The sequence below is a fragment of the Streptomyces sp. NBC_00523 genome, assembly GCF_036346615.1.
Lineage (GTDB): Bacteria > Actinomycetota > Actinomycetes > Streptomycetales > Streptomycetaceae > Streptomyces.
This window is the reverse complement of the sequence record NZ_CP107836.1, coordinates 510,634-621,912: the sequence shown is the minus strand read 5'-3', so window position 1 is coordinate 621,912 and position 111,279 is coordinate 510,634. Positions and strand designations below refer to the sequence as shown.

Genomic DNA, 111,279 nt, shown 5'->3' with positions numbered 1-111,279 from the left:
GGGCTCGGCGTCGACCCCCGTACGTTCCTCGGCCTGGTCAAGGGCGGACCGCTCGACTCCGGTTACCTCCAGGCCAAGTCCGCCGCCGTCCTCGACGGCGACCTCACGCCCAGCTTCGCCCTGTCCACCGCGCTCAAGGACACCCGGCTCATCCTCGACGCGGCCGCCCAGGCCGGTGTCCGGCTGGACCTGGCCGCCGCGTCGGCCGCCCGATTCGAGCGCGCGGAGGCCGCCGGACACGGCGAGGAGGACATGGTCGCCACCTACTACGCGGGCCGGGCGCCCGAGCGGGACGGCGACTGACCGGACCGGGGCACCGGCCCCGTAACGACGCGAGACCGCCCCACCGGTACGGGGGAGCCCGGTGGGACGGCCGCCCTCAGCGTGCCACAGGACGGCCCGCCGCAGGGCCCGGCCGGGGCGTACCGGGCCGTGATTGAGTCGAAATCGACGGTACGGGAATACCCGCGCGACACGCGTCCTTGCCGCAGCTGGGGCGCCCGTCAGCAGGGCGCCGGCGCACCAACAGGGGAGAAGGAGCTCATGCCGAAGGCGTACGTGTTCACCCGCAACGGCGGACCGGAGGTGGAGGGCTTCGCCGATCTGGAACGGCCGAAACCCGGCCCCGGTGAACTGCTCGTCGCCGTCCGCGCGGCGGGCGTCAACCCGGTCGACTGGAAGCTGCGCACCGGCTACACCCGGCCCGGCAGCGAGCCGCTGCCGTTCCCGACGGTCTTCGGCAGCGAGGCCGCCGGCACCGTCGTGGAGACCGGCCCCGGAGCGGAGGGCTTCGCCCCCGGCGACGAGGTCTTCGGCAACCCGCTGACCGGCGGATACGCCGAGTACACGCTGATGCCCGTCGCGGTCACCGCCCACAAGCCGGCCGCCCTGTCCTTCACCGACGCGGCGGTCCTGCCCGTCGCCGCCGCCACCGCCTACGACGGTCTGCGCCAGCTCGGCCTCGCCCCCGGCGCCACGCTCCTGGTCACCGGGGCCGGCGGCGGCGTGGGCAGCGCCGCCGTCCAGCTCGCCCGCCACGCGGGCCTCCGGGTCCTCGGCGCCGCGAGCGCGGCCAAGAAGGACTTCGTGGAGTCCCTGGGCGCCGAGCACATCCCGTCCGGCACCGGCCTCGCCGACCGGGTGCGGGCGGCCGCCCCGGAAGGTGTGGACGCCGTCTTCGACCTGGTCGGCGGCGACACCCTGCGCGAGGTGGCCGGGCTGACCGGCCCGGCCGCGCTCATCAGCGCCGGCGGCAAGCCCCTGGTGACCGAGCTCGGCGGCGCACCCGTCCGGCGGGCCCGGACCGCCGCCGTCCTCGACGAGGTGGCGCGGCTGACCGTCGAGGGCGTCCTGCGCACCCACGTGACCCGGACCGTGCCCCTCGACCGGGCGGCCGAGGCGCTGCGCGCGGTGGAGGAGGGCCACGCCCTGGGCAAGACCGTGATCGAGGTGACCGCGTGAGCACGTACCCGGACCCGGGCCACCCGCTGGACGACCCGGTGGGCAGCGCGCTGCGCGGCCCGCACGCCCACTTCGCCGAAAGCCGGGGCCGCGTGCTGCGCTACCCGGCCGCGGTCGCCCCCTGGGTCGCCCTCCCGCCGGACCCCGGGCCCGCCGACTGGGCCGACGTGGCGGCGCTCACCGGGCCGGGCGGGGCCGTCACGATCACCGCGTTCCGGGAGCCCCCGCCCGCCGACTGGGAGATCACCTTCCATGCCCCCGGCGTCCAGCTCGTGGACGCGGGCGTGGCCGCGGCGCCTCTCCCCGGAGCGGTCCGGCTGGGCCCCGCCGACGTCCCGGAGATGCTCGACCTCGTCGCCCGCACCCGGCCGGGCCCCTTCGAGCCCAGGACCGTCGAGCTCGGCACCTACCTCGGCGTGCGCCGGGACGGGGTGCTCGTCGCCATGGCCGGTGAGCGCATGCGCCCGCCGGGCTGGAGCGAGATCAGCGCCGTCTGCACCGACGAGTCGGTACGCGGCCAGGGGCTCGGCGGCGGACTCGTGCGCGCCGTCGCCCACGAGATCCGGCAGCGCGGCGAGACCCCGTTCCTGCACGCGGCCGCCGCCAACACCGGAGCCGTCCGGCTCTACGAGTCCCTCGGCTTCGAGCTCCGCCGCCGGATCGACTTCCTGGCCGCCCTCGTGCCGGCCGGGGTGCCCGCGGCGCGCTGAGCGGGGCGGTGTCTCCGGGCCAGGAGACACCGCCCCGGCGCTTTACGGGACCTTCGGCCGGGCCCCCGGGGCCGTAAGCCTCGTGTGCGCCGCCCCTGCGACCGGGTCGAATGGAGCTACGCGCCGGCATCCGGCCGGCAGACCCCGGAAGGAGAGGACCCTTGACGATCGGACTCCTGAGCCGGCCCGCGCCCCGCGTGACGCTTCCCGGCACCGACCTCGGAGAGGCCGCCGTGCGCGCGCCCAGGGTCGGGAACGGGGTGCTGTTCGGCGCGCTGGCCCTGCTGACCGCCGCGATCGTCTGCCTGGACGTGCTGACGGGCCAGGATCTGCGTCTGGTGCCCCTGCTGGTGGTGGTACCGGCTTTTGTCTCGGTCTTCGGCACGATCGCCCAGACCACCGGTGTCGCCGCCTTCGTCATGGTGGTGGCCGTCGCCTCGCGCCTGTCGGCCGGGGGGAGCAACTGGGACATCGCGAGCAGTGTGGTCTTCACCGTCCTGGCGTGCCTCCTCGGTATCGGCGCCTGCGTCCTGCGCATCCGGCACGCCACCGAGGTCGCCCGGCTCCGTTCCGCCGCCGTCGCGCTCCAGCGCCAGATCCTGCGCCCCCTGCCCATTCCCACCGACCAGATCACCGCCCACGGCTCGTACACGCCGATCGAGGAGGACCATCTGGTCGGCGGGGACATCTACGAGGTCGTGCAGTCGCCCTACGGCACCCGCGTGATCATCGGTGACGTCCAGGGCAAGGGGCTCCCCGCCATCGGCGTGGGGTTCGCCGTGCTCGGCGCGTTCCGCGAGGCGGCCATCCGCGAACCCTCCCTCATCGGTGTCGTGGACCGGCTGGAGGACGCCGTCGCCCGGCAGAACGCCTTCGCCGCCCAGACCGGTGACGCCGAACGCTTCGTGACCGCGCTCGTCCTCGGGTTCGACGGCGACGGCCGGGCGCAGGCCGTCAACTGCGGCCATCTGCCGCCCCGCCTGGTGCACGACGGGGTCGCCGTCACCGTGCCGCTGCGCCGGACGTCGGTACCGTTGGGTCTGGCGGAACTCAGCAACGAGGGCCGCTCCGCGGAACGGCTCGACTTCCCGCCCGGCGCGACGCTCCTGACGTTCACCGACGGGGTCACCGAGGCCCGCGACGCCGAGGGCCGCTTCTATCCGCTCGACGCCCGGCTGAGCCGCTGGGCCCGCCAGGGCCCCCGGGAACTGCTCGACGCGCTCGGACACGACCTGGAGGAGTTCTCCGGCGGCGTGCGGCGCGACGACATCGCCGTACTCGCCCTGAGCCGGGTCGCCGCGTCGGCCCCCGCACCGTCCGAGCCGACGGTGTACGAGGCGATGCGGCCCGCCGAGGCGCTCAGCGGACGCTGATCCGCGCAGCTCACAGGCACACGATGTCCCGATGCGACTTCTGTCGCATCGGGACATTTTCGGGTGTACGGTGAAAGACATGCAAGCGGAACAGAAGATTCCGGACAGGCGGGGCCGCAAGGCCCGCCGGACCCGGGACGCCCTGGCCGGAGCCGCGTTCGAGCTCGTGCTCGACCGGGGACTCAGGGAGGTCACGGTCGAGGAGATCGCGGAACGCGCCGACCTGGACCGCCGCACCTTCAGCCGGTACTTCGCGAGCAAGGAGGACGCCGTCCTGGACTCGGTCCGGGGCGACGGCGACCGCATCAACGAGGCCCTGCGCGCCCGGCCGGCCGATGAGCCCCCGCTCACCGCCTACCACCGGGCCGTCCAGGACTGGCTCGCGGACCCCGGGGTCCCGGCCTGGCACCGCCGCCCGCGCATCTACGAGCTGCTGGTCCTCGCCGAGCGCGAACCGACCCTCTACGCGGCCTTCCACCACATCCGGGTGGACGCCCAGGCGGACTCGGTCGCCATCGTCGCGGACCGGCTCGGCACCGACCCCCTCAGCGACCTGCGGCCCGCCGTCACGGTCGCCGCCGGAGCCGGCGCCCTCCTCGCCGCCCAGGCCGCCTGGGTGCGCGGAAACCGCCCCGACGAGCTGCCCCGGCTCGTGGAACGGGCCTTCGACGCCCTGACCGGCGAGCTCTTCACCGGCCCCGCGCCGCACAGCACCACCAGCACCACGGAAGGAAACGGCACATCATGAGCACCACCACCCCCGCCGACCAGGAGTTCGCCGGCCGCACCGCCCTCGTCACCGGAGGGGCCTCCGGCATCGGCCTGGCCCTCGCCCACCGGCTCGCCGGCGCGGGCGCCTCGGTCGTCGTCGCCGACTACAACGAGGCGAGCGCCCGCGAGGCCGCGGCCGCGCTGGAGAGCGCCGGCGGCCGGGCCGCCGCCGTGGCCATGGACGTCACCGACCCCGCGTCCGTCGAGGCGGGCGTGCGGTTCGCCGTCGACACCTTCGGCGCCCTGCACCTCGCCGTGAACAACGCCGGCATCGGCGGCCCCAGCAACCCGACCGGTGAGTACGCCGTCGAGGACTGGGACCGGGTCGTCGCGACCAACCTCAGCGGCGTCTTCTACTCGATGCGCTACGAACTGCCCGCCCTCGTCGCCGCGGGCGGCGGCGCGATCGTCAACATGTCCTCGATCCTGGGCACCAACGGCTTCGCCGGTTCTCCGGCCTACGTCGCCGCCAAGCACGGCGTCGTCGGCCTCACCAAGACCGCCGCCCTGGAGTACGCCGCCCAGAACGTCCGGATCAACGCGGTGGGCCCCGGCTTCATCGACACCCCGCTGCTGCGCAACACGGAGGGCCCGGCCCGCGACCACCTGATCTCGCTGCACCCGGCGGGCCGCCTGGGCACGTCCGAGGAGGTCGCGGAGCTCGCCGCGTTCCTGCTCTCCGACCGCGCCTCGTTCATCCACGGCAGCTACCACCTGGTGGACGGCGGCTACTCCGCCTCCTGAGCGGGGGAGCGGACGGGGGGCACGGGGGACAACGGGGGTTTCGGGGGTCAGCACACACGCCACAGAGGTCGAGGAGGACCCCATGAAGGCAGTTCAGTACCGCGAGATCGGCGCCGCACCCGAGGTCGTCACCGTGCCCGACCCCGAGCCGGGCCCCGGGCAGGTCCTGCTCAAGGTCACGGCGGCGGGCGTCTGCCACTCCGACATCGCCGTGATGAGCTGGACCGCGGACGAGTTCCCGTACCCGCTGCCGCTCACCCTCGGCCACGAGGGCGTCGGCACGATCGCCGCGCTCGGTGACGGCGTCACCGGCCTGGAGACCGGCCAGTCCGTCGCCGTCTACGGCCCCTGGGGCTGCGGCACCTGCGTGAAGTGCGCCGAGGGCAAGGAGAACTACTGCCTGCGCGCCGCGGAGCTCGGCATCAACCCGCCCGGCCTGGGCTCGCCCGGCGCCATGGCCGAGTACATGATCGTGGACGACCCGCGCCACCTCGTGCCCCTCGGCGACCTCGACCCGGTCCGGACCGTGCCGCTCACCGACGCGGGCCTCACCCCGTACCACGCCATCAAGCGCTCCCTGCCGAAGCTGGTGCCCGGAGCCACCGCCGTCGTCATCGGCACCGGCGGCCTCGGCCACGTGGCGATCCAGCTGCTGCGCGCCCTGACGTCCGCCCGGGTCATCGCCCTCGACGTCACCGAGGACAAGCTCGCCCTCGCCCGCACCGTAGGCGCGCACGAGACCGTCCTGTCCGACGAGCACGCAGCCGCCCGCATCCGCGAACTGACGGGCGGCATCGGCGCCCAGGTCGTCCTGGACTTCGTCGGGGCCCCGCCGACCGTCGCCACCGCCGGGGCGGCGGCCGCCATCGACTCCGACGTGACCATCGTCGGCATCGGCGGCGGAGCGCTGCCGGTGGGCTTCGGCGCCCTTCCGTTCAACACGACGGTCACCGCCCCGTACTGGGGATCGCGCTCCGAACTGGCCGAGGTGCTGGACCTGGCCCGCACGGGGGCGGTGGACGTCCACGTCGAGACCTACCCGCTGGACGAGGCACCGCTCGCCTACGAGCGCCTGCACGCGGGCAAGATCAACGGCCGGGCGGTCATCCTCCCGCAGAGCTGACCGGTTCCACGACGCGGAGGGCGGTGCCGACGTCAGGCCCCGCCCTCCGCCAGCCGCTCGCGCAGCCGGTCCACGAAGACCCGCTGCCCCTTCACCAGCCGCTCCGACGCCTCCTCGGGCGTGCACCAGGCGAACCGGTCCATCTCCGGGAACTCCCGCAGCGTCCCCGACCTACGGGGCCACTCCATCGAGAACGTGCCGGGCACCGCCGCCGCCGGGTCGGCATCTCCCTCCAGCGCCCACACGGTCACCGTCTTCCCACTGGCCTGACGCGCCTCGCCCAGCGCCACCCAGGCACCGTCCGGCGCCGGATGCCCGAACTCCTCCTCGAACTCCCGGCGCGCCGCCGCCTCCGGCTCCTCATCGGGGCCGTACTCGCCCTTCGGCACCGACCAGGCGGCCTCCTCGCGCCCCGCCCAGAACGGGCCGCCCATGTGGCCGATGAACACTTCGAGGCCGCGCCCGGCCCCGGTGCGGAACAGCAGCAGCCCCGCGCTGCGGCGGGTGGTCCTCTCGGCCGTCATACCGTCAAGTGTGCCCGGCGCCCGGTCGTCACGCCTTGCGGTAGTCGTACGCCTCCGAGGCCGCCGCCTCCACCGCGTCGAGGTCGCCGCCCGCCGACGCCGTGACCACGGCGGCCACCGCGCCCTCGACGAACGGGGCGTCCACCAGCCGTGTCCCGGGCGGGAGTTCGTCCTCCGCCAGCATCGCCTTGACCGTGAGGACCGCGCTCCCCAGATCGACCAGGACGGCGACCCCGGCCCCGCCGTCCACCGCCCGGACGGCCTCCGCGATCAGCTCCGTACTTGTCCCGAGCCCGCCCGCCCCGGTGCCGCCCGTCGCGGCCACCGGAGCCGTCGCCCCGCCCGCCGCCAGCCCCCGGGCCAGCTCCGCCACCGACTCGGCCACCGGCCCGCTGTGCGAGACCAGCACGATGCCCACCTGCGCGCTCACGCCGCGCCCCCGTCCGTCTCCGCCGTGTCCGCCAGCGCGGCGATCAGCAGCGCCGCCGACGTCGCCCCCGGGTCCTGGTGCCCGACGCTCCGCTCACCCAGATAGCTCGCCCGGCCCTTGCGCGCCCGCAGCGGTACGGTCGCCTCGGCGCCCGCGGCCGCCGCGTCCCGGCCCGCCGCGAACGACGTCCCCAGCGCCTCCACGGCCGGCAGCAGCGCGTCGAGCATCGTCTTGTCACCGGCCTGCGCCCCGCCCAGCTGGGACACCGCCGCGACGCCCTCGCCGAGCGCCCGCGCCAGATCGGCGGGGGAGACGGCCGCCGCGTCGCCCAGCGCCTTGCCCGTACGCCGCAGCAGCGTCCCGTACAGCGGCCCCGAGGCGCCGCCGACCGTCGAGATCAGCTGCCGTCCGGCCAGCGCCAGCACGGCCCCCGGGGTCTGCGGCGGCTCCTTCGCCAGCGCCGCCGAGACCGCGGCGAACCCGCGCTGGAGATTGCTGCCGTGATCGGCGTCCCCGATCGCGGAGTCCAGCTCCGTCAGGTGAGCCGCCTCGCGGTCGACCAGAACGGCGGCCGCGGTCATCCAGCGATGGAAGAAACCGGCGTCGAGCACATCCACTCCTCGGTCCGTCACGTGCGGATCAGCGTCCCCAGCGCAGCGCCGGCGTCTCCACCGGCGCGTCCCACAGCCGCAGCAGCTCCTCGTCCACCTGGCACAGCGTCACCGAGCAGCCCGCCATGTCGAGCGAGGTCACGTAGTTGCCCACGAGCGTACGAGCGACCACCACGCCCCGTTCCCGCAGCACCCGGTGCACCTCGCCGCCGAACCCGTACAGCTCCAGCAGCGGGGTCGCGCCCATGCCGTTGACCAGGGCGAGCACCGGGCCGCTGGGCCGCAGGTCGTCCAGGACCGCGTTCACGGCGAAGTCCGCGATCTCCCCGGAGGTCATCATCGCCCGCCGCTCCCGGCCCGGTTCGCCGTGGATGCCGATGCCCAGTTCGAGCTCACCGGCGGGCAGGTCGAAGGTGGGGGAGCCCTTCGCGGGCGTCGTGACGGAGCTGAGGGCCACCCCGAAGCTGCGCGAGGACTCGTTGACCCGGCGGGCGATCGCGGCCACCCGGTCCAGCGGGGCGCCCTCGTCGGCCGCCGCGCCCGCGATCTTCTCCACGAACAGGGTGGCGCCCGTGCCCCGGCGCCCGGCGGTGTACAGGCTGTCGGTCACCGCGACGTCGTCGTCCACGAGGACCTGCTCGACGCGCAGCCCCTCCTCCTCGGCGAGCTCGGCGGCCATCTCGAAGTTGAGGACGTCCCCGGTGTAGTTCTTGACGACGAAGAGCACGCCCTCGCCGCTGTCCACGGCGGCCGCCGCCCGCACCATCTGGTCCGGCACCGGCGACGTGAACACCTCGCCCGGACAGGCCGCCGACAGCATGCCCGGGCCGACGAACCCGGCGTGCAGCGGCTCGTGCCCGGACCCGCCGCCGGAGACCAGGGCCACCTTCCCGGCCACGGGCGCGTCCCGGCGTACCACGACCCGGTTCTCCACATCCACGGTCAGTCCGGGATGGGAAGCGGCGATCCCGCGCAACGCGTCGGCCACCACGGTTTCGGGAACGTTGATCAGCATGCGCAACGGAATCTCCCAGGAGAGCTGTCGGACCCGGACGGCGTGAACCGTTCCCACCGTAGGCCGTGATCGCGCCGCTGCGAAGACGGCGGGGCTACGCTGTCGGCATCCGCCGCGCCCCGCGCCCCTCCCGCAGGAACAGGTGACCGGATTTGCTGTACATCGCGCTGCTCCGAGGGCTGAACGTGCCGGGCCGCTCCGTGAAGATGGAGCGGCTGCGCGGACTCTTCACGGAACTGGGCCTCGCCTCCGTACGCAGCTACATCCAGAGCGGCAACATCTTCTTCGAGTCCGACGAGACCGACCGGGCCGCCCTCACCGCCCGCATCGGCGACCACCTCGCCGGGGCCCTCGGCTACGACGTCGCGGTGTGCCTGCGTACGATCCCCGAGCTGGAGGCGCTGATCGCGCTCGACCCGTTCAAGGACGTCACGGTCACCGACGACATCCGCCTCTGCGTCGTGTTCACGACCGAGCGCATCCCGTCGGATCTGGACCTGCCGATGCTCTCCCCGAAGAAGGACATGGAGATCATCGGCCACACGGACTACGACGCCTTCGTCGTCTGGCACCTGATCAACGGCAAGGCACCGGCCGCGAAGGGGTTCCAGGAAGGCGTCCTGGGCCATGACGCGACGACCCGCTTCTTCCACACCGTCGGGAAGATCCTGGCCGCCGCCCGGAAGGACTGACCGGTCAGGCCCGGTCGATGTGCACGCTGGTCGACTTGACCCGGGCGGTGGCCTGCACCCCGACCTCCAGGCCCAGTTCCTCCACGGCCTCCCTGGTCAGCAGGGACACCAGCCGGTGCGGTCCCGCCTGGATCTCGACCTGCGCGGCCACATCACCCAGCTTCACCGCGGTGACGATGCCCGCGAACGCGTTGCGCGCGGAGGTGTACGAGACCTCCTCGTCGCCCGCCCCGTTCTGCGCGACCTCGACGGAGAACGCCGCCAGGTCGCGGCCGTCGATGAGGCGGCGGCCGCCCTCGTCACGGTGGGTCGCGACGCGCCCGGCGTCGGCCCAGCGCCGGGCGGTGTCGGGGCTGACCCCCAGGAGCCGGGCCGCCTGCCCGATCGTGTACGACTGCATGCGCCGTACCCTAACCGCCCCGCGACCCCGCGTACGCGGCACGGCCGGGTGGACCAGCCGGGATGAGGAATCCGGGCGCGCGTCCTAGGGTGCGAACCATGGCAGACAGCGCGGGGGACCGGGGTTCCGACGGGCACGACACGCCCGATCCGCGACGGTGGCAGGCGCTCGCCGTCTGCCTGGTCGCCGGGTTCATGACCCTCCTGGACGTCTCGATCGTCAACGTCGCGCTCCCCTCCATCAAGGAAGGGCTGCACACCCCGGAGTCCGACCTGCAATGGGTCCTGTCCGGGTACGCCCTGGCCTTCGGCCTGTTCCTCATCCCGGCCGGGCGGCTCGGCGACGCACGCGGCCGGCGCGCCGTGTTCATGGCGGGGCTCACGCTCTTCACGCTGTCCTCCGCGGCCTGCGGCGCCGCCCAGTCCAGCATGTGGCTGGTGATCGCCCGGCTGGTCCAGGGGCTGGCCGGCGGCATGGTCTCGCCGCAGATCTCCGCCCTCATCCAGCAGATGTTCCAGGGCCGGGAACGCGGTCGCGCCTTCGGCATGTTCGGCACGGTGGTCGGCATCTCCACCGCCGTGGGCCCGCTGCTCGGCGGCCTGCTGATCCAGGCGGCCGGAGCGGAGGAGGGCTGGCGCTGGGTGTTCTACGTCAACCTGCCGCTGGGACTCGTCTGCCTCCTGCTGGCCCGCCGCCTGCTGCCCGACACCCCGTCCGCCGGTCCGGTCCGGCTGCGCGACCTCGATCCGCTCGGCGTGCTGCTGCTCGGCACGGGCGTCCTGGCCCTGCTGCTGCCCTTCGTCCAGTCCCGCCAGTGGCCCGGTGACGAGAAGTGGCTGCTGCTGATCCTGGCCGTGGCGCTGCTCGCCGCGTTCGTCGGCTGGGAGTCCCGGTGCGGCCGGCGCGGCACCCAGCCGGTCGTGGACCTCCGGCTCTTCAAGGTGCGCTCGTACTGGCTGGGCTGTCTGCTCATCCTGCTCTACTTCGCCGGGTTCACCTCGATCTTCTTCATCACCACCCTCTATCTCCAGAGCGGTCTGCACTACACCGCCCTCCAGGCCGGTCTGGCCATCACCCCCTTCGCCCTGGGCTCCGCCGTCGCCGCCAGCCCCGGCGGCCGGCTCGTCGGCCGCTTCGGCCGCCCCCTCGTCGTCGTCGGCCTGGCCGCCGTGGCCATCGGGCTCGGGGCCACCGCGCTCGCCGTCCACCTGGTGCCGGGCCGGGGCGCCGGCTGGGCGATGGCAGCCCCGCTGCTCTTCGCGGGGCTCGGCAGCGGCCTGGTCATCGCGCCCAACCAGACCCTGACCCTGTCCGAGGTGCCGGTGGCCACCGCGGGCAGCGCCGGGGGCACCCTCCAGACCGGGCAGCGCGTCGGCTCCGCCATCGGGATCGCCGCCGTCGGAGCGGTGTTCTTCGCCCAGGTCGGCGGCGACGGCTGGTCCGACGCGTACGACCACGGGCTCATCGTCTCCGTCGCGTTCGTCGTCGGCGCCCTGCTCGTCGCGGTCGCCGACGTGGGCGGCGGCCGGCGGGGCAGACGCCGTACACAGCACTCCCCACCCGCAGCCGCCTCCTGAGGAGAACGCGATGAACGACTCCGCCGGCACCGACGGCAACAGCTCGTACGGACACAAGCCCTTCAAGCGCTCCCGCAGCCACTTCGCGGACCGCATCACCGCCGACGGCCGCGACGGCTGGCCCGTCGAGGCCGGCCGCTACCGGCTCGTCGCCAGCCGGGCCTGCCCCTGGGCCAGCCGCGCCCTGGTCTCCCGCAGGCTCCTCGGCCTGGAGGACGCGCTCTCGCTCGGTATCACCGACCCGCTCCAGGACGACCGCAGCTGGCGTTTCACCCTCGACCCGGACGGCCGGGACCCGGTGCTCGGCATCCGCTACCTCAGCGAGGCCTACGACGCCCGCGAGCGCGACTACCCGGGCGGAGTCAGCGTCCCGGCGATCGTGGACGTCCCCAGCGGCCGGCTGGTCACCAACGACTACCAGCGGATCACCCTGGACCTCGCCACCGAGTGGACCGCCCTGCACCGGCCCGGCGCGCCCGACCTCTACCCCGAGCCGCTGCGCGCGGAGATCGACGAGGTCATGGAGGGCATCTACCGGGACGTCAACAACGGGGTGTACCGCGCCGGTTTCGCGGACGGCCAGGACACCTACGAGGAGGCGTACGAGGCACTGTTCCGCCGCCTCGACCAGACGTCGGAACGGCTCGCGGACCGGCGCTACCTCGTCGGTGACACGATCACCGAGGCCGACATCCGGTTCTTCACCACCCTGGTCCGCTTCGACCCCGTCTACCACGGCCACTTCAAGTGCAACCGCCGGAAACTCTCCGAGGATTCGGTGCTGTGGGCGTACGCCAGGGACCTCTACCAGACCCCCGGGTTCGGGGACACGGTCGACTTCCACCACATCAAGCAGCACTACTACCGGGTGCACACCGGCATCAATCCCACCGGCATCGTGCCCGCGGGCCCCGACCTCTCCGGCTGGCTGACCCCGCACCACCGCGAACAGCTCGGCGGCCGCCCCTTCGGCGACGGCACCCCGCCCGGACCCGTGCCGCCCGGTGAGGAGATCCCGCCGGAGGGCCGCCCGTAGCGCGGGATCCGGCCGGTGTGGGGCAGGGCCCTGTCGAGCCCGCGCCGCTCACGAGATATCTTGATGTCAAGCAATGTTGCAGACGTGGAGCGGAGCACAGGGTGACTGACTCGACCATCATCTATACACACACCGACGAGGCCCCGGCCCTGGCGACGTATTCGTTCCTGCCCGTGATCGAGGCGTACGCCTCCAAGGCCGGGGTCACCGTCGAGAGCCGGGACATCTCCCTGGCGGGCCGGATCATCGCCGGTTTCCCGGAGCGCCTCCGCGAGGACCAGCGCATCGACGACGCTCTCGCCGAGCTCGGCGAGCTGGCCACCACTCCGGGTGCCAACATCATCAAGCTGCCGAACATCTCGGCCTCGATCCCGCAGCTGAAGGCCGCGATCGCCGAGCTCCAGGCCCAGGGCTACGCCCTCCCGGACTACCCGGACGACCCGAAGACCGACGAGGACAAGGACGTCCGCGCCCGTTACGACAAGGTCAAGGGCAGCGCCGTCAACCCGGTCCTGCGCGAGGGCAACTCCGACCGCCGCGCCCCCGCGTCGGTCAAGAACTACGCCAAGACCCACCCGCACCGCATGGGCGCCTGGACCGCCGACTCGAAGACCAACGTCGCCACCATGGGCGTCGACGACTTCCGGTCCACCGAGAAGTCCGCGGTCATCGCAGAGCCCGGCGCCCTGCGCATCGAGCTCGCCGGGGACGACGGCACCACCACCGTCCTGCGCGAGTCCGTACCGGTCCTCGCGGGCGAGGTCGTGGACGCGTCCGTCATGCGCGTCGCCGCCCTGCGCGAGTTCATCACCGCCCAGATCGCCCGCGCCAAGGCCGAGGGCGTCCTCTTCTCCGTGCACCTCAAGGCCACGATGATGAAGGTCTCCGACCCGATCATCTTCGGCCACGTGGTGCGCGCCTTCTTCCCGAAGACCTTCGCCGAGTACGGTGACGTGCTCGCCGCGGCCGGCCTGACCCCGAACGACGGTCTGGGCGGCATCCTCAAGGGCCTGGAGGCCCTGCCCGAGGGCGCGAAGATCAAGGAGTCCTTCGAGGCCGAGCTCGCCGAGGGCCCCGCCCTCGCCATGGTCGACTCCGACAAGGGCATCACGAACCTGCACGTCCCCAGCGACGTCATCGTGGACGCCTCCATGCCGGCCATGATCCGCACCTCCGGCCACATGTGGGGCCCGGACGGCAACGAGGCCGACACCATCGCCGTCCTGCCGGACAGCAGCTACGCCGGTGTCTACCAGGTCGTCATCGACGACTGCCGCGCCCACGGCGCCTTCGACCCGGCCACGATGGGCTCCGTGCCCAACGTCGGCCTCATGGCGCAGAAGGCCGAGGAGTACGGCAGCCACGACAAGACCTTCGAGATCCCCGCCACCGGCACCGTCCGCGTCGTGGACGCCGCCGGCAACGCCGTGCTGGAGCAGGCCGTCGGCGCCGGCGACATCTTCCGCATGTGCCAGACCAAGGACCTGCCGATCCAGGACTGGGTCAAGCTCGCCGTCACCCGCGCCCGCGCGACCGGCAACCCGGCCGTCTTCTGGCTCGACGAGGACCGCGCGCACGACGCGCAGCTCATCGAGAAGGTCCGGACGTACCTCGCCGAGCACGACACCGAGGGTCTGCAGATCGAGATCATGACCCCCGAGAAGGCCACCGCCTTCTCCCTGGAGCGCATCCGCCGCGGCGAGGACACCATCTCCGTCACCGGCAACGTGCTCCGCGACTACCTGACGGACCTCTTCCCGATCCTGGAGCTCGGCACCAGCGCGAAGATGCTCTCCGTCGTCCCGCTGATGAACGGCGGCGGCCTCTTCGAGACGGGCGCAGGCGGTTCCGCGCCGAAGCACGTGCAGCAGCTCGTCAAGGAGGACTACCTGCGCTGGGACAGCCTGGGCGAGTTCCTGGCCCTCGCCGTCAGCTTCGAGCACCTCGCGCAGACCACGGGCAACGCCCGCGCCCAGGTCCTCGCCGACACGCTGGACCGGGCCACGGCCACGTTCCTCAACGAGGACAAGTCGCCCTCCCGCCGCCTCGGTGGCATCGACAACCGCGGCAGCCACTTCTACCTGTCCCTGTACTGGGCCCAGGAGCTGGCGCAGCAGACCGCCGACGCCGAGCTCGCCGCCGCGTTCGCCCCGCTCGCCAAGACGCTGTCCGAGCAGGAGCAGACGATCGTGGACGAGCTGATCGCGGTCCAGGGCAAGCCGGCCGACATCGGCGGCTACTACCAGCCCGACCCGGCCAAGGCCGCGGCCGTCATGCGTCCGTCCGCGACGTTCAACCAGGCGATCGCGAGCCTCGCCTGACCCGAAGGTCACCCGATGCCCCGGCCGGCTTCCGCCGCGCCGGGGCATCGGCGTTCCCTCACCCCCCTGACGGGTGAATGTCGCGGCCCGGCGGGTGCCGGGCCGCGCGACGGGCCCGCTTCGCTGCTTTGCTGCATCCGGTAACACGGATGCACAAGCGAAGGAGCGGCCCCGTGACGACGACGGGCACACCAGGTACGGCCGAGGACGAGGAGTCGTACTCCAACGAGCTGCCGGTGCGCAGCCGGGAACCCGGCAACGTCGTCATCAGGTGGGCGACCACCACCGATCACAAGACGATCGGCTCCCTCTACCTGGTCACCTCGTTCGCGTTCTTCCTCGGCGGCGGGCTGCTCGCCCTGTTCATGCGCGCCGAGCTGGCCCGGCCGGGCATGCAGATCATGTCGAACGAGCAGTTCAACCAGGCGTTCACGATGCACGGCACGATCATGCTGCTGATGTTCGCGACGCCCCTGTTCGCCGGATTCACGAACTGGATCATGCCGCTGCAGATCGGCGCGCCCGACGTGGCGTTCCCGCGGTTGAACATGTTCGCGTACTGGCTCTACCTCTTCGGCTCGCTCATCGCGGTGGCCGGCTTCCTCACCCCGAACGGCGCTGCGGACTTCGGCTGGTTCGCCTACTCCCCGCTGACCGACGTGGTCCGCTCGCCCGGGATCGGCGGTGACCTGTGGATCATGGGCCTGGCCTTCTCCGGCTTCGGCACGATCCTCGGTTCGGTCAACTTCGTCACCACGATCATCTGCATGCGCGCGCCCGGCATGACGATGTTCCGCATGCCGATCTTCGTGTGGAACGTCCTGCTGACCGCCGTGCTGGTGCTGCTGGCGTTCCCGGTGCTCGCCGGGGCACTGCTGGCGCTGGAGGCGGACCGCAAGTTCGGCGCCCACGTCTTCGACGCGGCCAACGGCGGCGCGCTGCTCTGGCAGCACCTCTTCTGGTTCTTCGGTCATCCGGAGGTGTACATCATCGCCCTGCCGTTCTTCGGCATCGTCTCCGAGATCATCCCGGTCTTCAGCCGCAAGCCGATCTTCGGCTACATCGGCCTGGTGGCCGCGACGACCGCCATCGCCGGGCTCTCGATCACGGTGTGGGCGCACCACATGTACGTCACCGGCGGGGTGCTGCTGCCGTTCTTCTCGTTCATGACGTTCCTCATCGCGGTGCCCACCGGGGTGAAGTTCTTCAACTGGATCGGCACCATGTGGAAGGGCTCGCTCTCCTTCGAGACCCCGATGCTCTGGTCGGTCGGCTTCCTCGTCACGTTCCTCTTCGGCGGACTGACCGGGGTGATCCTGGCTTCCCCGCCACTCGACTTCCACGTCTCCGACTCGTACTTCGTGGTCGCGCACTTCCACTACGTCGTCTTCGGCACCGTGGTCTTCGCGATGTTCGCCGGCTTCCACTTCTGGTGGCCGAAGTTCACCGGCAAGATGCTGGACGAGCGGCTCGGCAAGATGACCTTCTGGACGCTGTTCGTCGGCTTCCACGGCACGTTCCTGGTGCAGCACTGGCTCGGTGCCGAGGGCATGCCCCGCCGGTACGCGGACTACCTCGCCGCGGACGGCTTCACCGCGCTGAACACCATCTCGACCATCTCCTCGTTCCTGCTCGGCCTGTCGATGCTGCCGTTCATGTACAACGTCTGGAAGACCGCCAAGTACGGCAAGCAGATCACCGTCGACGACCCGTGGGGCTTCGGCCGTTCGCTGGAGTGGGCGACGTCCTGCCCGCCGCCCCGGCACAACTTCGTCACCCTGCCCCGTATCCGCTCCGAATCCCCGGCCTTCGACCTCCACCACCCCGCCGTGCGCGAACTGGAGGAGGCCGCCACCCGGCCGCAGACGTCCGTGACGGTGGCGCCGGGGGACAAGCACGAGTGAGCGGCGAGAAGAGGCGGGCGCAGGCCGACCCGGACGCCGAGAGCGCCCGGGGACTGGCTCAGATGGAGGGCTACCTGCTGTGGAACGCCGAGGTCGAGCAGGCCCGCAGGCTCGCCCGGCGCTTCACCGACCAGCTGCCCTGGCTCACCACCGCCCAGCGCGAGGACGTGGAGCGGGTCTACACCGCCGAGCGGACCGCCGAGTCCCGGGTGACGCTGGCGCGGATCTCCGCCCGCGCGCTGCAACTGCGCGGCGAGTACACCGAGCGCTACCGCAGGCTGCGGGCCCGCTGCGTCGCCGCGGCCGTGGTCTGCGCGGGCGCGGCGGGCGGCGCCTTCGGGGTCGTCACCTACCTGGCCAGATGATCCGGCGCGGTCGTCCGTTCTGCCTTCCCAGCAGGCGCACTCGCCGCCCGGTCGTGAAGATGAGAGGTGACGGGCGCGTGTGACGGGGCAGGCGAACGGACGACCGTGCAGACCCCCAGAAGGGACGATCACTGTGGCACGACCCAGGATTCTCGTAGTCGGAGCCGGTTTCGCCGGGGTCGAGTGCGTACGCCGTCTGGAGCGGGGGCTGCGGCCCGGTGAAGCGGACGTCTCGCTCGTCGCCCCGTTCTCGTACCAGCTCTACCTGCCCCTGCTGCCCCAGGTGGCGTCCGGGGTGCTGACCCCGCAGTCCGTCGCGCTCTCGCTGCGCCGCAGCAGCCGCCACCGCACCCGGATCATCCCCGGCGGGGCTATCGGCGTGGACCCCCAGGCGAAGGTGTGCGTGGTCCGCAAGATCACCGACGAGATCGTCAACGAACCGTACGACCACCTCGTCCTCAGCCCCGGCAGCGTCACCAGGACCTTCGACATCCCCGGGCTCCTCGACCACGCCCGCGGCATGAAGACGCTCGCCGAGGCCGCCTACGTACGCGACCACGTCATCGCGCAGCTCGACCTCGCGGACGCCAGCCACGACGAGGAGGAGCGGGCCTCCCGGCTCCAGTTCGTCGTGGTCGGCGGCGGGTACGCCGGCACCGAGACCGCGGCCTGCCTCCAGCGCCTCACCACCAACGCGCTGCGGCACTACCCCAGGCTCGACCCGAAGCTCGTCAAGTGGCACCTCATCGACATCGCCCCGAAGCTCATGCCCGAACTGGGCGACAAGCTGGGCGCCAGCGCCCTCAAGGTGCTGCGTGACCGGGGCATCGAGGTGTCGCTCGGCGTGTCCGTCGCCGAGGCCGGGCCCGACACCGTGACGTTCACCGACGGCCGGGTGCTGCCCTGCCGGACGCTGATCTGGACCGCCGGGGTCGCCGCCAGCCCGCTGGTCGGCACCTTCGACGCGGAGACCGTGAAGGGGCGGCTCGCCGTCACGCCCGAGATGGTGCTGCCGGGCCACGACGGCATCTTCGCGCTCGGCGACGTGGCCGCCGTTCCCGACCTGGCCAAGGGCGACGGCGCGGTCTGCCCGCCCACCGCGCAGCACGCACAGCGCCAGGGCCGCAAGCTCGCCGAAAACCTGCTCGCGAAGCTGCGCAACCAGCCGCTTCAGCCGTACGTCCACAAGGACCTCGGGCTCGTTGTGGACCTCGGCGGGAAGGACGCCGTGTCCAAGCCCCTCGGCATCGAGATGCACGGCATCAGCGCCCAGGCCGTGGCGCGCGGCTACCACTGGTCGGCGCTGCGCACCAACGTCGCCAAGGCCCGCGTCATGGCGAACTGGCTGATCAACGCCGCCGCGGGCGACGACTTCGTCCGCACCGGCTTCCAGATGCGCAAACCGGCGACGCTGCGGGACTTTGAATACACCGACAGCTACCTGACTCCGGAGCAGGTCCGGAAGCACACCGCCGCCCTCCACACCCGGATGTGACCGGGCGCGGCGGGCGGCGGCCGCTCAGACCGCCGGGCCGGACCCCCGGAACGCGTTGAGGATCGCCTCGGCGGCCAGGGTCGCCGGGAGCGTCCCCTCCCGCACCCGGCGCTCCAGGTCCGGGGCCACCGCCCGCACCCCGGCGTGGCCGCGCAGGCTTTCCAGGAGCTCGTCGCGCACCATCGTCCAGGCCCAGTCCACCTGCTGCTCGCTGCGCTTGGCGGCGAGCCGGCCGGTCGACTCCAGGAGCGCCCGGTGCTGTTCCAGCCGCTCCCACAGCGTGTCGAGACCGGTCGACTCGCGGGCGCTGCACGTCAGGACCGGCGGGGTCCACGCCGCGTCCGCCGGGTGCATCAGCCGCAGCGCGCCCGCCAGTTCACGGGCGGCGGACCGCGCGTCGCGCTCGTGCGGGCCGTCCGCCTTGTTGACGGCGATGGCGTCCGCGAGCTCCAGGACGCCCTTCTTGATGCCCTGCAACTGGTCACCGGTGCGCGCCAGGGTCAGCAGCAGGAACGTGTCGACCATGTTGGCGACCGCGGTCTCCGACTGGCCGACACCGACGGTCTCCACCAGCACGACGTCGTAGCCCGCCGCCTCCATCACCACGATGGACTCGCGGGTCGCCTTCGCCACCCCGCCCAGCGTGCCGGCGGTGGGGGAGGGGCGCACGAAGGCGTTCGGGTCCACCGCGAGCCGTTCCATCCGGGTCTTGTCGCCCAGGATGGAACCGCCCGTCCGGCTGGACGACGGGTCGACCGCCAGCACGGCGACCCGGTGCCCGAGCCCGGTGAGCATGGTGCCGAGCGCGTCGATGAACGTCGACTTGCCGACCCCGGGCACTCCGCTGATGCCGACGCGCCGGGCGTGGCCCGAGTGCGGCAGCAACCGGCGCAGCAACTCCTGCGCCAGCGCCCGGTGGTCGGGGCGGGTGGACTCGACCAGGGTGATGGCGCGCGCGATGTGCGCGCGCTTCCCGTCGAGCACGCCCTTCACATAACTGTCGAGATCGATCCTCGGGGCCATCGCTCAGCGGCTCACAGCTCGTGTCCGAGCGCGGAACCGAGCCGCGTCACCAGGTCGTGCGCCGCCTCCGGGATCACGGTCCCGGGTGGGAACACGGCCGCGGCGCCCGCCTCCAGGAGCGCGTCCACGTCCTGCGGCGGAATCACCCCGCCCACCACGATCATGATGTCCTCGCGCCCCTCGGCGGCCAGCTCCTCGCGGAGCGCGGGGACGAGGGTGAGGTGGCCGGCGGCCAGGGACGAGACGCCCACGATGTGCACGTCCGCCTCGACCGCCTGCCGGGCGACCTCGCCCGGGGTCTGGAAGAGCGGGCCGACGTCCACGTCGAAGCCCAGGTCGGCGAACGCGGTGGAGATGACCTTCTGGCCCCGGTCGTGCCCGTCCTGGCCCATCTTGGCGACCAGGATGCGCGGACGGCGCCCCTCGGCCTCCTCGAACGCGTCGACCAGCGCGCGGGTGCGGTCCACGGACGGCGACTCCCCTGCCTCGTTGCGGTACACACCGGAGATCGTACGGATCTGGCCCGCGTGTCGGCCATAGACCTTCTCCAACGCGTCCGAGATCTCGCCCACGGTCGCCATCGCGCGGGCCGCGTCCACAGCCAGGGCCAGCAGATTGCCCTCAAGACCGGGGCCCGGGTCGCGCTCGGCGGCGGCGGTCAGCGCGCGCAGGGCGTCCTGGCAGGCCTGCTCGTCGCGTTCCTCGCGCAGGCGGCGCAGTTTGTCGATCTGCTGGGCGCGTACGGAGGTGTTGTCGACCTTGAGGACGTCGATCTGTTCGTCGGTCTCGACGCGGTATTTGTTGACGCCGATGACGGGTTGGCGGCCGGAGTCGATGCGGGCCTGGGTGCGGGCCGCGGCTTCCTCGATGCGGAGTTTCGGGATGCCGGCGTCGATGGCCTTCGCCATGCCGCCTGCGGCCTCGACCTCCTCGATGTGCTGCCACGCCCGCCGCGCCAGGTCGTACGTCAGCTTCTCCACGTAGGCGCTGCCGCCCCACGGGTCGATGACCCGCCCGGTCCCGGATTCCTGCTGGAGGAGGAGCTGGGTATTGCGGGCGATGCGGGCGGAGAAGTCGGTGGGCAGGGCCAGTGCTTCGTCCAGGGCGTTGGTGTGCAGTGACTGGGTGTGGCCCTGGGTGGCGGCCATGGCCTCGACGCAGGTGCGGGTGACGTTGTTGAAGACGTCCTGCGCGGTCAGCGACCACCCGGACGTCTGCGAGTGCGTCCGTAGCGACAGCGATTTGGGGTTCTTCGGGTCGAACTGTTGCACGAGCTTGGCCCAGAGGAGCCGGGCGGCGCGGAGTTTCGCGATCTCCATGAAGAAGTTCATGCCGATCGCCCAGAAGAAGGACAGCCGGGGTGCGAACGCGTCCACGTCGAGGCCCGCGCCGCGTCCGGCACGCAGGTACTCGACCCCGTCGGCCAGGGTGTAGGCCAGCTCCAGATCGGCCGTCGCCCCGGCTTCCTGGATGTGGTAGCCGGAGATGGAGATCGAGTTGTAGCGCGGCATCTTCTGCGAGGTGTACGAGAAGATGTCGGAGATGATCCGCATCGAGGGCTTCGGTGGATAGATGTAGGTGTTGCGGACCATGAACTCCTTCAGAATGTCGTTCTGAATGGTCCCGGCCAGCTTCTCGGGCGGCACGCCCTGTTCCTCGGCGGCCACGATGTACAGCGCGAGGACGGGCAGGACCGCGCCGTTCATCGTCATCGACACCGACATGCGGTCCAGCGGGATGCCGTCGAAGAGCTGACGCATGTCGTAGATCGAGTCGATCGCCACACCCGCCATGCCCACGTCGCCCGTTACCCGGGGGTGGTCGCTGTCGTAGCCGCGGTGCGTCGGCAGGTCGAAGGCCACGGACAGGCCCTTCTGACCCGCCGCCAGATTCCGCCGGTAGAACGCGTTGGACTCCTCGGCCGTCGAGAAACCCGCGTACTGCCGGATCGTCCACGGCTGGTTGACGTACATCGTCGGATACGGACCGCGCAGGTACGGCGCGACGCCCGGGTACGTACCGAGGAAGTCCAGGCCCTCCAGGTCGTGCCCGGTGTACAGCGGCTTGACGCCGATGCCCTCGGGGGTCTCCCACAGCAGGTCGCCCACCGAACTACCGGAGGACTCCTTGACCGCGGCGCGCCACTGGTCCTCGGTGACCTCGGGGGAGCCGTCCGGCCCGAGCCCGATGTCGGAGAAGTCGGGGATACGCATTACGCCACACCCATCCGGTCGAGAAGGGAAGAGAGCACGGCCACCGCGTCGCAGCCGGCGAAGACGTACTCGTCCACACCGTCGTACGCACCCGGCCGCCCCGCCAGATACACGCGCCGCGCGCCCGCCGCGACCAGCGCCGCGGCGACCTCCGCCGCCTGTTCGGCGTAGAGCGCGTCGCTGGAGCACAGGCACGCCGCGTCCGCCCCGGAGGCGGCGAACGCCGCGGCCACCGACGACGCGTCCACCTGAACCGGCTCGTGGACCGGCTCGACGCCGCCCGCCTGGAACAGATTGGAGGCGAAGGAGACCCGCGCGGTGTGCACCGCCGCCGGGCCCAGCGCGGCGATGAACACGCGTGGCCTGCTCCCGGTCGCCGCCAGATGGGCGTCCGAGCGGGACCGCAGCGCCTCGAACGCTTCGTCGCGCCGGACGACCGGCAGGCCGCCCCGCGCCGGGGCCGCCGGGAACGGCTCGCGCTCCACCGGGCGTTCGGCCAGCAGCGGGAATTCGCTCACCCCGGTCACCGGCTCCTTGCGCCGCGCCAGGTCCTTGCTGCGCGCCGCCCAGGTCGCCGCGATCCGCTCCGCGACCAGCCCCGAGTCCAGCGCGGCAGCCTGGCCGCCCGCCCGCTCGATCTCCTGGAAGAACGACCAGGCGGCTTCCGCGAGTTCGTCGGTCAGCCGTTCCACGTACCAGGAACCGCCCGCCGGGTCGATGACCCGGGCGAGGTGCGACTCCTCCAGCAGGATCGTGGAGGTGTTACGGGCGATGCGCCGGGCGAACGCGTCGGGCAGGCCCAGCGCGTGATCGAACGGCAGCACGGTCACCGCGTCCGCCCCGCCGACGCCCGCGCCGAGGCTCGCGAGGGTGGTCCGCAGCATGTTCACCCACGGATCGCGCCGCGTCATCATCACCGGCGACGTCACCGCGTGCTGCCGCTGCGCCCCGGCGCCGGGAGCCCCGCAGACCTCGGCGACACGCGCCCACAGCCGGCGCGCCGCCCGCAGCTTGGCGATCGTCAGGAACTGGTCGGCGGTCGCCGCGTACCGGAACTCCAGCTGCCCGCACGCCGCTTCGACATCGAGCCCGGCCTCGGTCAGCGCCCGCAGATACGCGACGCCCGTGGCCAGCGAGGCGCCCAGCTCCTCGGCCGCCGAACCGCCCGCCTCGTGGTACGGCAGCGCGTCCACGACGACCGCGCGCAGCCCGGGATACTCCTCGGCGCAGCGTCGCGCCCAGCGGACGGCCTCCGTCAGGTCGGGCGCGGTGCCCTCGCGCGCGGCCCGCCCCAGCGGATCGGCGCCGAGGCTGCCCCGTACCTCTCCGGCCGGGAGACCGCGCTCCGCGTGCAGCCGCAGCAACTCGGTCGCCGCGGCGTCCAGTTCCGCGCCCGCGTCCAGGACGATCGGCGCCAGGTCGAGCAGGACGCCGTCGAGGGCCCGGTTCAGACCGGAGACCGGCACGCCGGAGGCGCCGCCGACGGCCAGCCACAGCGAGGTGACGCCGTTCTCCAGGTCCGCGAGCACGGCCTCGTTGAGCCGGGCGGGGTCGGTGAACGCGTGCCGCTGGCGTACGCCCCAGCCGCCCGCCGTGCACCCTTCGGGCTTCGCCCCGCGGGTGAACGGGGCGAAGCCCGGGAGACCGGCATCGGGCGCGTCGTCGCGCGAGGTGTAGAGGGGCCGGGTGATGAGCCCGTCCTCCACCGTGGTGGACAGTGCTTCCTCGGCGGCCGGTCCCGATACGTCCTTGCCCGATTTGCGCAGCACACCTTCGACAAGGCTCTGCCACTGCTCATGGGTGGGGTCGGGGAATCCGGCGGCCAGCGGAAGCCCGTCAGCAGGCTGGACCGTCATGGCCCAGATGCTAGGGCAGCTTCCCGGGGGAGGAGCAGTACGTCGGCCTGTGACCTTGCCCTCCCCCAGCGCACTTGATCCTTTACGTACGGTCGCGTAGCCGCTCTTGTTGCTATGTGTTGATTTGCCACAGTGCAGCACTGATTGCCCAAAGTTATGCTGCTCACAATCCATTCATGCGGAGAGGACGCACCCGTGACCGTGGGACCAGTGGAATACCTCGTCGTCGCGTTTCCCGGCAGCCGGTTCACGGGTGCCATCGCGCCCGCGCTGGCCGACGCGGTCGCCTCGAAGGCGGTGCGCATCCTGGACCTGACCTTTGTGCAGAGAGCCGAGGACGGCACGATCCAGGCCGTCGAACTGGACGATCTCGACCCCGACGACCTGGTCTCCTTCGAGCCGGTCGAGGGTGAGGTCAGCGGCATGCTGAGCAGCGAGGACATCCGGCTGCTCGGCGAGCGCGTGCCGCCGGGGAGCTCCGCCGCGCTGATCGTGTGGGAGGACCTGTGGGCCGTCCCGCTGGCCGAGGCCGTCCGCGCGTCGGGCGGGCAGGTCATCGCCCACGAACGGATTCCGGCCGAGGTCGCGGAGGCCGCCGCATCCGCCGCCGGCCACACCGGCTGACGCCCGCACCGGAAGGGGAACACGCCATGCCGATCTTCCGAGGACCCGGAATGAACCGCCGCGGACCCGGCCTCATCGGGGCCGCCGCGCGCACCGCCGTCATCGCGGGCACCGCGTCCGCCGTCACCGGGCGCGTCCAGCAGCGCCAGCAGAACAGGTTCGCCGAGCAGGAGGCCGAGCAACTGGCCGCCCAGCAGCCGATGGCACCCGCCCCGCAGCCCGCGGCACCACCGGCCGCGGCACCGGGCGAGGACATGATCGGACAGCTGGAACGGCTCGCCGCGCTCAAGCAGCAGGGCATCCTGACCGAGGCCGAATTCGAGGCCCAGAAGGCACGCCTGCTCGCCGGGTGAGGCAACGGGGTCGCGGGGCGTCTGCCCCGTAACCCCCCTTCCGCCTGCGCGCATGACGGCGATGCCCGGCCGTTCGATGATCTCCGGCGTTTTACTTTGTCGATGTGACGACATCATGCGACTTTTGATCCGGCCAGGCCGAAATCATTTCGGATGCGCGCCGGGAAAAGAGGAAATCCATCGTGCAAACCGTCAGGGCCGTCCCGACCTTTTCCGCCCTCAATCTGCGCGATCTCGGCGGCATCCCGCTGGGCCCGGGCCGACAGGTGCGGCCGGGCGCGGTGCTGCGCTCCGGCCGGCTCGGCGGACTGGACCCGGTGGACGCCGCGGCAGTCGCCGCGCTCGGCATCCGTACGGTCGTCGACCTGCGGACCGCCGACGAGCGGGGCTCGGCCCCCGACTCCCTGCCGCCCGGCGCCCGGCTCTTCGTCGCCGATGTGCTGGGCGACAACCCGGGCGTGACCCCCGCCCGCTTCCGCGCGCTGCTCGCCGACCCCGTCGAGGCCGAACGGCTGCTGGGCGACGGCAAGGCGGAGGAAGCGGTCGCGCGGTCGTACCGGCAGCTGGTGCTCTCGCCGGGCGCCGCGGCCGCGTACCGCGCCTTCATCGACACGGCGGCCGACCCCGCCGCGCGGCCGGTGCTCTTCCACTGCGCCACCGGCAAGGACCGCGCAGGATGGGGAGCTGCCCTGCTGCTCCTGATCCTCGGCGCCTCGCGCGATGTGGTACGGCAGGAGTTCCTTGCCGTGAATCCGGTGCTGCGGGTCGTCGGACGGCCGTACGTGCAGGGCTTCCTCGATGCCGGAGGCGACCCGGAGATCGCCTCGGCGATCATCGAGGTCCGCCCCCGCTACCTCGAAACGGCCCTGGCCGCCATGGACGAGCGCTGGGGCGGCCTGGACGGCTACGTACGCGACTGCCTGCGCGTGCCCGGCCCCACGCTGCGGCGGCTGCGCAGCGAACTGGTCGTCTACACCGGCCAGTAGCCCGCCGCTCCTGCCCGTACAGCACGCTGCCCCGGCACGCTCGGTGCCGGGGCAGCCTTCGTCTCGGAGCTTCTGTCAGACCTTCAGGAGCCGTTCCGTGAGGTCGCGGTAGTGCTGGAGGGTGATCCGCAGCTCCTCGGTCCGCGCCCCGGGGTCGCCGCCGTCCCCCTCGCTGACGTGCAGGGAGCTGCGGCGCTCCTTGAGGGCGTCCGTGAGGCCGGCGACCACCGCGTCGAACGTGGACTCGGCCTCCTCCACCGCCCGGTGCGGGCTCTCCACGAAGTCGGTCACCGCCTGGTGCAGCCGCTGGGCCAGCTTGTCCTGGTCGCCCGCCGGGAGGAGGCGGTCGGTGCCGCTGTGCGCGGTGTGCGCGCGGCTGTCGCGGTCCGGGGTGTGCGGCCGTTCCGTGGCGCCCGTGGCCGTGTCCTTGTCCACGTCCTTGTCCACGTCCTTGTGGCCGAGGTCCTTCTCGGCGAGGGGGACCGGGGCGGCGGCGGGCGGGGGAGTGGAGGGCGCCGTCCGGGGCGGACGGGCCGAGGTGTCGTCGGAGAAGTACGGGGAGGCGCCGGGAGCGGACCGGTCCTCGGTGGCCGGACGGCTCGTGGGCGCGGCCGGGGGCCGCGGGGTGGGGTCGGTGTCCTTGGTCATGCCGTGCCACTTCCTTCCGCATGGTGCTTGTCCCGGCGGACCGGGCGGTCCGTGCCGTTGGATACGAGGACGTCGAAGAGGCCCCGGGCCTCGACCAGCGCCGTCCGCAGCTGCTCCGTGTCGCCCTCGCCGCGCTTGGCGGCGTGCACGCGCCGGTAGCCGTGGACGTGCTTCGCGTGGTGGACGGAGAGCGCGTCGCTCTGCTCCTCGAAGTCCTTGCCGTCGGGGAAGCCCATGTCCCGGGCCAGCTCCGCGAGGAGCGTGTCGGCCTCGGCCACCGCCTGCTGCGGGGAGTCCACGAACCGGTCCTGGACCTGCGCCCAGCGGGCGACGTAGCGCTCCCGCTCCTCGGGCGACAGCGCGCGCTCGTCCAGCGAGCCGTGCCGCTTCAGCCGTTCGTTCAGTTCGTGTTCGGCGGCCTTGGTGTCACCGTCGTGCCGGGCCACGGCACGCTCGTACTCCGGTCCGAAACGCCGCCGCAGTCCGTGGCCGCCGTTCTTCCGGCCGAAGACGAGGAACGCTCCGGCGGCCGCCACCACGACGACCGCGAGGATGATCACGAGGGTCGTCATCGTCACCACCCCCGGCGGTAGTCGGTCCGCGGGTCGTTGTGTTCCACTCCCACCACCCCTTCGGGTTCGTTGCCCGGCGTGCCTTCCGGCCGGGCGTGACGCTCGTGTACCCCGGCGAACGCGTTCAAGTCGCGGCGGTTCCGGCATCCGTGGCCGACGGGCCCCCGAGGCCCCGTCGATAGGGTGGGAAGCGCCGCAGCAGGCGTACTCCGAGAGGGGATCACGGTGACCGAGCGCAAACCCGCGGGTGTCAGCTTCGAATCATGGGTGGACCAGCAGATCCGGGAGTCCGAACGGAAGGGTGACGTCTCGAAGCTGCCCGGGTTCGGGAAGCCGATCGAGGCGCTGAGCGCCCCGTACGACGAGTCGTGGTGGATCAAGTCGAAGATGCAGCGCGAAGGGGTGTCGGTGCTCCCGCCGGCGCTGGCGCTGCGCAAGGAGGCCGAGGACGCCCTCGCCGGGCTGCCGGAGATCCGGACCGAGGCGGAGGTCCGCCGGGTGCTGAGCGAGGTCAACGACAAGATCCGGGAGGCGGTCCGCCGTCCGCCGCCGGGGCCGCTGCTCAATCTGCGTCCGTTCGACGTGGACGCCCTCGTCGAGGAGTGGCGCGAGGCCCGCGCCGCCTCCTGAAGGGCTCCGGGCCGATCGCCGGCCCGGATGCGTAATACTCGCCCCATGAGATCAAGCGTTACGCCGACGGGCCGCCGGGCAGCCGGCGGCCCGGTCCGCGTCAGGCGGGCGATCGCGCGCGACGCCAAGCGCCTGACCCGGCTGGTCCGGTCTTCGCGCGCCTACGAGGGCCCCTACGCGCCGATGGTCGCCGGGTACCGAGTGGGGCCGGACTACATCGAGGCCCATGAGGTCTTCGTGGCCGTGCAGGAGGAGACGGGCCGTGTGCTCGGCTTCTACGCCCTCATCCTGGACCCGCCCGAGCTGGATCTGCTCTTCGTCGCGGACGACGCCCAGGGCACCGGCACCGGGCGGCTGCTCATCGGCCACCTGCGGGCTCAGGCGGAGGAGCGGGGGCTGCCGGGCGTCCGCGTCGTCTCGCACCCCCCGGCGGAGGGCTTCTACCTGGCCGTGGGCGCCGAGCGGACCGGCACCGTACGCGCCGCACCCCCGGCGGTGATGTGGGACCGGCCCGAACTGCTGCTGCCGGTCGCCTGAAGCGCGCCCCTCAGGCGTCCGACGCCCGGTGGACGTCCGTGACGGTGAAGAGCCCGCCGTCCGGGTCCAGGAGCGTCGCCTCCCGGCCCTCCGGGTGCGACAGCTCCTCCACCAGGGAGCCCCCGTGCTCGCGGGCCCGCTCCACGGCGAGGGTCACATCGTCCACCGGGAAGTTCACCTGCCAGTGCGGGCGGACCAGCGGATCGGGGGCGGCCTCGACCGCGCCGGAGCTGATCCGGGCCAGCTGGCGGCCCCCGCACTGGACGATCACCTCGTCCTTCGCGTACGACACCTCGCAGGCCCCCGGCTGCCCGCTCGCCCAGTCCAGCACCTCGCCGTAGAAGATCGCGGCGTCGAATGCGCTCCGGGTGCGCAGCCGCAGCCAGGCGTGTGCGTGGCCGGCCGGGGCGGGCGGGGACGTGGCCGGAGCGGTCCGCTCCCAGATACCGAACCCGGCCCCGTCCCGGTCGGCGGCCAGTGCGCCGCGCCCCTTGCCGAGCGTCAGCGGGCCCACCGCCACCGTGCCGCTGCGCTCCCGGATGCGGGAGGCGGCCACATCGGCGTCCCGGACGGCGAAGTAGGGCGTCCAGGCCACCGCGACCCGGAAGGCGGTGGCCACGGCCCCGATGCCGGCGACCGGCACATCGCCGCGGCGGGCCACCGAGAAGTCGTCGCCGAGCCGGCCCGGGCGGAAGCTCCAGCCCATGACCGGGCCGTAGAACCTCTGGGCGGACTCCAGATCGCGGGTCATCAGATTGACCCAGCAGGGCGCGGCGGACCCGGTCAGGGCCGCACGCGCGGGCGCCGTACCGGAGGTGCTTGGGGTCATGGTGCCACTGCCTTCATGGGGGGTGCGGCAGATGTGCCGACGGGCTTCGGGGCCGTCACCAAGCCTCGCCGGGGGCGGCCGCTCCCGCAAACGCGACGCCGCCGCCCGCCCCGCGCCCCCGGTCAGTCCCGCTTGTCGTCGTCCTCGTGGCGGATCGGCTCGTTGCCGTGCTCACCGAGCTCGTACGGGGACAGCCCCCGGCCGTTGTCCGGGAAGTGGTCGTCACCGTGGACGTCCTGCTTCTCCTCGTGGCTGCGGTGCTCGGGGCCGACCGGCTGCTCGTCCGGCCGGGGCGGGGGCAGCTCCTGGTCGTGCCGTCGCTTGCCCAGCAGGAAGGCGCCGATCAGCATGATCACCAGGAGCACGCCGATCACGCCCATCACGACGCCCGTCGCGCCGCGTCCGTCCGCGAGGGTGACCGCCAGGGAATTCAGGGCTCCATCCGAAACGTCCATGCTTGCCGCATACCCCAGGACACACGCGTCACTCGGTGCGGCGATCGAATTCATGTTTTAAGTGGATATGAGCGCCGAAAATGTTTCGAGGGTGTGAGCCCCGCCCGCGCCGGGCACGCGGGGGAGTCCGGGCCGCTCCTGTCGCCGCCGCACGCGCGCGGGGTCAGCCTGGATGTGACGGCAACGCCCTTTCGGAAGGAGTCGCGGTGAACAGCGCACAGGACAAGCGACAGACCACGGAGGACCACCACGATCAGGAGGTGTCTGTCGTCCTCAGCGAGTGCCCCGAGGAGGACGCGCGCACCGTCTTCGACGTGCTGAGGGCCGCCTTCACGACCGACCGGGCCTCCGCCGACGTACCCCGCGAGACCGCGGGCAGGCGGCCCACGGCGTGGGCCGCGACCGTCGACGTGTCCGAGGCCCGGGTGGTTTCGGGGGCCGTGACCCTCGGTGTCCCCGTCACGCTCGATGTGCAGGGCGGCTATCACGCGGTGGACCGGCTCAGGGGCGGGTTGGCCGACGCCTTCGCCGTCCGGGTGGTGGGCACGGTGTCGGGGGACCAGGAGGAGGAAGTGCGGCTGCGTCTGGAGAACAAGTAGGCCGAACGCTCCATCCGGGGGCGCGAGGGACCCGAGGCACCCCCCACTTCTGGTAGAAATCGGACAAAGTGACTTCGTGGAAAGGTGCCGCGCGTGGATCCGGCCAGTTCGTGGGAGGGTGGCGCCGCCGAATCGCCGGCGCCCGGCGACCTCCCCTCCGCCACCCTGACCCTGCACATCAACGGCACCGAGCGCACGGTCACCCTCGACCACCGCACCACCCTCCTGGACGCCCTGCGCCACCACCTGGACCTCACCGGGGCGAAGAAGGGCTGCGACCACGGCCAGTGCGGTGCCTGCACCGTCCTCGTGGACGGCCGACGCGCCAACAGCTGCCTCCTGCTGGCCGTCGCCCATGACGGCGCGCGCGTCACCACGGTCGAGGGTCTGGCGGACGGCGACCGGCTGCACCCCCTCCAGGAGGCGTTCCTGGAGCGCGACGCCTTCCAGTGCGGCTACTGCACACCGGGCCAGCTCTGCTCCGCCGCCGGCGTCCTCGCCGAGGCGGACTACGGCCACCCCTCGCACGTCACCCCGCATGACGCGCCCGTCGCCACCCCCGCCCGGCTCGGCCCGGAGGAGATCCGGGAACGGATGAGCGGCAACCTCTGCCGGTGCGGCGCCTACCCGCGCATCGTCGAGGCCATCGAGGACGTGGCGTCGTGAAACCCTTCGCCTATCTGCGCGCCGAGACCGTCACCGACGCGGTGCGCGCCTGCGCCGCCCACCCGGGCGCCAAGTTCCTCGGCGGCGGCACCAACCTGGTCGACCTGATGAAGCTCGGCGTCGAGACCCCGGGCATGCTGGTCGACGTCAGCCGGCTGCCGCTGGACCAGGTCACGGACACCGCCGACGGGGGACTGCGCATCGGCGCCACCGTCCGCAACAGCGACCTGGCCGCCCACCCCGCCGTACGCACCCGCTACCCCGCCCTGTCGCAGGCCCTGCTGGCCGGCGCCTCCGGTCAGCTCCGCAACATCGCGACCACCGGCGGCAACCTCCTCCAGCGCACCCGCTGCCTCTACTTCCAGGACACGTCCAAGCCCTGCAACAAGCGCGAACCCGGCACCGGCTGCCCCGCCCGCGAGGGCGCCCACCGCGATCTCGCCGTCCTCGGGCACTCCGAGGAGTGCGTCGCCACCCACCCCTCCGACATGGCCGTGGCCCTCGCCGCGCTCGACGCGGACGTGGTGCTGCACGGGCCGGAGGGCGAACGGACCGTCCCGGTGACCGACTTCCACCGGCTGCCCGGCGACAACCCCGACGCCGACACGGTCGTCCGGCCCGGCGAACTCGTCACCGACGTGACGCTGCCGCCCCTGGCCCACGGCACGGTCTCCCTCTACCGCAAGGCCCGCGACCGCGCCTCGTACGCCTTCGCGCTGGCCTCCGTCGCCGCCGTCCTGCGGGTACGCGACGGGCGCGTCGAGCACGCGGCGCTCGCGTTCGGCGGGCTCGCCCACCGCCCCTGGCGCGCCCGCGCCGCCGAGGAGATCCTGCGCGGCGCGCCCGCCACCGACGCGACCTTCCTGCGGGCCGCCGACGCCGAGCTGGCCCAGGCCCGCCCGCTGCGCGACAACGCGTTCAAGGTCCGCCTCGCCCGGCACCTGGCCGTCGACGCCCTCGCCGCACTCACCGCCCGCACCTGAAGAGCCGAGGATCCCGCCATGAGCCACGCCCCCCAGCCGCTCGGCGCGCCCGCCGTCCGCCGCGAGGGCCGCGCCAAGGTGACCGGCGCCGCGCGCTACGCCGCCGAACGCGGCCTGCCCGGCTGCCTGTACGCCTGGCCGGTGCCCGCCACCGTGCCGTCCGGCCGGGTCACCGCCGTCCGCACCGTCGACGCCCTCGCCCACCCCGGCGTCCACAGCGTCCTCACCCACGACAACGCGCCGCGCCTGGCCGAGCCGGACGACCCGATCCTCGCCGTCCTCCAGGACGACCGGGTGCCCCACCGGGGCTGGCCCGTCGCGCTCGTCGTCGCCGACAGCCTCGCGAGCGCCCGGGCCGGTGCGGCCGCCCTGCACATCACCTACGAGACGACCCCGCACGACGTCGTGCTCACCGAGGACCACGCGGGCCTCTACACCCCGGAACAGGCCAACGGCGGCTACCCGGCGGTGCGCGAGCGCGGCGACTTCGACCGGGCCTTCGAGGCGTCGCCCGTACGCGTGGACGCCACGTACACCCTGGAGGCGCTGCACAACCACCCCATGGAGCCCCACGCCTCGACCGCCCACTGGGCGCCCGACGGGCACCTCACCGTGTACGACTCCAGCCAGGGCGCCACCAAGGTGCGCGACAGCCTCGCCGCCGCCTTCGGCATCGGGGCCGACCGGATCACCGCCGTCTCCGAGCACGTCGGCGGCGGCTTCGGCTCCAAGGGAACCCCGCGCCCGCAGTCCGTGCTCGCCGCGATGGCCGCCCTGCACACCGGCCGCCCCGTCGAACTCGTCCTGCCCAGGCGCCAGATGCCCGCGCTCGTCGGACACCGGGCGCCCACCGTGCAGCGCGTCAGGCTCGGCGCCGAGGCCGACGGCACCCTCACCTCGGTCGCCCAGGAGATCATCACCCACACCTCCCGGATCAAGGAGTTCGTGGAGCAGGCCGCCGTGCCCGCCCGCGTCATGTACGGCTCACCGCACAGCCGCACCACGCACCGGGTCACCGCCCTCGACGTGCCCAGCCCGTCGTGGATGCGCGCCCCGGGCGAGGCTCCCGGGATGTACGCCCTCGAATCCGCCATGGACGAACTCGCGGCGGAACTCGGCGTCGACCCGGTCGACCTGCGGCTGCGCAACGACCCGGCCGACGAACCCGACTCCGGCAAGCCCTTCAGCAGCCGGGGCCTGGCCGCCTGTCTGCGCGAGGGCGCCGCACGCTTCGGCTGGGCGGACCGCGATCCCGCCCCCGGCGTCCGCCGCCAGGGCGCCCTGCTGCTCGGCACGGGCGTCGCCTCGGCCACGTACCCCGTCTACGTCAGCCCGGGCCACGCCACCGCGCACGCGGCCCCCGACGGCACCTACCGGATCGCCGTCAACGCCACCGACATCGGAACCGGCGCCCGTACCGTCCTCGCGCAGATCGCCGCCGAGGTGCTGGGCGCACCGCTGGACGAGGTGGCCATCGACATCGGTGACAGCGACCTGCCCGACGCCTCGCTGGCCGGCGGCTCATCCGGCACCGCCTCCTGGGGCTGGGCCGTGCACAAGGCCGCCTCCGGGCTCGCGGAACAGCTCGCCGCGCGCGGCGGGCCGCTGCCCGCCGAAGGGGTGACCGTCGCCGCCGACACCACCGAGGAGACCGCCGAGGAATCCCCGTACGCCCGGCACGCCTTCGGGGCGCACTTCGCCGAGGTCGCCGTCGACACCCGCACCGGAGAGGTCCGGGTGCGCCGGATGCTCGGCGTCTTCGCGGCCGGCCGCATCCTCAACTCCCGTACCGCCCGCTCCCAGTTCATCGGCGGCATGACCATGGGCATCGGCATGGCGCTCACCGAGGGCTCCACCATGGACCCGGTCTACGGTGACTTCACCGAGTGCGACCTCGCCTCCTACCACGTCCCCGTCTGCGCCGACGTGGCCGCTGTCGACGCGCACTGGATCGAGGAGGACGACCCCCACCTCAACCCCATGGGCAGCAAGGGCATCGGCGAGATCGGCATCGTCGGCGCCGCCGCGGCTGTCGGGAACGCCTTCCGGCACGCGACCGGAGTCCGGCTGCGCACCCTGCCCCTCACACCCGACCGGGTGCTCACCCACCTGGCCTGACGCGAAAGCGCCGGTCACCCCGGGTGCGCGGCCCGATATGTTGCGCGACCGGCCCAGCGGGGTCACCCTGTGGAGTGACCCAGAAGAGACATCTGCTCACTCTTCGTATTCGGGGGTCGTTGGTTCAACGAGGCGAAGTCGTGGGCCTCGATGTGAGGAGCCTCGACGATGACCGTTCCACTCGACCGGCACTATCTGGTCGAACTTCAGGTTTCCGCAGACCGTGTGGACCAGCTGCGACGCATAGTCGCGGCCCACCTGCGCCACTGGAGTCTCGAACTCCACGTACGGCCCGTGTGCCGTGCCGTGGAGGAGCTGCTGACCAATGTCCACCGGCATGTCGGTGACGACAACCGCTGCGTCGTCGAACTCCGGTGGTCCGGACGGCACCTCACGGTCTCCGTCGCCGACAACGGCTCCGAGATGCCGCGGCTGCTCCACGAGGGCGGCGGCCTGAGCCGGGTCATGGCCCTCAGTGACAGCTGGGGCACCTGCCGGACCGCCGACGGCAAGGTCGTCTGGTTCACCCGGTACGCCCAGGAGCCGCAGCACATCGAGCTGGTGCCGCTGCCGCCGCTGCCCGGCGTCCGCGAGTTCCGCCGCCCGCCGGCCGCGGTCGCGGAGATCCCCGAGCCGGTCCCGGCCGCCGACGAGACCGTCCCCGTCGCCGACGCCGCCCCGGCGCTCGTCTGAGACGTATGGCCCCGCCCCCGCCCCACCGCAGGCCCCCGGCCGGCGCGGATCACATGTCCCGAGCATGCATGATCCGCGCCGGCCGGGTATGCGGTGCCGGGGGCCGCGCCGTGTCACGGCCCGCGTTGCGGGCGGGCCCGCCGCGCGGCACGGTCGAAGTACCGAGGCAAGGAGGCCACAGTCATGCCCATCGCGACGGTCAATCCCGCGAACGGCGAGACGCTCAGGACGTTCGACGCGCTGAACGACGACGAGATCGAGAAGCGGATCGCCGCGGCCCACGCCGCCTTCCGTGACTACCGCACCACCACGTTCGCCGAACGGGCCCGGCTGCTCAACCGGGCCGCCGACCTCCTGGACGAGGACCAGCAGGACATCGCGCGCACCATGACCCTGGAAATGGGCAAGCCCGTCACGGCCGCTCGCGCCGAGGCCGCGAAGTGCGCCAAGGCGATGCGCTGGTACGCCGCCCGCGCCGAGGAACTGCTCGCCGACGAGCACCCCACCGCCGCCGATGTGAAGGACTCCGGCGCGGTGCGCGCGTACGTCCGCTACCGGCCGCTCGGCCCGGTCCTCGCCGTGATGCCGTGGAACTTCCCGCTCTGGCAGGTCGTGCGCTTCGCCGCCCCCGCCCTGATGGCGGGCAATACGGGCCTGCTGAAGCACGCCTCGAACGTGCCGCAGACCGCGCTCTACCTCGGCGACCTCTTCCACCGCGCCGGGTTCCCGGCCGGCTGCTTCCAGACCCTGCTGGTCGGCTCCAAGGCCGTCGAGGGCATCCTGCGCGACCGCCGGGTGGTGGCCGCGACGCTCACCGGCAGCGAACCGGCCGGCCGCTCCGTCGCCGCCATCGCCGGTGACGAGGTCAAGCACACCGTCCTCGAACTCGGCGGCAGCGACCCCTACCTGGTCCTCCCCTCCGCGGACGTCGCCAAGGCCGCCCGCACCGCCGTCACCGCCCGCGCCCAGAACAACGGCCAGTCGTGCATCGCCGCCAAGCGGTTCATCGTGCACACCCAGGTCTATGAGGAGTTCGCCGAGCGCTTCACCGTCGGCATGCGGCAGCTGACCGTGGGCGACCCGCTGGAGGAGTCCACCGACATCGGCCCGATCGCCATGGAACAGGGCCGCGCGGACCTCGCGGAGCTGGTGGACGACGCGGTGGACCGGGGTGCCGAGGTGCTGTGCGGCGGCGGACGCCCCGAGGGCTTGGGCGGCGGCCTGGAGAACGGCTGGTTCTACGCGCCCACCGTCCTCGCCGGCATCACGCCCGAGATGCGCATCCACCGCGAGGAGACCTTCGGCCCGGTCGCCACGCTCTACCGCGTGGACAGCCTGGACCAGGCCGTCGAGCTCGCCAACGACACCTCCTTCGGGCTCAGTTCCAACGTCTGGACCCGCGACGCCGACGAGGCCGACCGCTGCGTCCGGGACCTCCAGGCCGGCGGCGTCTTCTTCAACGGCATGACCGCCTCCCACCCCGCGCTGCCCTTCGGCGGAGTGAAGCGCTCGGGCTACGGGCGCGAGCTCGCCGGACACGGCATCCGCGAGTTCTGCAACGCCACCACCGTCTGGTACGGCTCCGAACCCCGGTGACCGTGCCCGCGACGTCCCGCCCCCGCCCCCGAACCCGCCCCGCCGAGAGGTCACCATGAGCGACGCCCCACCGCGGCCCGGCCCGTCCGACCAGGAGCTCGACGCGCTGGACGCGCACTGGCGGGCCGCCAACTACCTGGCCGTCGGGCAGATCTACCTGATGGACAACCCCCTGCTGACCCGGCCGCTCGCCCCCGAGCACATCAAGCCCCGGCTGCTCGGACACTGGGGCACCTCGCCCGGGCTCAACCTCGTGTACACCCACCTCAACCGCCTCATCGGCGCGCGCGGAACACCGGCGCTCTGCATCTGGGGACCCGGCCACGGCGGGCCCGCCGTCCTCGCCGGTTCCTGGCTGGAGGGCAGCTACTCGGAGGTGTACCCGGACGTCAGCAGGGACGCGGCAGGCATGGGCCTGCTGTTCAAGCAGTTCTCGTTCCCCGGCGGCGTCCCCAGCCACGTCGCCCCCGAGACCCCCGGCTCCATCCACGAGGGCGGCGAACTCGGCTACTCCCTCGCCCACGCCTACGGCGCCGCCCTCGACCACCCCGAACTGCTGGTCACCTGCGTCATCGGCGACGGCGAGGCGGAGACCGGACCGCTCGCCGGGTCCTGGCACGCCAACAAGTTCCTCGACCCGGTCCACGACGGGGCCGTCCTGCCGGTCCTCCACCTCAACGGCTACAAGATCGCCAACCCCACGGTCCTCGCCCGTCTCCCGCACACCGAGCTCGACGCCCTGCTGCGCGGCTACGGACACGACCCGCTGTACGTGGAGGGCGACGAACCCCGCGCCGTGCACCGGGCGATGGCTCTCGCCATGGACCGCGCCGCCGACCGCATCGCGGAGATCCAGGCCGCCGCCCGCACCGGCGGTGAGACCGAACGCCCGCGCTGGCCGATGATCGTGCTGCGCACCCCGAAGGGCTGGACCGGGCCCGCCGAGGTCGACGGACTGCCCGTGGAAGGCACCTGGCGCGCCCACCAGGTCCCGCTGCCCGGCGTCCGCGACAACCCGGACCATCTGCGCCAGCTGGAGGCGTGGATGCGGTCCTACCGGCCGGACGAACTCTTCGACGCCGAGGGCCGCCCGACCGCACAGGTGCTGGCCTGTGTCCCCGAGGGCGCCGCCCGCCTCGGCGCCAGCCCGTACGCCAACGGCGGCCTGCTCCTGCGCGACCTGCCCGTCCCGGACCTCGACGGGTTCGCCGTCCCCGTCGACCGCCCCGGCACCACGCTCCGCGAGCCCACCCGCGTCCTGGGCGGTCTCCTCGAAGCGGTCATGGCGGCGACGGCGGACCACAGGGACTTCCGGCTCGTGGGCCCGGACGAGACGGCGTCCAACCGGCTCGACGCGGTGTACGAGGTCAGCGGCAAGGCGTGGCAGGCCCGCACCCTGCCGACGGACGAGCACCTGGAGCGCGACGGCCGGGTCATGGAGGTCCTGTCCGAGCACCTGTGCCAGGGCTGGCTGGAGGGCTATCTGCTGACCGGGCGGCACGGGCTGTTCTCCTGCTACGAGGCCTTCGCGCACATCGTGGACTCGATGGTCAACCAGCACATCAAGTGGCTGCGCACCTCGCGCCGCCTCGCCTGGCGCCGCCCCATCGCCTCGCTGAACTACCTGCTCACCTCGCACGTCTGGCGCCAGGACCACAACGGCTTCTCGCACCAGGACCCGGGCTTCGTGGACCACATCCTCAACAAGAGCCCCGAAGTCGTACGCGTCTACCTGCCGCCGGACGCCAACACCCTGCTCTCCGTCGCGGACCACGCCCTGCGCAGCCGGGACTACGTCAACGTCATCGTGGCCGGCAAGCAGCCCAGCTTCGACTGGCTCACCCTCGACCAAGCCCGGGTGCACTGCGCGCGCGGCGCCGGTCTCTGGGAGTGGGCGGGCACGGAGGACGGCAGCCGGGAGCCCGACGTCGTCCTCGCCTGCGCCGGTGACGTACCCACGCTGGAGACACTGGCGGCGGCCCAGCTGCTCCGGCGCCATCTGCCGGAGCTGGCCGTGCGGGTGGTCAACGTGGTCGACATGGCCCGGCTCATGCCGCACTCCGAGCACCCGCACGGCATGCCGGACTCCGAGTACGACGCGCTGTTCACCCGGGACAGGCCGGTCATCTTCGCCTACCACGGCTACCCGTGGTTGATCCACCGGCTGGCCTACCGCCGTAGCGGCCATGGCGAACTGCACGTGCGGGGCTACAAGGAGGAGGGCACGACCACCACGCCCTTCGACATGGTCGTCCGCAACGACCTCGACCGCTACCGGCTGGTCATGGACGTCATCGACCGGGTGCCCGGCCTGGGCGTACGCGCCGTGGCGGTGCGGCAGGAGATGGCCGACACCCGCACCCGCCACCACGCCTGGATCCGCGAACACGGCACCGACCTGCCCGAGGTCGCCGACTGGACCTGGGAGGGCTGAGCCGCCCCAGGCACACGGTGAGGGCCCGGACGAGAATCCTCGTCCGGGCCCTCACCGCGTACCGCGCGGGCTCAGAAGCGCAGTTCGGCCGCGATGCGGCCGTGCCCCTTCAGCGAGTCGTCCGCGACGAAGAACACCTCCGCGCCGCTGTCCAGCGCCGCCTCGACCAGTTCGTCCACGACGTCCTCGCGGACGCTCGCGTCGGACGGGTCCACCACGTCGTCGGTCACCGGCTTCAGGTGCTCCTGGTCGACCCGTACCGTCTGCTGGTAGTGCTCCTCCACGGCCACCAGACCGGCGCGGCCCTCGCGCACCGCGGCCCACACCTCGTCCAGACCGCCGGCGAACGCCTTGCGGCCGCGCGCCGCGTCCAGCCGCCCCTCGATCTCCTTCGCGAAGTGCTCGCGCCGCGCGTCCAGGGCCGGGCGCAGCTCGGTGAGCAGGTCGCGGGGCGCGTTGTCGGCGGGCGCGCCCTTGGTGACCCGGCCGACCGCGTCCTTGGCGCACTCGCTGACCTCGTCGAACAGTGCGAGCGCCGGTGCGATGCCCACCAGGTACAGCGGGCGGGGGTCGGTGGCCAGGACGGCGCGCAGCTTCTCGTCCACCGTGCGCAGGAAGTTGCGGGTGTCCTCGCTGGCGAAGTTGCTCGCCGTGTCCCCGATCTGCTCCATGCGCTGCGGGTTGAACTCCTCGCGCGGGGCGGCCAGCGGGAAGCCGCCGACGTGGGCCTCCTGCGCGGACTCGGTGGTGCCGCTGAAGAGGGCGGCGTGGTCGGCGGCCACGGTCAGCGCCCAGAAGGGGCGGGCCTGCGCCTTCGCGGCGACCAGGTTGCGGGTGAGGTAGCTGTCGCTCAGCACCACCCGTTCGGGTGCGGTACGCGGCAGCCGCCAGATCTGGTACTCGTCGGCGGTGGCGAGGAGCACCAGCGCGTCCAGGGCCCGGCGCTGGTCGAGTTCACCGGCCGCGCGGTCGAGCTGCCGCTTGATCGCGGCACAGGTCTCCCGGTCGGCCTGCGGGTCGGCCTCCAGCCGGTTGTGGGCCTCCGACAGCAGGTTGCGCAGCCGTACGGCGTCCTGGGCGTTGTCCGGGGCGCGCCGGTGGGTCGGCATGGTCAGGGACAGGGCGGGATAGGGCCTGCTCCGGCGGAGCTCCTGCAGCAGGCCGGCGGTCAGGGCGTCCGTGTCCATCAGTTCCCTCCCGGGGAATTGCGCGCACTGCGTGCGGGGCGGGTGATTCAACGAGTCAATTCATACCTTTTGATCGTAATATGGGCGAGTTGGTCATCCCGGGTGCGGGAAGCGCTGCTTCTCCGTGCCCGCTTCGTGGACGGAGCGTTTGTGAACCGGACCGGCCCCGCGCGGCGCCCCTTCCGAGGCTGCGCCTTCCGCGGCCTGACCCCCGCCGTACTCGTCGCGGTGCTCGTCGCCGGGGCGGCCGCCTGCGGTGACTCCGACACCTCGTCGCCGGGTACGGCCAGAAGCACCCGCACGCTCTCGGCCGAGCCGACGGCGAGCCCGAGCCCGACCCGTAGCGAGCGCACCCCGGACGAGTTCGCCGCCTCCGTCTCCGCCGACGCCGAGCGCAACCGGCAGAAGGCCGCGGCGACCCTCAAGGGTGTCGAGGGCAAGGGCAACGCGGTGGACGACGTCTCCGTCAACGGCATCGCCGTCCAGTCCGGGGAGAAGTTCCGCAGCGCCCTGGTGCGGGTGACCAACCGGAGCGGCGAGGAAGCGTTCTTCGCCGTGCGCGTCGAGTTCGTGGATGCGTCGGGCAAGGTGCTGGACTCCGTGGTGCTCGGCTTCCCGGACGCGCCGACCGACAAGACCGTCAGCCAGCACGCCAACAGCCGCAAGGCCGCCGGCGTCAAGTCGTTCCCCCGGATCGCCCAGGCGGAGCGGAGCTGACGGCCGGCGGCCGGTGTCAGAGGCGCGGGTCCGTCACCAGATGGCCTCCACCCACTCGGGGTGGTCCACGAACGGGTTCCGGTTGTGCTGGTAGTCCTCGTATATGACGTCGTTGCGCCGCTTCTCGAAGGTGTCCGGCGGGTCCTGCTCGCTCCATGCCTTGAGTACGGAGAGCCGGCCGATGTGCGGTGAGGAGCCGTTGGACACGCTGTCGTTGGGCTCCAGGTCGGGGAACGCGTCGTCGCCCTCGTAGCGCACGGCCATGTAGAGGATCATCCGCGCCACGTCGCCCTTGACCGCGTCGCGCGGTTCGAAGGAGTCGGAGTCGGTGTAGTTGCCCGGGGCGTCGCTCAGCTCCGTACCGCCGTTGTCGAAGTCCTTGTTGCCGCGCGTGGAGTTGACCTGGACGTCGGACGGGCGCAGGTGGTGGATGTCGGTGCCGGGGCCGGTGGCCGTGCCGAAGTCGCCGTGGGATTTGGCCCAGACGTGTTCGCGGTTCCACTGGCCGGTGCTGCCGCCGTTGTTGCTCTTCGGCTCGGAGCGCCCGGTGTACAGCTCGATGATGTTCGAGGAGTTCGCCGGGTCCTCGTCGGTGTCCTTCAGGGCGTCCCAGACCTGGCTGTAGGTGAGCTTGCTCTGGTCGCTGATGATCGTGTGCAGGGCGCTCTTCAGCGCGGCGCCGGTCTTGCCGGTCGCGTCCTGGTAGTACGTGTCGTCCAGCGCGGAGAGCGCGGAGGCGGCGGTGGGTGGTGGCGTCGGGACGGGCGCGGCGGCGGCCGTGCCGCTGAACACCACGAGCGCGGCGAGCGCGGCGGGCAGTGCGTGGCGCGCGGGAAGGTGACGACGGGACATGTGGGGTGTCCTCTCCGGGAATACGCGCACCGCGGCGCCGTCACGGGGTGGGGGACGGCTCCGCGGTGGTCGTGTCCGCTATGTGTACGCGGGAGCCTTCCATGCGGACCGTCACGATGTGTGAACCCCACGTATCTATCATGTGCAGGTCAAGTGAGGGCCCGGAACCCGTTCCGGAACCCCGTCCCGGTCTCGGATGCGGGAGCGCCGGGGGCGGGCGAGAATGACGGGAAGGACAAGGAGGCGGCATGAGCGACGAGTCCGAATCCGTATCCAGTACCCGGGGCCTGACTCCGGACGACCTCTTGCACACCGGCGCCACGGACAACCCGTCCGCCGAGGACCTGGTGCTCGCGTCCGGGCGGGACCTGACCCCGGCGAACCTCCAGTGGGCGGAGCGCACCCTGGCCAGGGAGGGCCGGGCGGCCCTGGACAAGCGACTGCCGTAGCCGGCGGTACGGCGCGGCGGCCACGGCCGTCGCGCCCCCTGCGTGGTACGGGCGCCGGGCGCCGCTCGGTTAGCCTGAACGCACAATGAACCGTTTGACGACGTCAGAGGCCGGATACGACCTCGCCCGCTTCCCCGAGGACCCCCGCGACCCGTTCCGTGCCTGGGACGCGGCCGACGCCTATCTGCTCCAGCACCTGGAGGAGGCGGTCGACGTCTCGGGGAACGTCGTCGTGATCGGCGACCGCTGGGGCGCCCTGAGTACGGTCCTGGCCGCGCACCACCCCGTACAGATCAGCGACTCCTACCTCGGGCAGCGGGCCACCGCCGCGAACCTGGAGCGGAATGGGCTGCCCGCCGGAGCGGTGCGCCTCATGTCCCCGCGCGACACTCCGCCGGACCGCGTCGACGTCCTCCTCGTACGCGTGCCGAAGAGCCTCGCGCTCCTGGAGGACCAGCTCCACCGCATCGCGCCCGCCGTGCACGCCGGCACGGTCGTCGTCGGCACCGGGATGGTCAAGGAGATCCACACCTCCACGCTCAGCCTGTTCGAGCGCATCATCGGCCCGACCCGGACCTCCCTCGCCGTCCGCAAGGCCCGGCTCATCCACTGCACCCCGGACCCCGCCCTGCCCCGCACCCCCAGCCCCTGGCCGCTGCGTTACGCGCTGCCCCCGGATGCCGGGGCGGCCGCCGGGCGTACCGTCACCAACCACGCCGGGATCTTCTGCGCCGACCGGCTCGACATCGGCACCCGTTTCTTCCTCAAGCACCTGCCGGACCGCAGCGGCCCCGACCGCGTCGTGGACCTCGGCTGCGGCAACGGCGTCCTCGGCCTCGCCGCCGCCCTCGCCAACCCCGACGCCACCCTCACCTTCGTGGACGAGTCGTACCAGGCCGTGGCCTCGGCCGAGGCGACCTTCCGCGACAACGCCGGGCCGGACGACCGGGCGCGCTTCGTCGTCGGGGACGGACTGGCCGACGCCGAGCCCGGAAGCGCCGACCTGGTCCTCAACAACCCGCCGTTCCACTCCCACCAGGCCACCACCGACGCGACCGCCCGGACCATGTTCCACGGGGCCCGGCGCGCCCTGCGCCCGGGCGGCGAGCTCTGGGTCGTCGCCAACCGGCACCTGGGCCACCACACCACCCTGCGCCGGGTCTTCGGCAACTGCGCGACGGTGGCGGGCGACCCGAAGTTCGTCGTACTGCGCGCGGTCAGGCGCTGAGCGCCGCCCACTCCGGCAGCGGCTCGCGTGCCGTGTGCCAGGCCGGGGGCAGGGCGGCGACGCCGGTACGGGCGGCGATCACGCCTCCCGCGATGGCGCAGGTGGTGTCGATGTCACCGCGCCCCGCCACCGTGCACCACAGCCCCTCCTCCAGGTCGTCCAGGTGCCCCGCCGCGCACCACAGTGCGAACGGGACGGTGTCCGGCCCGGACATCCGGTAGCCGGAGCCCAGGACCTCCGCCGCGTGGCGGACCGAGGTGCGGGCGGGCATCCGGGACGCGATCCGGATGCCCGAGCGCACCTCACTGTCGGACAGGTGCGCGGCGACCTCCTGGAGGAACGCGGCGCGCCCGGGCGCCGGACCGCCCCGGCCGCGCACGGCCAGCGCCGCGGCCACGGCAACCGCCACCGCCCCGGCGGCGGCCTCCGGGTGGTGGTGCGAGACCGCGCTCTGGCGGGCGGCCTGCTCCATGGCCGTGTCCAGGTCCGCGGCGTGCCAGGCGCCGAGCGGGGCGACGCGCATCGCCGCCCCGTTGCCCCAGGACCCCATGCCCTCGAACTGCGCGGACACCAGCTCCTGCCAGGGCTCGCCCGCACCGATCCGGCGCAGCACGTCGTGCATCGAGGCGCCGTAGCCGCGGTGTGTGTCGGCGGCGTACTCCTCGGCGAGGCGCCGGGCGAACCGGTCCTGGTCCACGGCGCCTTCGCCCTCGGCGAGTTCGCGGACCAGGACCAGCGCCTGCGCGGTGTCGTCGCTCCACCGCCACACGGGCTCCTCGGGCAGTGTCCGCGCCTCCAGGGCCTCGGCGCCCTCGCGGCGCAGGATGCCGAACCAGCGGTCGCCGAAGGCGTCACCGAAGGCGAGCCCGGCCAGTGAGTCGAGTGCGGGGGCAGGTGCGTCGGTCATCGGAGCAGTATGACAAGCCGGGCGCTCCGCCCGCCCCGGTTAATCCGCCGCCCCACGCCGCGCGGCGGCCGCCGCCACGGCCGCGCCCGCCGAGAGCAGCGCGCACAGCAGCCAGACCGTGACGTACCCGGACTCGCTCGCCGCCTCCTGGGTGTCGGGGACGGCGCTTCCGGTCTCGGACGCCGGGGTCGCCAGGATGACCGCGATGACCGCTCCGGCGACCGCCCCGCCCAGGGTCTTCACGTTGTTGTACAGGGCCGCGGTGATCCCCGTACGGGAGGGGGCACCGGCCTCCGCGATCACCGTGGGCAGCGCGCCGAGCGCCACGCCGATCCCGGCGCCCGCGAGCACCTTGGCCGCCACCAGCTGCCAGATCGCCGTGTGGAACGCGGCGGTGGACAGGAAGCTCACGCCGATCAGGGCGAACGAGGCGATCAGCGCGGGGCGGTAGCCGAGGCGCCCCGCGATGCGGTCGGTCAGTGAGGAGCAGACGACCGCGGCGACCCCGGCGGGCAGGGCGATCAGCGAGATGGCGAGGGCGGAGAGCCCGAAGCCGTAACCGGTGCGCTCCGGGTCCGCCGCGAGGAACGTGGAGTCCGGGGCCAGGCTGCCGAAGTAGACGACACCGAACGCCGCCGCGCACAGGAAGTACGGGGCGACACTGCGGTCGGCCAGCGCCCGCAGGTCCACCAGCGGATCCGGCACCCGCAGCTCGCGCACCGCCCACACCGCGCCCGCCAGCAGGGCGAGCGGCACCGGGACCAGCACCGCGCCGGAGAGCAGCGGGCCGGTCTTCGCCGCGGAGATCCCCACGAGCAGCAGGAGCACCGCCAGGCTCAGCAGGCCCACGCCCGGCCAGTCGAGCCGGGCGCCCGGCGTCCGGGTGGACTCCGGGATCGCCAGGAACGAGACAGGGACGCAGAGCAGGGCCAGCACGGCCGGGAGGAGCAGGGTGATCCGGACATCGCCGGTCGCCTTGTGCGCCAGGCCCATGACCACCCCGCCGAGCAGGGTGCCGAGGGTGAGCGCCCCGACCAGGCGCGCGATGGCGCCGCGGGCACGTTCGACGGAGAGCCGGTCGCGTACGAGCGCGATCTCCAGCGGCAGCAGGGCGGCGAGCGGGCCCAGCAGCACCCGGCCGGCCAGCAGCACCGGCAGCGAGGGGGCGAAGGCCACGAGCAGCGAGCCGACGGCGACGCACACCAGCGAGACCCGCAGCATCAGGCGGTGCCCGTACACGTCGCCGAGCCGGCCGAACGCGGGCACGGACACGGCGGCGGCCAGCAGCTGGGCGGCGACCACCCAGTTGAGATCGGCGTCCGCGATCCCCAGCTCCGTGCCGATGTCCGGCAGCAGCGGGGCGATCCCGCCCTGAAGGAAGCCGCTGGTCAGCTCGAAGAGGACGAGGAGCCCGACGACCGCGCCGACGGACGTGGTGCCGGTGCGGGCGGCCCCTGCCGACTCCGTCGTGCTCATGACGGCTGCTCCGCGCGGTCGCCGGCCTCCTGGAGGCGCCGCGCCGCGAGCCCGGCCAGGAGGGTGGCGGCGTCCGCCACCGACCGGTCGTCGTAGACCGCCTGCGCCGAGTGGTTCATGGGGGCGACCGACGGATCCTGACCGGCCGGGCACGCGCCGAGGCCCACGTAGGCGCCCGGCACCTCGTTCAGCACGTACGAGAAGTCCTCGGAACCGGCGATCGGGCGCGGCGCCTCGAAGACCTGCGCGGCGCCGAGCACTTCGCGCGCGGTACGCAGCGCGAACGCGGCCTCGGCGGCGTCGTTGACGGTGACCGGGTAGCCGTCGCGGTAGTCGGTCGTCGCGGTCAGGGCGTGCGCGGCGGCGATGCCCCGCACGGTCCGTTCCAGGGCGGCCCGGACCCGGGCCCGGGTCTCCTCGGAGAACGTCCTGATGGTGGCGGTGAACTCGGCGGTCCCGGGGATGACGTTCCCGGCTGAGCCCGCGTGCAGCGAGCCCACGGTGATCACGGCCGGGTCGAAGATGTCGACGGTGCGCGTGACCAGGGTCTGGAGCGCGGTGACCATCTCGCAGACGGCCGGGACCGGGTCCTTGGCCAGGTGCGGCGAAGAGCCGTGACCGCCGGCGCCCACCACGCGGACGGTGACCTCGTCGGAGGCGGCGAGCATCGGGCCCGGCCGTACGGCGGCGGTGCCGACGGGCAGCACCGCGGAGGTGACGTGCAGCGCGTACGCGGCGACGACCCGGGTCCCGGCCGCGTCGAGCACGCCCTCCTCGATCATCAGCGGGGCGCCGCCCATGCCCTCCTCGCCCGGCTGGAACATGAACACCACGTCGCCCGCCAGCTCCTCGCGCCGCGCCGCCAGCAGCATGGCGGCCCCGACCAGCCCGGCGGTGTGCACGTCGTGGCCGCAGGCGTGCATCCGGCCCGGCACCTCGGAGGCGTACGGCACCCCGCTGTCCTCCTGGACGGGCAGCGCGTCCATGTCACCGCGCAGCAGCACGGCGGGGCCGGGGCGGCCGCCACGCAGCACGGCGGTCACCGAGGTGAGCCGGCTGCCGGTGGTGATCTCCAGGGGCAGCCCGGACAGGGCGTCCAGGACGGCCCGCTGGGTGCGGGGGAGGTCGAGACCGAGCTCGGGCTGCCGGTGCAGGGCGTGGCGCAGCCGGACCAGGGAGTCTTCGAAGGCGAGGGCGTCAGTGCGTGCGAACATGCCTGGTATGGTGCCGATCCGGCCGAACAGACCGGCTCTTGTGCACGGATCCTCCGGAACAGGCGGATCGTTTGCCGACAACCACCACCCCGGAGGGCGGCCCCGTGCTGGACGAACTCGATCTGCTCCTCGTCACCGCGCTCCAGATCGCGCCGCGCGCGGACTGGCGGACCATCGGGGACGTGCTCGACATCGACGCCTCGACGGTCGCCCGGCGCTGGGCCCGGCTCACCCAGGCCGGGCACGCCTGGATCGGCGTACACCCCTCGGTCGCGGCGAGCGGCCCGCACACCTGGACCCTCGTCGCGTTCATCGAGGTGGACTGCGTCCCCGGGCGGCTGCACGAGGTGGCCGGCCACATCGCGGACGACCCGCACGTGTTCAACCTGGAGCACGTCAGCGGCAGCCGGGACCTCGTGATCACCGCGGTCTTCACGGACCACGCCCAGCTCGCCCGGTACGTCGGCTTCCGCCTCGGCGCCCTCGACGGCGTCGCGGCCTCCCGCACACAGGTCGCCACCACCCTGCACACCGAGGGCAGCCGCTGGCGGCTCGACCGCCTCACCGAGGAGCAGCGCCGCAAGCTCGCCCCGCCCGCCCCGCACCGGCAGCCCACCCACACCGTTCCCGAGCGCGACCTCGAACTCGTCCGGGTCCTCGGCGAGGACCCGCGCCGGCCCGTCGCCCACATCGCCGAACGCACCGGGCTCAGCCCGACGACCGTCCGCCGCCGCCTTGACCGCCTTGACGCCGACCGGGCGCTCTCCTACCGGTGCGAGGTGGCACGGTCGCTCTCCGGCTGGCCGGTCTCGGTCTCGTACTGGGCGGCGGTGCCGCAGAGCCGGGCGCCCCAGCTCGCGAAGAGCATCAGCCAGATCCGCGAGATCCGGCTCTGCGCCTCGCTGACCGGCCCGCACAACCTGCTCCTGGCCGCCTGGCTGCGCTCGGTGGACGACATCGGCGCCTTCGAGACCCGGCTGACCGCCCGCCACCCCGAGCTGACGGTGGCCGACCGGGCGCTCACCCTCTGGCCGATGAAGCTCGCCGGGCACCTCCTCGACCCGCAGGGCCGCCACCTGCGGGCCGTCCCCCTGGCCAGCTGGGAGGGCACGCACTCCGACACCGCGGAGGCGGCCCTCCTGGACCGCCTCCGGAAAGGCCCTGGGGCGGGTCCGTAAAGTCGTAGAGTCGGCCGGTCACGGCGGTGAATCGGGTACGGGACGCGCGGCCGGTACGTGTGCCGGGCCTGCGGCAGGACCTGATCGCGCGGGCCCTGGGACCGGAGGCCGAGCACGCACAGACGTGCTCAGGAGCGCCTCCTCCGCGGGGTGTCGTGGACGACGCCGAGATACAGGATGTCGATCGAGCACCTGGGCCCCGGCGTAACCGTGTTCGCCGCCGCCTCCTCCCGCGAGGCCGAAGTACGCGCCCGCAACGCCACCCGCAAGCTCCCGCCGCTCCCCAGGCTGAGGTTCCCCGGCGCCGAGCGGCTGGTGACGAAGCTGATCAAGGGCATGGTCGTGAACCCGGCCGCCCACACCTCCGAGCGCGAGGCCCACGCCTACGAGCTCGCCGACGGCTCGTACGACCAGGAGAAGGCCGAGGAGTTGGCGGCCCTCTTCGCCGCGCACACCACCTGGCAGTGCCCCACCCTGATCCGGGTCCACACCCAGCAGTTCGGCGACGCCCCCGAGCACACCGGGGACCCGAGGCGCCGCTAAATGGCGCCCGGGGAGCTGCGGGCCTGGGACAAGTCGGTACGGAAGTCCGCCCGGCTCCCCGGCGTCACCCGCGACGCCCTGCGCCACCACTGGGCCGCCCAGCTCCGGCTGACCAGGAGCTTCGCCTACGCCGGGGTCCCGATGGTCGCGGGCACCGACGCCTGCGGGGCGGCCCACATCATCCCGGGCTTCTCGCTGCACGACGAGTCCGACCTGCTCGCCGAGGCCGGTCTCGCCCCGCTGACCATCCTGCGCATGACCACGACCGAGCCCGCCCGGTTCCTCGGCGAGCCGGAGGCGTCCGGCCGCATCGCCCCCGGCATGCCCGCCGACCTGGTGCTGCTCGACGAGGGCCCGCTGACGGACCACACCGCGCTGCGCCGAATCGCCGGGGTGCTGCGGGAGGGCTCCTGGTGGTCCCGCGCCGACCTCGATACCGTGCTGGAACGCGTCGCCGCCGCGCCCGGCGCCCGCTGACGTCCGCACCGGCCGGAACGCCCCGAGCGGGAGGGACACGCACATGACGGAAGCCGACCCCGGGCTCTTCGGACCCGCATCGGTCACCTGGCAGCTGCACGGCGACCCAATGATGTGGATCGCCGGGGTGCGGGCCCTCTACCTCCAGGCGCTCCACCCCCTCGCCGTGCGCGGCGTGATGCAGAACTCCGACTTCCGCGAGGACGCCTGGGGCCGCCTCATGCGCACGGCGGGCTTCGTCGGCACCATCACCTACGGCACCACCGAGGCCGCCGAGAAGGCGGGCGCCCGGGTCCGGAAGATCCACGCCCGCCTGAAGGTCACCGACCCGGCGACCGGGAGCATCCACGGCGTGGACGAGCCCGAACTGCTGCTGTGGGTGCACTGCGCCGAAGCCGACTCCTACCTCCAGGTCCTGCGCCGCTCCGGCTATCCGCTGACCGCCCGGCAGGCCGACCAGTACCTCGCCGAACACCGGCACGGCGCCCGGCTCGTCGGCCTCGACCCCGAGGCCGTGCCCGCGACCACCGCCGAGATGGCCGACTACTTCGCCCGCATACGGCCCCGGCTCGCCCGGACCCCGGAGGCGCTGGACGTCGACAGTTTCCTGCGCCGCCCGCCCGTGCCCCCGCTCCTCGTCCCCGTACGGGCCCTGCTGTGGCGGCGCGTCGCCACCCTCGCGTACCAGTCGCTGCCGCCGTTCGCCCATGAGCTGTACGGGAGGACGGCGCCGCCGCCCGCCGCCGTGGACCGGCGGCTGCGCGCCGCCGGGGTGCTCCTCCGCGCCGTTCCCGCACGGCTGCGCTGGCGGCTTCCGCCCGGTCACATCATGAACGCGATGGCGCGGCTCGGACCCGGCAGCCGCCCCACCCCGTACACACTGAAGAGGCAGGCAGCCATACTGGACGCACCGGGGAGGGTGCGGCGACAGCGGGCTGAACGACGGGGGCGGCAACAGGGATGGCGGAAACCAGGCTGATCCAGAGCCGGTACCGGCTGCTCGACCTGATCGGTCGCGGCGGGATGGGCGAGGTCTGGCGCGCCCGCGACGAAGCGCTGGGCCGCCAGGTCGCCGTCAAATGCCTCAAGCCGATGAGCGCCCAGCACGACGAGGACTACACCCGCATCGTCCGCGAACGCTTCCGCCGCGAGGCCCGGGTCGCCGCCGCCCTCCAGCACCGGGGCGTCACCGTCGTCCACGACTTCGGCGAGTACGAGGGCGTGCTCTACCTCGTGATGGAGCTGCTGGACGGCCGCAACCTCAGCCAGCTCCTGGAGGACAACGAGCAGCACCCGCTGCCCGTGGACGACATCGTGGACATCGCCGAACAGGTCGCGGACGCTCTCGGCTACACCCATCAGCAGGGCATCGTCCACCGCGACCTCAAGCCCGCCAACATCATGCGGCTGTCCGACGGCACGGTGAAGATCTGCGACTTCGGGATCGCCCGGCCGGGCCACGGCATCCCGGTCAGCTCCCGGCTCACCGGCGTCGGCATCGCCATGGGCACCCCGCACTACATGTCGCCCGAGCAGATCAGCGGCGGCCAGGTCGATCACCGCAGCGACCTCTACTCGCTGGGCTGCGTGCTGTACGAGATCGCCACCGGGGCCCCGCCCTTCGACCTGGGGGACTCCTGGGGCATCCTCGTCGGCCACCGCGACACCCCGCCCGAACCCCTGCGCTCCCACCGCGCCGAACTCCCCGGGTTCTTCGACCGGGTCGTCCTCGACCTGCTCGCCAAGACCCCCGAGGAACGCCCGGCCGACGCCCACGACCTGCGCCGCCGCATCGCCGTCGGCCGCACCGGCGAGCAGCCCTTCCTCGGCCGTGTCCGTGAAGTCCCGTCTGGCCCGCGGCGCCTGGCACGCACTCTCGCCGCACCGGCCGAAATCCCTAGTACGTCCAGTACGAGGGATGTCGGCCGGCACGCCGAGAGCACGCACCAGACGCCGCAGGCCACGCCCTCCGGGCGTACGACGGGACTTTCCGGACACGCCCCAGGCCCGGCCGGCGAGGCACCGACCGCCCCCGTCACCCTCCCCGGCCCGGCGCCCACCCCCGCCGCGCCGCTGCCCGCCTGGGCGCACACGATGACCGGCGGCCACAAGGCGACGGGCGCGGTGACCCCGCTGGCACCCCCCGACCACGCGGCGGGCCTCACCCTCGCCTGGACCACCGGGACCGCCCCGCCCGGCCCCCGCGCCGACCGCCACGTGCTGAGCCCCGGCCCCACCCGCAAGGAGCGGGCGGAGAACGCGCTGCGCGAGTTCGGGCGCATCGCCGAGGACCGCGCCCGCGCGCTGGGCCCCGAGCACAGCGAGACGCTCGCCGCCCGCCAGCAGATGGCGTACGCGCTCGGCCGCCTCGGCCGGCACACCGAGGCCCACGAACTGCACACCTCCGTGCTCGCGTCACGGGAGCGCGCGATGGGCCCCGACCACCCCGACACCCTGCGCTGCCGCCACAACCTGGCCTTCAGCCTCAGCAGACTGGGGCGCCTGGAGGAGGCGTACCGCATGGCCCGCGACGTGGCCGCCGCCCGCGCCCGGGTGGTGGGCGCCGACCACCCGGACACCCTGGTCACGCTCTACGAGGTCGGCTACACGCTGGGCCGCCTCGGCCGCTGGACGGAAGCCCTGCACACGTACCGCCAGGTCGCCGAGGCACGGACCCGGCTGCTCGGCTCCGAGCACCCGGACACCCTCGCCACCCGCTACGAGGTCGGCATCAGCCTGGGCCGCCTCGGCCGCAGCGCCGACGCCCTGGAGCTGTACCGCGCACTCGTCGCCGACCGCATTCGGGTCAACGGCCCGACCGACCCGGAGACCCTGCGCGCCCGCCACGGACTGGGCGTCAACCTCGGCCGGCTGGCCCGCTGGGACGAGGCCCTGGCCGAGGCGCAGGCGGTGTGCGGTGCCCGGGAACACGTCCTGGGCCCCGACCACCCCGACACCCTCGTCAGCCGCCGCGAGGTCGCCGTCGCCCTCGGCTGGCTCGGGCGCTGGACGGACGCGCTCGCCGTGTACCGGCAGGTCGCCGACGCCCGGACCCGGCTGCTGGGCCCCGCCCACCCGGACACGCTCGCCGGCCGCGACGACGAGGCGCACTGCCTCGAACAGCTGGGCCGCGCCCGCGAGGCCGCCGACCTCTACCGCGAGGTGGCCGCGCTCCGGCAACGGGCCGGCCGCCCGCAGTCCTGACCGGCCGCACGCCCTGGCCCGGCCGCCCGCGCCGTGTTACCAAGGGGCATGACGGTACGGGACAGCTATGACGCGGTGATCGTGGGCGGTGGCCACAACGGCCTGGTCGCGGCGGCCTATCTGGCCCGCGCCGGCCAACGGGTGCTGGTCCTGGAGCGGCTCCCGGCCCCCGGGGGAGCGGCCGTCTCGACCCGCCCCTTCGCCGGGGTCGACGCCCGGCTCTCCCGCTACTCCTACCTGGTCTCGCTGCTCCCGCGGAAGATCGTCCGCGACCTCGGCCTGGACTTCGCCGTACGCAAGCGGACCGTGTCCTCGTACACCCCGGCCGTCCGCGACGGACGGCCCACCGGCCTCCTCGTCGGCGGCGGGGGAACCCGCGACTCCTTCGCCGCACTCACCGGTTCGGACCGGGAGTACGAGGCGTGGCAGCGCTTCTACGCGATGACCGGGCGGCTCGCCGGCCGCGTCTTCCCGACCCTGACCGAACCGCTGCCCACCCGCGAGGCGCTGCGGGAGCGGATCGGCGACGCGGACGCCTGGCGCATGCTGTTCGAGGAGCCCGTCGGCGTCGCCGTCGAGGAGCACTTCGCGGACGACCTGGTACGCGGCGTGGTCCTCACCGACGCGCTGATCGGCACGTTCGCCGACGCCCACGACGCCTCACTGCTCCAGAACCGCTGCTTCCTCTACCACGTCATCGGCGGCGGCACCGGTGACTGGGACGTCCCGGTCGGCGGCATGGGTGCCCTCACCGACGCCCTCGCCGGGGCCGCCCTGGCCGCCGGCGCGCGGATCAGGACCGGTCACGAGGCGCTGCGGATCGACACCGACGGAGCGCGCGCCGAGGTGACCGTACGCACGGCCGACGGCGAACACACCGTCGGCGCACACCGGGTCCTGGTCAACGCGTCCCCGCAGGCCCTCGCCGCCCTCCTCGGGGACGAGCCGCCGACGCCCGCCGAGGGCGCCCAGCTCAAGGTGAACATGCTGCTCACCCGGCTGCCCCGGCTCCGCGACCGGTCGGTGGACCCGCGCCAAGCGTTCGCCGGTACGTTCCACATCGCGGAGGGGTACGGGCAGCTCGCCGCCGCCCACCGGGACGCCTCGGCCGGACGGCTGCCCGCCGCACCGCCGTCCGAGATCTACTGCCACTCGCTGACGGACCCCTCGATCCTCGGCCCGGACCTCGCCGCCCGGGGCTACCAGACCCTGACCCTCTTCGGCCTGCACACTCCGGCCCGCCTCTTCGCCGACGACAACGACACCGCCCGCGCCACCCTGCTCCGGGCCACCCTCGCGGAACTCGACGCGCACCTGGAGGAGCCGCTCGCCGACTGCCTGGCGCTCGACGCGAACGGCGAGCCGTGCATCGAGGCGAAGACCCCGCTCGACCTCGAACGCGACCTGCGCCTGCCGGGCGGCCACATCTTCCACCGCGACCTCGCCTTTCCCTACGCCACGGAGACCACCGGCCGCTGGGGCGTGGAGACCCCGCACCCCAATGTCCTGCTGTGCGGGGCGGGCGCGGTGCGCGGAGGCGGGGTGAGCGGGGTCCCCGGCCACAACGCGGCGATGGCGGCGCTGAGGTTGTGACCAGGGGGCGCTTAGCGGCCCAGCGCCTGACGCACGCTCACGTCGTGGTACTTGCCCAGCCGGTACAGCTCCCAGCACGACAGCACGGTCACCGACACCGGCCCGCCGAGCAGGAACGCGATCCGGGCCGGGGCGGGGACCTCCGCGTTCTCGTTGGTGAACACGGCGAGGGCCGCCATCACCCAGACCAGCAAGGTGGCGAGGACCGGCGGCAGCACCTCGTGGATGTCGGCCGTGCGGAACACATGCGTGAGGCAGAGCCAGATCCCGTACAGGGCGAAGCCCAAGGACCACGCGCAGAGCGTGATGATCACGACCTTGCCGGGGGTTCCGACGGCGTCGCGGAAGGCGGTCGTCGCCGCGTCGGGTGCCATGGCCAGCGGGAACGTGGCCATCGACCCCATCAGCGCCGCCACCGCCCCGAAGGACTTCAGGGACCTCCGCAGGTAGAGCCCGCGCAGAGCGCCCCGCGCGGCGAACGCGAACAGGGCGATCACGAACGGGAACGCGCACACCAGGACGAGCGTGCTGATCCAGCTGTCGCCGAACTTGTCGTCCGCCACCTCCCCGACACCCTTGGCGCTGCCGACCGGCTTGTACGACATGACCAGGACGAGCCAGGCGACGACGCCGAGCCCGGTCCGCCAGTTCTGGATCCTGCGCACCGTCGGGTCCTCGACGGTGTCCGGCCGCGAGGGGCGGAAGGCGCGCTGGGCCGCGTAGAACGGGTTGTAGACGCACTTGAGGATCCGCCGTCCGCGCGACAGCGGCGGCCGGGTCGGGAACGGCGACGGGGGCTGCGGGCCGACGGGGTACGGGTAGGGGTACGGGCCGGGTCCGGGACCAGGGCCGGGCTGTCCGGGGCCGGGCCCGCCGGGCGGTCCCCAGGGGCCGTTGCCGTAGGTGCTCATGCCGCGCATCCTCGAGGGTTCGGTTCCGGGCCGTACGCGGCGCGGCTCGGGCCGCCCGCTCGGCGTGCGGCGTGAGCCTACCCATCCCGGAGGCCGGACGTGCGCGTTCCGGCCTCCGGGACCCCGTTCCCCGGAGGAGCGGCGGTCAGTCCGCCGAAGCGGCCCAGCCCACGGCCGTGATGCGCCGGGCGTCACCCGGCCGGTTCTCGTCGAAGACCGTACGGCCGCCGTCCTCGACCCGGACGGCGTCCACGTACACCCCGCGGCCCACGTACAACTGGTCCGTCGTGTACCGCCATCGCAGCACGGTCCCGGTGCCGCGCCACTGTGCGAGGTCCGCGTCGAGGCGGTGCCAGACCCGGCCCGACCAGCCGGACAGCGAGCCGTCCGGGTGGTTTTCGGGCCGGGGGCGCCCGCCCTGCCCGGTCGGGGTGGTGGTGAACGGGACCGGCTGCCAGGTGGCACCGCCGTCCGCCGAAGCCTCCAGGTACAGGAAGTCCGACGCCGGTTCGGTGTCCCACCACAGCGCGCAGCTCAGCCGGGCCCGCGAGGAGGCGAGCGGCAGGGCGGGCAGCGCCAGAGTGGCCGTGGACGCGCTCGCCATCCCGGAGAACCAGGCGGTACGGCCCCGGGCCGGGCGGACCGCGACGGCCCGGGCCATCTGGTTGGCGGTGGCCACCCGCGGGGCGCTGCCGGACCGCCAGTTGCGCACCGGGTGCACCGAGTTGCCCAGCACGATCAGGAACGAGTCCGTGGACGGGTCCAGGACCAGGCTGGTCCCGGTGAAGCCGGTGTGCCCGGCCGTCCGGGGCGTGGCCATGGCGCCCATGTACCAGTGCTGGTAGAGCTCGAAGCCCAGGCCGTGCGCGTCACCGGGGAACGCCGTGTTGAAGTCGGTGAACAGCAGGTCGACCGAGTCCTCCGACAGGATGCGGGCGCGCCCGTAGACCCCGCCGTTGAGCAGGGTGCGCGCCAGGACCGCCAGGTCCCAGGCGCAGGAGAACACCCCGGCGTGCCCGGCGACCCCGTCCAGGCTGAACGCGTTCTCGTCGTGCACCTCGCCCCAGACCAGGCCGCGGTCGAGCCCGGACCAGGGGAGCCGGGCGTCCTCGGTCGCGGCGATCTTCGGCTTCCAGGAGGCGGGCGGGTTGTAGCGGGTGCGCCGCATCCCGAGCGGAGCGGTGATCCGCTCGCGCAGCAGGACGTCCAGGGTCCGCCCGGTCAGCTTCTCCAGGACGAGCTGGAGAGAGATCAGGTTCAGGTCGGAATAAAGGTAGACCGTGCCCGGCGGGTTGACCGGGACCTCCTTCCACAGCAGCTCCAGCTTCCCTTCCCGGGTCGGCGCGCTGTAGAGCGGGATCCAGGCGGTGAACCCCGAGGTGTGGGTGAGCAGCTGACGGATCGTGATGTCCTGCTTGCCGCCGCCCGCGAACTCCGGCAGATAGGAGGCGACCGTCGCCTCCAGCTCCAGAGCGCCGCGCTCGATCTGCTGCACGGCCAGGATCGAGGTGAACAGCTTGGAGACCGACGCCAGGTCGAAGACCGTGTCCTCGGCCATCGCGATCTGCTGGTCCTCGGGGAACTCCACCCCGGTGTCGGTCGTCTCGTCGTACGCCGAGTAGCGCACCGCCTTGCCGATCGGGTGGTGCAGCGCCACCGTCCCGCCCCGGCCCGCGAGCAGCACCGCGCCCGCGTACCACGGGTGCTTCGGCGAGGCGCCGAGATAGCGCTCCGCCTCGGTGACCAGCTGGTCGAGCGGTTCCCGCAACAGCCCGGCACGGGCGGCCGATCCGCGCCGCAGCGTCGGCTTCGCGCCCCTGCCCGCGTGCATCTGTGACGACCCCGTCCCCGGCTCCGTGGCGGACGCCGTGCCCGCGAACGGGATCGGCGCCAGGGCGAGTGCCCCGCCCAGGGCCAGCATCCCACCGCCGAGCCTCCGCCGGCTGATCTCCCCGGCCGCCGTGTCCTCCGTCATGCACAACCCCTTCTCGCTGCCTGAAAGTAACTTTCGAAATCTCTTCCGAGCGTGAAACTTCCTGCCGAGCAGAGAGTACTGTCAGGACCCGCCGTCCCGTAGGGGCGTGAACGGTAAAGAATCTGATGTCGCGTCAGATCCTTGACCGCCGCGCCCCGGCCGCACAGGATCACGCCATGACCGGTGTACGCAGCAGCACAGTCGACGGCGTCCTGACCCGCAGCGCACGGCGCACCCCCGCACGCACCGCCCTGCGGTACGCCGGCCGGGCCTGGACCTACCGCGAGCTGGACGAGGCCGTCTCCACCGCGGCCGCCGCCCTCACCGAGGGCCACGCGCTGCGCCCGGGCGACCGGGTCGCTGCCTACGCCCACAACTCGGACGCGTACCTCATCGCCTTCCTCGCCTGCGCCCGGGCCGGGCTCGTCCACGTGCCCGTCAACCAGAACCTCACCGGCGACGACCTGGCGTACATCCTGCGCCAGTCCGCCAGCTCCCTGGTCCTCACCGACCCGGCCCTCGCGGACCGTATCCCCGAGGGCTTCGCCGTACGGGCGCTGCGCGACGACGAGGGGTCGCTGCTGGCCGGCCTGGGCACCCCCCGCCCGTTCACCCCCGCGCGCGAACCGGCCGCCGACGACCTGGTCCAGCTGCTGTACACCTCCGGGACCACCGCGCTCCCCAAGGGCGCGATGATGACGCACGGCGCCCTCGTCCACGAGTACGTCAGCGCGATCACCGCGCTCGACCTGCGCGCCGGGGACCGGCCCGTCCACGCGCTGCCCCTCTACCACTCGGCGCAGATGCATGTGTTCCTGCTGCCCTACCTCGCGGTGGGCGCCGAGAACACGGTCCTGGACGCACCGGACGCGGCCCGGATCTTCGACCTGGTCGAGTCGGGGCGGGCCGACAGCCTCTTCGCCCCGCCCACCGTCTGGATCGGCCTCGCCAACCACCCGGACTTCGCCGCCCGCGACCTCGGCGGCCTGCGCAAGGCGTACTACGGGGCGTCGATCATGCCCGTCCCCGTGCTGGAACGCCTCCGCGACCGGCTGCCCGGGCTGGCCTTCTACAACTGCTTCGGGCAGAGCGAGATCGGCCCGCTGGCCACCGTGCTCGGCCCGGACGAGCACGAGGGCCGGATGGACTCCTGCGGCAGGCCCGTCCTCTTCGTGGAGGCCCGGGTCGTGGACGAGCAGGGCAAGGAGGTCCCCGACGGCACCCAGGGCGAGGTGGTCTACCGCTCGCCCCAGCTGTGCACCGGCTACTGGGACAAGCCGGAGGAGAGCGCGGAGGCATTCCGGGACGGCTGGTTCCACTCCGGCGACCTCGCGGTCCGGGACGCGGACGGCTACTTCACGGTGGTCGACCGGGTGAAGGACGTCATCAACTCCGGCGGGGTCCTCGTCGCCTCCCGGCAGGTCGAGGACGCCCTCTACACCCACCCCGCCGTCGCCGAGACCGCCGTCGTCGGGCTGCCCGACGAGCGCTGGATCGAGGCCGTCACCGCCGTCGTCGTCCTGAAGGGCGAGGCCACCGAGGACGAGCTGATCGCGCACGCCCGCGAACGCCTCGCCCACTTCAAGGCGCCCAAGCGGGTCGTGTTCGCGGACGCCCTCCCGCGCAACGCCAGCGGCAAGATCCTCAAGCGGGAACTGCGCGACCGCCTCGCCTGACGGCCGCCCGGCCGCGTCTCACCGGACGCGGCCCACCCCCGTGTAGATGGTGTCGGTGGCGTCCTGGGGCTCCGGCGGGGGCGTGCCGTTGTACCACCGCGGCGCGGGCACCAGCCCGGGGTCGACCATGTCGAGCCCGTCGAAGAAGCGGGCCACCTCCGCGCGGTCGCGGGGTTGCAGCGTGATGCCGCTCGACCGGTAGCGGTCGAGCGCCTCCTGGTCGACGACGAGGAAGTCCACCGTGAAGTGGGACAGCGCCAGACAACTGCCGGGGGGCAGCGCGTCCACCAGGGTGCGGGCGATGCCGTACGGATCGTCCTTCTCGGCCAGGAAGTGCATCAGGGCGATCATCGACAGTGCCACCGGCCGGTCGAAGTCCAGCACCGTACGGGCGTGGGCGAGGATCTTCTCCGGGTCGCGCACATCGGCTTCGAGGTAATCGGTCGCGCCCTCGGGGGCGCTGACGAGCAGCGCCTCCGCGTGCCGCAGGACGATCGGATCGTTGTCCGTGTAGACGATCCGGGCCGCCGGGTTCACCTCCTGGACGATCTGGTGGAGGTTCGGCCGGGTCGGGATGCCGGTCCCGATGTCCAGGAACTGGTCGATGCCCGCCCGCGCAGCCCAGGCGGCCGACCGGTGCATGAAGGCCCGGTTCTGCGCGACCCCCACCTTCGCCAGCTCCGGCATCTGCTCGCCGAGTTCCTGGTCGACCGGGTAGTGGTCCTTGCCGCCGAGGAGGTAGTCGTAGACACGGGCCGGGTGCGGCCTGCTGGTGTCGACCGGTGTGCCGGACGGGCCTGCCGTCATGGTGTGCTCCCCAATCCCTCGGCGGGAGAACACGAGTCCTCCTGCGGACGACGGTCATTCCGGCCCATCCTGCCACAGCAACCCCCGTGGACTGCGCGGAAGTTACGGGCGCTCGTCCACGATCCGCCGGAACTTGCCCACCGACCGCTCCAGCGTCTCCGGGTCCACGATCTCGACGCCCACCGACACCCCGATCCCGTCCTTGACCGCCGCCGCGACCGACACGGCGGCCGCCGCCCGCTGCTCCGGCGTCGCCCCGGTCCTGGCCTCCGCCCGCACCGTCAGCACATCGAGCCGCCCCTCCCGGGTCAGCCGCAGCTGGAAGTGCGGCGACACCCCCGGGGTACGGAGCACGATCTCCTCGATCTGCGTCGGGAAGAGGTTCACCCCGCGCAGGATCACCAGGTCGTCGCTGCGCCCGGTCACCTTCTCCATCCGCCGGAACACCCTGGCCGTGCCGGGCAGCAGCCGGGTCAGGTCCCGCGTCCGGTACCGGATGACCGGCATGGCCTCCTTGGTCAGCGAGGTGAACACCAGCTCCCCCCGCTCCCCGTCGGGCAGCACCTCGCCCGTGACCGGGTCGACCACCTCCGGATAGAAGTGGTCCTCCCAGATGTGCAGCCCGTCTTTCGTCTCCACGCACTCCTGGGCCACGCCCGGGCCCATCACCTCGGACAGGCCGTAGATGTCGACGGCGTCGATCGCGAACCGCTCCTCGATCTCCCGCCGCATCTCCTCCGTCCACGGCTCCGCCCCGAAGATCCCCGTCTTCAGCGAGGTCGTCCGCGGATCGACGCCCTGCCGCTCGAATTCGTCCAGGATGGTCAGCATGTACGAGGGCGTCACCATGATGATGTCGGGCCGGAAGTCCTGGATCAGCTGCACCTGGCGGGCCGTCATGCCGCCGGACGCCGGAATCACCGTGCAGCCCAGCCGCTCCGCCCCGTAATGCGCCCCGAGACCACCGGTGAACAGCCCGTAGCCGTACGCCACATGGATCTTCTGCCCCGGCCTGCCGCCCGCCGCCCTGATGGAACGGGCGACCACATCGGCCCAGGTGTCCAGGTCCTTCCCGGTGTAGCCGACGACGGTCGGGCGGCCCGTCGTGCCGCTGGAGGCGTGGATGCGGCGGACCTGGTCCTCGGGGACCGCGAACATCCCGAACGGGTAGTTTTCCCGCAGATCCGCCTTGGTGGTGAACGGGAAGCGGGCCAGATCGGCGAGCGAGCGGCAGTCCTCCGGCTTCAGTCCCGCCCGGTCGAAGGCGGCCCGGTAGTGCGCCACGTTCTCGTAGGCGTGGCGCAACGTGGCACGCAGCCGTTCCAGCTGGAGCGCCGCCAGCTCGTCGCGGCTCATCCGTTCCGCCGTATCCAGCCGAGCCGTCACGCGGGCCTCCCTCGTTCCGTACACGTGGTGCGGACGACCGATCATTCGGTCGTTTCCCTCCGGAGCAGTAATTCAGGATCTTGCACCGCCTGGCAAGAGGCGTGACGCACATCGCCCTCCGACCCGGCTACGCCCGTACCGAACACGGCTGCGTCACCCGGACGGCCCTGTTTGTATGGGGGCATGCCGACCTTCCACTCGTACGACGGAACCGAGCTCGCCTATCACCTCGTGGGGGAGGGGACACCGCTGATCTGCCTGCCCGGCGGTCCCATGCGGGCGAGCGCTTACCTCGGCACCCTCGGCGGGCTCGCGGACCGGCGGCAACTGGTCCTCCTCGACCTCCGGGGCACCGGCGACTCCGCCGCCCCCGACGACCCCGCCACCTACCGCTGCGACCAGCAGACCGAGGACGTCGAGGCCCTGCGCGCCCACCTCGGCCTCGAACGCGTCGACCTCCTCGCCCACTCCGCGGCCGGCGAACTCGCCGCGCTCTACGCCGCCCGCCATCCGCGCCGACTGCGCAACCTGGTCCTCGTCACCCCCACCACGCAGGCCGCCGGCCTCCCCGCCGCCGTGGGCGACACCCGCGAGGTGGCCGCCCTGCGCGCCTCGGAACCCTGGTACGAGGACGCGCTCGCCGCTCTGGAAGAGATCTGGGCGGGCCGGATGACCGGCGAACTCCGCGCCAGGACAAGGCCGTTCCTGTACGGGCGCTGGGACGCCGCCGCCCGGGAGCACGCCGCCGCCTCACCCGCGCAGATCAACGCCGAGGCCGCCGCCCGGTACGCCGGTGAAGGTGCCTTCGACCCGGCCGCGACGGTCCCCGCCCTGCGCACGCTGGAGGCACCGGTCCTCGTGCTGGCCGGTGAGTACGACAGCATCCTGACCCCCGACCGGGCCGCCGAACTGGCCGCACTCTTCCCGCACGCCGAGTTCGCCGTGCAGCGCGGCGCCGCGCACTTCCCGTGGATCGACGACGCGGGGGCGTTCGCCCGCACCGTCGAGGCGTTCCTCGATCCGGAGGTGCACAGCGTCCGGGCGGGCGGGACGCGGCTCGCGTACCGGGTGTGGGGCGACCCGGCCGCACCGCCGGTCGTCCTGGCCCACGGCCGCTGCGGCAACAGCGGCGACTGGGCCGTCATCGCCGCCCGGCTCGCCGCCACCCACCGGGTGTACGCCTTCGACTTCCGGGGCCACGGGCTCAGCGACTGGCCCGGCCGCTACAGCTTCGAGCTGTTCCGCGACGACCTGCACGGCTTCCTGGAGGCCCGCAACCTCGCCGGCGCCACCGTCGTCGGGCACTCCATGGGCGGAGCCGCCGCCTGTCTGCTCGCCGAGCGCCACCCCGGGCTGATCGGCCGCCTCGTACTTGAGGAGGCGCCCCCGCTCATCCCACTCGACCCGCCCCGCCCCGTGCCCCAACGGCCTGACGAGGAGCTGGACTTCGACTGGCCGCTCGTGCCCGCCATCGACGCCCAGCTGAACGACCCGGACCCGGCAGGCCGCGAACTCCTCGGTGAGATCACCGCCCCCACCCTCGTCGTCGGCGGAGGCCCGCGGAGCCAGATCGCCCAGGAGGACCTGGCCCGGACGGCCCGCGCCATCCCCGGCGCGGAGTTCGTCACCATCGACGCGGGCCATCTCGTACACACCGAACGACCGGAGGAATTCCTCACCGCCCTCCGGTCGTTCGGCATCTGATCACCTAGCTGACACCACGTCAGTCACGGTGCAGGAGCGCCACCAGGACGTCGTGCAGCGTCGCCTCGGCGTCCTCGGAGCCCGACTCCGTACGCCAGGCGACGAAGCCGTCGGGGCGCACCAGGACCGCGCCCTTCCGGCCCGTCCCGTGCGCCTCGGCCCAGTCCGCCCCGTCCTCCGGCTCCAGCTCGGCGCCCGCACCGATGCCGAACGCGTCGAGCCGCACCCCCAGCCGGTCGGCCACCCGGGCCGCGGCCCGCCGCCACACCGTGTCCGCCCCGTCCGCCAGCAGCACGAACGCGCGCTCGTACAGGTCCAGGGTCGAGATCCGCTCCCCGGCCCGGCGCACCCAGAGGTGGGGCGCCCGGCTGCCCGGCTCGCCCGTCAGCCGCATCCCCTCCGGGACCACCGGCGCGTCCGGCGCCACACCGAGCACCGCGCCCGCCGTGTACCGGTAGCCCAGCGCCACGTTCAGCATCCCGCCCCGCTTCCCGCCGCCCACCGAGGGCGGGGGAGCGTAGCCGGGGTGGCTGTGCTCCTCGGACCGCGCCGACGCGCGCTCACTGGTCGCCCGGGCCACCGGCAGCCGCTCCTGCCCGTACGTCTCCAGCAGCCCCCGGCCCGCCTCGCCCCGCAGCACCGCGGCCAGCTTCCACGCCAGGTTGTGCGCGTCCTGGATGCCGGTGTTCGAGCCGAAGGCGCCGGTCGGCGACATCTCGTGCGCCGAGTCACCCGCCAGGAACACCCGCCCCCGCGCATACCGTTCGGCCACCCGCTCCGCCGCGTGCCACGGTGCCTTGCCGGTGATCTCCACGTCGATGTCGGGCGCGCCGACGGCGGTACGGATGTGGCGGGCGCACCGCTCGTCCGTGAAGTCCTCCAGCGTCTCGCCCCGCTCCGGCTGCCACGGCGCGTGGAACACCCACTCGCTCTCGTTGTCCACCGGCAGCAGCGCGCCCTCCGCCTCCGGGTTCGTCAGGTAGCACACGATGAAGCGCCGGTCGCCCAGCACCTCCGCCAGCCCGCGCGAACGGAAGGTGACGCTCACGTTGTGGAACAGGTCGCCGGTCCCCGACTGGCCGATGCGCAGCTGCTCACGGACCGGGCTGCGCGGCCCGTCCGCCGCGATCAGGTAGTCCGCCCGCACCGTCGTGTGCTCACCGGTCTCGCGGTTCTTCAGGGTCGCCGTCACCCCCGAGGCATCCGGGTCGAACGACATCATCTCCGTGGAGAAGCGCAGGTCACCGCCCTGCTCCCGGGCCCGCTCCAGCAGGACCGGCTCCAGGTCGTTCTGGCTGCACAGGCACCAGCCCGTCGGGCTGAACCGGGCCAGCGCCCCGCCCGGGTCGATCTCCTTGAACAGCCACTCCTGGTCCTCGCCGGTCAGCGAGCCCGCCTGGAGGATGCCGTGGTTGTCCGCCAGCACCGAGGCGGCCGCCCGGATCTCCTGCTCGACACCCGCACGGCGGAACACCTCCATCGTGCGGACGTTGTTGCCGCGGCCACGCGGATGCGTCGACGTGGCGGCGTGCTTCTCGACCAGCAGGTGCTCGACGCCGAGCCGGCCGAGGAAAAGGGACGCGGACAGACCCACCAGCGAACCGCCCACGATGAGGACCGGTACATGGAGGTCGACGTTCTCGTTCATCAGTTGCTCCAGCTCCGACGCCGTACAGATGCTCTGTTCCATGCCCGGGCCGGAGCCGGTCGGAGCCCTTCGGACGCCTGCTCACCTGAACGGTTCATAAATCTCGCGTCGGGCGGACCAGCGTTTCACGATCGGTCACGGAGACGGCCGGGTCTCCCGCATTCCTGCCTCCCACCGTCGAAGGAGTTCGCCAGATGACCACCACCCTCTCGGAACGGATCTCACAGTCCGCCTTCGACGGATCCCGGCTGCGCGTCGTGCTGCTGCTGGACCTGCACGACGGCGCCCAGAAGCAGTTCCTGGAGGCGTACGAGCACATGCGCAACCAGGTCGCGTCCATCCCGGGCCACATCAGCGACCAGCTGTGCCAGTCCATCGAGAACCCCTCGCAGTGGCTGATCACCAGCGAGTGGGAGAGCGCCCCGCCCTTCCTCGCCTGGGTGAACAGCGAGGAGCACGTGGCCACCGTGCAGCCCCTGCACAGCTGCGTACGCGACACCAGGTCGCTGCGGTTCAGCGTGCTGCGCGAGACCGGCAAGGGCTTCGAGGCCGTCCCCGACCCGGTCAAGGGCAGCCTCCAGACCTCGCCGCGCCTCGGTGACGGCGTCGTGCGCCACGCGCTCACCTTCACCGTGAAGCCCGGCACCGAGGACATCGTCGCCAAGCTCCTCGCCGACTACGAGTCGCCCCGCTCCCGCGTGGACGACCACACCCGGCTGCGCCGCACCTCGCTCTTCATGCACGGCAACCGCGTCGTGCGCGCCGTCGAGGTCGAGGGCGACCTGATGGCCGCGCTGCGGCACGTCTCCCGCCAGCCCGAGATCCGCGCCGTCGAGGAGGCCATCAACCCCTACCTCGAACAGGACCGGGACCTCGCCGACCCCGACTCCGCCCGGATGTTCTTCACCCGCGCGGCGCTGCCCACCGTGCACCACGTCTCGGCCGGCCGCCACGCCCCCGAGAGCCTGCGCCGGCACGCCGTGTTCTACCAGGCGAAGGAGGGCTGCGGCATGGCCCTGGCCCGCCTCCTGGCCGGCCACGACGAGGAGGCCGCCGACGACACCGGCAGCCCCATCGACAGCAGCACCATCTTCCAGCGCGACGACGTCGTCGTACGCCTCCTGGAAGCGGACGGCCCGCTCGACGCGCAGCCCGCCCAGGCCCTCGGCATCCACGGCCCCGGCAAGGCGGCCCGCCTGGCCCGCCTCCTCGACGGCGAGGCGAACGCCGTCCCCGCCACCGACGAGGACGCCGCGCGCTTCCTCGCCCGGTCCGAGATGCGGCTGATCACCGACCGGCGCGCCGCGGAGTCCTGAACCGCGCTCCGGCACCCGGGCCCTCGCCCGACCCGTCACCCCACGCGCCCTGCGCCCAGGAGGAGAAGCAGAGATGACCACCCACCGGCCACGCATCGTGGACCTCAGTGAGACCCAGCCCAACACCAGGCGCGGAGGCGACCTGCGCGCCCTGCTCACCCCCACCGCGGTGGGCGCCACCAGCGGCTTCATGGGCCTCGCCCTCGTGGACCCCGGCGACCGCATCGGCGAGCACTACCACCCGTACTCCGAGGAGTTCGTGTACGTCGTGCAGGGGCACCTGGAGGTCGACCTGGACGGGGAGACGCACACCATGCGCCCCGACCAGGGCCTGCTGATCCCCCCGCACGTCCGCCACCGCTTCCGCAACGTCGGCGACACCGAGGCCCGCATGGTCTTCCACCTCGGCCCGCTCGCCCCCCGCCCCGAACTCGGCCACGTCGACACCGAGGTGACCGAGACCGCCGAGCGGGGTGCCCCGCCAGAACGAACCGAGGCCGCGTCATGACCCGGCGCGTGGCGGTCACCGGGGTCGGCGTCGTCGCCCCCGGCGGCATCGGGGCCCCGGCCTTCTGGGACCTGCTCTCCAACGGCCGCACCGCGACCCGGGGCATCACCCTCTTCGACCCGGCGGGCTTCCGCTCCCGGATCGCCGCCGAGTGCGACTTCGACCCGGCCGCCCACGGACTGGACGACGAGGACATCGCCCGCGCGGACCGCTATGTGCAGTTCGCCATGGTCGCCGCCCGCGAGGCGCTGGCCGACGCCGGGCTGGACCCGGAGCGCACCGACCCCTGGCGGATGGGCGTCTCCCTCGGCACCGCGGTCGGCGGCACCACCCGGCTGGAGCACGACTACGTCGCCGTCAGCGAGAAGGGCGCGCGCTGGGACGTGGACCACCGCCGGGCCGGCGCCCATCTGGAACGCGCCTTCTCGCCCAGCTCGCTGGCCTCCGCCGTCGCCGAACAGGTCGGCGCCCACGGCCCCGTGCAGACCGTCTCCACCGGTTGCACCTCGGGCCTGGACGCCATCGGCTACGCCTTCCACTCCATCGAGGAGGGCCGGGTCGACGTCTGCATAGCCGGTGCGTCGGACTCGCCGATCACCCCGATCACCGTGGCCTGCTTCGACGCGATCAAGGCGACCTCCCCCAACAACGACGACGCGGAGCACGCCTCCCGCCCCTTCGACGCACGCCGCGACGGCTTCGTCATGGGCGAGGGCGGAGCCGTACTCGTCCTGGAGGAACTGGAACACGCCCGGGCCCGCGGGGCGACGGTGTACTGCGAGATCGCCGGCTACGCGACCTTCGGCAACGCGTACCACATGACCGGGCTCACCCCCGAGGGCCTGGAGATGGCCGAGGCCATCAACCGGGCGCTCGGCCACGGCCGGATCTCCCCGCAGGACATCGACTACGTCAACGCGCACGGCTCCGGCACCAAGCAGAACGACCGGCACGAGACCGCCGCCGTCAAACGGGCCCTCGGCGCGCACGCCCACAAGGTGCCGATGAGCTCCATCAAGTCGATGGTGGGCCACTCCCTCGGCGCGATCGGGGCGATCGAGATCGCCGCCTGCGTCCTGGCCCTGGTCAACCAGACGGTGCCGCCGACGGCCAACTACGAGTCCCCGGACCCGGAGTGCGACCTCGACTACGTGCCGCGCACCGCCCGCCCCCTGAAGCTGCGCAGCGTCCTCTCGGTCGGCAGCGGCTTCGGCGGCTTCCAGTCCGCGGTGGCCCTGACCCGAGGGAGGACCTGATGACCACCCCCAAGGCCCGGCGCACCGTTGTCACCGGCATCGGCGTCGTCGCCCCCAACGGCACCAGCACCGAAGCCTTCTGGAAGCGCACCCAGGAAGGCATGAGCGTCCTGGACAAGGTCACCCGCGAAGGGTGCGAGGACCTGCCGCTGCACATCGCCGGCGAGGTCCGCGGCTTCGACCCGGTCGCGCTCATCGAGGAGCGCTACCTCGTCCAGACCGACCGGTTCACGCACTTCGCGATGGCCGCCGCCGACATGGCGCTGGACGACGCCCGGCTCGGCCGCGCCGACTACGAGGACCGGCCGTTCGGCGTCGGCGTGGTCACCGCGGCCGGTTCCGGCGGCGGCGAGTTCGGCCAGCGCGAACTGCAGCAGCTGTGGGGCCAGGGCTCCACGTACGTCGGCCCCTACCAGTCGATCGCCTGGTTCTACGCGGCGAGTACCGGCCAGATCTCCATCCGCGGCGGCTTCAAGGGCCCGTGCGCGGTGATGGCCAGCGACGAGGCGGGCGGCCTCGACGCGCTCGCGCACGCCGACCGCTCCGTGCGGCGCGGCACCGACGCGGTCGTGGTCGGCGCCGCGGAGGCCCCGCTCGCGCCGTACTCCGTGGTCTGCCAGCTCGGCTACCGCGACCTGAGCGCGGCCGAGGACCCGACGCGCGCCTACCGCCCCTTCACCTCGGACGCCTGCGGCTTCGTGCCCGCCGAGGGCGGCGCGATGTTCGTGGTCGAGGAGGAGGAGTCGGCCCGCGAACGCGGTGCCCGGGTCCGGGCGGAGATCGCGGGCCACGCCGCGACCTTCACCACGGCCGCCCACTGGGAGGAGTCCCGGGAGGGCCTCGCCCACGCCATCGAGGGCGCCCTGCGGGAAGCCGGCTGCGCCCCCGACGAGGTCGACGTCGTCTTCGCGGACGCGCTCGGCTCGCCGGCCGCCGACCGGGCCGAGGCGCTGGCGCTGGCCGACGCACTCGGCCCGCACAGCCGGCGCGTCCCGGTGACCGCCCCCAAGACCGGCATCGGCCGGGCCTACTGCGGGGGTCCGGTGCTGGACGCGGCGGCGGCCGTCCTGGCCATGGAGAACGGCCTCGTCCCGCCCACGCCCAACGTCTTCGAGGTCTGCCACGACCTCGACGTCGTCACCGAGCGGGCCCGCCCCGCCGAACTGCGCACCGCGCTGGTGCTCAGCCGCGGCCTCATGGGCTCGAACGCGGCCCTGGTGCTCCGGCGCCCCGCGTGAGCCCGTCCACCCCGCGCCTCCACCCCTCGTGAGAAGGAGAAGTCCCTCATGACCGAACGACTGACGTACGCAGAACTCGCCGCCCTCATGAAGAAGGGCGCCGGCCTCTCCGTCGACCCCAAGGAGATGGAGAACCGCTCCGACGCCGCCTTCGACGAGTACGGCCTCGACTCCCTCGGCCTGCTCGGCATCGTCGGCGTCCTCGAGAACCGGCACGGGCAGCCGCTGCCGGCCGACGCGGACCGGTGCAAGACGCCCCGCGAGTTCCTCGACCTCGTCAACAACAGCCTCATGACAGGAGCCTGACGTGTCCGGACACACCGAGAACGAGATCGTCATCGCCGCCCCCCTGGACCTCGTCTGGGACATGACGAACGACCTGGAGAACTGGCCGCAGCTCTTCAGCGAGTACGCGGCCGTCGAGGTCCTGGAACGGGACGGCGAGCGCACCACCTTCCGCCTGACCATGCACCCCGACGAGAACGGCAAGGTGTGGAGCTGGGTCTCCGAGCGCACCACCGACCGTCCGGGCCGCAACGTCCGGGCCCGCCGCGTCGAGCCCGGGCCGTTCCAGCACATGGACATCCGGTGGGAGTACGCGGAGGTCGCAGGCGGCACCCGCATGCACTGGCAGCAGGACTTCGCGATGCGCCCCGACGCGCCGGTGGACGACGCCTGGATGACCGACAACATCAACCGGAACTCCAAGGTCCAGATGGCGCTGATCCGGGACAAGATCGAGCAGCGCGACCGCGAGCGCCGCTCCGCCGCCGTCCCGGCCAACTGACCGGCAGAGAGGCACCACCCATGCACCACGCACTGATCGTCGCCCGGATGGCGCCGGGATCCGCCCCGGACATCGCGGAACTGTTCGCCGCGTCCGACAACAGCGAACTGCCGCACCTGGTCGGCGTCACCCGCCGCAAGCTCTTCCAGTTCGGCGACGTCTACCTGCACATGATCGAGTCCGAGCAGCCGCCCGGCCCGGAGATCGCCAAGGTGACCGAGCACCCGGAGTTCCGGGCCATCAGTGAACGGCTGACCGCCTTCATCAGTCCGTACGACCCCGAGACCTGGCGCGGGCCGAAGGACGCGATGGCCCAGGAGTTCTACCGCTGGGAGCGCGGCGCCCCCGCGTAGGCGGGACGCCAACCGCCCCGGTCCCCGTTCTGCTACGGGGACCGGGGCGGTTTCGCGTACGCCCGGAGGGTCAGCCGGGCACCACGCACTCGAAGGCGTGCAGATACGGGTTGACCGGCCGGACGCCGTCGATCCGCAGCCCCGCCTCGGAGAGCCGGTCCACCAGGCTCTGCCGGGTGTGCTTGGCGCCGCCCACGTTCAGGAGCAGCAGCAGGTCCATGGCGGTCGTGAACCGCATGGACGGGGTGTCGTCCACCAGGTTCTCGATGACGACGACCCGGGCACCGGGACGGGCCGCCCGGACGACGGCGGCGAGCGCCCGGCGGGTGGACTCGTCGTCCCACTCCAGGATGTTCTTGATGATGTAGAGGTCGGCGGTGACCGGGATGCCCTCCCGGCAGTCCCCGGCCACGATGGACGCCCGCCCGGCCAGCGCGCCGCCGTCCCGCAGCCGCTCGTCGGCCCGGGCGATGACCCCCGGCAGGTCCATCAGGGTGCCGCTCACCGACGGGTGCTTCTCCAGCAGGCTCGCCAGCACGTGCCCCTGGCCGCCGCCGATGTCGGCCACCGACGCGACACCGGTGAGGTCGAGCAGGGCGGCGACGTCCAGCGCCGACTGCACGCTGGAGGTGGTCATCGCCGCGTTGAACACCTGCGCCGACTCGTGGGCGTCCTGGTGGAGGTAGTCGAAGAACTCCTTGCCGAACACGTCCTCGAAGACGTTGCCGCCGGAGCGCACCGCGTCCTCCAGGCGGGGCCACACCTCCCAGGTCCAGGGCTCGGTGCACCAGAGCGAGATCGCCCGCAGGCTGTCCGGGGCGTCCTCCCGCAGCAGCCGGGACATGTCGGTGTGCGCGAAGGTGCCGTCGGCGTTCTCCGAGAAGACGCCGTAGCAGGCCAGGGCCCGCAGCAGCCGCCGCAGCGGCCCTGGCTCGGTCCCCACCGCCTCGGCGAGCCGCTCCGCGCTCTGAGGGGTGTCGCCGAGCGCGTCGGCGACACCCAGCCGGGCGACGGCGCGCACGGCGGCGGAGCGGGCCGCGCCGAACACGAGCTCGCGCAGCCGCATCGCCGGCTGCGGGGTGGGAAGGGGCTGGACGGGGGTGGTGCCGGGGGTGGTGCTCACGGTGGTCATGCCGTCTCGCTTCTCCTCGTGCGGGGGGTCACCGGTCAGCACATCCCGGCCGGTGCGGAGGTCGTGCAGACATTGCCGGTGAACCGGTTGCCCGTGCCGGTGTCCCGGTTCGCCAGGTCCGCGGGCTGATTGCCGAGGACGACGTTGCCGGTGACGGTGTTGTCGGTGTTCTTGGCGCCCACGAAGCTCTTGAACAGCACGACGCCGCCCGACAGCGGGGTCGCGCCCACGTTGTCGCGGATCTCGTTGTTCCGCACCTCGGTGGACTCGGTGCCGGTCAGCACGATCCCGGAACCCTGGATCGCGGGCAGCCGGTCGGTGGCGGCGCAGAACTTGTTGTTGCCGGTGATCCGGTTGGAGCGGACCGACATGGCGCCGGCCTGCGGGGTGCCCTCGTCGCCCACGACGAACACCCCGCTGCAGTTCGCGGTGAAGGTGTTGCCGCGCACCGACAGGTTGCGCACCCGCCGCGCGGTGAACCCGATCCGGTTGTCGGTCAGGGTGTTGCCCCGGACCCGGGTGCCGCCGGTGTCGGTGGCGCCGCCCTCCTCGTCGACGCTGTTGGCGACGAAGATGCCCGCGTCCCCGTTGGAGCGGGCGGTGCTGTCCCGGAGGTCGGAGCGGGTGGACCGCTGCTGGGCGATGCCCCAGACACCGTTGGTGTCGGCGGTCACCGAGCGGACGGACAGCCGGTCCGTCCAGGACGCCCACAGGCCGCTGCGGGCGAATCCGGTGACGCGCAGGGACCTCACGGTCACCCCGTCCACGGTGTCGTCCGCCGTCCCCAGGACGCAGATCCCGTTGCCCGCACCCGCGCAGTCGTCACCGGAGGCGGCGCGGCCGGCCGCGGGCATGATGACCGTGTCGTCACCGGAGCCGCGCAGGGTCAGGCCCGGCGTGCTGATCCGGACGCTCTCGCGGTAGGTCCCGGGCCGGACGACGATGGTGTCCCCGGGCCGTGCGGCGTCCACCGCCGCCTGGATGGACTGGCCCGGTGACACCACGCGCGCACCCGCCGCGGCGGCCGGTACGGACGGCACCGCCGCGACCAGTCCGGCGGCCGATGCGGCTGCGATGCTCACGAGGCGTGTCATGTGTCGTTTCCTCATGAGCCGAAGCTATGGGCGATCCCGTCTCGGTGCCACGCACGGTGACCGGTTGGACGCGGGACGTGCCCGAATGGCTCACGCCCGCGCCCCGTCGGTAGCGTGGTGACCGTGACAGCCGAAAGCGATCTGCGCGTCCTGCTGAGCGACCTGAGCCCCGAGCCCCACCCCGGCCGGTACGTCTACGCCACCGTGCCCGACGGCACCCTGCCCGGTGGTGTCGCACCCGTCGTCACCGTCCGCGAGGGCGAAGGGCTCACCCTGGTGCTCCCCGAGGCCGAGGCCGCGGCGGCCGGGCTGACGTACACCTATGTCGCCGGCTGGATCACCCTGCGGGTGCACTCGGCGCTGGAGGCGGTCGGGCTGACCGCCGCGGTGTCGCTCGCGCTCACCGACGCGGGGATCAGCTGCAACGTGGTGGCGGGGTTTCACCACGACCACCTCTTCGTGCCGTACGAGCGGGTGGGCGAGGCCGTCACCGTGCTGGAACGGCTGGCCGCGGAGTCGCGTACCGGGTGAGAGGTGTACACACGAGGGACGTGTGCGGTGTACGGAGGTGTGCCCCCGGGCCTGGGCATATGCCGGTCCGGGCCCGGCTCGGCGAGGTGAGCTGGGACACGTAACATATGTGCATGTCCTTCCTCCGCCGCCGCAGCGCCGCCACACCCGCGGGCCCCGACTTCGACGTCCTGGCCATGGACCCCGGTGACTGGCCCGGCAACCTCGGCGCCGGTCTGCTCCCCGCACCCGACGGCAGCTGCCAGGGTGTGTTCCTCCGGTACGACCTGTTCGGCGGGCGCGGCCCCGCGATGATCATCGGCAACCTGCCGGAGGGTTCACCCGCGCGCGAGACCGAGGAGGGGCAGGTTCCCTTCGAGGTGGCCCAGCTGCTGCTGGCGCTGGAGAACGACGAGCCGGTCGAGGTCACCGGCACCGAGGACATGCCGGTCATGCAGGGCGACAACCTCATGATCGTGCGCCGGGTGAAGCTCTCCGAGAGCCGTATCTCCTGTGTGCAGTTCGACCGCAGCGACGGTGTGCTCGTCACCATCGCGAGCTGGGACCGGCCCATCACCGACGACCTGTACGCCCTCCTCAAGCCGCTGCCCGCCGAGCTCTTCCAGCAGGGCTGACCACACACCTCGGTCACCGGGCCGCGCCGCCCGGTGACCGAGGTGCGCCGGCAGGAGCTACACCTTCACCTCCGACAGCCGGCCGAACAGCGCCGCCACCTGGGACGCCGAAGTGCCCAGCCCCGTGGGCCCGTTGAGGTGCCAGGGGGTGCCGGTGCCCCGCCGCAGATCCTCCTCGCGGTAGCGCCGGCAGCCCCGGTGCCAGATCAGGATGCCCGCGAGCCAGTGCTTCAGCTCCTGCACATAGCCCGCCAGGGTCTCCCGCGCCTCCGCGTCCAGGCCGAAGTCGTCGTACAGCACGGGCAGTTCGTACTCGGCGACATGCAGGAACTGCCGCAGCCGCGACTTCATCAGGTCGTACAGGATCGACATACCCGTCGGGTAGTCCACCCCGAAGAAGTTCTGCACCACCAGGACGCCGTTGTGCACCTCACCCTCGTACTCGATCTCCTTCTGGTACGAGAACAGGTCGTTGAGCAGCGCCGCGTAGTCGGCGGCCGCGTTCTCCAGGGAGCGCAGCGGGCCGCTCTCGTAGATCTCCTGCGGCACCTTCCGGCCGTGCCCGATCCGGCACAGGCTCATCGTCAGGTCCGAGCCGAACGTCATGCGCCGCATCTCGACGTAGTCCACCGGGTCGGGAATCCGGTGCTGCGCCTGGTTCGCCAGCTCCCACAGCCAGCTCGCCGTCATGTCCTCCACGGATGTGCGGAAGGCGCGCCGACCGGCATCGTCCATCGGGCCCGCCGTACGCTCCCAGAGGTCGCCGAGACCCCGTTCCAGCGCGTTGACCGGCTCCGGCGCCGGGCTCCCGTCCAGCGGCATGAACAGCGACAGCCGCTCGTTGGCCAGCCGGGCCCCCGCCAGATCGCGGGTCCGGCCGTGCACCACCGGGAACCAGTCGTCGCCGTATGTCCCCCACGCCAGCCACCCCGACGACAGGTCGAGCCCGTCCGGTGTCGCGTCCGGGTGGATCCCGGCCGCGCACAGCGGCAGGTCGATCGCCCGCAAACGCTCCTCGTCCCAGATGTGTGAACCCGGCACCCCGGGCTGCGGCCCCAGGATGCCCATCCGGTCCGCCCAGACCACCAGCCGTTCCCGGGCGCCCTCCAGATGCGGGCTCAGCGTGGTGTCGAACGGCAGGTCGAAGTCGGGCAGCAGGGACGGGCCCACGTGCTGGAAGAGCACATGGCTGTGGCTGCGGAGCCGGGCCGACTCGGAGCGCCGGGTCAACCGGATCGACGCGGCGGACATCCCGAAGCCCGGCTCGGCCTCACCTGCCCCGCCGTCGTTCATGTAGCGGCTGGAGCGCATGTGCCACTCATGGCCGCCCGACTGCCAGTCCTGCAACCCCTTCACATACGCCCCGACCGCCGCGGTCTGCGCCGCGTCCAGACCCTTGGCCGCGCAGAGCGGGCCCACCTCCGTCAGCGCGGTGTTCTCGAACTGCTGGAGCCTGGACGTCAGCAGGTCGTTCACCGCCTCGGCCGCCTCCTGGGTCGAGCAGCCGAGGAAACGCTCCAGGACCAGCACCCCGTTGCTGTTCTCGCCCTCGTCCTCCACCTCGCGCTGGTACGAGAAGAGGTCGTTGCGCAGATGGACCCCGTCCGAGAACGCGTCGCTCAGCACCCGCAGCGCCCGTTCGCCGGCGACGGCCTCCGGCACCTCCGCCCCGGCCGCGTACTCCACGAGACCGGCCGACCAGGGAGCGCCGCCCACCTTGCGGCGCATCTCGATGTACTCGACGGGGTTCGCGATGCGGCCCTCGTTGATGTTGGCGAGCTCCCACAGCGACTCGTTGAGGAGGTTCCGCGTCGACTCCGCGAACCGCGACCGCCACGCGTCCGACATCGCGGGCACCGTACGCGCCCACAGATCCGCGAGCCCCGCCTCCACCGGGTTCTCCGGCTCCGGCACCGGCGCACCGCGCTCCATCGGCATGAACGCGGGCAGCCGGTCCAGATACCGCTTCCCGCCCTCGCGGTCCGGGGTCCGCTTGAACAGCTCCAGGAAGTGGTCGTCGAAGAAGAAGACCCACACGTACCAGTCGGTGACCAGCGACAGCGCCTCGGCCGAGCAGTCGGGATGGGTGTACGCGCACAGCAGCGCGTAGTCGTGCGCGTCGAGGTCCTTCTCCTCCCAGATCCCGGACCCCTCCAGCATCCCCATGGTCCGCGCCCACGCCTTCGTGTGCTGCCGGGCCTCCTCCACATGGGGGTTGAGACGCGCCGGATACGGAACATAGAAGTCCGGCAGGGTGAACGGCTGAGCCATGTGCGTCCGGCCTTTCCGAGAGCCATCGCGTGAGTCCCACGCGCATCGGTCCTGTCGGCGCCAGCACTACCCTTGGTCCGTTCGGGGCACGCACAGCCGCGATTAGTCACACCGCAGAGCGCCCGTTCGAGGGACACCCGTGCCGGTCCGGACGCGTAAAACCCTGGTAACGGGTCATCGCCACACCCCCGCCGTTTCCCGCCCTTCGCAGGTCACAGGCCCTGTCAGTGGTCTGGTCCAGTGGCTCAACGCGCTGCGCTCCCAGCACTCTTGACGCCCCTTCACCTCAGGTCACAGAGTGTGCGCGCACGCCCGCAACGGCTCCACCCGGCTCTACGAAGGGTTGTCATGACGTCCAAGCAGAGGACCAGGCTCGCACTCGCCTTCACCACCGCCGGGGCACTGAGCCTCGCGCTGCTCAGCCCGGCCGCCCAGGCCGGCGCCGACGGGGTCCGGCCCGAGTGCCCGCGCGGTCTCGCCTGCGACTGGGTCCCGGCCGCCTACCAGCAGACCGGCGACCCGGCCGACAAGGAGACGTACGGCAACTACGACACCGCCGACCGGCCGCAGACCAACAAGATCAAGTTCATCGTGCTGCACGACACCGAGGAGGACTTCGACACCACGCTGAAGATCTTCCAGAACCCGCTGAAGCAGACCTCGGCCCACTACGTCGTACGCTCCGCCGACGGCCACGTCACCCAGATGGTCAAGAACAAGGACGTCGCCTGGCAGGCCGGCAACTGGTACGTCAACAGCCACTCCATCGGCATCGAGCAGGAAGGCGTCGCCGTCGACGGCGCCCAGTGGTACACCCCCGAGATGTACCGCTCGACCGCCGCCCTCGTGCGCTACCTCGCCGCCAAGTACGACATCCCGCTCGACCGCCAGCACATCATCGGCCACGACGGCGTCCCGCCCACCAGCGCCGCCGGCACCAAGAACATGCACTGGGACCCGGGAACCTACTGGGACTGGAACTACTTCATGACGCTGCTCGGCAGGCCCACCCTGCCGACCGCTCTCCCGGGCAGCCAACTGGTCACCGTCAGCCCGAGCTTCAAGAAGAACCAGCAGGCGTTCCGCGACTGCGAGAAGAACGTCGACCTGCCCGTCCAGGGCTCCAGCGCCGTCCCGCTGCACACCGCGCCCTCCGACGACGCGCCCCTCTTCTCCGACCCCGGCATCCACACGGACGGCTCGCCCGGCACCAACTGCGCCGCCGACTGGGGCAGCAAGATCAGCGCCACCCAGCAGGCCGTCGTCGCCGGACGCGCCCCCGGCTGGACGGCGATCTGGTGGTACGGCGAGAAGGCGTGGTTCCGTACACCGGCCTTCACCCACACCACCGTTCCCACCTCCGGCTACCTCGTCCGCCCGAAGGCCGGCAAGGCGGAGGTGCCGGTCTACGGGGTCGCCTACCCGGAGAAGTCGGAGTACCCGGCGGACTTCGCGGACCAGCGGGTCGGCACACCGCTCCAGTACACGATCAAGGCCGGCCAGTCCTACCCCGGCGGCGGCGAGGCGCCCACCGGCTTCTTCTACGCACCGACGATCGACGCCTCCCTCCCGCTGGACCACGCGTACTTCAAGGGCAAGGAGAAGTACGTGACGGTCCAGATCGGCCACCGCGTCGCCTTCGTCAAGGCGTCCGACGTGGACATCGTCCGCGCCCGCTGAGGCCCGGCGCCGGTACGCACGCAACAGCGCGCCGCGGGCCCGGTGTGTCGGCACCGGACCCGCGGCGCGCCCCGTGGGGCCGGCCGGTCAGCGCGTGCCGACCGCCGCCCGCACGGCGTTCCGGGCCATCGCGCAGTCGTCGTGCAGCCGGCGCAGCAGCAGCCGCTGCTCCTCGCCCGGGGCGAGCGCGCCTGCCCGGTCCTGCACGGCGGCCCGGGCGGGCCCGGCCTCCCGCATGGCCCGCTGCACGGCCGTCTCGTACCGGCGGATCTCCCGCGTGAGGACGAGCATCAGGTTGACCAGGAACGCGTCGCGCGCCGCCGGACCGGCGACCTGCGCCAGCTTGCTGATCTCGCGCCGCGCCACCGGGGCGTCACCCAGTACGGTCCACAGCGTCGCCAGGTCGTATCCCGGCAGATACCAGCCCGCGTGCTCCCAGTCCACCAGCACCGGCCCGGTGGGCGACAGCAGGACGTTGGACAGCAGGGCGTCCCCGTGGCAGAACTGCCCCATCGCGCCGCGCCCGCCGGAGTGGGCGATCCCGTGCAGCAGCTTCTGCAGGTCGCCCAGGTCCCGGTCGGTGAAGAGACCCAGCTCGTGGTAGCGGTTGATCCGCGCCGCGTAGTCCAGCGGCGCCTCGAACAGGCCCGCCGGCGGACGCCAGGCGTTCACCCGGGCGACCGCCCCGAGCACGGCACGCAGGTCCGCGCGGGGCGGGGCCTCTGCGGGGTGGCGCGTCAGGGCCGCCACCCGGCCCGGCATCCGCTCGATGACCAGCGTGCAGTTCTCCGGGTCCGCGGCGATGAGCCGGGGCACCCGGACCGGCGGGCGGTGCCGGACGAACGCCCGGTATGCCGCTATTTCGTGCCGGAACCGCTCCGACCACGCGGGGGAGTGGTCCAGTAAACACTTCGCCACCGCCGTCGCCCGCCCCGTGGAGCCGACCAGCAGCACCGAACGCCCGCTGCGCCGCAGCACCTGCACCGGATTGAACTCCGGGCAGATCCGGTGCACGGACGCGATCACCATCCTCAACTGGGCGCCCTGGGGGCCCGAGAGGTCCAGGCGCCCGCCGAGCGAAGGGGCGCCGGGCCCTCCCGGACGACGGGGCCGCCCGAGGCCGGGGGCCGGGACGGTGGTGCGCGGGTCGAGATACGGTCCGCCGCCCGCCTGGAGGGGACGCAGCGGCCGGGGCGGGGCGGACACGGAGGACGATGCTGTGTACATGGGCGATACAGATCCCTTCGTGCGCCGACAAGTTGCGTGCGCCACCCCGGCCGGCGGCCGTTCGGCACCCTGGGGAGTACCTAGGGCTGCCGGGCGGGGTTGCGCTTTCTTACCTGACACCGGGATGCGGGTGTCTCTCGACATAGCGCACCCTGGCGAAACCCTGGCGAATAGTCGCAGGGCATCTGACACGGGGTTACTGTCAACACAGCCGAGAACCTGGGGGCTTGACGTGACCGGAGAACCCAACACCCGTCTGTCGGACCTGTTCGGCCTTGCCGGCTGGTCCAAGGGCGAACTCGCGAGAATGGTGAACCGGAAGGCGGCGGCCATGGGCCATCCGCAACTGGCCACCGACACCTCGCGCGTGAGGCGCTGGATCGACATGGGGGAGTCCCCCCGCGATCCCGTGCCGAAGGTGCTGGCGGCTCTGTTCACCGAGCGGCTCGGTCGTGTCGTGACCATCGAGGACCTCGGGTTCGGCCGGCGCGGGCGTGCGGGGAAGCGGCGAGAGGCCGGGACGCAGGACAATCCCGAGCAACTCCCGTGGCCGCCCGAGCGGACGGCAGCGGTCCTCACCGAATTCACGGGAATGGACCTCATGCTCAACCGACGCGGCTTGATGAGCGCGGGCGCCGTGCTCACCGCCGGCTCCGCCATCGCCGGCCCCATGTACGACTGGCTGCACACCGACCCCGCCCTGGCGGCACAGGCCCCGCGGGCCGGCGACGCCCTGCACGCGGACCAGGCCGGCTTCGACCGGTACGAGGCCGCCCCCATCGGCTCCGAGGAGATCGAGGCGCTGGAGCGGTCCGTCGAGGTCTTCCGCGCCTGGGACGCCTCCCGGGGCGGCGGCCTCCAGCGCAAGGCCGTGGTGGGCCAGCTCAACGAGGTGGGCGGCATGCTCGCGTACCACCACCCCGCCCATCTCCAGAAGCGGTTGTGGGGCGTCGCCGCCAACCTCGCCGTCCTGGCGGGGTGGATGTCGCACGACGTCGGCCTCGAACCCACCGCCCAGAAGTACTTCGTCATCGCCGCGCACGCGGCACGCGAGGGCGGCGACCGTCCGCGCGCCGGGGAGGCCCTGTCCCGCGCGGCCCGCCAGATGGTCCACCTGGGCCGTCCCGACGACGCGCTCGACCTGATGAAGCTCGCCAAGTCCGGCTCCGGCGACGCCGTTCTGCCGCGCACCCAGGCGATGCTCTGCACCATCGAGGCGTGGGCGCAGGCGTCCATGGGCCGGGGCCAGGCCATGCGGCGCACCCTGGGCCGGGCCGAGGAGCTCTTCATCTCGGACAAGGCCGATGTGCCCCCGCCCAGCTGGATGCAGATGTTCGACGAGGCCGACATGCACGGCATGCAGGCCCTCGCCTTCCGGACGCTCGCCGAACACGACCCCTCGGCGGCGGTCATCGCCCAGCGGCACGCGAAGCAGGCCCTGGAGCTGCGGGTCAACGGCCGCGAGCGGTCCAAGATCTTCGACTACATCTCGCTCGCCTCGGCGTGCTTCATCGCCGACGACCCGGAACAGGCCGACCGCTACGCCCGGCTCGCCCTGGTCACCATGGGGGAGACCTCCTCCCACCGGACCTGGGACCGGCTGCGCGAGATGTACCGGCTGACCGGGCAGTTCGCGGGCTACGCGAAGATCGAGGACCTGCGCGAGCAGATCCAGCTCGCCGTGCCGCCGAGCCAGCGGAAGAAGCCGGGGAGCGCAACGATCTGACGAGCCCGGGACGCGAGGGAGCACCGGGCCGCGCGGAAGGGGGCTGTGGCTTCCTTATGCCCCGACGCGGGCGACCAGCACGCACGCGTCGTCCAGCCGCTCGGCCGCGCCGAACGCCTCGACGACGATCCGTACGCACTCCTGCGCCGAGCCGGCCTCGGTGAACCGCGGGGCCAGCCCCAGCAGCGTGTCCGTGCCCGGGCGCGCACCACCGTGCCCGGCGGCATCGTCGCGGGCCAGTCCGTCGGTGTGCAGCACCAGCACGTCGCCGGGCAGCAGGTGCGCCTCGACCTGCTCGTAGACGACCCCGGAGGCCGCTCCGAGCAGCACCCCGTCCGGCAGCGGCAGCGGGCGTCCGGTGCCGTCACGGAAGAGCAGGGGCGCGGGGTGTCCGGCCTGCGCCCAGTCCAGGGTGCGCGTCGCCGGGTCGAACCTGCCGCACACGACGCTGCCCAGCGCCGGCTGAATGGAGGTCTCCAGCAACTGGTTGAGGTGCCCGAGGAGGGCGCCGGGCTCGATCCCGGCCGTCGCCATGCCGCGCACCGCGCCCATCACGACCGCCATGGCGGAGGTGGCCTGTACGCCGTGGCCGGTGAGATCGCCGACGGTGAGCATCGTCCTGCCGTCGGGCAGTTCCATGGCGTCGTACCACCCGCCGCCGACCAGGGCGCTCGTCTCGGACGGCAGGTAGTGCGCGGCGATGTCCAGGGCGCCGGGGCCCTGGTCGGGGAGGCGGAGGGAGGTCTGCCACGGCGGGAGGACGGCTTCCGCCGGCTCCGCCGGGGCCCGGTGTCCGGTGGCGGGCTGTTCGCGACGCAGCGAGTCATGGGTGCGGCGCACCACCTGCTGGCTGCGCCGCAGCGCGCTGACGTCGCGCAGGACGGCCCACATGGAGGCGGTGCAGCCGTCCGTGTCGAGCACGGGCTCGCCCATCATGTGCAGGGTCCGTACGCGCCCGTCGGTGTGCCGGATGCGGAACTCGCCGTCTATCGGCTTGCCGTCCACCAGGCAGTCCGTGACGAGCGCGGTGAGTAACGGCTGGTCCTCGGGAAGCAGCCGGGAGGGCAGGGCGTCCAGCGAGAGCCCGCCCGCCTCCGGGTCGCGGCCGAAGATCCGGAACAGCTCCTCGGACCAGCTGACCTCGTCGGTGAGCAGATTCCATTCGGCGCTGCCGACCCGGCCGATCAGGGAGCCGGCGGGTTCGGCGGCGGTGTCCGGGGGCTGTTCGGAGGGCTCGGCGGGCAGGCCGTCCCGGAGCTGTCCGAGATGGGTGCCGAGGTCGTCCAGCTGGTGCACCGCCAGTTCGCACAGCGCGCGCTGCCACCGCGTCCGCGGGTCGTCCTCGTCCACCACGCGCACGGCGTCGCGCCGCACCGCGTCCACGTCGCCGCGCAGCCGGCGCGTGCGGTGGATCAACGCGTCGACCGCATCGCGCTCGGGCGGTTGCGGGGCGGAGCGGTCCGCGGAGAGGGGGGACGGCATGTCGTACTCCGATACAGGGCGGCACAACCAGTGACGAAGGGTGGACCGCATACGACTTTCGCACAGCCGGAAGCGGCCCGTAAGTGGTTTGGCAACACTCGATGCGGTCTTGCATCCGGCATATGCCAGCGGCTGACTGTAGCCCATCCCTTTTCGAACAGCCTTGCTGCTGGCGGCGGTTGGTGCAAGTCGCCGGGTGCGTGGCGGCCGGGAATGCGGGGGAGGGGTGCCGTGTTGTACGGGACGAACGAAAACGAATCCCGTTCCCATTAGGGTCCGGGGTCCGTGATCGTCACCGCGTACGACCGTCGCGTCCAGGAAGGAACGCCTCATGAAGTCCCGTATCCACCCCGTCTCCCGTCCGGTGGTCTTCCGTGACCGCGCCGCCGGGACCGCCTTCCTCACCCGTTCCACCGCCGACTCCGACCGGCGCGTGACGTGGGAGGACGGCCGCAGCTACCCCGTCATCGACGTGGAGACCTCGTCGGCCAGCCACCCCTTCTACACGGGCACCCGGCAGGTGCTGGACACGGCGGGCCGGATCGAGCAGTTCCACCGCCGTTACGGCACCGAGGCGCCCGCCGCCCGGTGAGTGAGACGCCCTGCGGGCCGCCCGCCCCGTGCCCTGGATCACAGTCCGGGGCCGGGATTACGGGGAACAGACAGTGATGGTTTATCGTTCACCTATATGTGGATGACGCACTGAGCGCCCCCACTCAAGCCGCCCCGGCTGGATTCCCCCGATCCGGCCGGGGCTTCCCCTTTTCCGGCCCGGCCACCGCCCGTCCCGGCCCCGCCGCGGCCTCCACCAGCAGCGCCGCCACCGCCAGCGCCGCGGCCACGATCGCACCGCCCTCCCGCCACAGCCGCACGGTCAGCGCCGCGAGCGCGGCCCCCGCCACCACGGCGGCCAGCCGCCCGGCCGCCCAGCCGTCGTCGCCCCGCCGCGCCCCCACCGCGAGACGGCCGAGGAGCGAGGTCAGCGTTCCGGTGAAGTAGTTCGTGGGCGTCGCCCGCACCCGCCCCTGGATGCCCATCGCGAGCCCCATGAGCACCAGCAGACCCAGCCGGTCCGTGTCCGAGGTGACCAGCCGGGCCGCCCACAGCCCCGCCCCCGCCCCGAGCAGGACCACCTCGGCCAGCAGCATCAACGGCACCCGCCGCCACATCCGCTCCCCGGCCAGCGCGGCGCCGGCCACCCCGCAGCCGTACGAGACCAGCGCGGTGACCACCCGCAGCGCGACGCCCTCCTCGCCCGCCCCGGCGGCCGAGGCGCCCAGCAGCACCAGGTTCCCGGTCATCACCCCGGCGAAGACCTGGCCGACACAGAGGAAGACGAACGCGTCCGCCGCCCCGGACGCCGCCGACAGCAGCAACAGCGCGACGCGCTCCCGCCCCCTCACTCCAGCCCACGCGCCTGCCGGAACCGGGCCAGGCCCTCGGCCAGCTCCACCACGGGCTCCGGGTAGCCCAGCCGCTCCCGCTCCGCGTCCGGCAGCTTCCACGGCTCGTGCACGGCGGACCCGGACACCTTGGCCAGCTCCGGCACCCAGCGCCGGACGTACTCCCCGTCCGGGTCGAGTCGCTTGCCCTGCACGACCGGGTTGAGCACCCGGTTGGGGCGGCTGTCGGTGCCCGTGCCCGCCATCCACTGCCAGTTCATCTGGTTGTTAGGGATGTCGCCGTCCACCAGGAGGTCCAGGAAGTGGCGTGCCCCGACGCGCCAGTCCACGTACAGCGTCTTGGTGAGGAAGGAGGCGGTGAGCAGCCGGCCCCGGTTGTGCATCCAGCCCTCGTGGCGCAGCTGGCGCATCGCGGCGTCGACCATCGGATAGCCGGTGCGCCCCTGCCGCCATGCCTCGACCTCGTCGGCCGCGTCCGCCTCGGAGCGCCACCGGTCGTGCTTGTCGCGGTAGTTCGCGTGCGAGGAGGCGGGCCGGGCCGCGAGGACCTGGTAGTGGAACTCCCGCCAGCACAGCTGCCGTACGAACGCCTCGGCCCCCGGGCCGCCCGCGTCCCGGCACCGGCGCACCAGCTCCACGGGGGACAGGGTGCCGAAGTGCAGATGCGGCGAGAGGCGTGAAGTGCCGTCCGCCGCAAGGTCGTCGTGGCTGTCCTCGTACCCGGCGAGCCCGTGCCGCCGCCAGGCCGTGAACGCCTTGCGCCCCGCCTCCTCACCGCCCGCCGCGAGTCCTTCCGACACACCGGAGACGCCGCCGCGGGACGGCAGCTTCTCGGAGCGCGGCCCCTCCGGCACCCGGACCGTGCGCGGCGCGCCGAACACGTCACGCAGCCGCTCCTGCGCCCAGCGCCTGAAGTACGGGGTGAACACGGCGAAGTGGTCCGAGGAGGCGGGCGTCACCGCGCCGGGCGCCACCGCCGTGACCACCCCGTCGTGGACGCGCAGCCGGCGCCCGTCCGCCTCCAGCGCCTCGCGCAGCCGCTCCTCGCGGCGCCGGGCGTACGCGCTGACGCCGGCCGCCACATGCACCTCGTCGGCACCGGTCTCCGAGGCGACCGCGCACACCTCCTCGGCCACCTCCCCGGACCGGACGACCAGCCGGCCGCCCCGGTCGCGCAGTCCGGCGTCCAGGTCGCGCAGGCAGTCCGCGAGGAACGCGCGCCGGTTCGGGGCGTCGAAGCCCGCCTCCCCGATCGCGCTGTCCCGGACGAACAGGGGCACGATCTCGTCGGCCGACGCCAGCGCGGCGTGCAGCGGCGGATGGTCGTGCAGACGGAGGTCGGCGGTGAACAGGACGACCGCAACGGTCATGGCGCAACTCCAGTTGAGGCGGGGACAGCCATGCTGCCGCTACCCCGCCGCCCCGGGACGCACCGCTCAGGGCGACACCGCCGGTACCGCCCGTCCGGGTGACGTCCGCTTCTCCGCGGCCCGCGCGATGTTGCGCGCCATCCCGCCGAACACCACGGCGTGGAACGGCGAGACGCTCCACCAGTACGCGTGCCCGAGCAGCCCGCGCGGATGGAACAGGGCCCGCTGCCGGTAGCGCGACCGGCCCTCCCCGTCCCGCTCCACGTACATCTCCAGCCAGGCCGGGCCCGGCAGCCGCATCTCCGCCCGCAGCCGCAGCAAACGCCCCGGCTCGATCTCCTCGACCCGCCAGAAGTCCAGCGAGTCGCCCACCCGCAGCCGGTCCGTGTCGCGCCGGCCGCGCCGCAGGCCGACGCCGCCCACCAGCCGGTCCAGCCAGCCGCGCACCGCCCAGGCCAGCGGGAACGAATACCAGCCGTGCTCCCCGCCGATGCCCTCCACCACCCGCCACAGGGCCTCCGCCGACGCGTCCACCTCGCGCTCGCGCACATCCGTGTACAGGCTGCCGCCCGCCCAGTCGGGGTCCGTGGGCAGCGGGTCGCTGGGCACGCCCGGCACCGAGGCGGAGGACCACCGGGTGGTGACCCGGGCCTCCCGGACGCGTTGCAGCGCCAGGCGCAGCGCCGTGTCGAAGGCGAAGGGCTGCCCAGCGCCGTCGGGGACGTACCCCGCGATGTCGTGCTCCCGGCACACCACCTCGTACCGCAGGGACTCGGCGAGCGGCCGGGCGATCGACGCGGGCACGGGCGTGATGAGCCCGACCCAGTGGCTGGACAGACCCGGTGACAGCATCGGCACGGGCAGGATCAGCCGGTGCGGCAGCTTCGCCACCTCCGCGTAACGCTGCATCATGTCCCGGTACGTGAGGACGTCGGGGCCGCCGATGTCGAAGGTGCGGTTCACGTCCCGGGGCATGCGGGCGCTGCCCACCAGATAGCGCAGCACATCGCGGACGGCGATCGGCTGGATGCGCGTCGAGACCCAGCTCGGCGTCACCATCACGGGCAGCCGCTCGGTGAGATAGCGCAGCATCTCGAAGGACGCGGAGCCCGAGCCGATGATGACGGCGGCGCGCAGCGCGGTCGTCGGCACGCCGGAGTCCAGCAGGATGCGCCCGACCTCGGCCCGGGAGCGCAGATGCGGCGACAGCTCCTGCTCGGACATGCCCTCGGGGGTGAGGCCGCCCAGATAGACGATGCGGCCGACCCCGGCGGCCCGCGCCTGCTCCGCGAAGGCGGTGGCCGCCCGCCGGTCGGTCTCCTCGAATCCGGCCCCGGTCGTCAGCGCGTGCACCAGGTAGTACGCCACGTCGACGCCCTCCATCGCCGGGGCGAGCGAGGCCGCGTCCGTGACATCGCCGCGTACCGTCTCCACCTCGCCGGCCCAGGGGTGGTCGCGCAGCTTCTCCGGGGTGCGGGCCAGGCACCGCACCCGGTGCCCGGCCGCCAGCAGCTCCGGGACCAGGCGGCCGCCGATATAGCCGCTGGCGCCGGTGACCAGGCAGTTCAGGGGGGTGTGGGCGTGGTCGTCCGTCATGAGACCTCCGCGTCGGTCCGGGTGCGCCGGGCCATGCGGGACCGGCCCGTCGCGACCAGTCTGACGCCGGAAGGCCCGGCCCGCACGGCGCGGGGGTGTGGTCCGGCGTGCGCGGGGCATCCGTGGCGCATGGACGCAGCGGCGGCAAGACCTCAGCGGGACACGGTCCGGCGCAAGGGATGGGGGCGGCTCATGCTGCGCGTCTCCATCCTCGTACTCGCCTTCGTGGCCATGGTCGGATTCTCGGTGGTGCTGGCGAAGGTGACGCTCACCCCGTCGCCCGCCTCCGAGGACCTCGTGAAATCCAACCTGCACCCGGGCCGCTCCCTGCGGCAGTACGCCGAGGACTACACGTTCCTCGCGGCGTGCAAGCAGGCCGGCGGCAACCTGGTGCTCGGCATGCCCTTCGGCATCCTGCTGCCCATCCTGATACCGCGACGGCTCCGGATGCTCCGCATGTTCCTGCTGACCACGGCGGTCATCGTCCTCATCGAGCTGGTGCAGGGAGCGGTCGTCCGGGGCCGCGCCTTCGACGTGGACGACGTCATCCTCAACACCGCGGGGGCCCTCCTGGCCTATGTGCTGGTGGGGCGTCGGCTGAGCCACCGCTACCACGTCCTCGCTGAGGACCCGGAGCCCGCGCCCCGCACGAAGACCGCCACGCGTACGAAGCCGAAGCCCCGCACGAAGACCGCGCCCCGTACGAAGGCCACGCCTCGCTCCAAGGCCGAGCCCCGTCGCACCGGGCGGTCCGCGTCCGCCTGGTCGCGGCTGCGGAACGGCGTCCGCCGCAGGGCCGCGCGCGGCCGGTCCCGCAAGCGCTGACCTGCGGCGGTACGGCTACCCGATCGGCCCGTGACCGATTGCGGACCGTGTCCGGGGGGTCGACGGTGGAAGGCCACCGGGGTGCCGCGCACCGGCACCCCGGTGGCCAGGATCGCGGGCCCGGCGCGCGGTCACCGCCGAAGAGGAGCGACATGACCGACGCCCAGTGGAGCCCGGGGCCCCGCGCCGGGGACGCCGACGAGTTCCGGCCCGTGCTGGACGTCGTGGAGCCGGCCCGGCAGCGGCGGCTCACCGTGTTCTTCCGGCTGCTCCTGCTGATCCCGCACTTCATCGTGCTGTTCTTCCTGGAGATCGGGGCCTTCTTCACCGTCGTCTTCGGCTGGTTCGCCGCCCTGGCGCTCGGCCGGCTGCCCGGGCCCGTCTACCGTTTCCTCGCCCAGGTCCTGGCCTACCGGACCCGGGTCGGCGCGAGCGCCATGCTCCTCGTCGACCGCTACCCGTCGTTCAGCCTGTCCCAGCCGCCGGACTACCCCGTCCGCATCGACGTCCGCCCGACGCGGCTGAACCGGCTCGCCGTCTTCTTCCGGCTGATCCTGGTCATCCCCGCCGCGATCGTGCAGGGCCTCGCCACGTCCGGCTGGTCCGCCCTGGCGGTCCTGTGGTGGCTCATCACCCTGATCCTGGGGCGCATGCCGCGCCCGCTGTTCGAGGCCACGGCGGCCACCCTGCGCTACGAGATGCGGGTCTCCGCCTACTTCTCCCTGCTCAGCCCCGCCTACCCCAAGGGACTCTTCGGCGACGACGACCTCTCCGTACCGCAGGGGCAGCCCCGCTCCGCCACCAGGCCGCTCATCATGAGCACCGCGGGCAAGGCCCTGGTGGTCCTCTTCCTGGTCCTCGGGCTCATCGGCGGTGCCACGACGTCCGTGACCCGCTCCGCCTCCGACGGCGACGACTACAGCATGCGCGGATAAAACGATTCGTACGAAAAGCTGTTCAGGGTGCATGATCGCCGGATGACTTGGACCGCACCCGCAGCCACCCGTACACCTGGCTCGCTCGTCGCCGCCGAACGGGAGATGCTCACCGGCTATCTCGGCTGGTTCCGTTCGACCCTTCTTCAGAAGTGCGCCGGACTCACCGGTGAACAGCTCGCCGAACGGACGGTGGAGCCGTCGAACCTGTCCCTGCTGGGGCTCGTACGCCATATGGCCAAGGTCGAACGCACCTGGTTCCGGCAGCGGTTCGCCGGGGAGGACCTGGAGCCCCTGTACGACCCGGCCAAGGGCAAGGACGCGGACTTCGAGGACCTGGACCCCGCCACGGCCGCCGAGGACTACGCCCAGCTCATCGAGCAGTGCCGGCTCGCCGACGAGATCGTCGCCGGAGCCTCGCTGGACGACACCTTCACCCACGACGGGGAGGTGTACTCGCTGCGCCTCGTGCACGTCCACATGATCGGGGAGTACGCGCGCCACATCGGCCACGCCGACCTGGTGCGCGAGCGGCTGGACGGGGTCACCGGGGCCTGAGGGGCCTTTGTGGGCACGGGAGTTGGCCCAAGGGCGGTCCGCCCGGCGTGAACCCGGCGGGCCGGGTCATACGGACCGTATGACCTCCACCGACCCGGCGACAGAACCGTCCACGAAGCCCGGCCCGGCCGACGACGGCCGGCGCCGCCGTCGCAACCGCCGCTGGGGCCGTGCGGCCGCCCTGACCGCGGCCGCGCTCGCCCTGCTGTTCCTCGGCACCCGCCTCAGCCTGCTGCCCGGCCTGGGCGACATCTTCGGCGAGGAGACCCACGACCGTTCGGGCCCCGCGGTGCTCAAGTCGATCCAGGACATGAGCAGGTACGAGGCGGCGGCCGGCAACTTCCAGGTCGTGGTCGACCTGGAGAAGGACACCAAGTACGTCCCCGACGTGATCCGGGGCAGCCGCACGCTGTACGTCGGCGCCGGCACCGTGTCCGCGTACGTCGACCTCGGACGGGTGACGAGCGGGGGAGTGGTCGTGAACAAGGACCGCACCACCGCCGAGATCCGGCTCCCGCACGCGGTCCTCGGCAAGCCCGCGCTCGACCCCGACCGCTCCTACGCGGTGTCCAAGCAGCGCGGCCTCCTCGACCGGCTCGGCGACTTCTTCTCCGACAACCCCGGCAGCGAGCAGGCCGTCAACAAGCTGGCCGCACGCCACATCGGTGACGCGGCGAAGGAGAGCGGCCTGGCGCAGCGCGCCGAGAAGAACACCACCGCGATGCTCAAGGGCCTGCTCGAGTCCCTGGGCTTCGAGCAGGTCACGGTCCGCTACGGCACCGAGGGCACCGGCGGCTCCTGACCGCGACACGACGGCCGGGGCGGATTACCCCGGCCGCAGAAGTCGTTGAAGCCATGATGAGATGCCGCGGCCGACGAGTCGCCACGGCCGGACAGACCGACGACGGGACAGAACGCATGCCTCTCCAGGGCGAATACGAGCCGAGCCCCTCCCAGTGGGTTCGCGACCAGGTCGAGCAGTACGAGAGCTCGGGCGGCACGGAAGGGACGACGATGCGCGGCATGCCCGTCATCGTCCTGACGACCGTGGGCGCCAAGAGCGGGAAGATCCGCAAGACGCCCCTCATGCGCGTCGAGCACGACGGCCGCTACGCGGTGGTCGCCTCCCAGGGCGGCGCCCCGACCCACCCCGTCTGGTACCACAACCTCAAGGCCGAACCGCGCGCCGAGCTCCAGGACGGCCCGGTGCGCAGCGACATGACGGCACGCGAGGTCACCGGCGCGGAGAAGGACCAGTGGTGGGAGCGCGCGGTCGACGCGTTCCCCGACTACGCCGACTACCAGAAGAAGACGGACCGGGAGATCCCCGTGTTCGTACTGGAACCCGTGGACGGGAGCCACTGAGCCGCGTCGGGATAGTGTCCAGCTCGGCCCCCAGGGGGTGGGGCCGAGCGGAAGGATGCGAAACCAGATGACGACAGACAACTCCGACCTCGTCGCCTTCGTCAGGGCGCGCCTGGACGAGGAAGAAGACCTCGCGCGGGCGGCCGGCGGCGAGGCATGGCGGTGCCCGGCCGAGACGCCCGGCGAGATCCACGACCGGGGCGGTGCGATCGCCTTCACCCTGCGCACGCACGGCCACGCCTACGACCGGCACATCGTCCGCCAGGACCCGGCCCGGACGCTCCAGCGCATCGAGACCCACCGGGTGCTCCTGGACGAGTACGCCGAGGTGGCCGCGCTCGACGTGGACCGCCCGCAGCGCGACTTCGCCTCCGGCCGGGCCTTCGGCCTGGGCTTCGTGGTCCGGCAGCTGGCCGCCGAGAACGCGGGCCACCCCGACTACCTGGTGAAGTGGCTGCCCCGGTTCACCCAGTAGCGGCAGGCCCGGCGGCTCAGAGTGCGTTCGTCCCGTGGTCGCCCTTGGTGGTCACCTGGTCGCTCCGCTCCCGGAGCCGGCGGGCCTTGTCCTGGAGGCGCTGCCGCTCCTGCGGGTCCGATGTGCGTTCGGCGGTCTCCCGCATCTCCTCGGCCTTCGCCCGGATGCGCTCGGCCCGGCCGCCGGTCTCGTCCGCAACGCTCATGATCACTCCAGGTTCTCGGTGGAGAGCCGTCCATCCCAGCGAACCAGCGCGCCCCGGCGCCCGCATCTCGGACGCGGGACCCGGCCGCCCCACTGGTGTCCGAATGTGACAGGGAACCGTCATTGCGGCCACCCGTCCGGTTGGCCAGGATGGAGTCATGTCCACCGCACACCGCGTCGTCATCGCGGTCTTCCCCGGCGTCGATCTCCTCGACGTCTCCGGCCCCGCCGAGGTCTTCGCCCTGGCCAACCGGGTCTCCGGCGGCCGCGACCGCTACGAGGTCCGGCTCGCCGGGCCCGAGGCGGGCGAGGTCCGGACCTCGGCGGGGGTGCGGCTGCTGACCGACCTCACCTTCGGCGAGGTGGGCCGGGAGGTCGACACCCTGCTGGTGCCCGGCGCGGTCGACGTGACCGAGGACGGGCCCGTCGCCCGGGTCGACGCGGACATCGTGAGCTGGGTGCGGGAGACCGCCCCGCACGCCCGCCGGGTGGCGTCCGTGTGCGTCGGCGCGCATCTGCTGGCCGCCGCCGGGCTCCTGGACGGCAGGACGGCGACCACGCACTGGTCGACCGCCGCCCAGCTCGCCGCCGCGCACCCGGAGGTCACGGTGGACGCGGATCCGATCTTCGTACGCGCCGACCGGGGCCGGGTGTGGACCGGCGCCGGCATCAGCGCCTGCCTGGACCTCGCGCTCGCCCTGGTGGCCGAGGACCTGGGCGAGGACGCCGCGCTCGCCGTGGCACGCCAGCTGGTGATGTACCTCAAGCGGCAGGGCGGACAGAGCCAGTTCTCCGTGCCCCTGAGCAGACCGGCCGCCTCCCGGCGCGAGATCGACGCGCTGCGGCTGTGGATCGCGGACCACCTCGACGAGGATCTGTCCGCCCCCGTGCTCGCGGCGCGGATGTGTCTGAGCGAGCGCCACTTCGCCCGGGTCTTCAAACAGGAGACCGGAGTCTCCCCGGCCGCCTATGTGGAGTCCGCCCGCGTCGAGGCGGCCCGCCGGCTCCTGGAGACGACCGACGACCCGCTGGACCGGGTGGCATCCGCCGCCGGACTCGGGTCGGCGGAGACTCTGCACCGGGTGTTCCGGCGGCAGATCGCGACCACACCGGCCGCCTACCGCCGCCGCTTCCGCACCCACGCGGCCTGACGGCTCCGCCCCATACCTCTTACCTGGCACGGCGTACGGCTTCGCCATGCCCGCAAACCCTGCCCATCACCCCGAGAAAGGCACCACCATGACCACGAACCAGCCCTCCGCGACCCTCCGCGAGGTTTCCGGCCTGGACTCCCGGCTGCCCCGGCTGAGCGAATCCGTGCTGATCCTCATCGACGTCCAGAACACCTACCGCACCGGCGTGATGGCCCTGGAGGGCGCCGAGGAGGCCGTCGCGGCCTGCGCCCGGCTCCTGGACCGGGCCAGGGCCGCCGGCACGCCGGTGATCCATGTCATCCACGACGGCGGCGAGGGCTCCCCGTACGACATCCGCGAGCAGATCGGCGCCCTCAGCGACGAGGTGACGCCCCGGGAGGGCGAGGCGGTGGTCGTGAAGCAGTTCCCGAACTCCTTCCACCGCACGGAGCTGGAGAAGACCCTCACCGCCCTGGGGGCCGAGCCGGGCAGCGGCAAGGACCTGGTGCTCGCCGGGTTCATGGCGCACATGTGCGTCACGCACACCGCGCAGGGCGCGTTCAACCTGGGCTACCGGCCCGCTGTCGTCGCGGAGGCCACGGCCACCCGCAGCCTGCCCGCGCCCGACGGCACGGTGGTGGCGGCGAGCGCGCTCAAGACCGCCGCGCTCACCGCCATAGGCGACCTGTTCGCGCCGGTCGCCCCCACGGTGGACGACATCCCGGCCTGACGGCTGCGGCCGCCGGGCCGGGCTGTCAGCGCTCGACCGACGTGGTCGTGAAGCGGTCGCCGCAGACGCGGATCTGCGGGTCGCGCAGGGTCAGCGCCTCCTTGGAGCCCGGCGGGTACACGCGCAGGTAGGCGCCCTGCTTCCAGCAGCCGCCGTCCGCGATGCCCTGGTTCAGCGTGTGCAGCACGGCGTGCGCCGTCTTGCCGGCGGCCAGCACCGTCGCCCCGTGCGAGGCGCCGTCGCGCTTGGCCGGGGCGCCGATGACCTGGCCGTCACGCTGGATCAGGGACACGCCGGGGAAGCCGTTCAGGGTGCAGGAGTTCCCGGACTTGTTGACGAACGTGAGCTCGTAGTAGACCTGCCCGGCGCCCCCGTCGCCCTGCTTCACGCTCATGCCCAGGTCGTCGGCCGTGCACCGGCCGGGACCGGCGGCGTCGGCCCCGGACGACGCGCCGGAATCGCTGGGCGCGGCGGGGGAGGACGGTGCGGTCTCCGGGGGCGAGGAGGCCGGGTCGGACGACTCCGGCGAGGTCTGCGCGGGGCCCGTCGTCCCGACGTGGGCCGCGGGCGAGGCCGCGCCTTCCGACCCGGAGCCGTCGTCGTTGCAGCCCGCCGCGACGAGGGCGAACGACATCATCGCGACGGGCACGAGGAGGCGGCGGCGGAGCGTACGACTGGTCGTGGTGCGAGAAAGTGTGCCCATAACGGGCGCCTGCTCGATTTTCTGTGATCCCAATCTGATGAACTGGCAAAAATTCCTGTCGCCCGGTCACTCCGGATCCGGCCGGACCACCGGCAGCCCCGCCGTCTCCGCCGCCTCGGCCAGCACCTCGCGGAGCATCGTCGGGGTGAGCCGGCCGGTGAAGACGTTGCGCTGGCTGACGTGGTAGCAGCCGAACACCGTCAGCGGGCCGTCCGCCCCGTCGGCCGGTTCCAGCACCGTACGGGCGCCGTGGCCGAACACCGGCCGGGGCCGGGGGATCCGCCACCCGGCCCGTTCCAGTGCGGCCAGGGTCGCCTGCCAGCCGAAGCCGCCGAGCACGACGACCGACCGCACCGTGGGCCGCAGCAACCGGAGCTCGCGGGCCAGCCACGGCCGGCACGTGTCCCGTTCCCCCGGCGTGGGGCGGTTGGCGGGCGGCGCGCAGTGCACGGGGGACGTCACCCGGACCCCGTACAGTTCGAGCCCGTCGGCCAGGTCCGTCACCGTGGACCGGGAGGCCAGCCCCAGCTCGTACAGCGTGGCGTACAGCAGGTCACCGGCCCGGTCGCCGGTGAACATCCTGCCGGTCCGGTTCCCGCCGTGCGCGGCGGGCGCCAGCCCCGTGACGGCCAGGGAGGCGTCCGGGGGGCCGAAGCCGGGCACGGGACGCGCCCAGTACTCCCAGTCGCGGAACGCGGGGCGCTTGACACGGGCGGTCTCATCGCGCCACTCCACGAGCCGGGGACACGCGCGGCACGTGACCAGCCGCCCGTCGAGCTCCGCCAGCGTCCGGGAGCGGGCGGCGGCCCGTACGGGGTAGTCCTCGGCGGTGCACATGATCGACCCGCTTCCACGTTCCTGATCCCCGCCCGGTGGCGTGCCCACCGAAAGGAGCGTACCCAGGAACCATGAAGGATTTCGCTGTCGGGGACCACGTGCGATGGAACTCCGAAGCCGGTCACGTCGAAGGCGTCATCACGGAGAAACACACGAGCGACGTCGAGTTCAAGGGCCGCACCCGGCACTGCAGCAAGGACGAACCGCAGTACGAGATCAAGAGCGACAAGACCGGCCACCTCGCCATGCACAAAGGCAGCGCACTGAAAAGGACCTGACGGGGCGGTACGGTGCACCGGATCTGCACGATCGGCCACTCGACCAGGGAGTTCGGTGAACTGGTGGAGCTGCTGCGCCGGAACGACGTCACGCTGCTGGCCGACGTGCGCTCGTACCCGTCGTCCCGGAAGCTTCCGCAGTGGAACCAGCGGAACATCATCGACTCCCTGCCGCCCGGCATCGCCTACCGGTGGCTCCCGAATCTGGGCGGCCGCCGCCACACCCCGAAGGGCGTTCCGACCGAGAACGGCGCCTGGCGGGTCAAGGCATTCCGGGACTACGCCGACTACATGGCACATCCTGTCGGCCACCTCGACGCGGCCCGCGGTCCTGAACGGTGACGCGCGGGTCCGCGACGGGCGGCTGACCTACCCGCCCCACGACTGAGGCGCCGCCCCGGATCCGCCGTGGCCGGGCCAGGTCCGCAGCTTCTCCGGGTTGCGGACCGCCCAGATGCGGTGCACACGGTCCCCGGCGAGGCCGAAAGCGGCCACGGTGACGGTGATTCCGGCGTGCTGGGCGACCAGGCCGGGCCGCCCGTTCACCGTGCGTTCCAGCAGCAGGAGCTCGGGCACCTTGTCCGCGAAGTGGACCAGGTACTGGGCGACCCGTTCGGCGCCCTCGACCGGGCGCAGGGCCGCCCCGGCCAGCCCGCCGCCGTCGGTGACCATCGCGGCCTCCGGGTCGAGGAGGCCGATGAGCGCCCGGATGTCCTTGGCCTCCCAGGCGTCCTTGAACTCCCGCACCAGGGCCGCCTGTCCGGTCGCCGGGGCCGCCTCGGCGCGGGCATCCCGGAGGCGGCGGCGGGCCGACGCGGCGAGCTGCCGGCAGGCCGGGGCGCTCCGGCCGACGATGTCCGCCACCTCCGCGAAGGGGTACCGGAACACGTCGTGCAGGATGAACGTCACCCGCTCGGCCGGGGTCATGGACTCCAGCACCACCAGGAAGGCCATGTTCACGGACTCGTCCAGGGTGACCCGGTCCGCGGGGTCCGCCCGGTCGTCGCGGCCGCCGTCGGCGCGCCCGCCGGTCCACTCGGAGCGGTCCGGCAGCGGCTCCGGTATCCACTCCCCGACGTAACGCTCCCGCCTGACCCGCGCCGAGCCCAGTACGTCGAGGCAGACCCGGCTGGCCACCGTCGTCAGCCACGCCCCGGGCGACGCGATGGCGTCCCGCTGCTCCGGTGACATCGCGTACCACCGGGCGTACGTCTCCTGTACGGCGTCCTCCGCCTCGGCGACCGAACCGAGCATCCGGTAGGCGAGGTTCATCAGCTGACGCCGCTCGCCGATCACGGCGCTCAGGTCCGGCTCGGAAGGTGTGCTCATGTACGTGACCGCCCCTGGTTGTCGTCGTGCGCCTCCGCTGCTGACGGTCCGACGGAACAGCCCGCCGGAATGTGAGGCGGCCGGCCGCCTCACATTCCGTGGATCTACGTCGTCGGACCGACGAGACAGTACCGATCCACCGCCGCGAGGCAGAAGAGAGGACCACGTCATGGCCGCACCGACGATGGCAGCACCGAGCAGCATCACGCCCGCGACGGCGCCCGCACGGGTCCGTACCACCTTCGTCGAGGTCTCCCTCGCCCTGCAGACCCTGGCCATCTTCTTCCAGGCGGTCACCGCGGGGCTGCTGCTCTCCACCTCTTACGGCGAGACCCTGCACGGCGTCGGCGCGCGCGTGATGTACGGGGCGTCGATGCTCTACGTCCTCGCGGCGGTCCTGGCCTGGCGGCCGGGCGGCGGATCGCCCCGTCCCATCCTGTACGCGACCGGCTTCCTCGTACTCGCCTCGGTGCAGGTGGTGCTGGGCATCGCCCACGCGGCGGCGTGGCATGTCCCGCTGGGCGTCCTGATGTTCGGCCTGAGCACGGTGGCACTCGGCCACGCGGTCTTCACCCGGATGCTGCGGCGGGCCGCCAGGGGATAGCAGGGGGCGGCCATTGATCCCGCCGATGGCGGGTACGCGCCGGGGACCCCACGAAAGGACGACGCGTGTCCCCACAGCGCAAGAACATCTTCGTACTCGGCCTTGACGAGGCGAACCTGCCGACCCTGAACGCCGTTCCCGACGCCGCCGGCTACCGGTTCCACCCCCTGCTGACCATCGAGGAGTTGCAGGGGGGCGAGGTATCGGTCGCCGACCTGATGGACCGGGCCCGCGCGGTGCTCGACGCGCACGAAGGCAGCGTCGACGCGATCGTCGGCTACTGGGACTTCCCCGTCAGCACGCTCGTGCCGATGCTCGGCCGTGAGTACGGCACCCGCACCACCAGCCTCGAATCCGTCGTCAAGTGCGAGCACAAGTACTGGAGCCGGCTGGAACAGAAGAAGGCCACCGACGCCCTGCCCGGCTTCGGCCGGGTCGACCTCGACAGCGCCGACCCGCAGCCGCCCGAGGGCGTCGGCTTCCCCATGTGGCTCAAGCCAGCCCTCGCCTACTCCTCCGAACTCGCCTACGGAGTCGGGGACATGGAGGAGTTCCGGGCAGCCGTCGAGACCATACGCGAGGGCATCGGTCGGGTCGGCAAACCCTTCGACGAGGTGCTGGAACTCCTTGACCTACCGCCGGAGATGGAGGGGATCGGCGGACAGGTCTGCCTCGCCGAGGAGGCCATGACCGGCATCCAGGTCGCCGTCGAGGGCTACGCGCACAACGGCGAGGTCACCGTCTACGGGGTGCTCGACTCCATCAACTACCCCGACTCCCCGTGCTTCCTGCGCCACCAGTACCCGAGCACCCTGCCCCCGGCGGTGATCCACCAGCTCCACGAGGTCAGCGAGCGGACCATCCGCCAGATCGGCATGGACGCCGCCACCTTCAGCATCGAGTACTTCTACGACCCGAAGACCGGCCGGGTCAGCCTGCTGGAGATCAACCCCCGCCACTCCCAGTCCCACGCGGAACTCTTCCACTACGTCGACGGCGTCCCCAACCACCACCGGATGATCCGCCTCGCCCTGGACGAGGACCCCGTGGTGCCCGGCGGCGACGGCCCGTACCGCATGGCGGCCAAGTGGTACTACCGCTGGTTCGGCGAGGGCACCGTACGCGAGGTGCCCACCCCGGAGGAGATCGCCGCCATCGAGCGGAAGATACCCGGCGTACGCATCGATATGGTCCCCTCGGAGGGGCAGAGGCTGTCCACCGTGCCCGGACAGGACAGCTACAGCTACGAGATCGCCCACATCTTCACCGGAGCGGACGACGAGGAGGGCCTGCGGCGCAAGTTCGACCAGTGCGTCGCCGCGCTCGGCCTCGCCTTCGAGGACACCGAACCGGGCGGCCGCGACGTCAAGGCGTCGTGAACAGGGCCGCGAAGAGGAAGGAGCAGAGCACAGGTATGCGACACGTCGACCGACTGCCGTACGAGGTCAGCCAGCAGGACCACGTCACCATCACCATGTCGGACGGGGTCCGGCTGTCGGCAAGGATCTGGCGCCCCACCACCTCCGACCGCCAACCGGTCCCGGCGATCCTGGAGGCCGTCCCGTACCGCAAGAACGACCTGACCTCCACCCGCGACGCGATCCACCACCCCTATATCGCGGGCCACGGCTACGCCTGCGTACGTGTGGACCTGCGGGGCACCGGCGAATCCGAGGGCGTCCTGCTGGACGAATACCTGGAACGCGAACAGCTCGACGCCGAGGAGGTCCTCGCCTGGCTCGCCGCACAGCCCTGGTGCGACGGCAGGACCGGCATGATGGGCATCTCCTGGGGCGGGTTCGCCGCGCTCCAGGTCGCCGCCCGCCGCCCGCCGAGCCTCGGCGCCATCGTCATTGCGTCCTTCACCGACGACCGGTACGCGGACGACATGCACTACGTCGGCGGCGCGATGCTCTCCGACAACCTGGCCGAGGCGGGCACCATGTTCGCCTACTCCACCTGCCCGCCCGACCCCGCCGCCGTCGGCGACCGCTGGCGGGACATGTGGCACGAACGGCTGGATGCCGCACGCCCCTGGGTCCTCGAATGGCTCCGCCACCAGGAACGCGACGACTACTGGCGGCACGCCTCGCTCAGCGAGGACTACCAGGCGCTGCAATGCCCCGTCCTCGCCTCCAGCGGCTGGGCCGACGGCTACTCCAACGCCGTCACCCGGCTCCTGAGCCGCGTCGACGTCCCGCGGAAGGGCCTCATCGGCCCCTGGTCGCACAAGCTGCCCCACCTCGGCGAGCCCGGACCGGCCATCGGCTACCTCCAGGAGGTCGTGCGGTGGTGGGACCACTGGCTCAAGGGCGTCGAGAACGGAGTCATGGACGGGCCCATGATCCGCGCCTGGATGCAGGAGAGCGTGCCCCCCTCCACCTCCTACCAGGAACGGCCCGGCCGCTGGGTGGGGGAGCCGGGCTGGCCGTCGCCGCACATCGAGGAAGTGCCGCACCCCCTCCGGAGCCACCGCATAGTCCGCGGCGACGAGGCCCCGGAGACCGAAGCGGAGGAACGCGTCCACACCGTTCAGTCACCGCTCTCCGTCGGCCAGTTCGCCGGCAAGTGGGCCTCGTACAACGCTCCGCCGGACCTGCCCTACGACCAGCGCGAGGAGGACGGCGGCTCGCTGGTCTTCGAGACCGCGCCGCTGCCCGAACGCGTCGAGATCCTGGGCGCGCCCTCGGTCGACCTGCTCGTCTCCTCGTCCCGGGAGACCGGGCAGGTCGCGGTGCGGCTCTCCGACGTGGCCCCCGACGGCCGGGCCACCCGGGTCACCTACGGTGTGCTCAACCTCGCCCACCGCTCCGGCGCGGACCGGCCCGAACCCCTGGAGCCCGGCGAGCCGTACCCCGTACGGGTCCCGCTCAACGGGGTCGCCCAGGTCTTCCCGGCGGGCCACCGCATCCGCCTCTCGCTCTCCACCTCGTACTGGCCGCTGGTATGGCCCGCCGCCGCGCCCGCCTGCCTGAGCGTGTACGAGAGCGGCAGCCGCCTCACGCTGCCCGTCCGCCCGGCCGGGGCAGCGGACGGGATGCCCGAGGTGCCCTTCGGCGAGCCGGAGGGGTGCGCGCCGCCCGAGGTCACCCAGCTCACCGAACCCGAACAGGCGTGGAAGGTCTCCAGGAACCTGGTGGACTACCACTCCGCGCTCGACATCGTGAAGGACCGGGGCCTCCAGCGGTTCGAGGAGAACGGCATCGAGGTGGGGCTGCGGGCCTGCGAGAAGTACACCTCCGTCGCGGACGACTTCGGCTCGGTGAGCGGCGAGTCCGCCTGGACCATGCGGTTCCGGCGTACCGACTGGGACGTACGCGTGGAGACCCGCACCATGCTGACGTCCGACGCCACCGCGTTCCACGTGGACGCCACGCTCGACGGCTACGAGGACGGCCGGCGGGTCTTCTCCCGCACCTGGAACGAGAGCGTGCCGAGGTCGAACCTCTGAGCCCGGGCCGCCCTACGGCTCCCGGGGGTTCGGGTGCCACTCCAGCATCATGATCGTGGCGTCGTCGTTGAGCCGGTCGTGCTGGTACTCCCGGATGGAGTGGATGAGCTGTCGCAGCGCCTCCGACGCGGGCTCCCCGGCGGCCGTGGCGCGGATGATCGAGGCCGTGAAGCGGTTCAGGCCGAACTGGGTGCCGTCCGCCATGCGGGCCTCGGTCACCCCGTCCGTGTACAGCAGGATCCGGTCGCCGGGCAGCAGGGGCACCTCGTGGACGACGCGTTCCGCACCGCAGATCATGCCCGGGGTGCCGAGGGGCGGTTCGCTCGGGCGGTCCAGGGCGTTGTCCAGGACGCGGTTCTCGCGGATCAGCAGCGGCGGCGGGTGACCGCAGTTGATCCAGCTCAGGATGCCGCTGGACATGTCCAGTTGCAGGGCGACCCCGGTGCAGAACTGGTCGGGCAGCCACTCGGCCAGCGCACCGTCGACCGTCCTGACGAGCTCCCGCAGCCCCGACCCCTTGCGCCGGGCGCTGCGGCAGCCGGCGACCGCGATCGCGCTGGTCAGCCCGGATGCCAGGTTGTGGCCCATCGCGTCGAGGATGACCGCGTGCAGCGTCGACTCCGTCAGCGAGTGGTCGAAGGCGTCGCCGCCCAGTTCGTACGCCGGTTCCAGCACTGCCGTGGACAGCGCCCGGTCCTCACCGACCGCGCGCGGCGGCAGCAGGGTCCGCACCATCTCGGCGGGCAGCGTCATCGTCTCCGTACGCGCCCGCTGCACGAACCGGTCGCTGAACGCGCGCTTCGACGTGATCGCCATCGCCACGACGGACGCCAGACTCGCGCACCGTTCGAGCAGTGTTCTGTCCAGCGCGTCCGCCTGGACACCGATGACCCCCAGCCGCTCCACCCCGTCCACCAGCGGCAGCCAGGCGATCAGCGTCTCGGTGTCCGTCGTCTCGACGCGCAGGGCCAGCGAGCGGAAGGCCGAACCGGCCAGGGACGCGTCCACGTCGAGCTGCGCCTCGCCCGAGAGCGGGGTGAGCCGATGCTGCTGGAGGTCGACGATGTAGATCTCCACCCGGCGCAGCCCCAGCAGACCGGCGTACCGGTTGACCAGAGCCGGCAGATCGGTCGGGGCGGTGGCGTGCACCTCCGCCAGGAACCCGTGCAGCAGCCGCTCGCCGTCACTGGTGGCGGAGTGTGTCATGGAGATGTCACCCGTCCGGCAGATGTGTGCGCACCGAAAGCCATACGAAAAAGTGAGGACGGCCGGGAAATTCCCGGCCGTCCTCACTTTATGTGCCGCTGCGACGTATCGCCCGGTCAGATCTACCAGCGGTACCAGCGGCCTCGCTTCCCGCCGCCGCCCGCAGGCCGGACGACGAACCCGAGCAGCCACACCACGAGTACGGCGATGGCTATCCACCACAGGGCCTTCAGGGCGAAACCCGCCCCGAAGAGAATGAGTGCAAGCAGGAGAACCAGAATCACGGGAACCATGGGTATCAACCTCCGAAACATCAGATGCCCCGGCCCTCTGCCTGTATTCCTGAAAAACAACTGACTTTCTCGGGGAAGAGCGGGAAGAAGATTTCGGACCCGGTGGTGCCGGGCGCGCCCCGCGTGGACCTCCCATAGTGGGAAGGGCGCCCGAACTCCCCGGGCCGAGCGACCGCACACCGTGAGGAGATCTTCCGATGACCCGAGCACTTGCGCTCGTCTGCACCCTCTCCCCGTCGCCCAAGCCGTCGAGCAGTCAGCTGCTCGCCGACCAGATCATGGCCGAGCTCGCCGGTCTGGGGGTGAAGGGGGAGACGGTGCGGATCGCCGACCACGACGTACGGCCCGGGATCGCTCAGGACATGGGCGACGGGGACGAGTGGCCCGGCCTGCGCGAGAAGGTGATGGCGGCGGACATCCTGCTGCTGGCCACCCCGATCTGGCTGGGGCATCCGGCGAGCCACTGCCAGCGCGTACTGGAACGGCTGAACGCCGACATCTCCGAAACCGACGACGAGGGAAGGCAGTTGCCCTACGGCAAGGTGGGCATGGTGGCCGTCGTCGGCAACGAGGACGGCGCCCACAAGGTGAGCGCCGACGTCTTCCAGGGCCTCAACGACCTGGGCTTCACCCTCGCGCCCGGGGCGGTGAGCTACTGGGTCGGAGAGGCCATGCACGGTACCGACTACCAGGACCTGGAGGAGACGCCCGACATCGTCAGGTCCACCACCCACCAGATGGCCCTCAACGCCGCACACCTCGCCCGGGTTCTCGCCGAATCGCCCTACCCTCCGCGCTGACCCTTCCTTCCGCGGGCCGCGCCACCGTCACCACGTCAGATGACGAAACCCCTAAGGCTTTTGTCGCACGCGTGTGTGGAACGCATGGCTCCGGGTAGTCGCAGCTTCGCGCATGCGTAAGCAGTCGCTGTCCGACGGAAGGGAATGATCGCCATGCCGACATCCGTATCTGCCCAGGTGCCGGGGACCACGACAGGTGCGCCGGCCGAACTCCCGGAGATCGCCGATCCGCTGAAGGTCGCGCCCAAGGACGCCCGGGCACTCAGCAAGCTGTTCTTCGACCGGTTGCAGACCCTCGAAGAAGGCACGCCGGAGTACCAGTACGCCCGCAATACGCTCATCGAGATGAATCTCACCCTGGTGCACTTCGCCGCGGCCCGCTACCGCAACCGCGGCAACGGCCAGATGGAGGACATCATCCAGGTGGGCACCATCGGCCTGATCAAGGCCATCGACCGCTTCGAACTCAGCAGGGAAGTCGAATTCACCTCATTCGCCATTCCCTACATCGTCGGTGAGATCAAGCGCTTCTTCCGGGACACCACCTGGTCCGTCCACGTCCCCCGCCGGCTCCAGGAACTCCGGGTCACCCTCGCCAAGGCCAAGGAGGAGCTGGCCACCTCGCTCGGCCGGGAAGCCACCGTCGCCGAACTGGCGGAACGGCTCGGCATCAGCGAGGAAGAGGTCATCGAGGGCCTGGTCGCCTCCAACGGCTACACCGCGCACTCGCTGGACGTCCCCCTCGACGGGGCGGAGTCCGACAGCCCCAGTGGGGTGAGCCGCACCCACGCGGACATCACCGGCGAGTGCGACCCGGGGATCGAGCTGGTCGAGAACCTGCACGCCCTGGCGCCCCTGCTGGAGACACTGGACGAACGGGAACGCGCCATCGTCCAGATGCGCTTCGGCCAGGAGATGACACAGTCCCAGATAGGTGAACAGCTCGGTCTCTCGCAGATGCACGTCTCACGGCTGATCGCCCGCATACTGGGCAAGCTCCGCGAAGGCATCCTCACCGAGGACTAAGACCTGTCCACCCGGTTCACGGGGGCTTCGTCACTGGACGCGTGAGCTGCGCGAGGACGACTCGTCCTCGTCCTCGTCGTCGTCCGAACCCGGCACATGGACGTCGGTGACGTTGATGTTGATCTCGACCACGTCGAGACCGGTCATCGTCTCGACCGCGTCCGTGACGTTCGTACGGAGGCTGCGCGCGGTGTCCAGGATGGGGGCGCCGTACTCCACGACGATGTCGACGTCGATGGCGGTCTGCTTCTCGCCGACCTCCACCTTGACGCCCCGCCCCGGGTCAGTGGAGCGGGAAACCTTGTCCTTGACGGCTCCGAGCGCCCGCGAAGGGCCCTTGCCGACGGAATGGACCCCGTCGGTCTCCCGTACCGCGATACCGGCGATGGTCGACACCACGTTGTCCGCGATGGTCGTCGTCCCTCGCGTGCCGCCCGCCGCACCGCCGTCCAGGGTGGTGCCGCCGCTTTCGTTGGTCGCCATGAGTTCCTCACACGGAGAGCTGGAGTGGATGAGGGGCTGCCCGGCGGAAGCCGTTCGGCCCCTCATCCCACTCTCCTCCGGCTCCAGCGCTCCCGCCATTCGGGTGATCGCCGCACCCCGGGGGAGCCGCGGCGGCTCAGTCGCGCGGCAGCAGCGTGCCCAGCGGCCCGAGGTCCAGATTCAGGTCCTCGGGCCGCACCCCGTGCTGCTCGCACAGTTCCGTCATCCGCTGCTCCAGGAGCATCAGCGTCGTGCCGATCTCCTCGGTCTGCTCCTCGGTGAGGTCACCCTCGTCGATGCGCCGGATCGCCTGGCGCTCCATCAGCTGGCGCAGCAGCTCCACGACGGTGAGCACCAGCGTCACGAGGTCCTGGCCCACCTTCCCGGAGTCCAGATCGACCCGCGCGTCCGTCACAGCGGCCCCCCGTCGGCCCAGGGCGCCGGCACCCGCTCGCTGACCGACGACAGCAGCGCGTGCAGCGACAGACGTACGAGAGGCACATCGGCGATCGCGATGACCAGGTCCCCGCTGATGACCACCCCGGTCGCCAGCACCCGGTCCAGCAGATCGACCAGAGGCACCCCGATCGGCCCGCTCAGCGGTTCCGGCTCGTCCCACGGCACGACGGAGCGCTCCACCTCTACACCTCACCGACGAAGGAGTACGGGACCCAGGGCCCCGACAGCTCGACCTGCGCCCCGGTCCGCTCGCGGAGGCTCTGCGCCAGCCGCGACAGCTCCGCCGCCCGGTCCTCTGCCACCAGATACGTGGCGTTGAGCACCTGGGTGCGCCGCTCGTCCGGCACCCGGGAGCCGTGCGGGGGCAGCCTGCGCGAGGCGGCGGCCAGCCCGCTGACGTCCGCGTCGATCACCTCGGCGATCCGCAGCCCGTCCGTCCGGTCCCGTTCGCGCCGGTCCCGCAGGCTCCGCTTCCGGTCCAGATAGGCCCGGCCGGCCCCGGGCGCGGGCCGCTGCGGGGCGGCCTCGGGCGCCTTTCGGGCCGGTGCGTCGGCCACGTACACCTTCACGCCCCACTCGGCGTGGTGCGCCGTACGGTCCAGCGCGGCGTGGAAGCGCCGCGCCTCCTTGGTCAGCCCTGCCCGGGCCCGCTCCTCGTCGTGGTAGAGCGTGGCCAGGGGAAGGGGCACCGTCGGGTACCGGGCGGCTGTCGCACACACGACCTCGTGATGGGCCCGTGCGTACCGTTCGAGTTCGGGCTCGTCGGCGAGCCTGGCCTGCCACGCGTCGTCGGTGAAGTCGGCGGCCCGTACGGTCTGGACGACGGCGGTGAGCGCCGGGCCGAGGGCCAGGGCGCGCAGCGGGCTCTCGGATGTGACGCCCGTCGGGCCGCCGAGGACCGGCTGCTCCTCGGTGCGGCAAACGGCGTAGACGTACACGGCAGGGGCATCCGCGGACGAGCGGGTGTCCTCGGTCATGACGCGGACGCCTGTGACTCAAGGGCGTCGAGGCGGGCCCGCAGCTCCCGGTTCTCGTCCTGGAGCGCGTTGCGCGCCGCGTGCGAGCTGAGCGCGGGGTCGGTCTCCCACCAGTCGATCCCGGCCTTCTTCGCCGTGTCGACGGAGGCGACGAACAGCCGCAGCCGGATGGTGAGCAGCTCGATGTCCAGCAGATCGATCTTGATGTCACCGGCGATGACGATGCCCTTGTCCAGGACACGTTCGAGGATGTCGGCGAGGTTGGTGGTGTGCGGGCCGGCGGGCGCGTAGGCGGCGTCCTGCCGGAAGTCGAGATCAGTCACGACGGGACCTCCGCGCGCGCCGCCTGCTCGGGGCGGGCTCCTCCTCCTCGTCTTCTTCTTCCTCCTCCGGTTCCTCTTCCTCTTCCTCTTCCTCTTCCTCTTCCGGTTCCTCGTCGTCCTCCCACTCGTCCTCGTCGCCCTCGTCCTCGTCGCCCTCCTCGTCGTCGCCCTCCTCGTCTTCGCCCTCGTCCTCGTAGTCCTCGTCCTCCGGCTGTTCCTCGTCGTCCTCGGACTCCTCCTCCTCGGCCACGGCGTCCTCGTGGGAGACGACGACCTCGCCGTCGCGGATCTCGCCGCGCCAGCCGTCGGGCTCCTCGTCGGTAAGGGTGACGTACCGCTGGAAGTGCTTGAAGTCCAGGCGGATGCGGCGGCCCTGGGCCCGCCAGAGGTTGCCCGTCTTCTCGAAGAAGCCGGAAGGGTAGTACTCGACCACCAGCACGATGCGGGTCAGGTTCGGTGTGAGCTCATGGAAGCTGACGGCGCCGCGCGTCGTGCCCTTGGAGCCCTCCGAGGTCCAGACGATGCGCTCGTCGGGGATCTGCTCCTGGACGGTCGCCTTGAAGCTGCGCGAGGACGGGCCGATCTTGACCTTCCAGTCGCTCGTGGCCTCGTCCTCCGTCGAGACGTCCTGGACGCCCTTCGCGAAGCTGCTGAACTTGTCGTACTGGGTCCAGTAGTCGTACGCGGTACGCAGAGGCACGCCGACGTCGAGGACTTCCACGATGTTCATCGACTTACCGCCCCCACTCGACTTGCTCTTGCCCTTGCCACCGCCGAACGCCTCCTTGGCCTTCTCCGTGACGTTGTCCTTCACACCCTTGGCCTTCTCCGAGACGAACGACTTCAGCGGTGATTCGCCCTGGAGGACCCGGCCTGCCACGGCGGGAAGGGAGCCGCCGTCCCCCGCGGAGTCGGTGAGCTGCTGTGCGACATCCGTCAGCTTGCCGCTCGCCTTGTCCGCGAGATCCTCCACCTTCGCGCTGAGGAAGCCCGACAGCTCCTCGCGGAGCCGGTCGAGACCCGACTCCTGCGTCCCGGACTCGTCCTGATCTGTCCTGGCCATGACTCGCTACCTCCGACGGTCGGTGCGCTTGGAAGCGGTCCGCTTGGACGCCGACTTGGACGCCGACGTCTTCTTCGACGCGGACTTCTTCGCCGGGGCGGTCTTCTTGGCCGCGGTCTTCTTCGCGGGAGCCGACTTCTTCGGCGTCGCCTTCTTGGCCCGGGCGGCCTTCTTCGCGGGTGCGGCCTTCTTCGCCGCGGGCTTCTTCTCCGCGCTCTTCCTGGCGGGGGCCGCCTTCTTGGCCGGGGCGGACTTCTTGGCGGCCTGCTTCTTCGCCGGGGCCTTCCTGGCGGCTGCCTTCTTGGGCGGTGCCTTCTTCGGCGGCGCCTTCTTGGCGGGCGGCTCGGAAGGCTCCTCCTCGTTCTCGTAATCCTCGTCCTCACCCTCGTCCCAGGGCTCTTCCTCGGACGGTTCCTCTTCCTCCTCCGGTTCCTCTTCGTACGCGTCGTCGTCGTACTCGTCCTCGTACGGTTCGTCGTCGTACTCGTCCTGGTCCTCGTCCTGCTCGCGCCGGCCCGCGCTCAGCCGGGCGGTGCGGTCGCCGATCGAATCGGCCAGCGAGGCGATGCTGCGGTTCGCCGCAGCCGTCACGGCCTTGCGGCCCGCGTCCATCACCTCGCCGCGCAGCTGTTCCTGCAGCTCCGCGACCTGGGGGACACCGCCGAGGCGGCGCATGCCCTCGGCGGCGAGCTGGCGGGGTTCGAGCCCGAACCTCCGGCCCGCCAGGTATGTCGCGACGGTCAGGGCCATCCGGCCCTTCTTGGTCCGGCCCAGCACGTAGCCGCCGACCACCGCGGCTGCGAGCGCTACCTTGGCCTCGTCATCCATGAGCACGTCACCTTCGATCGCTTGGCATACGGCCCGCCCGAACGGCGTGCAGCCGGTCGAGCAGCCGATCCTCTTCCCGTTCGAATTCCTCGGTCGTGATGTCTCCGGCCTCCAACTCCTGGTTGAGTAAGGCCAGTTGCGCGCGCAGTACGCGGGGGTCGTGCAGTTCCCGCTCGGCGGCGTCGTTCAGCTTCTCCGCGACCCACACCACCCCCCGCACGGGGGCGACAGGCAGCGTCAGCAGTCCGGTGATGAGGCCCATCTCAGCCACCGCCCACGGGGACCGGCCGGGCCTCGGCGGAGACGAAGCTGTAGCACGGCAGCGGCCCGGCGAGGCGGAGCTCCACATGGCCGCGGTGCTCGCCCGCGAACCGGCGCGCCTCGGCCAGGAACGCGTCACCGGCCTCGCGTTCCACCAGGAACGACACATTGAGCGCGCACCCCTGGACCTCGGGGCCCGCCGCCACCGCCCGGGCCCTGGGCGTCAGCTCCCGCAGCACCCGCCGCCCCGCCTCGGCGGCCCTCCGCGCGAGGGAGGCGGCCACCGCCTCGCCCAGCCGCAGACTGGCCTCGTAGCCCGGCCGCCGGCGCGCGGCCTCGCGCAGCTTGCGTACGGTGCCGTCCTCGGCGATCACATCGGCGAGCGCGTCCTCGGCGGCGAGGGCCTTGACGTTGATCTCGTGGCAGCCGGCGATCCGCTTCAGGGCCGCCAGATGGCCGTCCTCACCGGCGGCCAGCTGCTGCTCCACGGTGTCCTGGCCCGCGGCCACCATGCCGAACCGCATGGGCAGCACGGGCCCCTCGTCCATCAGGCGCAGCAGCAGATCCTGGTGGGCCAGCAGATCGCGGCGGCGCGCCCGGAGGTCCGGGGGAGCGTCGCTGACGACCGCGGCGAGCCGGCCCCGCCGGACGGTCCGCAGCCGTGCGGGCGGGCTGCCCACACCGCCCTGCCCGGCCGGGAGCGCGGTCCCGGCCGGGGTGATCGCGTATACGTACACACCGTCTGCCGTCACCGCTCACGCCTCCACACGGCGGCGCCGGCTCTCGCTGTCGCGCGCCGGAGCGCGCCGCTTCCTCGGCCGCTCCTCCGGCTCCTCCTCGTCGTCCCCGCCCACCGCCTTGCGTACGGTGTCGCCCACCGACTCGGCGGCCCTGCGTACCTTCCGCTTGCCGATGGACTTGGCGGCGCCGCCGCCGATCAGCTCCGGAACGGTGGTGCTGCCGGAGTCCCGTTCGAGGTCCAGCCGGTTGCACGCCTCGGCGAACCGCAGATACGTATCCACGCTCGCGACGACGATGCGCGCGTCTATCTTCAGGATCTCGATGCCGACCAGGGAGACCCTGATGAAGACATCGATCACCATGCCCCGGTCGAGGATCAGCTCCAGGACGTCGTACAAGGTGCCGGCGCGAGGCGGGCAGGCGACGACTTCGTCGGAGTAGGTGGTCGCGGTCATGGAATGTCCTTCCGGCAGGGGAGTGGACGCCGCTCACTCGTCGGCGGCGCCCCGGCGGTACCGGCGGACCCTGCGGTACTCCAGGAGCTCGCCGGACCGGTCGAGCTGCACCTCGTAGGAGGCCAGGAGGCTCGTGGTGTCCGGAATCCGGGGCACTTCGAGAACGTCCACGACTACGCACCAGCCGTCGTCGGCGCGCCGCACGGCGGACACGCCTTCCGCGCGGTGGTCGATCAGACCCTCCAGGCTCTGGATGGCAGCGCGGGCCGCGTGCTCGGGGCCCCGCGCGGACGGGGTACGCCGCGTGGTCGCCGTTTTCGTGGTTCCGGCCTGGGAGCGCCGCTGATCTGCCATGGCACCCAGTCTGCTCACTCCCGCCGCCCCCGCATCTTGGGCGAGGGCATTGGGGCGCGTGCCTCGCGGTGGCGCGGCGCGCGGGGTGTAGACACTGTCTACGAAGGCCTGGTAGACAGTGTCTATGGACAAGTAAACGAAGCGAACTCCCTGCGGGAACGCCTGATCGACGCTGGTGTCGACCTCGTCATGACCGAGGGGTCCGCGTCGCTCGGCCTGCGCGAGATCGCCCGCCGCGCCGGGGTCTCCCATGGCGCCCCGCGCCGCTATTTCCCCACCCACCACGCCCTGCTCTCGGCCATCGCCCGGCGCGGCTTCACCGAGCTCGCCGCCCGGTTCGCGGCGGCGGCCGAAGGGGCCGGGACACCGCGAGAGCAGCTGCGGGGCCTCGCCGGAGCCTTCCTGGACTACGCGGGGGAGTGCGGCGGCATGTTCGAGCTGATGTTCCGCCACGACCTGCTCGACAGCGAGGCCCATGCGAGTGACACGGACGCGGAGACGCCCGGCGGGCCGCGTCTGCGCGAGTCGACCCTTCCGCTGTTCGCGCGGCTCGTCGAACTCGTCACCCAGGACCGCGCCCACCGCACGGAGACCGGCAGCGGACCCTCGTACGACTCCGCCCCGCCCCCCGCCCTGACCGCGGCCGCCCTGTGGACCAACCTGCACGGCATCGCCGTGCTCCGGGCGAGCGGCAGCCTCCAACTGGCCTTTCCCGGCGCGGGCGAGGGACCCGACCCGCTCCTCACCGCGGTGCTCGACGCCCACCTCGGCCGGGTGGACGCGTGACCCCCACCGCCGTACGGTCCCGCGCCGCGCTCCTCGCCTCGGTGGCGGGCGCGATGCTCGTCGCCCTGGACGGCACCGTGCTGCTCGTAGCCCAGCCGGACCTGCGCGGCGACCTCGGGGCGACCGTCACCGAGGTCCAGTGGACGAGCACCGCCTACCTCCTCGCGGTCGCCGCGCTCCTCGTCATCGCCGGGCGGCTCGGGGACCGCTACGGGCACCGGCGGCTGCTCTGCATTGGGGTCCTCGGCTTCGGCGCCGCGTCTGCCGGTATCGCCCTCGCCGAGGGCATCGGCCCCGTGATCGCCCTGCGCGCCGCACAAGGAGTGTCCGGCGCGCTCCTGCAACCGGCGACGCTCGCCCTGCTCAGGCTCGCCTACCCCGCCGACCGGCTCGGCCGCGCCGTCGCCCTCCGGACCAGCGCCATCGGGGTGGCCGCGGCGGCCGGTCCGGTGCTCGGCGGAGTCCTCGTCACGCACTGGGGCTGGCGGGCCGTCTTCCTGATCAACATCCCGGCCGCCCTGGCCATCGCCGCGCTCACCCTCGCCGTGCGGACCCCGGCCGTGCCGCCCGTCGCGCACCGGCGGTTCGACCTCACCGCCGGGGTCCTCCTCGCCGCCGCGCTCGCCGCCCTCGTCCACACCCTGGCCGGGATACCCGACGAGGGATGGACCGGCACCCGGACGGGACTCGGGCTGCTGCTGAGCGTGCTCCTCGGGGCGGGGCTCGTCGCGTACGAACGCCGCAGCGCCCAGCCGGTCGTGCCGTCGGCGGTGACGCGCTCGGTGCCCGTGATGGCGTCCATGGCGCTGCTCCTCACCACCTCCGGCGGCCTGTTCGGCGCGCTGTTCGTCGTCACGTTCTTCCTGCAGCAGGGGCTCGGCCTCGATCCGCTCACCACCGGGCTGCGCTGCCTGCCGCTGACCCTGCTCATGATCGCCGGAGCGCCCGCGGCCTCGGCCGCGCTCGGCCGGTTCGGGCCGCGCCGCACCGCGATCACCGGCCAGCTGTGCGTCGCCCTCGCCGTCCTCGGCCTTTCCCGGCTGACCCCGGCGACCCCCTGGCAGCTGACGGGCCTCGTCCTCGCGGTGCTGGGCGCGGGCTTCACCGCCGTCATGGTCACCGCCACCGGGACCGTCGTCGGGGACGCCCCGCCCGGGTACGCCGGAGTGGTCGGCGGCCTCAAACAGACCGCCATGAACGTCGGCCCCGCCCTCGGGATCGCCGTGGCCGCCGGACTGATGCCGCTCACCCCGTCGGCCGTCACCGGCCCGGAGCACCGGCTCCTCCCCGTAGCGGATCTCGCGCTGGGCCAGGCACTGCCCGCGGTGGCGGCGCTCGCCGCGCTCGGGCTCATTCCGGCGTCGCTGCTGCCCGGGGGCCGAGGTCTCGCTCGAACGCCCGCTCGCGTCGTGGGGTGCGGCGACCGCCAGTAGGCTGCCGAAGGATCACGACCCGTGGACGAGGAGCAGACCGATGGACCTCCGCCTGAGGACGATCAGCCGGGACGAGCACCTGGCGTACATCGGCACTCTGCCGTCCGCGAGCCACATGCAGGTCCCCTCCTGGGGCGAGGTGAAGCCCGACTGGCGGGCGGAGAGCCTGGGCTGGTTCGACGGCGCGGGCAGGATCACCGGCACCGCCCTGGTCCTGTACCGGCCGCTGCCGAAGGTCAAGCGCCACCTCGCCTACCTCCCCGAGGGCCCCGTCATCGACTGGTACGACGACGACCTCGACCGGTGGTTGAACCCGCTCCTGGACCACCTCAAGGGGCAGGGCGCGTTCACCGTGAAGATGGGCCCGCCCGTCGTCGCCCGCCGCTGGGACGCGGCCACCGTCAAGGAGGCCATCGCCGACCCCGGCGCCCACCGCCTCGGCGAGGTCGCGCCCACCGAACAGGACCCCCGCGCCCTCACGCTGACGGACCGTCTGCGAGCCATGGGCTGGCAGCGCTCCGGGGGCGACGGCGAGGACGGATTCGCCGCCGGCCAGCCGCGTCACGTCTTCCAGCTGCCCCTGGCCGGCCGCTCGCCCGACGACCTCCTGGCCGGCTTCAACCAGCTGTGGCGGCGCAACGTCAAGAAGGCCGAGAAGGCCGGCGTCAAGGTCGTCCAGGGCGACTACGCCGACCTCGACACCTTCTACGCGCTCTACACCGAGACCGCCGAACGCGACCGGTTCATCCCCCGCCCCCTGGCGTACTTCCAGCGCATGTGGAAGGCGCTCACCGCCGAGCACCCCGACCGGATGCGGCTCTACCTCGCCGCGCACGACGGCGAGGTGCTGGCCGCCGCCACCATGCTCACCGTCGGCGGGCACGTCTGGTACTCGTACGGTGCGTCCACCAGCCGCAGGCGCGAGGTCCAGCCCAACAACGCCATCCAGTGGCAGATGATCCGCGACGCCCACGCCATGGGCGCGCACGTCTACGACTTCCGGGGCACCACCGACACCCTGGACGAGTCCAACCACCTGCTCGGGCTGCTCCGCTTCAAGGTCGGCACCGGGGGCCAGGCCGCCGAGTACGTCGGCGAGTGGGACTACCCGCTCAACAAGGTCCTGCACAAGGCGTTCAGCCTCTATATGGCGCGGCGTTAGCGCTACGCCTGGTCGTCGTCCAGGTCCAGCGCCTCCAGCTGCCGGACCGCCGGACCCTGGAGCACCGAGCCGTCGACCCCGAAGCGCGAACCGTGGCAGGGGCACTCCCACGCCGTCTC

General features: G+C 72.5%; 114 protein-coding genes and 1 pseudogene (2 of these 115 cut by a window edge). 67 read left to right on the top strand and 48 right to left on the bottom strand.

The window, feature by feature from the left end; all coding sequences use genetic code 11:
• The 7 genes from OHS17_RS02975 to OHS17_RS02945 all read left to right on the top strand — a co-directional run.
• On the top strand, positions 1-303 hold the 3' end of the coding sequence (locus OHS17_RS02975; protein ID WP_330310920.1) for an NAD(P)-dependent oxidoreductase. It extends 603 nt beyond the left edge of the window; 303 of the gene's 906 nt are visible here — the last part of the coding sequence; the start codon falls outside the window, past its left edge; the stop codon is at positions 301-303.
• A gap of 240 nt (positions 304-543) precedes the next feature.
• Positions 544-1,461, top strand: coding sequence for an NADP-dependent oxidoreductase (locus OHS17_RS02970; protein ID WP_330310919.1), 918 nt, complete (start codon positions 544-546; stop codon positions 1,459-1,461).
• The gene (locus OHS17_RS02965; protein ID WP_330310918.1) at positions 1,458-2,171 is read left to right on the top strand and encodes a GNAT family N-acetyltransferase; all 714 of its coding nucleotides are present in this window, start codon (positions 1,458-1,460) and stop codon (positions 2,169-2,171) included. The genes OHS17_RS02970 and OHS17_RS02965 overlap by 4 nt, the downstream gene beginning before the upstream one ends.
• 161 nt (positions 2,172-2,332) lie before the next feature.
• A complete protein-coding gene (locus OHS17_RS02960; protein ID WP_330310917.1) occupies positions 2,333-3,544 on the top strand; it encodes a PP2C family protein-serine/threonine phosphatase in 1,212 nt (403 codons plus the stop codon).
• A gap of 79 nt (positions 3,545-3,623) precedes the next feature.
• The gene (locus tag OHS17_RS02955) at positions 3,624-4,292 is read left to right on the top strand and encodes a TetR family transcriptional regulator (protein ID WP_330310916.1); all 669 of its coding nucleotides are present in this window, start codon (positions 3,624-3,626) and stop codon (positions 4,290-4,292) included.
• Positions 4,289-5,059: an SDR family NAD(P)-dependent oxidoreductase gene (locus OHS17_RS02950; RefSeq protein WP_161212566.1), complete on the top strand. Its 771-nt coding sequence runs from the start codon at positions 4,289-4,291 to the stop codon at positions 5,057-5,059. The genes OHS17_RS02955 and OHS17_RS02950 overlap by 4 nt, the downstream gene beginning before the upstream one ends.
• Before the next feature lie 82 nt (positions 5,060-5,141).
• Positions 5,142-6,182, top strand: coding sequence for an NAD(P)-dependent alcohol dehydrogenase (locus tag OHS17_RS02945; RefSeq protein ID WP_330310915.1), 1,041 nt, complete (start codon positions 5,142-5,144; stop codon positions 6,180-6,182).
• 32 nt (positions 6,183-6,214) lie between these two features.
• Here OHS17_RS02945 and OHS17_RS02940 read toward each other — a convergent pair whose 3' ends face one another.
• The 4 genes from OHS17_RS02940 to dhaK are packed head-to-tail and all read right to left on the bottom strand — an operon-like array spanning position 6,215 to position 8,768.
• Positions 6,215-6,706: an NUDIX domain-containing protein gene (locus OHS17_RS02940; protein ID WP_330310914.1), complete on the bottom strand. Its 492-nt coding sequence runs from the start codon at positions 6,704-6,706 to the stop codon at positions 6,215-6,217.
• A gap of 28 nt (positions 6,707-6,734) precedes the next feature.
• Complete coding sequence (locus tag OHS17_RS02935) at positions 6,735-7,136, bottom strand: PTS-dependent dihydroxyacetone kinase phosphotransferase subunit DhaM (protein WP_330310913.1); 402 nt, start codon at positions 7,134-7,136, stop codon at positions 6,735-6,737.
• Positions 7,133-7,747, bottom strand: a complete 615-nt coding sequence (gene dhaL, locus OHS17_RS02930) for a dihydroxyacetone kinase subunit DhaL (RefSeq protein WP_330310912.1) — start codon at positions 7,745-7,747, stop codon at positions 7,133-7,135. The genes OHS17_RS02935 and dhaL overlap by 4 nt, the downstream gene beginning before the upstream one ends.
• Positions 7,748-7,775: 28 nt before the next feature.
• Entirely contained in the window at positions 7,776-8,768 is a 993-nt protein-coding gene (gene dhaK / locus OHS17_RS02925; RefSeq protein ID WP_026171490.1) for a dihydroxyacetone kinase subunit DhaK, read from the bottom strand.
• Between the two features lie 146 nt (positions 8,769-8,914).
• Here dhaK and OHS17_RS02920 point away from each other — a divergent pair, with 146 nt between their 5' ends.
• Positions 8,915-9,454 carry a DUF1697 domain-containing protein gene (locus OHS17_RS02920; RefSeq protein ID WP_330310911.1) on the top strand — a complete coding sequence of 180 codons (540 nt, stop codon included), beginning with the start codon at positions 8,915-8,917 and terminating at the stop codon, positions 9,452-9,454.
• 4 nt (positions 9,455-9,458) lie between these two features.
• On the opposite strand, the gene OHS17_RS02915 is transcribed toward OHS17_RS02920, so the two are convergent.
• Positions 9,459-9,854 (bottom strand): TOBE domain-containing protein, encoded by a 396-nt coding sequence (locus OHS17_RS02915; protein ID WP_018102867.1) that lies wholly within the window; start codon positions 9,852-9,854, stop codon positions 9,459-9,461.
• A 98-nt stretch (positions 9,855-9,952) separates the two neighbouring features.
• Between OHS17_RS02915 and OHS17_RS02910 the strand changes: the two genes are divergently transcribed.
• From OHS17_RS02910 to OHS17_RS02885, 6 genes are all read left to right on the top strand, one after another.
• Complete coding sequence (locus OHS17_RS02910; RefSeq protein WP_073865523.1) at positions 9,953-11,431, top strand: MFS transporter; 1,479 nt, start codon at positions 9,953-9,955, stop codon at positions 11,429-11,431.
• A 10-nt stretch (positions 11,432-11,441) separates the two neighbouring features.
• On the top strand, positions 11,442-12,467 hold the full coding sequence (locus tag OHS17_RS02905) for a glutathione S-transferase family protein (RefSeq protein ID WP_330310910.1): 1,026 nt from the start codon (positions 11,442-11,444) through the stop codon (positions 12,465-12,467).
• A 101-nt stretch (positions 12,468-12,568) separates the two neighbouring features.
• Positions 12,569-14,788, top strand: a complete 2,220-nt coding sequence (locus OHS17_RS02900) for an NADP-dependent isocitrate dehydrogenase (RefSeq protein ID WP_330310909.1) — start codon at positions 12,569-12,571, stop codon at positions 14,786-14,788.
• Between the two features lie 173 nt (positions 14,789-14,961).
• A complete protein-coding gene (gene ctaD / locus OHS17_RS02895) occupies positions 14,962-16,692 on the top strand; it encodes an aa3-type cytochrome oxidase subunit I (RefSeq protein ID WP_330310908.1) in 1,731 nt (576 codons plus the stop codon).
• Positions 16,689-17,057 carry a hypothetical protein gene (locus tag OHS17_RS02890; RefSeq protein ID WP_330310907.1) on the top strand — a complete coding sequence of 123 codons (369 nt, stop codon included), beginning with the start codon at positions 16,689-16,691 and terminating at the stop codon, positions 17,055-17,057. The genes ctaD and OHS17_RS02890 overlap by 4 nt, the downstream gene beginning before the upstream one ends.
• 133 nt (positions 17,058-17,190) lie before the next feature.
• Complete coding sequence (locus OHS17_RS02885; protein ID WP_330310906.1) at positions 17,191-18,552, top strand: NAD(P)/FAD-dependent oxidoreductase; 1,362 nt, start codon at positions 17,191-17,193, stop codon at positions 18,550-18,552.
• A 24-nt stretch (positions 18,553-18,576) separates the two neighbouring features.
• Here OHS17_RS02885 and meaB read toward each other — a convergent pair whose 3' ends face one another.
• The 3 genes from meaB to mutA are packed head-to-tail and all read right to left on the bottom strand — an operon-like array spanning position 18,577 to position 23,644.
• Complete coding sequence (gene meaB, locus OHS17_RS02880) at positions 18,577-19,575, bottom strand: methylmalonyl Co-A mutase-associated GTPase MeaB (RefSeq protein ID WP_330310905.1); 999 nt, start codon at positions 19,573-19,575, stop codon at positions 18,577-18,579.
• 11 nt (positions 19,576-19,586) lie between these two features.
• Positions 19,587-21,788, bottom strand: a complete 2,202-nt coding sequence (gene scpA / locus OHS17_RS02875; protein WP_330310904.1) for a methylmalonyl-CoA mutase — start codon at positions 21,786-21,788, stop codon at positions 19,587-19,589.
• Positions 21,788-23,644 (bottom strand): methylmalonyl-CoA mutase small subunit, encoded by a 1,857-nt coding sequence (mutA, locus tag OHS17_RS02870; RefSeq protein ID WP_330310903.1) that lies wholly within the window; start codon positions 23,642-23,644, stop codon positions 21,788-21,790. Before mutA ends, scpA begins: the two co-directional genes overlap by 1 nt.
• Positions 23,645-23,839: 195 nt before the next feature.
• Between mutA and OHS17_RS02865 the strand changes: the two genes are divergently transcribed.
• The 3 genes from OHS17_RS02865 to OHS17_RS02855 all read left to right on the top strand — a co-directional run bounded on the left by OHS17_RS02865 (position 23,840) and on the right by OHS17_RS02855 (position 25,607).
• The gene (locus tag OHS17_RS02865) at positions 23,840-24,268 is read left to right on the top strand and encodes a DUF6325 family protein (RefSeq protein WP_234011824.1); all 429 of its coding nucleotides are present in this window, start codon (positions 23,840-23,842) and stop codon (positions 24,266-24,268) included.
• 50 nt (positions 24,269-24,318) lie between these two features.
• Positions 24,319-24,621, top strand: coding sequence for an SHOCT domain-containing protein (locus OHS17_RS02860; RefSeq protein ID WP_073865518.1), 303 nt, complete (start codon positions 24,319-24,321; stop codon positions 24,619-24,621).
• A 182-nt stretch (positions 24,622-24,803) separates the two neighbouring features.
• A complete protein-coding gene (locus OHS17_RS02855) occupies positions 24,804-25,607 on the top strand; it encodes a tyrosine-protein phosphatase (protein ID WP_018102879.1) in 804 nt (267 codons plus the stop codon).
• A 75-nt stretch (positions 25,608-25,682) separates the two neighbouring features.
• Here OHS17_RS02855 and OHS17_RS02850 read toward each other — a convergent pair whose 3' ends face one another.
• Both OHS17_RS02850 and OHS17_RS02845 read right to left on the bottom strand, forming a co-directional pair.
• Entirely contained in the window at positions 25,683-26,255 is a 573-nt protein-coding gene (locus OHS17_RS02850) for a hypothetical protein (protein ID WP_330310902.1), read from the bottom strand.
• Positions 26,252-26,836 (bottom strand): hypothetical protein, encoded by a 585-nt coding sequence (locus tag OHS17_RS02845; protein WP_018102881.1) that lies wholly within the window; start codon positions 26,834-26,836, stop codon positions 26,252-26,254. The genes OHS17_RS02850 and OHS17_RS02845 overlap by 4 nt, the downstream gene beginning before the upstream one ends.
• Before the next feature lie 216 nt (positions 26,837-27,052).
• Between OHS17_RS02845 and OHS17_RS02840 the strand changes: the two genes are divergently transcribed.
• Both OHS17_RS02840 and OHS17_RS02835 read left to right on the top strand, forming a co-directional pair.
• Complete coding sequence (locus OHS17_RS02840) at positions 27,053-27,457, top strand: J-domain-containing protein (protein WP_330310901.1); 405 nt, start codon at positions 27,053-27,055, stop codon at positions 27,455-27,457.
• A 45-nt stretch (positions 27,458-27,502) separates the two neighbouring features.
• Positions 27,503-27,994, top strand: a complete 492-nt coding sequence (locus OHS17_RS02835) for a GNAT family N-acetyltransferase (RefSeq protein ID WP_330310900.1) — start codon at positions 27,503-27,505, stop codon at positions 27,992-27,994.
• Positions 27,995-28,004: 10 nt separating this feature from the next.
• Here OHS17_RS02835 and OHS17_RS02830 read toward each other — a convergent pair whose 3' ends face one another.
• Both OHS17_RS02830 and OHS17_RS02825 read right to left on the bottom strand, forming a co-directional pair.
• Positions 28,005-28,823, bottom strand: coding sequence for a VOC family protein (locus tag OHS17_RS02830; RefSeq protein WP_330310899.1), 819 nt, complete (start codon positions 28,821-28,823; stop codon positions 28,005-28,007).
• 122 nt (positions 28,824-28,945) lie between these two features.
• On the bottom strand, positions 28,946-29,278 hold the full coding sequence (locus OHS17_RS02825; RefSeq protein ID WP_330310898.1) for a DUF6479 family protein: 333 nt from the start codon (positions 29,276-29,278) through the stop codon (positions 28,946-28,948).
• Between the two features lie 206 nt (positions 29,279-29,484).
• On the opposite strand from OHS17_RS02825, the gene OHS17_RS02820 reads away from it, so the two are divergent.
• From OHS17_RS02820 to OHS17_RS02790, 7 genes are all read left to right on the top strand, one after another.
• Positions 29,485-29,877 carry a hypothetical protein gene (locus tag OHS17_RS02820; RefSeq protein ID WP_330310897.1) on the top strand — a complete coding sequence of 131 codons (393 nt, stop codon included), beginning with the start codon at positions 29,485-29,487 and terminating at the stop codon, positions 29,875-29,877.
• 93 nt (positions 29,878-29,970) lie between these two features.
• Positions 29,971-30,543 (top strand): 2Fe-2S iron-sulfur cluster-binding protein, encoded by a 573-nt coding sequence (locus OHS17_RS02815; protein ID WP_330310896.1) that lies wholly within the window; start codon positions 29,971-29,973, stop codon positions 30,541-30,543.
• Positions 30,540-31,526: an FAD binding domain-containing protein gene (locus OHS17_RS02810; RefSeq protein WP_330310895.1), complete on the top strand. Its 987-nt coding sequence runs from the start codon at positions 30,540-30,542 to the stop codon at positions 31,524-31,526. Before OHS17_RS02815 ends, OHS17_RS02810 begins: the two co-directional genes overlap by 4 nt.
• 18 nt (positions 31,527-31,544) lie before the next feature.
• Positions 31,545-33,644 carry a xanthine dehydrogenase family protein molybdopterin-binding subunit gene (locus OHS17_RS02805; RefSeq protein ID WP_330310894.1) on the top strand — a complete coding sequence of 700 codons (2,100 nt, stop codon included), beginning with the start codon at positions 31,545-31,547 and terminating at the stop codon, positions 33,642-33,644.
• A 168-nt stretch (positions 33,645-33,812) separates the two neighbouring features.
• Positions 33,813-34,337 (top strand): ATP-binding protein, encoded by a 525-nt coding sequence (locus OHS17_RS02800; RefSeq protein WP_330310893.1) that lies wholly within the window; start codon positions 33,813-33,815, stop codon positions 34,335-34,337.
• Positions 34,338-34,520: 183 nt separating this feature from the next.
• Positions 34,521-35,933: an NADP-dependent succinic semialdehyde dehydrogenase gene (locus OHS17_RS02795; RefSeq protein WP_330310892.1), complete on the top strand. Its 1,413-nt coding sequence runs from the start codon at positions 34,521-34,523 to the stop codon at positions 35,931-35,933.
• A 55-nt stretch (positions 35,934-35,988) separates the two neighbouring features.
• Complete coding sequence (locus OHS17_RS02790) at positions 35,989-38,367, top strand: phosphoketolase family protein (protein WP_330310891.1); 2,379 nt, start codon at positions 35,989-35,991, stop codon at positions 38,365-38,367.
• A gap of 71 nt (positions 38,368-38,438) precedes the next feature.
• Here OHS17_RS02790 and OHS17_RS02785 read toward each other — a convergent pair whose 3' ends face one another.
• Positions 38,439-39,554: a baeRF3 domain-containing protein gene (locus OHS17_RS02785; RefSeq protein WP_330310890.1), complete on the bottom strand. Its 1,116-nt coding sequence runs from the start codon at positions 39,552-39,554 to the stop codon at positions 38,439-38,441.
• A gap of 150 nt (positions 39,555-39,704) precedes the next feature.
• On the opposite strand from OHS17_RS02785, the gene OHS17_RS02780 reads away from it, so the two are divergent.
• Complete coding sequence (locus OHS17_RS02780; RefSeq protein ID WP_330310889.1) at positions 39,705-40,271, top strand: hypothetical protein; 567 nt, start codon at positions 39,705-39,707, stop codon at positions 40,269-40,271.
• A gap of 33 nt (positions 40,272-40,304) precedes the next feature.
• Here OHS17_RS02780 and OHS17_RS02775 read toward each other — a convergent pair whose 3' ends face one another.
• Entirely contained in the window at positions 40,305-41,123 is an 819-nt protein-coding gene (locus tag OHS17_RS02775) for an endonuclease I family protein (RefSeq protein ID WP_330310888.1), read from the bottom strand.
• Between the two features lie 248 nt (positions 41,124-41,371).
• Between OHS17_RS02775 and OHS17_RS02770 the strand changes: the two genes are divergently transcribed.
• Both OHS17_RS02770 and OHS17_RS02765 read left to right on the top strand, forming a co-directional pair.
• A complete protein-coding gene (locus OHS17_RS02770; RefSeq protein ID WP_330310887.1) occupies positions 41,372-41,572 on the top strand; it encodes a hypothetical protein in 201 nt (66 codons plus the stop codon).
• An 85-nt stretch (positions 41,573-41,657) separates the two neighbouring features.
• Positions 41,658-42,800, top strand: a complete 1,143-nt coding sequence (locus OHS17_RS02765) for a methyltransferase (RefSeq protein WP_330310886.1) — start codon at positions 41,658-41,660, stop codon at positions 42,798-42,800.
• On the opposite strand, the gene OHS17_RS02760 is transcribed toward OHS17_RS02765, so the two are convergent.
• The 3 genes from OHS17_RS02760 to OHS17_RS02750 are packed head-to-tail and all read right to left on the bottom strand — an operon-like array spanning position 42,790 to position 46,397.
• Positions 42,790-43,707 (bottom strand): ADP-ribosylglycohydrolase family protein, encoded by a 918-nt coding sequence (locus OHS17_RS02760; protein WP_330310885.1) that lies wholly within the window; start codon positions 43,705-43,707, stop codon positions 42,790-42,792. The genes OHS17_RS02765 and OHS17_RS02760 overlap by 11 nt on opposite strands.
• A gap of 39 nt (positions 43,708-43,746) precedes the next feature.
• Positions 43,747-45,183 carry an MFS transporter gene (locus tag OHS17_RS02755; RefSeq protein ID WP_330310884.1) on the bottom strand — a complete coding sequence of 479 codons (1,437 nt, stop codon included), beginning with the start codon at positions 45,181-45,183 and terminating at the stop codon, positions 43,747-43,749.
• The gene (locus tag OHS17_RS02750) at positions 45,180-46,397 is read right to left on the bottom strand and encodes a M20 metallopeptidase family protein (RefSeq protein WP_330310883.1); all 1,218 of its coding nucleotides are present in this window, start codon (positions 46,395-46,397) and stop codon (positions 45,180-45,182) included. The genes OHS17_RS02755 and OHS17_RS02750 overlap by 4 nt, the downstream gene beginning before the upstream one ends.
• Before the next feature lie 104 nt (positions 46,398-46,501).
• On the opposite strand from OHS17_RS02750, the gene OHS17_RS02745 reads away from it, so the two are divergent.
• The 6 genes from OHS17_RS02745 (at position 46,502) to OHS17_RS02720 (ending at position 53,392) form a co-directional block, all read left to right on the top strand.
• On the top strand, positions 46,502-47,575 hold the full coding sequence (locus OHS17_RS02745) for an Lrp/AsnC family transcriptional regulator (protein ID WP_383168452.1): 1,074 nt from the start codon (positions 46,502-46,504) through the stop codon (positions 47,573-47,575).
• A 177-nt stretch (positions 47,576-47,752) separates the two neighbouring features.
• Positions 47,753-48,118, top strand: coding sequence for a hypothetical protein (locus OHS17_RS02740; protein ID WP_330310881.1), 366 nt, complete (start codon positions 47,753-47,755; stop codon positions 48,116-48,118).
• Complete coding sequence (locus OHS17_RS02735; RefSeq protein WP_330310880.1) at positions 48,119-48,595, top strand: amidohydrolase family protein; 477 nt, start codon at positions 48,119-48,121, stop codon at positions 48,593-48,595.
• Between the two features lie 43 nt (positions 48,596-48,638).
• Positions 48,639-49,574, top strand: coding sequence for an oxygenase MpaB family protein (locus OHS17_RS02730; RefSeq protein ID WP_330310879.1), 936 nt, complete (start codon positions 48,639-48,641; stop codon positions 49,572-49,574).
• A complete protein-coding gene (locus OHS17_RS02725) occupies positions 49,556-51,799 on the top strand; it encodes a serine/threonine-protein kinase (protein ID WP_330310878.1) in 2,244 nt (747 codons plus the stop codon). The genes OHS17_RS02730 and OHS17_RS02725 overlap by 19 nt, the downstream gene beginning before the upstream one ends.
• Before the next feature lie 48 nt (positions 51,800-51,847).
• Positions 51,848-53,392 carry a phytoene desaturase family protein gene (locus tag OHS17_RS02720; protein ID WP_330310877.1) on the top strand — a complete coding sequence of 515 codons (1,545 nt, stop codon included), beginning with the start codon at positions 51,848-51,850 and terminating at the stop codon, positions 53,390-53,392.
• Positions 53,393-53,403: 11 nt separating this feature from the next.
• Here the strand turns inward: OHS17_RS02720 and OHS17_RS02715 are convergent, their stop codons facing one another.
• Both OHS17_RS02715 and OHS17_RS02710 read right to left on the bottom strand, forming a co-directional pair.
• Positions 53,404-54,303: a hypothetical protein gene (locus tag OHS17_RS02715; RefSeq protein ID WP_330310876.1), complete on the bottom strand. Its 900-nt coding sequence runs from the start codon at positions 54,301-54,303 to the stop codon at positions 53,404-53,406.
• A 145-nt stretch (positions 54,304-54,448) separates the two neighbouring features.
• Positions 54,449-56,278 carry a serine hydrolase gene (locus OHS17_RS02710; RefSeq protein WP_330310875.1) on the bottom strand — a complete coding sequence of 610 codons (1,830 nt, stop codon included), beginning with the start codon at positions 56,276-56,278 and terminating at the stop codon, positions 54,449-54,451.
• A 176-nt stretch (positions 56,279-56,454) separates the two neighbouring features.
• On the opposite strand from OHS17_RS02710, the gene OHS17_RS02705 reads away from it, so the two are divergent.
• Positions 56,455-57,954: an acyl-CoA synthetase gene (locus tag OHS17_RS02705; RefSeq protein ID WP_330310874.1), complete on the top strand. Its 1,500-nt coding sequence runs from the start codon at positions 56,455-56,457 to the stop codon at positions 57,952-57,954.
• 18 nt (positions 57,955-57,972) lie between these two features.
• On the opposite strand, the gene OHS17_RS02700 is transcribed toward OHS17_RS02705, so the two are convergent.
• Together OHS17_RS02700 and paaK are read right to left on the bottom strand one after the other, a co-directional pair.
• Positions 57,973-58,761, bottom strand: a complete 789-nt coding sequence (locus tag OHS17_RS02700) for an SAM-dependent methyltransferase (RefSeq protein WP_330310873.1) — start codon at positions 58,759-58,761, stop codon at positions 57,973-57,975.
• A 102-nt stretch (positions 58,762-58,863) separates the two neighbouring features.
• Positions 58,864-60,147 carry a phenylacetate--CoA ligase PaaK gene (gene paaK / locus OHS17_RS02695; RefSeq protein ID WP_330310872.1) on the bottom strand — a complete coding sequence of 428 codons (1,284 nt, stop codon included), beginning with the start codon at positions 60,145-60,147 and terminating at the stop codon, positions 58,864-58,866.
• Positions 60,148-60,330: 183 nt separating this feature from the next.
• On the opposite strand from paaK, the gene OHS17_RS02690 reads away from it, so the two are divergent.
• On the top strand, positions 60,331-61,851 hold the full coding sequence (locus tag OHS17_RS02690) for an alpha/beta fold hydrolase (protein WP_330310871.1): 1,521 nt from the start codon (positions 60,331-60,333) through the stop codon (positions 61,849-61,851).
• Between the two features lie 19 nt (positions 61,852-61,870).
• Here the strand turns inward: OHS17_RS02690 and OHS17_RS02685 are convergent, their stop codons facing one another.
• A complete protein-coding gene (locus OHS17_RS02685; protein WP_330310870.1) occupies positions 61,871-63,499 on the bottom strand; it encodes an FAD-dependent oxidoreductase in 1,629 nt (542 codons plus the stop codon).
• Positions 63,500-63,693: 194 nt separating this feature from the next.
• Between OHS17_RS02685 and OHS17_RS02680 the strand changes: the two genes are divergently transcribed.
• The 7 genes from OHS17_RS02680 (at position 63,694) to OHS17_RS02650 (ending at position 68,957) form a co-directional block, all read left to right on the top strand.
• Positions 63,694-64,815 (top strand): SchA/CurD-like domain-containing protein, encoded by a 1,122-nt coding sequence (locus tag OHS17_RS02680; protein ID WP_164629619.1) that lies wholly within the window; start codon positions 63,694-63,696, stop codon positions 64,813-64,815.
• 73 nt (positions 64,816-64,888) lie between these two features.
• Positions 64,889-65,323: a cupin domain-containing protein gene (locus tag OHS17_RS02675; protein WP_018102923.1), complete on the top strand. Its 435-nt coding sequence runs from the start codon at positions 64,889-64,891 to the stop codon at positions 65,321-65,323.
• On the top strand, positions 65,320-66,579 hold the full coding sequence (locus tag OHS17_RS02670) for a beta-ketoacyl-[acyl-carrier-protein] synthase family protein (protein WP_330310869.1): 1,260 nt from the start codon (positions 65,320-65,322) through the stop codon (positions 66,577-66,579). The genes OHS17_RS02675 and OHS17_RS02670 overlap by 4 nt, the downstream gene beginning before the upstream one ends.
• Positions 66,579-67,817, top strand: a complete 1,239-nt coding sequence (locus OHS17_RS02665) for a beta-ketoacyl synthase N-terminal-like domain-containing protein (protein ID WP_330310868.1) — start codon at positions 66,579-66,581, stop codon at positions 67,815-67,817. The genes OHS17_RS02670 and OHS17_RS02665 overlap by 1 nt, the downstream gene beginning before the upstream one ends.
• A gap of 48 nt (positions 67,818-67,865) precedes the next feature.
• A complete protein-coding gene (locus tag OHS17_RS02660) occupies positions 67,866-68,123 on the top strand; it encodes an acyl carrier protein (RefSeq protein ID WP_018102926.1) in 258 nt (85 codons plus the stop codon).
• A gap of 1 nt (position 68,124) precedes the next feature.
• Positions 68,125-68,604 (top strand): SRPBCC family protein, encoded by a 480-nt coding sequence (locus tag OHS17_RS02655; RefSeq protein ID WP_330310867.1) that lies wholly within the window; start codon positions 68,125-68,127, stop codon positions 68,602-68,604.
• 20 nt (positions 68,605-68,624) lie between these two features.
• Positions 68,625-68,957 (top strand): TcmI family type II polyketide cyclase, encoded by a 333-nt coding sequence (locus OHS17_RS02650; protein WP_018102928.1) that lies wholly within the window; start codon positions 68,625-68,627, stop codon positions 68,955-68,957.
• A gap of 70 nt (positions 68,958-69,027) precedes the next feature.
• On the opposite strand, the gene OHS17_RS02645 is transcribed toward OHS17_RS02650, so the two are convergent.
• Positions 69,028-70,089, bottom strand: coding sequence for a methyltransferase (locus OHS17_RS02645; RefSeq protein WP_330310866.1), 1,062 nt, complete (start codon positions 70,087-70,089; stop codon positions 69,028-69,030).
• Between the two features lie 35 nt (positions 70,090-70,124).
• On the bottom strand, positions 70,125-71,183 hold the full coding sequence (locus OHS17_RS02640; RefSeq protein WP_330310865.1) for a right-handed parallel beta-helix repeat-containing protein: 1,059 nt from the start codon (positions 71,181-71,183) through the stop codon (positions 70,125-70,127).
• Positions 71,184-71,306: 123 nt separating this feature from the next.
• Between OHS17_RS02640 and OHS17_RS02635 the strand changes: the two genes are divergently transcribed.
• Both OHS17_RS02635 and OHS17_RS02630 read left to right on the top strand, forming a co-directional pair.
• The gene (locus OHS17_RS02635; protein WP_330310864.1) at positions 71,307-71,714 is read left to right on the top strand and encodes an ACT domain-containing protein; all 408 of its coding nucleotides are present in this window, start codon (positions 71,307-71,309) and stop codon (positions 71,712-71,714) included.
• Between the two features lie 113 nt (positions 71,715-71,827).
• Positions 71,828-72,328, top strand: coding sequence for a hypothetical protein (locus OHS17_RS02630; protein ID WP_026171499.1), 501 nt, complete (start codon positions 71,828-71,830; stop codon positions 72,326-72,328).
• Between the two features lie 57 nt (positions 72,329-72,385).
• Here OHS17_RS02630 and OHS17_RS02625 read toward each other — a convergent pair whose 3' ends face one another.
• Positions 72,386-74,599, bottom strand: coding sequence for a terpene synthase family protein (locus tag OHS17_RS02625; protein WP_330310863.1), 2,214 nt, complete (start codon positions 74,597-74,599; stop codon positions 72,386-72,388).
• 348 nt (positions 74,600-74,947) lie between these two features.
• Between OHS17_RS02625 and OHS17_RS02620 the strand changes: the two genes are divergently transcribed.
• Positions 74,948-76,279 carry an N-acetylmuramoyl-L-alanine amidase gene (locus tag OHS17_RS02620; RefSeq protein WP_330310862.1) on the top strand — a complete coding sequence of 444 codons (1,332 nt, stop codon included), beginning with the start codon at positions 74,948-74,950 and terminating at the stop codon, positions 76,277-76,279.
• An 87-nt stretch (positions 76,280-76,366) separates the two neighbouring features.
• Here OHS17_RS02620 and OHS17_RS02615 read toward each other — a convergent pair whose 3' ends face one another.
• Positions 76,367-77,506 carry an aminoglycoside phosphotransferase family protein gene (locus OHS17_RS02615; protein WP_330310861.1) on the bottom strand — a complete coding sequence of 380 codons (1,140 nt, stop codon included), beginning with the start codon at positions 77,504-77,506 and terminating at the stop codon, positions 76,367-76,369.
• Positions 77,507-77,738: 232 nt separating this feature from the next.
• Between OHS17_RS02615 and OHS17_RS02610 the strand changes: the two genes are divergently transcribed.
• A complete protein-coding gene (locus OHS17_RS02610) occupies positions 77,739-79,232 on the top strand; it encodes a DNA-binding protein NsdB (RefSeq protein ID WP_330310860.1) in 1,494 nt (497 codons plus the stop codon).
• Between the two features lie 54 nt (positions 79,233-79,286).
• Here OHS17_RS02610 and OHS17_RS02605 read toward each other — a convergent pair whose 3' ends face one another.
• The gene (locus tag OHS17_RS02605) at positions 79,287-80,714 is read right to left on the bottom strand and encodes a PP2C family protein-serine/threonine phosphatase (RefSeq protein WP_330310859.1); all 1,428 of its coding nucleotides are present in this window, start codon (positions 80,712-80,714) and stop codon (positions 79,287-79,289) included.
• Positions 80,715-81,045: 331 nt separating this feature from the next.
• Between OHS17_RS02605 and OHS17_RS02600 the strand changes: the two genes are divergently transcribed.
• The gene (locus OHS17_RS02600) at positions 81,046-81,306 is read left to right on the top strand and encodes a type B 50S ribosomal protein L31 (RefSeq protein ID WP_330310858.1); all 261 of its coding nucleotides are present in this window, start codon (positions 81,046-81,048) and stop codon (positions 81,304-81,306) included.
• 124 nt (positions 81,307-81,430) lie between these two features.
• On the opposite strand, the gene OHS17_RS02595 is transcribed toward OHS17_RS02600, so the two are convergent.
• The 3 genes from OHS17_RS02595 to OHS17_RS02585 all read right to left on the bottom strand — a co-directional run bounded on the left by OHS17_RS02595 (position 81,431) and on the right by OHS17_RS02585 (position 85,083).
• Positions 81,431-82,090 carry a YoaK family protein gene (locus tag OHS17_RS02595; protein ID WP_330315136.1) on the bottom strand — a complete coding sequence of 220 codons (660 nt, stop codon included), beginning with the start codon at positions 82,088-82,090 and terminating at the stop codon, positions 81,431-81,433.
• A gap of 23 nt (positions 82,091-82,113) precedes the next feature.
• A complete protein-coding gene (locus OHS17_RS02590) occupies positions 82,114-83,487 on the bottom strand; it encodes a cryptochrome/photolyase family protein (RefSeq protein WP_330310857.1) in 1,374 nt (457 codons plus the stop codon).
• A gap of 66 nt (positions 83,488-83,553) precedes the next feature.
• A complete protein-coding gene (locus OHS17_RS02585) occupies positions 83,554-85,083 on the bottom strand; it encodes an SDR family oxidoreductase (protein WP_330310856.1) in 1,530 nt (509 codons plus the stop codon).
• Positions 85,084-85,275: 192 nt separating this feature from the next.
• On the opposite strand from OHS17_RS02585, the gene OHS17_RS02580 reads away from it, so the two are divergent.
• The 6 genes from OHS17_RS02580 (at position 85,276) to OHS17_RS02555 (ending at position 89,241) form a co-directional block, all read left to right on the top strand.
• Complete coding sequence (locus OHS17_RS02580; RefSeq protein WP_383166709.1) at positions 85,276-85,908, top strand: VanZ family protein; 633 nt, start codon at positions 85,276-85,278, stop codon at positions 85,906-85,908.
• A 152-nt stretch (positions 85,909-86,060) separates the two neighbouring features.
• A complete protein-coding gene (locus tag OHS17_RS02575; RefSeq protein ID WP_330310854.1) occupies positions 86,061-86,843 on the top strand; it encodes a DUF4389 domain-containing protein in 783 nt (260 codons plus the stop codon).
• A 42-nt stretch (positions 86,844-86,885) separates the two neighbouring features.
• Positions 86,886-87,401 carry a DinB family protein gene (locus OHS17_RS02570; RefSeq protein ID WP_018102944.1) on the top strand — a complete coding sequence of 172 codons (516 nt, stop codon included), beginning with the start codon at positions 86,886-86,888 and terminating at the stop codon, positions 87,399-87,401.
• Positions 87,402-87,480: 79 nt separating this feature from the next.
• Positions 87,481-88,203 carry a DUF4230 domain-containing protein gene (locus OHS17_RS02565; protein WP_018102945.1) on the top strand — a complete coding sequence of 241 codons (723 nt, stop codon included), beginning with the start codon at positions 87,481-87,483 and terminating at the stop codon, positions 88,201-88,203.
• 116 nt (positions 88,204-88,319) lie between these two features.
• Positions 88,320-88,766 carry a nitroreductase family deazaflavin-dependent oxidoreductase gene (locus tag OHS17_RS02560; RefSeq protein WP_330310853.1) on the top strand — a complete coding sequence of 149 codons (447 nt, stop codon included), beginning with the start codon at positions 88,320-88,322 and terminating at the stop codon, positions 88,764-88,766.
• Positions 88,767-88,833: 67 nt separating this feature from the next.
• Positions 88,834-89,241: a DUF6221 family protein gene (locus OHS17_RS02555; protein WP_018102947.1), complete on the top strand. Its 408-nt coding sequence runs from the start codon at positions 88,834-88,836 to the stop codon at positions 89,239-89,241.
• Positions 89,242-89,257: 16 nt separating this feature from the next.
• Here the strand turns inward: OHS17_RS02555 and OHS17_RS02550 are convergent, their stop codons facing one another.
• On the bottom strand, positions 89,258-89,446 hold the full coding sequence (locus OHS17_RS02550) for a DUF6381 family protein (protein ID WP_330310852.1): 189 nt from the start codon (positions 89,444-89,446) through the stop codon (positions 89,258-89,260).
• Positions 89,447-89,603: 157 nt separating this feature from the next.
• Between OHS17_RS02550 and OHS17_RS02545 the strand changes: the two genes are divergently transcribed.
• Together OHS17_RS02545 and OHS17_RS02540 are read left to right on the top strand one after the other, a co-directional pair.
• The gene (locus tag OHS17_RS02545; protein WP_330310851.1) at positions 89,604-90,596 is read left to right on the top strand and encodes a GlxA family transcriptional regulator; all 993 of its coding nucleotides are present in this window, start codon (positions 89,604-89,606) and stop codon (positions 90,594-90,596) included.
• A gap of 88 nt (positions 90,597-90,684) precedes the next feature.
• Positions 90,685-91,308 carry a cysteine hydrolase family protein gene (locus OHS17_RS02540; RefSeq protein WP_330310850.1) on the top strand — a complete coding sequence of 208 codons (624 nt, stop codon included), beginning with the start codon at positions 90,685-90,687 and terminating at the stop codon, positions 91,306-91,308.
• Positions 91,309-91,333: 25 nt separating this feature from the next.
• On the opposite strand, the gene OHS17_RS02535 is transcribed toward OHS17_RS02540, so the two are convergent.
• Positions 91,334-92,011: a DUF4232 domain-containing protein gene (locus OHS17_RS02535; protein ID WP_330310849.1), complete on the bottom strand. Its 678-nt coding sequence runs from the start codon at positions 92,009-92,011 to the stop codon at positions 91,334-91,336.
• Between the two features lie 66 nt (positions 92,012-92,077).
• Complete coding sequence (locus tag OHS17_RS02530) at positions 92,078-92,848, bottom strand: uracil-DNA glycosylase (RefSeq protein WP_330310848.1); 771 nt, start codon at positions 92,846-92,848, stop codon at positions 92,078-92,080.
• 71 nt (positions 92,849-92,919) lie between these two features.
• Between OHS17_RS02530 and OHS17_RS02525 the strand changes: the two genes are divergently transcribed.
• A complete protein-coding gene (locus OHS17_RS02525) occupies positions 92,920-93,126 on the top strand; it encodes a DUF2945 domain-containing protein (RefSeq protein ID WP_330310847.1) in 207 nt (68 codons plus the stop codon).
• A gap of 12 nt (positions 93,127-93,138) precedes the next feature.
• Positions 93,139-93,514 (top strand): annotated as a pseudogene (locus OHS17_RS02520) (DUF488 domain-containing protein).
• Here OHS17_RS02520 and sigJ read toward each other — a convergent pair.
• Entirely contained in the window at positions 93,496-94,455 is a 960-nt protein-coding gene (sigJ, locus tag OHS17_RS02515) for an RNA polymerase sigma factor SigJ (protein ID WP_330310846.1), read from the bottom strand. The pseudogene OHS17_RS02520 and the gene sigJ overlap by 19 nt on opposite strands.
• Positions 94,456-94,624: 169 nt before the next feature.
• On the opposite strand from sigJ, the gene OHS17_RS02510 reads away from it, so the two are divergent.
• From OHS17_RS02510 to OHS17_RS02500, 3 genes are all read left to right on the top strand, one after another.
• Positions 94,625-95,059, top strand: coding sequence for a hypothetical protein (locus OHS17_RS02510; protein WP_330310845.1), 435 nt, complete (start codon positions 94,625-94,627; stop codon positions 95,057-95,059).
• A 65-nt stretch (positions 95,060-95,124) separates the two neighbouring features.
• Positions 95,125-96,438: an ATP-grasp domain-containing protein gene (locus OHS17_RS02505; protein ID WP_330310844.1), complete on the top strand. Its 1,314-nt coding sequence runs from the start codon at positions 95,125-95,127 to the stop codon at positions 96,436-96,438.
• A 35-nt stretch (positions 96,439-96,473) separates the two neighbouring features.
• Positions 96,474-98,510, top strand: coding sequence for a CocE/NonD family hydrolase (locus OHS17_RS02500; protein WP_330310843.1), 2,037 nt, complete (start codon positions 96,474-96,476; stop codon positions 98,508-98,510).
• Positions 98,511-98,522: 12 nt separating this feature from the next.
• Here OHS17_RS02500 and OHS17_RS02495 read toward each other — a convergent pair whose 3' ends face one another.
• Positions 98,523-99,716 carry a PP2C family protein-serine/threonine phosphatase gene (locus OHS17_RS02495; RefSeq protein ID WP_330310842.1) on the bottom strand — a complete coding sequence of 398 codons (1,194 nt, stop codon included), beginning with the start codon at positions 99,714-99,716 and terminating at the stop codon, positions 98,523-98,525.
• Positions 99,717-99,838: 122 nt separating this feature from the next.
• Entirely contained in the window at positions 99,839-100,009 is a 171-nt protein-coding gene (locus OHS17_RS02490) for a hypothetical protein (protein WP_026171501.1), read from the bottom strand.
• Between the two features lie 197 nt (positions 100,010-100,206).
• Between OHS17_RS02490 and OHS17_RS02485 the strand changes: the two genes are divergently transcribed.
• Both OHS17_RS02485 and OHS17_RS02480 read left to right on the top strand, forming a co-directional pair.
• Positions 100,207-100,809, top strand: coding sequence for a flavodoxin family protein (locus OHS17_RS02485; protein WP_330310841.1), 603 nt, complete (start codon positions 100,207-100,209; stop codon positions 100,807-100,809).
• Positions 100,810-100,953: 144 nt separating this feature from the next.
• Positions 100,954-101,835 carry an RNA polymerase sigma factor SigF gene (locus OHS17_RS02480; RefSeq protein WP_330310840.1) on the top strand — a complete coding sequence of 294 codons (882 nt, stop codon included), beginning with the start codon at positions 100,954-100,956 and terminating at the stop codon, positions 101,833-101,835.
• Between the two features lie 30 nt (positions 101,836-101,865).
• Here the strand turns inward: OHS17_RS02480 and OHS17_RS02475 are convergent, their stop codons facing one another.
• From OHS17_RS02475 to OHS17_RS02425, 11 genes are all read right to left on the bottom strand, one after another.
• On the bottom strand, positions 101,866-102,318 hold the full coding sequence (locus OHS17_RS02475) for an Asp23/Gls24 family envelope stress response protein (RefSeq protein WP_330310839.1): 453 nt from the start codon (positions 102,316-102,318) through the stop codon (positions 101,866-101,868).
• Between the two features lie 136 nt (positions 102,319-102,454).
• Positions 102,455-102,733: a gas vesicle protein K gene (locus OHS17_RS02470; protein WP_073865454.1), complete on the bottom strand. Its 279-nt coding sequence runs from the start codon at positions 102,731-102,733 to the stop codon at positions 102,455-102,457.
• A complete protein-coding gene (locus OHS17_RS02465; protein WP_073865453.1) occupies positions 102,730-102,957 on the bottom strand; it encodes a gas vesicle protein in 228 nt (75 codons plus the stop codon). Before OHS17_RS02465 ends, OHS17_RS02470 begins: the two co-directional genes overlap by 4 nt.
• Positions 102,958-102,959: 2 nt before the next feature.
• Positions 102,960-103,754, bottom strand: coding sequence for a GvpL/GvpF family gas vesicle protein (locus tag OHS17_RS02460; RefSeq protein WP_330310838.1), 795 nt, complete (start codon positions 103,752-103,754; stop codon positions 102,960-102,962).
• Positions 103,751-104,077 carry a gas vesicle protein gene (locus OHS17_RS02455; RefSeq protein ID WP_330310837.1) on the bottom strand — a complete coding sequence of 109 codons (327 nt, stop codon included), beginning with the start codon at positions 104,075-104,077 and terminating at the stop codon, positions 103,751-103,753. The genes OHS17_RS02460 and OHS17_RS02455 overlap by 4 nt, the downstream gene beginning before the upstream one ends.
• Positions 104,070-105,140, bottom strand: coding sequence for an SRPBCC family protein (locus OHS17_RS02450; protein WP_330310836.1), 1,071 nt, complete (start codon positions 105,138-105,140; stop codon positions 104,070-104,072). Before OHS17_RS02450 ends, OHS17_RS02455 begins: the two co-directional genes overlap by 8 nt.
• Positions 105,141-105,146: 6 nt before the next feature.
• Positions 105,147-105,968, bottom strand: coding sequence for a histone protein (locus OHS17_RS02445; RefSeq protein WP_330310835.1), 822 nt, complete (start codon positions 105,966-105,968; stop codon positions 105,147-105,149).
• 7 nt (positions 105,969-105,975) lie between these two features.
• Positions 105,976-106,230, bottom strand: a complete 255-nt coding sequence (locus OHS17_RS02440) for a gas vesicle protein GvpG (protein ID WP_330310834.1) — start codon at positions 106,228-106,230, stop codon at positions 105,976-105,978.
• A gap of 1 nt (position 106,231) precedes the next feature.
• Positions 106,232-106,981, bottom strand: coding sequence for a GvpL/GvpF family gas vesicle protein (locus OHS17_RS02435; protein WP_330310833.1), 750 nt, complete (start codon positions 106,979-106,981; stop codon positions 106,232-106,234).
• Positions 106,982-106,984: 3 nt separating this feature from the next.
• Positions 106,985-107,425: a gas vesicle protein GvpJ gene (gene gvpJ / locus OHS17_RS02430; protein ID WP_161207823.1), complete on the bottom strand. Its 441-nt coding sequence runs from the start codon at positions 107,423-107,425 to the stop codon at positions 106,985-106,987.
• 33 nt (positions 107,426-107,458) lie between these two features.
• Complete coding sequence (locus OHS17_RS02425; protein ID WP_330310832.1) at positions 107,459-107,779, bottom strand: gas vesicle protein GvpO; 321 nt, start codon at positions 107,777-107,779, stop codon at positions 107,459-107,461.
• Between the two features lie 150 nt (positions 107,780-107,929).
• Between OHS17_RS02425 and OHS17_RS02420 the strand changes: the two genes are divergently transcribed.
• Genes OHS17_RS02420 through OHS17_RS02410 form a run of 3 tightly spaced genes read left to right on the top strand, consistent with a single transcriptional unit; the run spans position 107,930 to position 111,160 of the window.
• Positions 107,930-108,565: a TetR/AcrR family transcriptional regulator gene (locus OHS17_RS02420; protein WP_330315135.1), complete on the top strand. Its 636-nt coding sequence runs from the start codon at positions 107,930-107,932 to the stop codon at positions 108,563-108,565.
• Positions 108,562-109,998: an MFS transporter gene (locus OHS17_RS02415; RefSeq protein ID WP_330310831.1), complete on the top strand. Its 1,437-nt coding sequence runs from the start codon at positions 108,562-108,564 to the stop codon at positions 109,996-109,998. Before OHS17_RS02420 ends, OHS17_RS02415 begins: the two co-directional genes overlap by 4 nt.
• 40 nt (positions 109,999-110,038) lie before the next feature.
• Positions 110,039-111,160, top strand: a complete 1,122-nt coding sequence (locus OHS17_RS02410) for a lipid II:glycine glycyltransferase FemX (protein ID WP_330310830.1) — start codon at positions 110,039-110,041, stop codon at positions 111,158-111,160.
• A 2-nt stretch (positions 111,161-111,162) separates the two neighbouring features.
• Here OHS17_RS02410 and OHS17_RS02405 read toward each other — a convergent pair whose 3' ends face one another.
• A protein-coding gene (locus tag OHS17_RS02405; protein ID WP_330310829.1) for an FAD-dependent oxidoreductase crosses the window boundary here: on the bottom strand, positions 111,163-111,279 show its 3' portion. 1,440 nt of this gene lie beyond the right edge of the window; the window shows 117 of its 1,557 coding nt (coding positions 1,441-1,557); its start codon lies beyond the right edge, outside the window; the stop codon is at positions 111,163-111,165.

Bases quoted from the DNA above. Each gene is read 5' to 3' on its own strand.
- OHS17_RS02970 (WP_330310919.1), top strand. From the start codon at position 544: ATGCCGAAGGCGTACGTGTTCACCCGCAACGGCGGACCGGAGGTGGAG.
- OHS17_RS02955 (WP_330310916.1), top strand. From the start codon at position 3,624: ATGCAAGCGGAACAGAAGATTCCGGACAGGCGGGGCCGCAAGGCCCGC.
- OHS17_RS02950 (WP_161212566.1), top strand. From the start codon at position 4,289: ATGAGCACCACCACCCCCGCCGACCAGGAGTTCGCCGGCCGCACCGCC.
- OHS17_RS02945 (WP_330310915.1), top strand. From the start codon at position 5,142: ATGAAGGCAGTTCAGTACCGCGAGATCGGCGCCGCACCCGAGGTCGTC.
- OHS17_RS02940 (WP_330310914.1), bottom strand. From the start codon at position 6,706: ATGACGGCCGAGAGGACCACCCGCCGCAGCGCGGGGCTGCTGCTGTTC.
- OHS17_RS02915 (WP_018102867.1), bottom strand. From the start codon at position 9,854: ATGCAGTCGTACACGATCGGGCAGGCGGCCCGGCTCCTGGGGGTCAGC.
- OHS17_RS02910 (WP_073865523.1), top strand. From the start codon at position 9,953: ATGGCAGACAGCGCGGGGGACCGGGGTTCCGACGGGCACGACACGCCC.
- OHS17_RS02905 (WP_330310910.1), top strand. From the start codon at position 11,442: ATGAACGACTCCGCCGGCACCGACGGCAACAGCTCGTACGGACACAAG.
- meaB (WP_330310905.1), bottom strand. From the start codon at position 19,575: ATGGCCCCGAGGATCGATCTCGACAGTTATGTGAAGGGCGTGCTCGAC.
- scpA (WP_330310904.1), bottom strand. From the start codon at position 21,788: ATGCGTATCCCCGACTTCTCCGACATCGGGCTCGGGCCGGACGGCTCC.
- mutA (WP_330310903.1), bottom strand. From the start codon at position 23,644: ATGACGGTCCAGCCTGCTGACGGGCTTCCGCTGGCCGCCGGATTCCCC.
- OHS17_RS02860 (WP_073865518.1), top strand. From the start codon at position 24,319: ATGAACCGCCGCGGACCCGGCCTCATCGGGGCCGCCGCGCGCACCGCC.
- OHS17_RS02850 (WP_330310902.1), bottom strand. From the start codon at position 26,255: ATGACCAAGGACACCGACCCCACCCCGCGGCCCCCGGCCGCGCCCACG.
- OHS17_RS02835 (WP_330310900.1), top strand. From the start codon at position 27,503: ATGAGATCAAGCGTTACGCCGACGGGCCGCCGGGCAGCCGGCGGCCCG.
- OHS17_RS02830 (WP_330310899.1), bottom strand. From the start codon at position 28,823: ATGACCCCAAGCACCTCCGGTACGGCGCCCGCGCGTGCGGCCCTGACC.
- OHS17_RS02825 (WP_330310898.1), bottom strand. From the start codon at position 29,278: ATGGACGTTTCGGATGGAGCCCTGAATTCCCTGGCGGTCACCCTCGCG.
- OHS17_RS02805 (WP_330310894.1), top strand. From the start codon at position 31,545: ATGAGCCACGCCCCCCAGCCGCTCGGCGCGCCCGCCGTCCGCCGCGAG.
- OHS17_RS02800 (WP_330310893.1), top strand. From the start codon at position 33,813: ATGACCGTTCCACTCGACCGGCACTATCTGGTCGAACTTCAGGTTTCC.
- OHS17_RS02795 (WP_330310892.1), top strand. From the start codon at position 34,521: ATGCCCATCGCGACGGTCAATCCCGCGAACGGCGAGACGCTCAGGACG.
- OHS17_RS02790 (WP_330310891.1), top strand. From the start codon at position 35,989: ATGAGCGACGCCCCACCGCGGCCCGGCCCGTCCGACCAGGAGCTCGAC.
- OHS17_RS02785 (WP_330310890.1), bottom strand. From the start codon at position 39,554: ATGGACACGGACGCCCTGACCGCCGGCCTGCTGCAGGAGCTCCGCCGG.
- OHS17_RS02775 (WP_330310888.1), bottom strand. From the start codon at position 41,123: ATGTCCCGTCGTCACCTTCCCGCGCGCCACGCACTGCCCGCCGCGCTC.
- OHS17_RS02770 (WP_330310887.1), top strand. From the start codon at position 41,372: ATGAGCGACGAGTCCGAATCCGTATCCAGTACCCGGGGCCTGACTCCG.
- OHS17_RS02765 (WP_330310886.1), top strand. From the start codon at position 41,658: ATGAACCGTTTGACGACGTCAGAGGCCGGATACGACCTCGCCCGCTTC.
- OHS17_RS02760 (WP_330310885.1), bottom strand. From the start codon at position 43,707: ATGACCGACGCACCTGCCCCCGCACTCGACTCACTGGCCGGGCTCGCC.
- OHS17_RS02755 (WP_330310884.1), bottom strand. From the start codon at position 45,183: ATGAGCACGACGGAGTCGGCAGGGGCCGCCCGCACCGGCACCACGTCC.
- OHS17_RS02750 (WP_330310883.1), bottom strand. From the start codon at position 46,397: ATGTTCGCACGCACTGACGCCCTCGCCTTCGAAGACTCCCTGGTCCGG.
- OHS17_RS02740 (WP_330310881.1), top strand. From the start codon at position 47,753: ATGTCGATCGAGCACCTGGGCCCCGGCGTAACCGTGTTCGCCGCCGCC.
- OHS17_RS02735 (WP_330310880.1), top strand. From the start codon at position 48,119: ATGGCGCCCGGGGAGCTGCGGGCCTGGGACAAGTCGGTACGGAAGTCC.
- OHS17_RS02730 (WP_330310879.1), top strand. From the start codon at position 48,639: ATGACGGAAGCCGACCCCGGGCTCTTCGGACCCGCATCGGTCACCTGG.
- OHS17_RS02725 (WP_330310878.1), top strand. From the start codon at position 49,556: ATGGCGGAAACCAGGCTGATCCAGAGCCGGTACCGGCTGCTCGACCTG.
- OHS17_RS02720 (WP_330310877.1), top strand. From the start codon at position 51,848: ATGACGGTACGGGACAGCTATGACGCGGTGATCGTGGGCGGTGGCCAC.
- OHS17_RS02715 (WP_330310876.1), bottom strand. From the start codon at position 54,303: ATGAGCACCTACGGCAACGGCCCCTGGGGACCGCCCGGCGGGCCCGGC.
- OHS17_RS02710 (WP_330310875.1), bottom strand. From the start codon at position 56,278: ATGACGGAGGACACGGCGGCCGGGGAGATCAGCCGGCGGAGGCTCGGC.
- OHS17_RS02705 (WP_330310874.1), top strand. From the start codon at position 56,455: ATGACCGGTGTACGCAGCAGCACAGTCGACGGCGTCCTGACCCGCAGC.
- OHS17_RS02700 (WP_330310873.1), bottom strand. From the start codon at position 58,761: ATGACGGCAGGCCCGTCCGGCACACCGGTCGACACCAGCAGGCCGCAC.
- OHS17_RS02690 (WP_330310871.1), top strand. From the start codon at position 60,331: ATGCCGACCTTCCACTCGTACGACGGAACCGAGCTCGCCTATCACCTC.
- OHS17_RS02685 (WP_330310870.1), bottom strand. From the start codon at position 63,499: ATGAACGAGAACGTCGACCTCCATGTACCGGTCCTCATCGTGGGCGGT.
- OHS17_RS02680 (WP_164629619.1), top strand. From the start codon at position 63,694: ATGACCACCACCCTCTCGGAACGGATCTCACAGTCCGCCTTCGACGGA.
- OHS17_RS02675 (WP_018102923.1), top strand. From the start codon at position 64,889: ATGACCACCCACCGGCCACGCATCGTGGACCTCAGTGAGACCCAGCCC.
- OHS17_RS02670 (WP_330310869.1), top strand. From the start codon at position 65,320: ATGACCCGGCGCGTGGCGGTCACCGGGGTCGGCGTCGTCGCCCCCGGC.
- OHS17_RS02665 (WP_330310868.1), top strand. From the start codon at position 66,579: ATGACCACCCCCAAGGCCCGGCGCACCGTTGTCACCGGCATCGGCGTC.
- OHS17_RS02660 (WP_018102926.1), top strand. From the start codon at position 67,866: ATGACCGAACGACTGACGTACGCAGAACTCGCCGCCCTCATGAAGAAG.
- OHS17_RS02650 (WP_018102928.1), top strand. From the start codon at position 68,625: ATGCACCACGCACTGATCGTCGCCCGGATGGCGCCGGGATCCGCCCCG.
- OHS17_RS02645 (WP_330310866.1), bottom strand. From the start codon at position 70,089: ATGACCACCGTGAGCACCACCCCCGGCACCACCCCCGTCCAGCCCCTT.
- OHS17_RS02640 (WP_330310865.1), bottom strand. From the start codon at position 71,183: ATGACACGCCTCGTGAGCATCGCAGCCGCATCGGCCGCCGGACTGGTC.
- OHS17_RS02630 (WP_026171499.1), top strand. From the start codon at position 71,828: ATGTCCTTCCTCCGCCGCCGCAGCGCCGCCACACCCGCGGGCCCCGAC.
- OHS17_RS02625 (WP_330310863.1), bottom strand. From the start codon at position 74,599: ATGGCTCAGCCGTTCACCCTGCCGGACTTCTATGTTCCGTATCCGGCG.
- OHS17_RS02620 (WP_330310862.1), top strand. From the start codon at position 74,948: ATGACGTCCAAGCAGAGGACCAGGCTCGCACTCGCCTTCACCACCGCC.
- OHS17_RS02615 (WP_330310861.1), bottom strand. From the start codon at position 77,506: ATGTACACAGCATCGTCCTCCGTGTCCGCCCCGCCCCGGCCGCTGCGT.
- OHS17_RS02605 (WP_330310859.1), bottom strand. From the start codon at position 80,714: ATGCCGTCCCCCCTCTCCGCGGACCGCTCCGCCCCGCAACCGCCCGAG.
- OHS17_RS02600 (WP_330310858.1), top strand. From the start codon at position 81,046: ATGAAGTCCCGTATCCACCCCGTCTCCCGTCCGGTGGTCTTCCGTGAC.
- OHS17_RS02590 (WP_330310857.1), bottom strand. From the start codon at position 83,487: ATGACCGTTGCGGTCGTCCTGTTCACCGCCGACCTCCGTCTGCACGAC.
- OHS17_RS02585 (WP_330310856.1), bottom strand. From the start codon at position 85,083: ATGACGGACGACCACGCCCACACCCCCCTGAACTGCCTGGTCACCGGC.
- OHS17_RS02580 (WP_383166709.1), top strand. From the start codon at position 85,276: ATGCTGCGCGTCTCCATCCTCGTACTCGCCTTCGTGGCCATGGTCGGA.
- OHS17_RS02575 (WP_330310854.1), top strand. From the start codon at position 86,061: ATGACCGACGCCCAGTGGAGCCCGGGGCCCCGCGCCGGGGACGCCGAC.
- OHS17_RS02570 (WP_018102944.1), top strand. From the start codon at position 86,886: ATGACTTGGACCGCACCCGCAGCCACCCGTACACCTGGCTCGCTCGTC.
- OHS17_RS02565 (WP_018102945.1), top strand. From the start codon at position 87,481: ATGACCTCCACCGACCCGGCGACAGAACCGTCCACGAAGCCCGGCCCG.
- OHS17_RS02560 (WP_330310853.1), top strand. From the start codon at position 88,320: ATGCCTCTCCAGGGCGAATACGAGCCGAGCCCCTCCCAGTGGGTTCGC.
- OHS17_RS02555 (WP_018102947.1), top strand. From the start codon at position 88,834: ATGACGACAGACAACTCCGACCTCGTCGCCTTCGTCAGGGCGCGCCTG.
- OHS17_RS02550 (WP_330310852.1), bottom strand. From the start codon at position 89,446: ATGAGCGTTGCGGACGAGACCGGCGGCCGGGCCGAGCGCATCCGGGCG.
- OHS17_RS02545 (WP_330310851.1), top strand. From the start codon at position 89,604: ATGTCCACCGCACACCGCGTCGTCATCGCGGTCTTCCCCGGCGTCGAT.
- OHS17_RS02540 (WP_330310850.1), top strand. From the start codon at position 90,685: ATGACCACGAACCAGCCCTCCGCGACCCTCCGCGAGGTTTCCGGCCTG.
- OHS17_RS02535 (WP_330310849.1), bottom strand. From the start codon at position 92,011: ATGGGCACACTTTCTCGCACCACGACCAGTCGTACGCTCCGCCGCCGC.
- OHS17_RS02530 (WP_330310848.1), bottom strand. From the start codon at position 92,848: ATGTGCACCGCCGAGGACTACCCCGTACGGGCCGCCGCCCGCTCCCGG.
- OHS17_RS02525 (WP_330310847.1), top strand. From the start codon at position 92,920: ATGAAGGATTTCGCTGTCGGGGACCACGTGCGATGGAACTCCGAAGCC.
- sigJ (WP_330310846.1), bottom strand. From the start codon at position 94,455: ATGAGCACACCTTCCGAGCCGGACCTGAGCGCCGTGATCGGCGAGCGG.
- OHS17_RS02510 (WP_330310845.1), top strand. From the start codon at position 94,625: ATGGCCGCACCGACGATGGCAGCACCGAGCAGCATCACGCCCGCGACG.
- OHS17_RS02500 (WP_330310843.1), top strand. From the start codon at position 96,474: ATGCGACACGTCGACCGACTGCCGTACGAGGTCAGCCAGCAGGACCAC.
- OHS17_RS02495 (WP_330310842.1), bottom strand. From the start codon at position 99,716: ATGACACACTCCGCCACCAGTGACGGCGAGCGGCTGCTGCACGGGTTC.
- OHS17_RS02490 (WP_026171501.1), bottom strand. From the start codon at position 100,009: ATGGTTCCCGTGATTCTGGTTCTCCTGCTTGCACTCATTCTCTTCGGG.
- OHS17_RS02485 (WP_330310841.1), top strand. From the start codon at position 100,207: ATGACCCGAGCACTTGCGCTCGTCTGCACCCTCTCCCCGTCGCCCAAG.
- OHS17_RS02480 (WP_330310840.1), top strand. From the start codon at position 100,954: ATGATCGCCATGCCGACATCCGTATCTGCCCAGGTGCCGGGGACCACG.
- OHS17_RS02475 (WP_330310839.1), bottom strand. From the start codon at position 102,318: ATGGCGACCAACGAAAGCGGCGGCACCACCCTGGACGGCGGTGCGGCG.
- OHS17_RS02460 (WP_330310838.1), bottom strand. From the start codon at position 103,754: ATGACCGAGGACACCCGCTCGTCCGCGGATGCCCCTGCCGTGTACGTC.
- OHS17_RS02450 (WP_330310836.1), bottom strand. From the start codon at position 105,140: ATGGCCAGGACAGATCAGGACGAGTCCGGGACGCAGGAGTCGGGTCTC.
- OHS17_RS02445 (WP_330310835.1), bottom strand. From the start codon at position 105,968: ATGGATGACGAGGCCAAGGTAGCGCTCGCAGCCGCGGTGGTCGGCGGC.
- OHS17_RS02440 (WP_330310834.1), bottom strand. From the start codon at position 106,230: ATGGGCCTCATCACCGGACTGCTGACGCTGCCTGTCGCCCCCGTGCGG.
- gvpJ (WP_161207823.1), bottom strand. From the start codon at position 107,425: ATGACCGCGACCACCTACTCCGACGAAGTCGTCGCCTGCCCGCCTCGC.
- OHS17_RS02425 (WP_330310832.1), bottom strand. From the start codon at position 107,779: ATGGCAGATCAGCGGCGCTCCCAGGCCGGAACCACGAAAACGGCGACC.
- OHS17_RS02410 (WP_330310830.1), top strand. From the start codon at position 110,039: ATGGACCTCCGCCTGAGGACGATCAGCCGGGACGAGCACCTGGCGTAC.